This is a genomic window from Paenibacillus tritici (assembly GCF_013204885.1).
Taxonomy (GTDB): domain Bacteria; phylum Bacillota; class Bacilli; order Paenibacillales; family Paenibacillaceae; genus Paenibacillus_AQ; species Paenibacillus_AQ tritici.
Genome location: NZ_JABMKX010000007.1, coordinates 1 through 115,343, shown reverse-complemented (window position 1 = coordinate 115,343; position 115,343 = coordinate 1). Strand labels below are relative to the sequence as shown.

Sequence of the window (115,343 nt, the reverse complement as noted above, 5' to 3'; positions counted from 1 at the left end):
CATATGGCAGGCAGATTCGCCGGAAAAGCAGGATCGCTGAACCACGGCTGCTCCGCCACTCCGGGACCGTAATCATGCGGAGAATAGACCACTTGATTCGGAACGGTAAGCGTTACCGGATAATTCCGCACCCCGGTGAGGTTGCCGCCCCACCAGTACTTACTGGTGTTACCCTGCACATTCTGCTCGATCCCTTCGACAATGATCAGCCAGTGCGGATTCACTGCAAGGATTGCATTCCCTGCCCGCTGAGCTGCGAGCCGCCAGTCTGTGCTTAGATCGCCGGTCCCCCAGCTTGCCGTGCCGTGAGGCTCATTATGCAGGTCGGCACCGATTACCGTAGGATTATTCGCATACCGTGCAGCCAGCATCACCCAGTCACTGATCCAGCGGGATTCAGGATATGCGGCGGTATACCAGAGCGTCGACTGCCCGCCGGAATCAGGGCGGTGGCGGTCCAGGAAGATTTGAATGCCGCGCTGGCCGGCTTTTTCGATTAAGGTATCCATGATTTCGATGGGAGTCAGACCTGCGAGGTCCGGGTTCTTGGCATAATCAATGCTGTTGGCCTGGGAGGCCGGATCGAACATTTGACTGCTGAACGGCAGGCGAATCAAGTTGTACCCTTCTGCGCGGACCTGATCGAGCACATCATCCATGGAACGCGACCATAATCCGTGCGGGGAATAGTTCGCTGTCTCGAAGCCAAACCAGTTGAGTCCGTTGAATACGGCCGGGTTCCCCTGCGAATCTACAATCCGGCTGCCCGAAGTGTGGTAATAACTGCCTGTTGTCTGCTGCGCATTCACCCTATGTCCGGCAAAAGCGGCGGTACCTGCAAGCAGTGCTACAGCCAAAAGCATCTTCCCCAGTGTCCTGAAACCAAAGGTCATTCACTTTCCTCCTCGTATATGATTCATGATAAAGTCGAACTTTATATCATACGGGCCGAATGAAAACCTATTCATCCGGGACAGCCTTAAATATGGAAAATTATTGAATTCGTTTGAATGCTGCTGAGAAGTGCTTCGAAGGCTAAGCGGGGGGCGAAAGTGCTAATGAGATGCGCTTCGCTGAAGGCTAAACGGGGCGGAACATGCTGATGAGCAGCGCCGCTCTGAAGGCGAGGCCGGGAGCGGAACATGTTGATGAGCAGCGCCGCTCTGAAGGCGAGCCGGGGAGCGGAATTAGATGGATTTCCTCCACTTGCTGAGGGACGAATGGGCCGTATTACGGCAAGAGTTGGAAAAATAGCACTTAAATGATCACATATCAGCCAAAGAAGCCGAAACGGACAATAGTAGTTGGAGTTTTTCCACTTGCTTCCCTGGATTGCTCCGAAATCGGCGAATTAAGATACGTTATTCCACTTGTTGGCTGGCAGGCGTCGTGGTAGGGGGTCATCGCATACTATCTACTATTTATTCTGCCAGATTATGAGAATTACAGCTAGTCATAAAAGGGAATAATTGTTATAGTTACAAATGTAAGCGTTATCCATATTTGAGAGGAGCGTGCAGAATCATGTATTCAATCCAAATGAAATCCAAAGTCATCCAATGGGCCGCCATCGGGTCGCTGGTCGTGTCCCTATTCATGGGCTCACTGGCGGTGAGCGGGGACAAGGTGTTCGCCGCTGAGTGCACGAACGGTTATGTGGGCTTAACTTATGATGATGGACCGAATCCCAACACGACAACGAACCTGCTGAATGCTCTGCAGCAGAATGGCTTGCGGGCCACGTTCTTCAACGTCGGTCAGAATGCGCAGAATCATGCTTCCCTCGTGCTTGCCCAGAAGAATGCGGGCATGTGGATTGGCAACCATTCCTGGTCGCATCCGAATCTGACACAGCTCGGCACTGCCCAGGTAACCTCTGAGATTGTTAAGGCGCAGCAGACACTGCAATCCATTACCGGCACAGCGCCGAAGCTGTTCCGTCCGCCGTATGGTGCGACCAACGCAGCCCTGAAGTCGACCCTGGCCCAGCAAGGTCTTACTGAAGTGCTCTGGAATGTGGACTCCCAGGACTGGAACGGAGCGACTACGGCCCAGATCGTGACCGCCGCAGGCAAGCTGCAGAATGGGGATGTCATCCTAATGCATGACCAATACCAGACCACGCTCCAGGCCGTTCCACAGATCGCGCAGAATCTCAAGAGCCGCGGCCTATGCTCTGGTATGATCTCTCCGGCAACCGGCAGGGCAGTCGCACCTGACGGTGGCGGCGGCAGTCCTGCTACGACGAAGGTAGAGGCGGAGAATATGACCAAGGCCGGTCAATATACCGCGAATATCAGCTCGCCGTTCTCTGGAGTCGCCTTATACGCGAATAATGATTCTGTGAAGTACACACAGAATTTCACGATTGGCACCCACAATTTTTCCCTTCGTGCGGCTTCAAATAACGCCAGCATGGCCAGAGTTGACCTGAAGATTGGAGGGGTGACGAAGGGCACCTTTTATTATGGCGGAAGCAGCCCTGCGGTCTATACGATCAGCAATGTCAGCCATGGAACCGGAAATCAGATTATTGAGCTGGTGGTCACAGCCGATGACGGGACCTGGGATGCTTACCTGGATTATCTGGAAATCAACTAGCGCGCATATTTAAGGGGGGCCCCAGTCAGCCGGCGCATGGCTGCCGGGGCACCCCCTTATTGTGCTTCAGCTTCGCCCGCCAGGCCGCGGATATTCTCCAGATCGCTGCTGCATAGTACCTCAAGATTCGCTGTAATCTTCTCCGGGCTCCAGTCCCACCACTTCAGCTTCAGCAGGAGGGCGATGAGCTCGTCTCCGAAGCGCTGCCGCAGAATCCGGCCCGGATTGCCCCCGGCAATATGATATGCAGGCACATCCTTGGTGACAGTGGCATTGGCGGCGATAATGGCTCCGTCGCCAATGCTCACGCCCGGCATAATGGTGGCGTTCTGGCCGATCCAGACATCGTTGCCGATGACGGTATCGCCTTTGTAGGGCAGCTCCGCCAGCTCTGGGGTGGCCGCTTCCCAGCCTCCGCCCATAATGTTGAAGGGATAGGTGGTCACCGAGCCCATCCGGTGGTTGGCCCCATTCATGATGAATTCGACGCCTCGGGCGATGGCACAGAATTTGCCGATGATCAGCTGGTCTCCGATGAACTCATAATGATGGGTGACGCGGCTCTCGAAGGATACCGACTCGTCAGGATCATCATAGTAGGAGAAGTCTCCGGCGGTGATGTTGGGGCGGGTAATCATATTTTTGATGAAGCGGACTTGCCTGATCTGAGGATTCGGATGGAGGTCATCCGGATTTGGTCCTGTAGAATGCATAGGATCACACCTTTCCTGGATAAATGGGTACGTCATGATTGGATTCTAGCTATAGTATAGTCCAAGCGAGACTACAGTTCTTCCATATATTATAAGAGACTGGTAGTTTGTAATCTCTTATGTTAAGGGAGGCTTGGCTGGAATGGCTATTCTATCAACAGGACCTATTGAGAATAATGCAGTGAATAGTGTAAGGCCTACGGTACAGGTGACGGTCAAAGTCGATAACCGGGATGCGGTGAATCCGTCTGCGGTTCTGATCCATGGGTATAATTTAACCCTCACAAGAACGTTGTATGTTAGCGAGCTTATTACGGTTTCCCCGGATGAGGTAATCACAAGAAATTACTTTGCCAATCTGGATGCCTATGAATTTGTCTTCACGACGGAAGGTCTCGCTGAATTGCAGACAGAGGTCTCCGTATGGGGCAAGGATTCAGCCGGACAGCTGGTTACCGCCCACCGTCTCGTCTCAGCCGAGCTGCTGGGAGCTGAAGATGGAGCAGCCACAGGCTCCGTCAACCGGATCTATGTCTCTAATTTCAATAGCAATGATGTCTCTGTGATCAACGGGGCAACGGGTGCGGTGGTAGCAGTCATTCCTGTCGGTGTGAATCCTGCAGGAGTTGCAGTGAACCCGTTAACCAACCGGATCTACGTGGCAAATCTGAACAGCGATAACGTATCCGTCATTGACGGAGTGACGAACACGATACTTACCACCGTTCCTGCCGGAGGTGGCTCGGGGGCAGTGGCAGTCAATACCGCTACCAATGCCATCTATGTGGCTAATTTCAATGATAATACGGTGACTGTTATTGACGGATTGACCAACACTGTGGTGACGACCATTATTCCTGCCGGGGGTTCGCCTTTTCCAACGGGAATCGGCGTGAATTCCTTAACCAATACGATTTATGTCTCTGATTTCAACTCAGATATTGTTACCGTCATTGACGGGGCTACCAATACAGTGATTACCCAGATTCCCGTTCAGGTTAACCCGTTCCGGGTGGGCGTTGATCCTGCGACGAACCGGATCTATGTCTCCAACTTGACCAGCAACACGGTATCCGTCATTGATGGAGCCACCAATACGGTGATCACTAATGTGCTTGTGGGCACGACTCCGGCTGAGCTGGGAGTGAACGTATCTACCAATGCCATCTATGTGCCCAACCGGGATACCGACAATGTCTCGGTGATTGGCGGGTTAACGAATACAGTGATTACTACCATTCCGGTCGGAAATAATCCCAACGGCGCGGGAGCCAATCCCTTGACGAACCGGATATATATCACCAACCAGGATGATAACACGGTATCGGTTATTGACGGGGTTACCCAAGCTGTGGTCAGCGTCATTCCGGTCGGTGCGCGACCCTTCTCGGTCGGCGTCAATCCATAGGCACCCAATGGGACAAGGAATCCCTATCTTTAGCGATTCAAGCTTTTTAAGGCAATTGCAGATAGAACGTCGTGGACTCGCCAACTACACTTTTTGCGTATATTCTCCCCTTATGCTGATCCACAATCGACTTAGCGATAGCCAGACCCAGGCCGTAGCCGCCCTGCTTGCGTGCTCTGGAGGTATCCGTACGGTAAAAGCGGTCAAAAATCCGCGTCAGGTGCTCAGCAGCGATGCCTTCCCCCGTATTCGAGGCGGAGAGGAGGACATCGCTGTTGTGCTTGTAGAGGGAGAGGTGTACGGCGCCCTTCGGATTCGTGTATTTCACCGCATTGTCCAGCAGAATCATCACCACCTGCTTGAGCTGCTCGCTGTTGCCGTGTACGGTAAGCTCAGGCTGAAGGTCGTAGCTGAAGGTGATATTCTTCTCGAAGATGACCGCCTCCATAGTCAGGATAATATTCTCTACCGCCTCGCTTATATTGAACCTGGTGTGGAGCATCGCGGTCCGGGAGTCATCCATCTCCGTCAGGTACAGCAGGTCATTGGTCAGCCGGGTCATCCGCTCGGTCTCGGACTTGATATACTGCAGCCATTTCGCCTGATTGCGGATGGTATCGTCACTGTTCGCCAGCAGCACATCCGCGTTGGTGTTGATGATCGTCAGCGGGGTCTTCAGCTCATGGGAGGCATCGGCGATGAACTGCTTCTGCTTGTCAAAAGCCTCCCGGACCGGCGCAATCGAGCGCCCCGCGAAGTAGCGGCTGGTGAAGTACAGGATGATCAGCATCAGCAGGCCCACGGCTGTGAAGGTATAGATAAGGTTGGTTAGGATGCTCTGCTGGGCGGTGATGTCCATGAAGACGAGCTGCTTCCCGCCGCTTGTTGACTTGACCATGAAGATCCAGCGGCTGCCGTCCAGGGTGAACCGGCCGGTGTCCTTGTCTATGCGCAGGGCTTCCTTCAGCGCGGCGTCATAGAATTCATCGTCCATCGTGAATTTGGATTCCTTCGTGAGCAGTGTGCCGCTTGCATCCGTCTGTACGGTGAAGGAGACAGAGCGCTCCGGCTGGTAGGGGTCCATCGGCCCTTTATCCATCGGCACCTTACCCTCTCCGCTGCCGCGGGGAAAGGGGGAGTCGCCCGGTCTTTGCTGCATATCCGCTATCCGGTGCAGCGCCATATTGATATCATTTTGCACATTGACGTACATGATGATATAGATCGTGGCGAAGGCAATCAGCATGATCACCGAGATGGTGACCAGATTGACAATCAGGAACCGTGTTCTGAGTTTATGGAACATCAGGGACTCCCCTCTAAGACGTAACCCACGCCTCTAATCGTGCTGATGCGTACCCCGGAGCTGAGGAAGGCAAGCTTTTTACGCAAAAAAGAAATGTAGACCTCCACATTATTATGCTCCGCCTCGGAATCGAAGCCCCACAGCTTCTCAATAATCTGCTCCTTCGAGGTGACCGCCTGCTTCCTTAAGATCAGCAGCTCCAGCAGCTCGGTCTCCTTCAGGTTCAGCTTCATCTCTTTGCCGTTGACCGTCAGCTTCGGATTCACCGTATTCAGCTCAATATCCCCGAACTTCAGGGCATCGTCAGGAATAACCTCCCCCTTGCGCCGCAGGGCCGCCCGGATTCGGGCCAGCAGCTCCTCCGAGGAGAACGGCTTGGCGATATAGTCGTCCGCTCCATAATCGAGTCCGGTCACCATATCGGTGATCTCCCCTTTGGCTGTCAGCATAATGACCGGCGTGGAGATTCCATCCTTCCGTAGCTCCTTCAGCACGCTGATTCCATCCAGCTCCGGCATCATAATATCGAGCAACAGCAGATCATAGATTCCGCTCCGGGCATAATCGAGACCGGCTCTGCCGTCATGAACCGCGTCTACCGAGTAATGGTGCTTTTTGAGGATTTGGGTTAAGGCTTCCGCCAGATGAACCTCGTCTTCTACGATTAATATTCTCATCGGATGCATCATCCTCTACATAAGTAATGTACTTGCTGCTAAGCCATTATATCAAGGGTACCTTTAATCAACCTTAATCCGGTCATTTAAGATTCACTAAAGGTTCGGGGGCTAAGATACAGTCATAAGCAAGCGGCACCCATTACTCACCCGAAAGGATCTGAACCCTATGGCTATCGAGGTCTTCAACCGTTACGAGAACAAATATCTGCTTGGCAATGAATCCTGTCTGAAGCTCTATCACGAACTGCTGGAATATATGGAGCCTGATGAATACAACAAGCAGGGGGAGTACTACTCCATCACCAACCTGTATTATGACACACCGCAGGATTCCCTGATCCGCAGCAGCCTGGCGAAGCCGAAATACAAGGAGAAGCTCCGCATCAGAGCCTACGGCATTCCCGCAGGTGACACCAGGGTCTATCTGGAGATCAAGAAGAAGGTGCTGGGTCTGGTCAACAAAAGAAGGACTCCACTGAAGCTGAAGGAAGCGTATGACTTCGTCGCCACCGGCATTGAGCCTGAGTTCAAGAGCTACATGAACAAGCAGGTGATGGAAGAGATCAAGTACTTGCTGACCCGTTATGAGCTGGTGCCTAAGCTGTATCTGTCCTATGACCGCAAAGCCATGTTCTGCAAAAACAGCCGTGACCTGCGCATCACCTTCGATACTAACATCCGCTGCCGCCGGTATGATCTGAAGATGGAGCACGGTGTATATGGCGAGGAGCTGCTGGAGCCGGGGCAATGGCTGATGGAGGTGAAGGCCGAGAAGACCATTCCGGTCTGGCTGGCCCGGCTGCTCTCGGAGCATCACATGTACCGCACCAGCTTCTCCAAATACGGCAATGAATATAAAAAAATGCTGAGAAACAGCCAATCAGAAAGAGAGCGTGTCCTTTATGCTTGAGTCGATTTTTGCCACCGCTGCGGCCTCTTCGGAGCTAACCCTCACCAGTGCTATATTAACCATACTCATCTCCATTGTACTTGGCGGACTGATCAGCTTCACCTACATGAAGACGAGCCCTGCCGGATATTCGCAGAGCTTCACGCTGACGATGGTCCTGCTGCCAGTTATAGTAGCGATCATCATCCTGCTCATCGGCAGCAATGTTGCCCGGGCCTTCAGCCTGGCCGGCGCCTTCTCGATCATCCGGTTCCGCAGCGCCCCCGGCGATCCGAAGGATATCACCTTCGTCCTGTTCACCATGGCCTCCGGGCTTGCCTGCGGGGTAGGGGCATTCGGATATGCCGTATTCTTCACCCTCATTCTCTGCGCTTTGATGGCCGTGCTTAACCGTACCGGCTTCGGACGGAGACCGTCAATGCAAAAGACACTGAAAATCACTATTCCCGAGAATCTGGGATATGAGGAAGCCTTCACGGAGGTCTTCAACCGCTTCAATGTGGCCTACGAGCTGAAAAAGATCAGAACCACCGAACTCGGAAGCCTGTATGAACTGGTCTATGCCGTAACGATCCATGAGCAGACAAGCCAGAAGGAATTGCTGGACGCTATCCGCACCCGCAACGGTAACCTGGATCTCTCACTGACGATGGCTCCCGCTATGAATGACTATTAATCTGCTACAAGAAGGGAACGATGACCGATGAAGAACTTCAGAACAGGCAGCCGGATAGGCCTGGTGCTGTTATGCGCCGCCGTCCTGTCGGCATGCAGTGCAAACGCCGCTGCCCCCATTTCTACAAGTAACAACGCGAATATATCAGTCACAGCAGATCAGAGTAGTAAGTCTGCCGAAGTGCAGCTGGCGAATGTGACGGCTGCGGACCTTATGGATTTCGATGAGGATGATACCGTAACCGCCTGGACGGCAGCAGACTCGACGGCAATTACTCTGGCGGGCACGAGCGCTGCGGTAGACGGTTCAGGTGCCACGGCGAACGGAGCTTCAGTCACCATTACGGAGGCAGGCACTTATGTGCTTAGCGGCACACTCAGCAACGGCCAGATTATTGTGGATGAGCAGGCCAAAGGAACGGTAAGGCTGGTGCTGAACGGCGCCCGGCTGACGGACAGCGACAGTGCGCCTATCTACATCAAGGAAGCCGGTAAGGTGGTCCTTACTCTGCAGGAAGGCACAGAGAACAGTGTGACGGATGGAGCCGCTTATGTATTCGCAGACGGGACTGAGGATGAGCCGAGCGCTGCGGTCTTCAGCAAGGCCGATCTGACGATCAACGGGAACGGCAAGCTTACGGTAACCGGTAATTATAACGACGGCATCACCGGCAAGGATGATCTCAAAATCATGTCCGGCACGATCGAAGTGCAGGCAGCAGATGACGGTATTGTCGGTAAGGACCTGGTAGCTATACAGGATGGTAGTATTACAATCCGTGCAGAAGGTGACGGCATCAAATCGACCAACGACGAAGCTGCCGACAAAGGCTTCATCGCGATTGCAGCAGGAACCTTTGACATTACCGCAGGCAATGACGGCATTCAAGCCGAGACCTCCGCAGTCATCGACGGCGGCACCTATACGCTGGTGACTGGCGGCGGCTATGTGAATGCCGCAGTGAAGACCGGCGATCAGGGAGGGCCGGGAATGGGCGGCGGCTTCGGGCAGCGTCCGGCTGGCGGCGACTTCCCTGATCCGGGGGCAGCCGGGGGAACTCCGCCGGATATGGATGCAGCGGCAATAACAGCAACCGCAGCGGTACCCTCGCCTTCACCTGCACAGACGGCAACCGCAGGAGCCCCAGACACAACAGACACCGCTGTAGCAGCGGAGACGGAATCCGCCAGCAGGAAGGGACTGAAGGCAGGCGGTGACCTGACCGTAGGCGGCGGAAGCTTCACGATCGACTCCGCAGACGATGCGGTCCACAGCAACGGCAGCATCTCGATCAGAGATGGAGAATTCCAGATCGCCACAGGCGATGACGGGATTCATGCCGATTCCTTGACCTCCTTGTCCGGTGGAACGATCAACATTACGAAGAGCTATGAAGGGATTGAAGGAGCTAACATTACCGTGTCCGGCGGCGAGATTCATGTAGTCGCGACGGATGACAGCGTGAATGTGGCCGGAGGCAACGATAATAATGCAACGGCTGGAGGAACGCAAGCACAAGACTCATTCAGCAGCACCGGAAGCAACCTGCTGACCATCAGCGGCGGCACCCTGACGGTGGACGCCGCAGGCGATGGCCTCGATTCCAACGGCTCGGTTACTATGACCGGCGGTACCGTCATTGTGAATGGCCCTGAGAACTCCGGCAACGGCGCGCTGGATTATGACGGGACCTTCAACATTACAGGCGGCTTCCTGGTAGCCGCAGGCGCTTCGGGCATGGCACAGGCTCCGGGCGGGGACTCCAGCCAGCATTCAGTAAGCATCAGCTTCACAGAGACGCAGCAGGCGGGAACTATGGTTCATCTGGAAGACGCTGACGGGAATCCTGTTCTGACCTTCACTCCGGCGAAAAGCTTCCAGACGGTAGTCCTTAGCGCCCCTGAGCTCAAAGACGGCAAATACACCGTCTATACCGGCGGCAGTTCTACCGGAACAGCCGCAGACGGATTATATACCGGTGGAGCGTACAGCGCGGGCACTGAATTTGTTTCTTTTGACATCACCAGCGCTGTAACCTGGGTTAATGAATCGGGCGTGACTACCGGCGGTAGCGGTATGGGAGGACCGGGCGGCGGCGGAGGGCGAGGCAACCGGACCGGCGGCGGGCCGGGCGGCCAAGGAGGAACGCCGCCGGCTGACGCGGGCACGACAAGACCTGCCGATGCAGGCACTACGAAGCCGGTGGATGCAGGCGCAACGGCTCCAGCCGGTGCAGGGGCAAGCAAGGAATAAGCAGTATGGCGAGCGGCATCCCCGCAGCCAAACAGAGACTATCCGCTCGCGGATAGTCTCTGTTGCTGCGCTTCGGGGTAACAAGCGGGTATGCCCAGCGGCTACATGAAGTCGAAATAGTACCGGATCACATGGAAGAACACTGGTGCGGTATAGGTGAGGCTGTCGATGCGGCTCAGGTAGCTTTTTTGAAGCGCGGCGAATTTGTCATCATCCCCGATCAGCAGATCCCGCTTAAGCACGGAGACGGTCAGGCTGCCGAAGAATCCGCTGAGACTGACCAGCATGCCGGAAAGATAACCGAAGACCGGATTCAGCGGTGTCAGATGAGGATAGATCAGATAGGAGACCGCCGTTGTCACCACAAACGCGCAGACGAATCCTTCCCAGGTCAGGTGGGGATTTGCGGTCGGGACGATCCGGTGTCTGCCGAAGTAGATCGAAGCCAGATAGTGAACGGCATCATTGAGCTGGGTCAGTACCACCAGGAAGAGGACCAGACCTGCCCCGTACTCCGGCGTTGCGAATTGGAAGTAAGCCAGATGACTCAGCCCGAATACCATCAGCATCAGTCCCCACTGGGTAGCGCTGACACTGCGCAGGAAGCCAAGGGTCCCTTTGTTGATCAGCCGGGGGAGCGGCAGCAGCAGGAACACATAGACTGGAATGAAGACAATGAACATCCCGTACCATTCAATGTAGACCCAGTAGAATTGCAGCGGAATGGACAGATAAGCCCATAGGAACAGCCTGCGGTCCGCTTTTCTGGTCCGGATCATGGAGAAATACTCCTTGAGGGCGAAGAAGCTCAGCACCATCAGGGACAGCAGGGACACGACAGAATTGGACAGGGTAGCGAGGCAGAAGATGAACAGCATGCCCCACCAGGTTTTGATGCGGAAGCCAATGCCGGTATAATCCTTGTCCTTCTGCAATCTGCTGACCACAAGATACAGTCCATGTATAACCGATAGAGCTGCAAAGATCAGAACTAGTGTGAATAAGGAGCGGTCCACTTGCAATCACCAACTTGTCTCGGAGTGGCATTTCAATACAGGGATTTTATGCTAAAATAGACAGAGCGTCCAGCTTAATTTGAAGCTTACACTTGATTCGTTGTGCAGTATGGAGACCTTAGTAGGCACTACAGACATAAATGTTGTACGTTCTACAACTCTGAATCTTTGGTAACCGGGTGTTCGAGAGGATGGTTGCATCAAATACAGGAATTATCCCGTTAAGCCGTTTGGAGAAGGCGAAATACTGTCTTTTAGACAACAATTTTGGATTTAAGCTCATTTCATGAGCATAATGTTGTATTATGTGCAGGATTCCACAGAGTTATGGGATCACTGCCACAAAAGGCCTATAAACAGATTATAAGGGGAAAATTGCAATGTCAGCAGACCGGTCAGTGTACATCATGCTCACCAATACGGGAACGCTGTTCACGAAGCTCATTCAGGGCTATACCAAAGCGCCGTATAACCATGCCTCAATCTCGTTCAACCGCGAGCTGTCCGAGTTATATAGCTTCGGGAGGAAGCATCCGGCCAATCCGCTGAACGGCGGATTCGTGAAGGAGGATATCCGCACAGGCACCTATAGTAAATATCCGGAGACGACCTGTGTCATCTACGAGCTTCAGGTCACGGACCGCGAGGTCGAGAAAATGAAGCGGGTGCTGCAGGTCTTCATCCGCAGCCGCCAGAAGTATCTCTACAATATCCTTGGTGTCATCGGCATCGCGCTGAAGGAGCCGGTAGAATTCAGCAACTCCTATTTCTGCTCGCAATTCGTTGCCGAGATTCTGGAGCGCTCCGGTATTAAGCTGTGGAACAAGCTGCCTGCGCTCGTCACACCGGATGATTTCCGGCAAAGCGACCGGCTGCAGCTGGTCTATTATGGCAAGCTAAGCGAGTATAAGCCTTCCAGTAAGTAGAGAAGCCCCCCGTTCCCGGCAGGGTAGAGGGACTAAGGCTTACTTGGAATATACAATATAACATAATGCAAAAGAGGAGAGTGAAGGAATGGTTCATGCCAAGGATGTGCTTGCCAATCAACTGCTGGCCGGTGCTAATGATCCCAGCTGGCATCTTCCTTTTATGCAGGCCGTGGAGACCGTTACAGAGGAAGAAGCCTTCTGGAAGCCCGGTGAGGGGGTAAGCAGCATTGCTGAACTCACCCAGCATTTGCTGTACTGGAATGAAGCCTGGCAGAGCCGCTACCGGGCAGGGCAGGTGGATGCTGTACCTCCGGCCAAGGATAATAACCTCACCTTCCGGGTTCCCGCAGATACTGCATTCAGTGAACTGCGCGAGAGTCTTCTGCTAACGCTGCTGAATTGGCAAAGCCTGCTGTCCGAGGAAGGGCTTGAGGAGCAGGTGAACGGATTCCCGGTGAAGGCTGCGTGGTGGGAGATCATCAGCAATGCGGCGACACATAACGCCTATCATATTGGTCAAATGGTATTGATTCATAAGCTGTACGTCCCGGAGCAGAGACAGGGATAAGACCCCATTCACGGGCATTTGCGGCACTATACGTAGAGACCGGCCGGATATCCCTGCCGGTCTCTTTGCTGTACAATCCGGGCCGCCGGTGGGCTTCCCCCTTGTGCAGAATACCTTAATATGTAATAAACTGGAGCATGTGATATCCTTGGCTTATTGTCTACTGAAGGGAAAAGAGAGGGATTTCATATCATGATTGATAACATCATCAGAGTGCTGGAAGCAAGGTACGCCTGCCGGATGGAGCGGCTGACAGGGGGATATACGAATCTCACCTACCGGATGGCAGGAGCGGAGCCTCCGCTTGTAGCCAAAATAGCAAATCTGTCCAATGACGACACGCTCAATGAGGTTCAGGTGATGAGGCTGGTGCAGGGGAGCTGTGATACTCCGGCTGTACATGAGGTGTCAGAGACGGACGGAATGCGGATCATCATCATGGACTGCATGCAGGGGGGGAACGCCCAATCCATACTGGATGCCGGGGACTGGACAAGGGCAGAGCGGATCTATTGCAGTATGGGGCAGCTTCTGGCGGCCCAGATTCATTCCCGGCCCTATCAGCCGCAAGGGACGGAGATTCGTCTCAGCAACAGGTCTGCGCTGAGTCAGGTCATCCGCACATTAGAATTCGTCCCCGCTCCTCTCGGCAGGCAATCACTTCAGATGCTGTCAGCGGCGGAGGCCGGAGAGCTTCCGTGGGTGCTTACCCATGGGGATTACGGAGTACATAATCTGTTATGCGAATCAGATGGTCACCTGCATGTGCTGGACTGGGAATGGGCAGAATGGGGCAGCCCGCTCAATGATGTGGCCTGGGTCTGCTGGTTCACGAAGCACCATTATCCCGGACAATCCGGGATGCTGAATACCGCCTTCATCCGGGGCTATCTGTCCGTTACCCCGCTGTCCTTCACACCGCAGCAGATGAAGGCGGCGAGTCTGTACAGAGTATGGAATATCCTGCACCGCCTGCGGATTGCGCCTAAGGAGGTGCAGCGGGAATGGGTACGGCGTCTGGAATGGACGCTGGGCGAGGACTTCGCAGAGCTGCACGGAACCAGCTGAGGAAGAGGCTTTTCCCGAATTCATGTATTCTGCAGCCTGGAGCCTGGAGCGCCTGAATCGCCCTAATTGCTCAGTCCTCCGGCACAACAACCTGAATGTGACGCGGAAGGGTGCTTAGGCGGATCGGCAGCGGCGGGCCCTCTTCCCCGTCCACATTCGTCTGTACCGGATCGGCGGAGCGGACGGACAGCTCTTTGGCGGTGAAATAGATAACATCCTTATGGTTCCTCAGATTGCCGAGCAGCAGAGATATGCTGACCGTCACCGAATTCAGCAGGTGAAGGTCCTTGACGATGAAGCAGTGGAGCAGCCCGTCATCTACAGCGGCGTTAGGGGCGAGCTTCTCGAAGCCGCCCACAGAATTCGTAAGCGCGGCGATGAACAGCGGGGAAGAGCCTTCCCATACCTCTCCGTCATGAGTAATCGTCAGGGTGTGCGCAGTATTGCTGGCCAGCTCTTTAATGCCCTCCTTCAGATACGCCAGGAAGCCCAGCCGGGTCTTATCTTCGGTAGTTACAGAGGAGAGGGAGCCGGCCAGTGAGCCTGCAGCCACCACATTGGCGAACAACCGGTCATTGAGCCGGCCCATATCCACCCTTTGGGTATGAGGGGAAGACAGCGTTTGGATGGCCTCTTCAGGATTAAGCGGGATCTGCAGCGCACGGGCGAAATCATTGACCGTTCCCATAGGCACAATCCCAAGCTTGGGACGGTGCTGCTGGCCGGCAAGCCCGTTCATGGTCTCGTGCAGAGTACCGTCTCCTCCGATGGCAACCACCAGATCATACCTTTCACTACATGCCTGATTACAGAAGGCTGTGGCATCTCCTTCGCCCGCAGTCTCATGGACGGCAACCTGATAACCCGCGCCTTGCAGCACTTCTTCCACTGCTCTGATGTAATTCCGCGCCTCTGCTTTGCCGGATGAGGGATTCATGATGATCATAGCCTGCTGCATACTGCACTCCTCTCTGTGTAACTGGATTACTATCCATTAACCAGCTAAGCCTATCGTTTGAATCACAAGCGCCAAAGGGCGTACAAGTCCCTTGGGCGCTTATCGTGTTCCGCCTGGCTGCTGCGGCAGGCAGGGCGGCGGTTAACGTTCTGTTGTCCGCCGATGATAAGATTCGGCATAGGCTGCGCTGCGGAAGCTAAGGATGGGATCATCCGAGAGGAGCATCCCGGAGGTGATTCGGGCAGGGTCCATCACCAGCCCTTCCGGTTCAGGAATGATCTCCGAAATATGCAGCCGTCCGAGATCGACTCTCCGGCGGTCCTCGGGCCAAGTACGGGTAGGGTCATCTGTAGCATCGCCCTCCTCCCCGAGAACAGCGATAAGCTGGAAGATGGCCGGCTCATCCTTGAAGCGCAGCTCCAGCTCATCCTCCAGATAGTTGTCCGGCTGCTGGGCTGCCGCTTCTGCTGACAAGGTCCGAACCCCTGATTCGGGAACCCACTCGAACCGCACCGGCTGCTTCCGGCCTTCGGCGTTCACCAATACATAAGCATGGATGCAGAAATACTGGCTCTCCGCATAACTGGCCGGCGGCTTCAGCCGTTTCACGGCGAGCAGGCTCTCTTTGCTCTCGGTGAAATGACTGACAATTTCCTTCATCAGCTCCAGCGGTCCAAGGGTTCCGGTCCGCAGCCGGTGTGCCGTACGAACAATGTCGATGAAGGACTCAGGGGTCCGGGCAAAAAAGACAGGTACCGTTACTCCAACCAGATTCGTGACCTCACCCTCCGGCAGGATGAACTGGACAGCCATCCCTTTGGCGGGAGAGAGGAGATCCGCCACTGCCGGATCGGTGGAGCTGCCCGAGAAGCGGACGATGGCATTCACCTGCTGCTCCTGAAGATGCGCCGCTTCAGTGAATTCCATTCCCAGACCGCTCGGCCGGAAGAAGCCGCGGCAGCAGATTCCCCTGGCATGGGCGCGGCGGTATCCGGGATGAACCCCGGACAGGTTCTCGATGGCATCGACGGCCTCACCGGCAAGTCCTATATTCTCCCCGGTGTCTGCGGGAAGCTGGCCCTTCTGCTCAGATTCATTCATGTCAGATTCATTCATGCGGACATTCACTCCTCGCTGATTCATTTGTACCGGAACAAGCTACATGCTAATTATTACCACTTCCGCATTTTATTCAAACTGTAGCGGCTTCCCGGTCAGGAAGATAAGTGATTAGCCGGCGAATGGGTTACGGGTTTCGAAGTACAGCATCTACTCGGCCATTGAGATTTTTCCAGTTTCTCTCCGTGCAGCTCCGGGGCTCGAGAGAGACCGTTATCAAGTAATATGCTAAGATTGAACAGGCTCATCCTATAACAAGTGCTTAAAGCAGGATTGGAGAAATCAAATTATGAATGAATTGCCAAATTGTCCGCAGTGCAGCTCCGTATACACTTACGAGGACGGAAGTCTTCTGGTATGCCCGGAATGCGCACATGAGTGGTCACTTGATGCAGACAAAGGAAACAGCGAGGAACAGAAGGTAATCAAGGATTCCAACGGCAATGTCTTGGCGGACGGGGATACCGTAACGGTGATTAAGGATCTCAAGGTCAAAGGCAGCTCGTCCGTTCTGAAGATAGGCACCAAGGTGAAGAACATCCGGCTGGTGGAAGGCGATCATGATATCGACTGCAAAATCGACGGGTTCGGCGCGATGAAGCTGAAATCGGAATTTGTCCGCAAGGCATAGTACGAAGGACCGGCTTTTGCTGCCCATGGGCGGCAGAGGCCGGTTCTTTATTTGTTGGGTAATTATGACATCCGTCTGTGGTGGATAAGGCGTGTATAAAGATGGGAATAAGGGTGGCTTGAATCATCCGTAGGATCATTTGGATCGCTGAAAGAAACAACTACCCCTGGGGCTTCCGAATTCAGCTGCAATGCAAAGGGCATAGAATGTATACGAAAACCGAATACAATGTGCTGGCGTGAAGACATCGGACTAACTATATGTGAAAAACCGAACACAATGTGCTGACGCAAAGGCTATCGGGCAACTGTAGGCGAAAAACCGAACACAATGTGCTGACGTGAACGCTATCGGGCCAAATGTAGGTGGAAAACCGAACACAATGTGCTGGCGTGGACGCCATCGGGCCAAATGTAGGTGAAAAACTGAACACAATAGAGTGGAGAGCACTCGTACTCCCCATGAGTACGCGGAAGCCGTCAGAAAGCAGGCGGAAGAAGAAAAGTGAGGTACCGCTTAAGAGAGGAATAAGGTGAAAGGTGGAGTGTGAATTTGGAGCAGCTCCGTCTGTTTGCCGCAGATTTGCCTGAAGGACTAATTTGCCTTTGGATCATAAGCACACTTCAATCCCCTGCCCCCTAATACCTCCAGAAGTCGGCATCCGAACCTCAGCTTCCGCCAAATGTTGGCTGCGCGGAAGGAAGAAAGGGATTAATCCCTCTCAATCGGCTGGAAGTGGATGGAATGAGGAAATGAAAGGGATTAATCCCTCTGAATCCGCGAAAGCGGCCTGGAGGAGGAAGGGAGAGGGAAAAATCCCTCTGATCCGAAAGACGTTAGCCGAAGGAGGAATTAAGGAGCACTAATGCACTTGAATCCACCGGACGCGGGCCGAAGGAGGGAATGAGGTGCACTAATGCACTTGAATCCACCGGATGCGGGCCGAAGGAGGGAATGAGGAGCATTAGTGCACTTGAATTTACCGGATGCAGCCAGAAGGAGGAAATAAGGAGCACTAGTGCACTTTAATCTACCGGACGCGGGCCGAGGGAGGGAATGAGGAGCACTACTGCACTTGAATCTACCGGACGCTACCTGAAGAAGCAGGCGAAGAGTCTCTTTCCTGCTGAAAAGGTGCCGCCCTTCAAAAGGACGGCACCGTTGTTCTCGCCCGTTGCGGCAAGTTCCTTCCGCTTAACGCCCTAAGACGGGGGGCACCCTTGTTACAGTATTCTGCGTGCGGTGACAAACCGCTTTTGCCACGAGCTGCTGAAATTCTCCATATGTACACCCTGCTCCTTGGAGTAGGTATGCAGAATCCGGTTATTTCCGGCATAAATGGCTACATGTCCGATATCAAGGCCGCGGGCGGTGAAGAATAGCAGATCTCCTGTACGCAGCTCGTCCAAGCTGACCTTCCTGCCTTCCAGCGCCTGATCATAGGAGACGCGGGGAAGCTCCACTGAGAGCGTATCTGCATACACACGTTTTACAAAAGAGGAGCAGTCGAACGTATCCGTCTGCTCTGGAGAAGCGCCGAATACATAAGGAGCATTCAGGTATTGCTTACCGGTGGCAATCAGCGCCTCGCCCTGCTTCTGCAGAAGGGAAGGGCTTCTGTAATTCGTGAATTTCGGCTTGGAGGACACATATCCGGTGAGGTTATCCGTTGTCCGCACCTCCAGCCAGAGGGCGCCGACCTCACGGATGACATGGACCTTGCTGCCGGCCGGCAGCAGACCCAGGCTGGCAGCCTCACTCCCGGCATCCGGGGAGCTGCGCAGGTTGACCCCCCAGGTGACCGAGGTATCATAGGCGGCCGAGGAGATAAGGACAGAGCCTGAGGCCGGCTCCCAAGTGACCAGGCTGCCCAGTGCTTCACTGATGAAGCGCAGGGGAACCATACTGTAGCCCTGAGACAGTTGCCCCGGTACAGCCAGATCAACCGTCCTCCCGTTCAGCAGGGCAGTAGACGAACCCAATGTATAGGTTAATGTAGTGCCGCCTTTGACGGCATTCACCGTCTTGCTGATATTGTTCCAGGAGAGCTCTGCTCCCTGGGCTTCAAACAATCCGCGCATGGGAACCAGTACGGTCCCGCTGATGTTCAGCGGCCGGGCCTCCGGCTGAAGCTGTTGTCCGTCCAAATAGATGGAGATGGGCTTGGGGGCAAGGGCTGCATCTGCATGGACACTGGCTGGATAGAGCAGGGCCAGTCCGAGCAGAGACAGCAGCATAGTTCTTCTAGTTGTCATGGATTCATCACCTTATGGATAGATTTAACTCTATACATTGGACGTTGCAGGGGTGAAATGGTTTTGTGCCAATTTCTGGAGTCTGAAGGGTGCCAACAGCACCAGGACCTGCGCCAGCATCAGAGGGTGGGCAGGGCCCCAAATGATTCGTCACTTGACTTCTGTCACAATCCATCATAAAATCTAACCAGTTAGTTATAATTGGGGGTGTTCATCATACCAGCGGCAGAAGGCAAACGAAGCGCCAAAATTTACGATGCGGCCCGGACCAGAGGGATTATCCTCGATGCTGCCGAGGAGATCTTTGCGGAGCTTGGCTATTCAGCGGCACGGATTGATGCTATTGCGAAGGCATCCGGGTACAACAAAAGCCTGATTTATCAGTATTTTGGCGACAAACTGGGACTATATACAGAAGTCGTCAAACGCGCAGACCAGATTGGCGAACAGATTACAGGCGCGTTCATTAGCGGATTATTGCAGAATGACAAGCTTGTATCGGACCCTGAGGCGTTCAGGAGCTTCCTGGAATCTATGACCCGGGAGACGGTGTCCTTCCTCCTGGAGCACCGGAGTTACCTGAGAATTCTATTCTGGGAGGCCGCTGAAGACTGGAAGACCTGGAATCAGATCACCTATCGTCCGGACGATGTTACACAAATGCATGAATTGGCCTTAGCTGCACAGAAGAACGGAATCCTCCGTCAGGATCTGGACCCGGCGCTCTTTCCGATGATGATTATGAATGTGATTACAATGACACTGCAGTCGTCTACAAGGTTCGAGCATTTGCTTGGCAGCCTGGACTCGCCGCAGATTAGAGAACAGACTACCCGGCAGATCGTGCAATTTATTATCCATGGCGTTATGGAGCCGTCTTTGCTGTAAGAGGCGGCTGTTTTTTTTGGACAAAATATAAACAACTAGTTAGTTTTAAATCAGAAGCTGGAGTGATGTTTATGACCGCGATGATTCAGACGGAACGATTAACGAAGCATTTTGGCAGCAATCAGGCAGTGAACGGACTGTCGCTGGAAGTGAACCAGGGCGAAATCTACGGCTTCCTGGGACTGAACGGTGCCGGCAAAACAACAACCATCCGCATGCTGCTGGGCATGATCCGTCCTGATTCCGGGTCCTCCTATGTATTCGGACAGCGGGTGGATGCGGGCAGCCATAAGCTGTGGGCGAAGGTAGGGTACATGGTCGAGACGCCCTACTCCTATCCTGAGCTGACCGTCCGCGAGAATCTGGAGATAATCCGCAGGCTGCGGGGTATCACAGACCGCAGGGCCATTGACCGCATCATGGATAAGCTTCAGCTTACCGCTTACCGGGACCGCAAGGCGGGGGCGCTCTCCCTCGGCAACGGACAGCGACTGGGTCTCGCCAAGGCCATGCTGCATCATCCGCAGGTGCTGATTCTGGATGAGCCGACGAACGGGCTTGATCCGGCCGGGATTGTGGAGGTGCGGGAGCTGCTCCGGGAGCTTGCCTTTCAGCACGGAGTAACGATTTTTATCTCCAGCCATATTCTCGGTGAGGTCTCCAGGCTGACGACGCGGATTGGTATCGTGCATCAGGGCAGGCTGCTGCAGGAGGCGGATGTGAAGGAGCTTCAGCAGCAGCTCCGCAAGCGCCTGCTTGTGCAGACCCGGGACACGGGCAGTGCCCGGAAGAGACTGATTCAGGCCGGATATGCTGTGCAGGAAGCCGGAGAGGGAACGTTGCTGCTTGCGGATGAACGTGCTATCGCGAACCCGGACCACATCTCCAAGCTGCTTGTGTACGCGGATATGCCGCCTACGCTGATTCGGGTGGAGGAAGAGGATTTGGAGGCTTATTTTCTAAGAATGATTGAGGCTGAAGGAGGGAAGAAAGGATGAATCAATGGATATCAGCCTTGGGGGTAGAGGTGTTGAAGCTTCGCCGTTCCAGGCTGTTCTGGATCTCGCTTGCCGCGAGTATGATGGTGCCGGTCATGATCGGGCTGGTCTTCTCGGGAACGATTGGCTCCCAGAGCAGCTTCGAGGGGGAGATCAATATGGCGGGGCTCCTGAAGGAGCTGGGTATTGTGATCTCTATGGGGGGCCTCATCGGATTCGGATTCGTGTTCAGCTGGATCTTCGGCCGGGAATATTCCGACCGCACGCTCAAGGATCTGCTGGCCCTGCCGCTGTCCAGATACGGGGTGGCTGCCGCCAAGCTGCTCGTTGCCGCAGTGCTCAGCATGGGGCTGGCGCTGCTGGTGTTCATCGTCGGCTGCTTAACAGCGGGGCTTGTCGGCCTGGACGGATGGAGCCTGGAGGTCATTCTTCATGGCTTCGGCCGTTACGCGGAGGTCAGTCTAATGGTGATCTGCCTGAGCATACCTGTGGCGTGGATGGCTTGTATCGGCCGTGGTTATATGACTCCGCTCGGCGTAGTCCTGCTGACCATTGTAGTTGCCCAGTTCGGCGGGGCGCTCGGCATTGTGGAATATATCCCATGGGCCATTCCCGGATTGTTCAGCGGCGCTTCCGGGGAGGAGAGCTCCCATCTGGAGGCGATTAGCCGTATGCTCCCGTATCTCACCGGCGGCATTGGCATCATAGGTACTCTTGCCTGGTGGCGTTATGCCGATCAGACATAGATCAGGCGGACTTTTAGAAGATTATTAATACGTATCAATGGAGGGGAATTAAAATGGAGAAAATACCAAAGGGAACCGTACTAATCATGGCTATTCTAATTATCGGGACTATGCTGGGGCTGCTGAATCAATCTTCACTGAATACAGCGCTGCCGAACATTATGGGCGATTTCCAGGTGTCCACAAGTACTGCCCAATGGCTGACAACGGCTTTTGCCCTGGTTACAGGCATCGTGGTTCCGATCACGGCTTTTCTGATTCAGCGGTTTACAACCAAGCAGGTCTTCGTCTTTGCCATGGGCATGCTGACCGCGGGAACGCTCCTGTGTGCGGTCTCGCCGAATTTCGGACTGCTGCTCACCGGAAGAATCGTGCAGGCCGTCGGAGTGGGCATCATGCTTCCCCTGGTGCAGACGTTAACGTTCATCCTGATCCCGGTGGCTAAGCGGGGGTTCACGATGGGGATGATCGGGCTTGCCATTAATTTCGCCCCGGCCATCGGACCTGTATTGAACGGCTGGCTGGTCGAGGATCATTCCTGGCGTTTGCTGTTCTATGCTCTGGCTCCATGCTCGCTGCTAATCACCGTCATTGGAGTCTTACTCGTTAAGAATGTTACCCCGCAGGTGAAAAGTAAGGTGGATGCGTTATCCATGACGTTATCCTCGCTTGGCTTCGGCGGTGTATTATACGGATTCAGCGTCTCCGGCAGCAGAGGGTGGGGAAGCACGGAGGTGCTGATCTCCCTGGCGGTCGGGTTCATCGCGCTGGGCCTGTTCGTCTGGCGGCAATTGACTATGGAGAATCCTCTGCTGGAGCTGCGGGTATTCACCAGTCCTGCTTTTACTATGGCTACAGTGATCAGTATGATTCTGATGATTATCATGCTGAGCGCCCAATTACTGCTCCCTATCTACATGCAGACGATGCTTGGTTATACCGCGCTCAAGTCAGGTCTCATGCTGCTCCCCGGTGCGATTCTCATCTGTATCATGTCGCCCATAGCGGGCAGGCTGTTCGATAAAATAGGTGCCCGGACGATGGTCATCACCGGACTCAGTCTGACGGTCCTCTCGGCCTTGCTGTTCTCGAATCTGACAGAGCATACAACCTATACGTTCCTTATGGTTGGCTATTCTCTGCGGATGGTCGGCGTCAGCCTGACTTTACTGCCTGTTATCACCAGCGGCATGAATTCTCTCCCGCCTGCCTTGATCCGGCATGGGATTCCCGTGAACACCACGCTGCGGACCGTCGCTGGTTCCATCGGCACAGCGCTGCTGGTCACCATAATGACTCATAGCGGCGGCGGCCAGCAACCAACGGGAGATGTCCACAGCTTAATTCACGGGATGAATGTGGCTTCTATGGTAACGACAGGAGCCGCAGTAGCTGCGCTGATCCTGGCCTTCTTCATCCAACGCAAGGAAGCCCCCGCTGAGATTCCGGCGAAGGGCGTTACTGTGAAATAACTATTGTTGTAATGGGGACAGGAAGGCCTAGGCTCAATAAAATACTTTGTGCTGCAAGAGATCGAGCGCCTGCTCGATCTCTTTGCGTTCTGCAGCCGTGATACCGGCAATACGCTGCTCGAACCGTACGGCGATCTGCTGAAAGGCTTCATTCATCAGCGCTTCACCTGCGGCAGAGAGCTTGATCCCCTGCTTGCGGCGGTCATCCGGGTCAGTGATCCGGGTACAGACGCCCTTCTCGCTGAGCTTTTTCACTTCACGGCTTGTATTGGGCATCGACATCTGCATACAGTCACTGACCTCGCTGAGTGTTACCGGCTGGCTGACGGCGATGTATTCGAGAATTTTATATTGCAGCGGTGTTAAGGCCTCTGATTTCACATCTTTGGTTATATCGTTTGTTATTTGATGGACGGCAGCACTGAAGGCTACGAATTTCTGAAACAGCTGGTTGTTGTCCATAAGATCACCTCAAAGGAACCATACCAAATTAATTATCAAAAAACAATTATCATTTGACAACTAAATTAAAACTATGCTATGTTTTTGTTATCAAATGACAACTAAAGGGGAATACCACTGATGAACACACTCGTTATTTATACACATCCGAATCACCGCAGTCTCAGCTACGCTTTTCTGCAGGAAGTGCTGCGCGGCAGCAAGGAGAATACGAAGATTAACGAAGTCAAAGTGCTTGATTTGTATGAGGCGGGTTTCGATCCGGTACTGGTGTTTAATGAGAATAAGCGGAGAAGGGATATGTACCGTGACCCGGAGCTTGCGGAATACAGGGAACAACTGCTGTGGGCGGATCAGGTAGTGCTGGTCTATCCGATCTGGTGGGGGCGGCCGCCGGCCATGCTGATGGGTTATATTGACCGGATGTTTGCTTCCGGGTTCGCGTACCGGGATAAGGGCGGACTTCTGCCGGAAGGCCTGCTCAAGGGCAAGAGCGTCGTCTGCATTTCCGTCATGAAGGGGCCAACCCATTATCCGCTGCTGTGGCTGAACAACTCTCATAAGGCGCTGATGCGCAAGGCCCTGTTTAATTTCGTAGGCATCCGCAAGGTGAAATTCTTCGAGTTCGGCAATATGGAGAGCCCGAAGGGCAAGCAGAGCCGTAAGCTGGAGCAGATCTACCGTTATTTCAAGACTGCCCGGTGAAAATAAACCATTTGACATTCTGCCTACATGTAACTACAATGGTTACAGGATGAAGGATTACCTTGGATCAACAAGAATCAGCAGAGATGTTCAAATAAATGAACCCCATTTGGAGGAATTGACATGAAAATCGCATTAACAGGAGCAACAGGTCACTTTGGTTCGATCGTAGCAGAGACATTGCTGAAGACGGTACCGGCTGAGAATATTGTAGCCAGCGTCAGAAACCCGGAGAAGGCAGAGAAGCTGAAGTCACAGGGCGTGGATGTCCGTCACGGTGATTTCGATCAGCCGGAGACTCTGGATGCAGCGTTTGCCGGAGTAGAGCGCCTGCTGATTGTCTCGGCAGACGGCGACAATGATACGCGTATCCGCCAGCATAAGGCTGCTGTGGATGCCGCCGTTCGTGCAGGTGTCGGCTTCATCGCCTATACCAGCGTAGGCGATGCCGAGAACAGCTCCCTGTTCCTGGCACCGGTACACCGTGCGACTGAAGAGTTCATCCGTGAATCCGGCATTCCATATGCTTTCCTGCGCAACAACTGGTATCTGGAGAATGAAGTCGGCTCCATTCAGGCTGTTAAGGCTGGCGCACCTTGGCTGACCTCTGCCGAAGACGGCAAGGTGGGCTGGGCAACACGCAGCGATTATGCCGAGGCGGCGGCGGCTGTTCTGGCAGGATCGAGCCGTGAGAATGCCATCTACGAATTGTCCGGCACACCGCTTACTCAAGCAGAGCTGGCAGCCGTGGTTGGTGAGGTTCTGGGCCAGGAGGTTGCTGTGCAGCAGGTGGATGACGCCACCTATGCGAAGATTATGGCGGGTGCAGGCGTGCCGGAAGCGGCACTGCCGATCGTGGTAGCTATTCAGGGAGCCATCCGCGATGGCGCACTGAATATCGAGAGCGGCGATCTGGAGAAGCTGCTGAACCGTCCGCAGACACCGCTTAGCGAAGGTGTACGCTCGCTGCTTGGCTGACTACCTATGGGCTTCCTGAACACTATACTGTAAAGTTATTCAAAGCGAGGGATATCCCAAAAGCCAGCAGTGGCGGGGACATCCCTTATTTTTGGAGTTGGATAGAGATTAAACTTCAATGAATAGCAAAAGTAACTCGCGAAGCAGGTAGGCTCTCCTTTGCTCATAATCTGCCGAGTACGCAGCTAATAAACTAAAACGAGCAGCATTCTCGCGTTACCGGAGAATTGCTGCTCGTTGTTTTTTACAGCTTTACTAAAAAGATCAATCCCATTCCTAGAAAATGGACCACCTTTTTTCATTAAAGCCCGAAAGCCTGTTGAACTTTGTTTTCAATTTCCATTTCATACATTCTTATTTGTTCATCATTTAATCTATTAGCAGTTAATATTTTTCCTAACTCTATCAGCCGTTGCGAATGAACGGAATGAGGGTCTGGTAATGGATAATTCTTTACATATTGAGTTAAATACCTTTTCCGACCTGCGTATAGCTTATTCTGAAATTCGATTTCATGGAATCTGGACATGAATTTTGAGTTTGCCACGGTCACAGCTAAGAATAATAAATCTACGTCTTCAGTATTTTTTAAAGACAACCAGTAACAGTTTCCGTCAACTAAATATCCTTTAGTATCAACTGCGAATTTCGGTTCAATACTAATATCTGGGAATACTACTTTTGGTGCTGACCATGCTTCAGGATTCTGCGGCACCCATATTTCATACCATTTTCTGTTTGCCTGTCTTACATAATCTCTACCCTCTAAACGTTCTCTGTGAGTTTCTAAATATGTTTTAGTTTTAGGATATTGTTCTAAATCAATAACTTGTCTTTTACCATCCCTAACTTCATGAGTATAGAGTATTTTTAAATCTTCTACTTCATTCGATAAATTCCACTTACTTGCAGTATCAGATGACACTAAAGGCTTTAGTACTTCATTTTCAGGTTTTGTAAAATCCTCTAAAGTATCCCAATCTTTCCTTATGAAAACACTATCAGCTGTAGTTTTAATTCCTACTTTTACATGGAACACATCATTAAATATATATTTGGCAAGAGACTTTACTGTTTCAGACCACATATTATCTTCTTGAGAAGCCATTACCCAAATTTCTTTAGAATCTTTAGGTATATTTAAAAATCCTACTGTAACCTCATATTTTTTTCTCTCAACCTCAAAAAAACCGGATTTTTTTTTAGATAGTAATTCATATATAGAATGACATTTCTCCGTCGTATTAATAGCAGCGGTATTTTCATATATACGTAAAAATTTCACCTTATGATTCTTTTTGGTGCTATATTTTGACTTTTTTCGTCCTATGAAAATTGCTGGTAATACAGCAGCTTCGAATAATTTTGTATCTCCTAAATCAATTACTTCAAGAATTTCATAATTTTCATCTAAAAACCCCCTGATGTCTTTTCCACCAGCAGTAGTTAAATAACGATTTGAAGTAATGACACAGATTAAGCCGTTTTCTTTTAAATGTTTCGTCATAGCTACTAAGAAAACATGATATAAATCAACCCTTCCTTTCAAGTTGAACTTACGTCCTAAATCCTGGGCTTTTTCTGCTCCTAATACCTGTGTACGGACATAAGGAGGGTTGGCAATAATCATATCAACTTTCTGTAAGCCATCCTCTTCCTCAGTTGAACACCAAAAATCCTCTCTCATTTTAATGCTTGAGAATAAATCAAACTCAGTATCATTATCAAACAGCTCTAAATAATCACTGTTGAAAAGATGAATATTGCTGTTATTTGAGGTGTTTAAATAATCACTTGCTTCATCAATAGCTACTTTATCTGTATCCATCCCAATTACTTGTAAATTTTCAGTGCCTATTTCATTACAAACTGCTTTAAGTAACTCACCGCCACCGCAGGATGGGTCTAATATAGATTTTTTTTCTCCATAAACGTCAAATTCAGCAAATTCATTTAGCTTTTCAGCCATATATTTCGATAAATCACCGGATGTATAGTGAGAACCAGTTTTTTTTCTTTCAGCTAAACTTTTTGTCATTTTGCACCTCGTCAACAAAGTTATCTTTCAGTTTACACTATTTCATACTTTCGCCGCTTATAAAAATTTTGATGCAAAGAAAGCAGAGAAAAACACAAAGATACTTATTGAGACCAAAAAGATACATATTATCATCTAAATGATACTTATAATCGGTCGAATTCTCAAGACATTCATCGGATAATTAACACATGAATGAAAAATATGGTTCTCTATCACACAAGAAGGAAGAACAACAATTTTTGAATGCCCTGGGTAAAAAAATTAAACAACTTCGACTTGGGAAAGACTGGTCACAAGAAAGGCTGGGATTCAAATCCAATTTAGACCGTACCTATATCGGCGGAATAGAAAGGGGAGAAAGGAATCTTACTGTTTTAAATCTCAAAAAAATCGCTGATGCATTAGGGGTATCTGTAAGTTTTATTTTATCAGAAAAATCAAATAAGGAGGAATGAGATATATGTTATCACCATTAGCACAAACAATTAAGGATAATATTCTATCAAGTGATTTGACGCTTTATGACGAAATCCCGGTTGGCGACCCCTCTTACTGGATTCCTTCCAGTGAATTAGAGGAATTATTAAGTGATCATTTAGTGGGGATTAACCTGGAGGGGCTTCCATTGCGAACGCGTTCCAAAATCGTTAAAACGGAAGTTTGTAAAGCATTAGGTTATATTCCGCCCAACTCATTCAAGAAAACACAGCCTCGTTTTTCAGGTCAGAAATTTGACGTTTATACACAGAAATCTAATAATCTACAAATATGGAATGAAGAAGTTTCTCCTTCTCGCCGCTATGTTCTGATAAGAATAAATGAAGATGATAGGATAACAAAAATTAAGGTTGTAACTGGAGATATACTCTCAGAATTAGATAGAACAGGGAAACTCACTCAGAAGTATCAGGCCAAGTTAATAGGGATTCCTGAGAATATTAAACTCTTTTCTGAAATAGATACGTTTGAAATGCAAAACATTATTTCTTCTTACAGTGGTTTTGACAAACATACGCTACCATCTGAATATCCAACTGTAGGCGAACTAATGCCCATAGGTGAAATTTATCAAAGATTGCAAGCATTAGTGGGTAGAAGGTTACATTATCTTGGTGCCCTTCAAGAAAGAAATCGTGGTGCCATTCTGCATAGCCTAGTATGTGAAGCACTAGGATATTCTAATTTTAAAGATGATGGGAAGTTTCCTGATGTAAAGCACCAGTTATTAGAAGTGAAGTTACAGACCTCATCTACAATTGATTTAGGATTGTTTTTACCAAGCAATGAGGAGATTTTGGATATTCCACAGATTAACGCCCAACCTGTACGCATGTGTGATGTGCGGTACGCTATTTTTTATGGGGAAGTGGAAGATAATGAAGTAGTAATTAAAAAATTTTATTTGATAACAGGGAATGAATTCTTTAAATACTTTACACAATTTGGTGGGAAGAAAATAAACAAAAAATTGCAAATTCCTCTACCAGCTAACTTTCTGTAGACTTTTCCTGGTCTGCCGTGATTTCCTATACGAAATGTCAGTTTTTTAAAATGTCCTACTTGCTAAATACAGCGAGTGGGTATTTTTTGATTCAACAATAAATTAAACGCGATCTGAGACGATAAAGAAAAAATTTACTTATAGGATTATAACAGAACTTCCTTTTTTACATTGACAAGTTGTCAATGTCACTATATATTCATACGATAATGATAATCATTATCGTATGAATATATACAACGTAATAAAAAATTCATATTTAGATAAGGAAGGGTACACACATGAACAGCACCAGAAAGTTCTCCCTGAAGACATTATTCATTCCCTTGGCACTGACTATAGCGCTAGTGGGCTGCTCCTCCAATCAGTCGAATTCAGCCGCTTCACCTTCTCCGGCCGCAACGGCTGCTGCAACAAGCGAAGCAACCAGCACTGAAGCGCCTGCTGCACAGGCTGAGGTTACCTATCCGATTACCATTAAGCACGCGCTGGGCGAAGCTGTAATTAAGAGCAAGCCGGAACGCGTTGTTACTGTGCAATGGGCCAACCATGATGTGGCCCTTGCCCTTGGTGTGGTACCCGTAGGCTTCTCGGCTGCGAACTTCGGCGTACAGGATGGCAGCGGGCTGCTGCCTTGGACAGCAGACAAGCTGAAGGAGTTGAATGTTACTGATCCGAATGTGTTCCAGGATACCGACGGTCTGGACTTCGAGGCTATCTCCGATGCCAATCCGGATGTTATTCTTGCCGCGTATTCCGGTCTAACGAAGGAAGATTACGATACACTTAGTCAGATTGCGCCGGTTGTAGCCTATCCAACGGCTGCCTGGGCGACGACATGGCGCGAGCAGGTGCTGCTGAACGCAGAAGGTATGGGCATGAAGGCAGAAGGCGAACAGCTCATCAAGGACACCGAGGCTATGGTCAACGACAAGTTGAGCAAATACCCGCAGATTAACGGCAAAAAGGTGGTATGGGTCAACTTCTCCGCTGAGGATTTGTCGAAACTGCATATTTATACTCCGGTAGACTCCCGTGTCGCATTCTTATATGAGCTGGGGATGGTATATCCTGAAAGCATTACCTCACAGATTACAGACCCTACAAGCTACTCGCTCAGCTTAAGCTCAGAGAATGTTGAAGCCCTGTATGATGCCGATCTGATAGTGGGGTACGGAAATGACGAATTGCTTAAAACGCTTCAGGCGGATTCCCTGCTCGGCACAATCCCTGCGGTTGAACGGGGATCGGTAGCCTTCATCGACAGCGATACCCCGCTGGTCGCTGCCGGAACACCCAACCCGCTGTCCATTGCGTATACGATTGATGATTACCTTGCATTAATCGGGGGAGCTATTGATAAAATAAAATGATTAGTTCATCGGTCTCGGACGACAACAAGTTAAAACTTCATATCCCGAAGAATTTCACTGTGGTGCTGATAAGCTGCCTGGTCCTGCTGATCTTGTGCGTCATCGCCTCACTGGTGCTGGGAGCCCGTCAGGTAAGCTGGAATGAGCTTATCGACGGGTTATTCCGTCCAGAGGTGGACAGCTATGGGGCTAGCGTGGTCCGCAAGCGGATCTCACGGACGGTATTCAGCCTGATGTGCGGCGGGGCGCTCGGAGTATCGGGAGCATTGATGCAGGCGGTTACCCGCAACCCGATTGCCGACCCGAGCATCCTGGGAGTGAATACAGGGGCATCCTTGTTCGTGGTATGCGGAATTGCCTTCCTGAACATCAGCTCTGCTGACCAGTACATATGGCTGGCGTTAGCCGGGGCTGCCATTACGGCGGTATTCGTATTCGGAATCGGCTCCATGGGGCGTGGCGGAGCCACGCCCATTAAGCTCGTTCTGGCAGGTGCTGCCATCAGCGCAGCCTTGTCCTCTCTGGTTACCGCCATTATGATTCCTCGTTCTTATGTCATGGACCAGTTCCGGTTCTGGCAGGTGGGCAGCGTGGGGGCGGGCAGCTGGAGCGGCATCACCACATTTATCCCGTTCCTGCTCGTCGGCATCCTGATTGCTTTCCTTTCGGCTCCGGCTCTGAATGCGCTGGCCCTGGGCGATGATGTAGCAACGGGCCTTGGGGTCCGCACAGGCACACTGCGGCTTATTGCAGCGCTGGCGGGTGTATTATTATGCGGCGCAGTTACAGCGCTGGCCGGGCCGATCGGCTTCATCGGCTTGTTGTCCACTCACGTCATCCGGCTGATCCTGGGACCGGACCTGCGGTTCGTGATCCCGATGTCAGCGATTACTGGAGCCATTATTCTGACCATCTCCGATGTAGGCGGCAGGTTGATCGGAAGTCCCGGAGAGCTTGAAGTTGGTGTGGTCACGGCATTTGTAGGGGCACCAATCCTAATTCTATTAGCCATGAAATCGAAAGTGCGATCCTTATGAGAAATCAATCAATTGAATTTATTATGGCTGGCAGACGTCAAAGACACCGCCGGGGCATACTGGTAACCAGCCTTCTTGCCGTACTGGCCTGTATGCTGTGCTGCGCGATGCTGCTGCTCGGGAATACCATCTATCCGGTTACTGATGTACTCCGTGCACTCTCCGGGGAAGAGCTCAAGGGTGTCTCCTTCGCTGTGAATATTATCCGGCTGCCACGGATGCTGGCGGGTCTTTTTGCCGGATTTGCCTTTGGCATTGCCGGGTATACCTTCCAGACGATGCTGCGCAACCCGCTGGCGAACCCGAATGTTATTGGCATTACTTCCGGCTCCAGTGCGGCGGCGGTATACTGCATCGTTATCCTTCATGCCAGCGGAGCCGTAGTCTCCATTGCATCCGTAATTGCGGGTCTTGCCACCGTGCTGCTGATTTATGCCCTCTCCAGGGGACGGACCTTCTCCATCGGGCGGTTAATTCTGATCGGGATAGGCCTGCAGGCTATGCTGGATGCGGTCATCTCCTACCTGCTGCTGATCGGCTCCGAGAAGGACATTCCTTCAGCGATCCGCTGGCTTACCGGCAGTCTCAACGGTTCACAGATGCGTGAGCTTCCGCCGCTCGTGATCATCGTACTCATCTGCTCGCCGATTATTATGCTGCTGGGCAAGCATCTGAGTATCCTGGAGCTGGGGGAGCAATCGGCTACCTCGCTTGGAGTAAGTACCGACAAGACCAGAATTGCACTGATTGTCAGCTCCGTCTGCATGGTTGCGATAGCTACGGCCACTACAGGACCAATTGCGTTTGTCTCCTTCCTGTCGGGACCGATTGCCAAAAGACTGGTGGGTACAGGCGCCTCCAGCATCATCCCGGCAGGCCTAGTCGGGGTGAATCTGGTCCTGGCGTCGGATCTGATTGGACAATTTGCTTTTGAGTACAGATTCCCTGTAGGCATCATTACCGGATTACTCGGAGCGCCTTATCTGATCTTCCTGTTAATCCGTATGAATCGAAAGGGAGAATTATAATGAAACCGACACATGTGTTTGGTGCTGAGCAGGTCGTAGCAGGCTATGAGAATAAGACGGTTATCCACGGTGTAGATCTTGTAATCCCGGACCGCCAGATCAGCGTAATTATCGGCTCCAACGGCTGCGGGAAATCTACCCTGCTCAAAACCATGGCCAGACTGATCAAGCATACCGCAGGCCGGGTCACGCTTGACGGCAAGCCCATCTCCGCCATTCCGGCCAAAGCCTTAGCCCGGGTCATCGGGCTGCTTCCGCAATCTCCCATTGTGCCCGAGGGAATTTCGGTAGCCGATCTGGTGGGACGCGGCAGGTTCCCGCATCAGTCTCTGCTTGGCGGCTGGTCCAGGAAGGACTACGAAGCGGTTGCCGAAGCGATGGAGATTATGAATATCACCGAATTCGCCAACCGTAATATTGATGAGCTCTCAGGCGGCCAGCAGCAGCGTGTCTGGATTGCCATGGCCCTGGCGCAGCAGACCGACATCCTGTTTCTCGATGAGCCGACAACCTTTCTGGACATCACATATCAGGTTGAGATTCTGGATCTGCTCACCGATCTGAACCGCAAGCACGGGACCACCATTGTAATGGTGCTGCATGATATCAACTTGTCCGCGCGGTATGCCGATCATATCTTTGCGCTTCACACGGGCAAGCTTGTTGCTGAGGGGACCCCGGCAGAGGTCATTACAAGTACGCGGGTCAAAGAAATCTTCGGTCTGGATTGCACGGTCATTCCTGACCCTGTCTCGGGTTCTCCGCTGGTTGTGCCCAGAGGACGGTATCATGATAAGATGGCGAATGCTCCACAGTAAAGGCTTCATACCAGGCTGTCCGACCGGTCATACCGGAGGGCAGCTTTTTGGTGTGCACAATTAAGTATAAAAACTGCTTCCCTTATATTGGGGGGTGTTGTAAAGGCTTCACAGTCTGAGTACAGTAACGCTCATTGAGCGATCTATTGTAGCACCCGGACAGGCACTATGCCAGATAAGTGTGTAAAGGGTGCAGAAAGTAACGCCGGACAAGCTCCAGTAATAAGAATCGGAAGCAGTTGGATTTCCTCCACTTACTGCTGAAAGAATGGCCGATGTTAAATCAGGAGTTGGATAAAAGGCACTTAAATCCTTCCATTCCCTCGATTGTAGCTAAAACTAACTCAATTAGATGCTTTTTTCCACTTACTTCCACTGATAGCTCGGAAACGGAGAAATTAAGAGGCGTTTTTCCACTTGCTTCTATACAACAAGACAACATAGCCCACTCACTCAGCATTATCTTCATATCTCCCACGACATTATCCATCCCCATGAACACTTAAGGTATTACGCAGATGCTTAACATCGTTCATGGGAGAACGCCCGAACATGCGGGCATACTCCCGGCTGAACTGGGAAGGACTCTCGTAGCCCACGCGAAAGCCTGCGTCAGCGGCTTCTAATCCCTCTGACAGCAGCAAGCGGCGTGCGTGCTGCAGCCGGATGGCCTTCTGATACTGCAGGGGGCTGATCGCTGTGACCTTTTTGAAATGCTTATGCAGGGAAGAAGGGCTCATATGGGCTTCCTTGGCCAACTCTTCAATCACAAGGGGCTTGGAGTAATCGCGGTTAATCCGCTGGATCACGTTGGAGATGTTATAAGAATAGCTGCCGGCAATGGAGAACCGGCTGAGGAATGCCCCCTGATCACCTTTCATCACACGGTACAGAATCTCGCGGATGATCATCGGCGCGAGGAACTCAATATCCTCAGGGGTATCCAGAAGACGGACCAGGCGGACCAGCCCCTCCAGCAGAGGCGTATCGGATTGGCCTAGCAGTATACCGCGTTCCGTCTTTGTATCGCGCTGCATACTGCTCCTGTGCATGATGTCCAGGATGACCTCCGGACGGATAGACAGCTGCAGGCTCAGATAAGGAAGCTCCGGCGAAGCTTCCGTAATCATCCCGACCACAGGCAGATGCACCGGGCTGACGATGTAGCTGGCCGGACTGCATAGGTAAGTATCTCCCGCCAGCGTGGCTGTCTTGGAGCCTTGTACGATCACGTATAACGAAGGCGTATTGACAGAATGTCTCGGCTCGGACACCTGGCTTGCATGTCTGAAGCATAACTCCGGTACTGATGAAGCATGTGTTCCTTCTGAAGGTGCATGACGCTGAATTAGCAGAATCAGTTCTTGTAAGTGGACAGAGAGAGTAGAGAGGGAAGAGATGCCGTTCATGCTTCATTGCTCCTTTCCGCCAAAGTCTAATGGCTAATTATATCCCCGCCGAAGAGGATTAGGCAAGAATCGGAGGCGATCTGTCTACCTGATGAGACCGCTGTTTACGTACAATGGACAGGTAAGACCATTAGACTCTAGAGAGAAGGATACAGTATGAGCATTGAGGATAAAGTTGTTGTCATTACGGGTGCGAGCAGCGGGATTGGGGAGGCGGCAGCGCTGCTCCTTGCGGAGCGCGGGGCCAAGGTAGTGCTTGGAGCGCGCGGAGTTGAGCGTCTGGCGACGCTGGCGGCACGCATTGTGAACAATGGCGGTGAAGCCGTTTATGCAAGCACAGACGTAAGACAGCGGGAAGATCTAAGCAGGCTTGTTGCACTGGCCTGTGAACGGTACGGGAAGATAGATGTGCTACTCAGCAATGCCGGAGTGATGCCGATCTCCCCGCTTGACGATCTGCGCGTCGAGGATTGGGAGGACATGATTGACGTTAACCTTAAAGGGGTTCTGTATGGGATTGCCGCAGCACTGCCAATCTTCCGGGAGCAGGGCTTCGGACATTTCGTGAACACTGCCTCTACAGCGGGACACAAGACTGTTCCTAACCAGTCGGTCTACTCGGGAACAAAATTCGCCGTGCGTGCCATCTCGGAGGGGCTGCGCCAGGAGGCGGGCGACAAGCTGCGCGTCACCATCATCTCACCCGGTATCGTCAAGACCGGCTTCACCGAGGGTGTGACAGACACGGCAATAAGAGATCAGCTTGCCGCCGTCCGCGACAGGCTGGCAATGGCACCGGATGCAGTAGCGCGGGCCATTGCCTACGCGATTGAACAGCCGGATGACATTGATGTGAACGAGATCGTGATCCGTCCTACTGCGCAAGTGTAACCTGTATAGCCGGGCTGGCTGGAGCCTTCGAGCAGATGACGGCTCCAGCCAGCGCCGGTTATAATGCGTTCCCGATCAACTCGTTCATCGCTTCTCCCAGCTCAGCTCTACCGTCATCCTCCAGCCACTCCTGCGGAACGAGCAGATAATGGCCGGAGCTGCTCTTAAGATAGCTGTAGATGATCTGAGCCTCGTCGATCTTGTGGCGGCTCATCTCTTCCGTAGCCGCGACCAGGCTGCTGCTGCGGAAATATTCCCGTGCGGCCGTTGTGATCATTCCGGTTAGCTGTCCGCTGCTCAGGTCTTCCGCGGCCAGAAGGGTGCGGTAGAGAATTACGCTGCCCTTGATGAGGATCAGCTTGCAGGACTGCCCGTCCACCGGCTCCAGCACGACAATATTCTTGTTCTCCCCGGTGAATCCGATCACCTTCTCCTTGTGCAGCAGCGAGTGAACGGCCCCCAGGTAATCCCGGTATTTGGCGGCCGTCTCATAGTCAAACCGCAGCGCCGCTTCCTCCATCCGGGCCTCCAGTCCGCTGACAATCGAGCTGCTGTTCCCGTTCAATAAGCGGATGATTTGCTCCATGACCGCTTCATACTGCTTCACCGCCTCACCGCCCCCGCACATCCCTATACATAAGCCCAGCGAATGGTTGAGACAGCGGGTAGTCCGGGAATGGGGACTGCTGCAGAGGATTCGCTGCGATTCCTTAATGCCCTGCACCGCTCTCTCGACAGTACTCCGGCTGGTATAAGGTCCATAGGAGAGGCTGCCCGCCTGCGGGCTTGGCTCATAGCCGATCTCAATCTGCCGGTACGGCCCGTTATCCACGATGGAGATGTAGCTGTAGGCAAGCGGGTTTTTCATCTTGCGGTTATACATCGGCTTGAGCTCTTTGATGAGCTGGCATTCCAGCATGAAGGCTTCGAATTCCGTATCGGTCAGCCTATAGTCGAGATCGCGGATATGCTTGACGAGCTGCTTCACCTTAGGCGAATGTCCTTTATTATTATAAAAATAAGACTGGACCCGCTTCCTGAGATGCTTCGCTTTGCCGACATAGATGATATGGCCCAGGCTGTCCTTCATAAGGTACACGCCCGGCGTTAAAGGGAGGTTTGCGATCTTGTCTGTCAGAGTTGCGGGCATGGCTGCCGCCTCCGTTCTTCGTATTTCTTCAGTATCTTCAAGTATAAACCATGCCGTCGTCACCGGCGACAGGAAAAGCTAATACATAAGGCCCGGCAGGAACGGTGTGACATAATCCACAATGTCTTCCGGCGTAACCCACTATCATTAATGATGTGAATGACAGGCGGGGAAGAATGCGATCAAGTAAGCTGGGGGGCTGCTGATGAAATATTCTATCGGTGAATTTGCGTCCATTCTGGGAGTGACGGCGGATACACTGCGTTTATACGAGAAGCATGATATTGTCCGGCCGATGAAGGACAATCATAATAATTACCGTTATTTTAATGACCTGGACGCGCGGAATTTATTGTCGAGCAGGTGGTACAGGAGCATGCAGATTCCGCTTCAGGCGGTGGCCGGATTGATCAGAGATGCGCCGTCCGGGCAAGTGGTAGAGTCCATAGCCGCTGCCGGTATGCAGCTGGAAGAGGAGATCCGGCGCAGCACGCTGCTGCTCAGCAAGATTCAGGAGATTCATGCCGAGCTTGGGGGGATTGGTGAATCTTTTTATACCTGTACCATCAGGCAAGTGCCGGGGATGTACCGGATTCAACAGACGAACAAGAATCATCTGCTCCAGAAGGAGGGGCTCAAAAAGACCGTGCAGTCCTGGATGGAGCTGCTGCCGTTCACCTTCTACTCCTTCCGGATTGAGAATACCGAAGGTATCAATGGAACGGATGAGCTGGATTATAGCTGGGGGCTTGCGCTGCTTGCGGAGGATCAGCAGAAGCTGGAGGTCTGCCTGGATGAGAGCACCGAATACCTGGAGCCGGCTGTCTGCATCTCTGCAGTGATTGTCAGCGAATATGAGGAATACCTCGAACGGGAGTCCTTCGGCTTCATGCTGGATTATGCGAAGGCGCAGAATTGCCGGATCAGCGGGGATATCAACGGTAAAATCCTGTTCACAGAGCGCACGAACAACGGCAGCAAGACGTATCTGGAGATCAATATACCTATCGAGCGGATATAGCGGAGCACGAAGTCTGTGATACTTTGAGAAAAATTTCACGTAACGTTCATTGACCTTGGTACAGTACCAAGGTTTACACTTTGTGGGCTAGCCAGCGGCCCTTACAGAGACAGACACAGGGCTGTATTAACCACACAGGGGGAGAAAGAATGCATAAGCAAGCTACAAAACCAATGTTGATATTAACCGTATGCCTGGTAATGATCCTGTCGCTCATCAGCGGCTGCAGCGGTAATCAGACTGCCGCTCCGGCAGCTTCGGAACAACCGTCGGCATCACCGGAGGCTGTGCAGCCAGCGGGTACAAGTGCAGTGCCGGCAGATTTCAAAGCGGGAACCTATAAAGCGGAAGCCGACGGTAAAGACGGCAAGATTCAGGTAGAAGTGACACTTGACGCTGAATCCGTAATCACCGGTATTGAGGTGGTCGGCCAGAACGAAACCGCCGGTATCGGGGTGGAGGCAATCAACAAGATCAAGGAAGAGATACTGACCGGCCAGACCTTGAATATTGATGCCGTCAGCGGAGCATCTGAGTCCAGCAAGGCGATTCTGACCGCCGTTGAGGATGCGGTGAAGCAGGCGGGCGGCAATGTGGAGGCTTTTAAATCCAAGGCTGTAGTGAAATCGGGAGAAGGCCAAACCGAGCAGCTGTCCGCAGATGTGGTCGTGGTAGGCGCAGGGGCATCCGGTGTATCAGCGGCAGTCTCGGCAGCGGACGCAGGTGCTAAGGTTATCCTGATCGAGAAAACAGCGACGATTGGCGGAGCGAGCAATCTGTCCTGGGCGGGCAAATTCTACAACTCCTCAGCAGCGTTAAGCAGCGGACTCCAAGTGGAAGTGGAGAAGGAGATCGGGGACTGGATTGTTAACAACCACTGGAGAGTGAATGCGGCAGCGATCCGCCAGTATGTTACGAAGTCGGGTGAGACGTATGACTGGCTGACCGGCAAAGGCTACACCACCACCTTCCTTAACTTTGGCGGAGAACAGCTGCATATGCTTCCGGCTTATGAGACCCGCCAGGATCTGCTGCGCGCGATGCTCAAGGCATCGGTGGAGAAGGGCGGCGGTCAGGTGATTACTGAGACAACGGCCAAGAAGCTGATCACAGGCACTAACGGCGAAGTTACCGGAGTGGTTGCGGAGAAGTCCGACGGGACGACGCTTGAGATTACCGGTAAAAGCATTGTGATGGCTACCGGAGGATATGCCGGCAATAAAGAGATGGTTAAGGAAGCGTTCGGCTTCGAAGGCGTGAACGGCGGACTTGGACAGAACATCGGTGAAGGCCTGAAGATGGCCTGGGATGCCGGTGCGAAGGTTCCCGATAACTTCGGGGGACAAATGCTTCACCAGACACTGGCCAGAGCCACAGACAAGCTGAAGGCGGAGTATGAGCCGTTCGAGGCCAGTTATCCGCTGATGCTGACCTACCTGCCGACCCTGATGAATGTCGGTCCTTCCGGAGCGAGATTCAGAGATGAGGCGGCGACACTTACCGCAGTCGCGGCGGCGAATACCAGTGCTTTTAACGGAGCCTATCATCTGGTCATTCTGTCGCAGGCGCAGGTGGATGCGCTTAGAACCAAAGGGATGAACGGCCTTCAGGCACCGAAGCTGCCAGGTATGCCGCCGGAATTCTATGCCCCTTACAAAGACAAGTTCAAGCTGGACCAGCCTTGGAAGGATGCAGACAAAGTATTCGAGTCCATGGTTGCGAACGGCGACGGCTTCAAAGGCAACACCATCGAGGAACTGGCGAAACATGCAGGCATGGACCCGGCGGTATTCGCAGCGGACTTCAAGCTGTATGAGGAAGCGGCAAAAACCGGCATGGATACGGAGTTCGGCAAAGCGAAGGAATATCTGGTTCCGATGGGCAGCGGCCCGTATTATGCCATTGTCTCGGAGGTTAACAACCTCTGTTCGGTGGGCGGTCTGCTGGTAAATACCAAGTTCCAGGTGCTGAATGAAGGGCGTGTTCCGGTCAAAGGGCTGTATGCCGTCGGCGTGGAATCGGAGGGTGTTCTCTTCAATGATACCTATGTAGGCAATGGCGTCGGACTGGGGTACTCCTTCACCTCCGGGCGGCTGGGCGGCGAGGATGCGGCTGCGGGTGCACTGGCTAAGGAGTAGCACGTAATTTTTAAGTGATTATCCTCTTTCCGCCGATAAAGAGTTGTCCTGAACTTTTTGCACGAGAAGAGGAACCCTAAGATGTATATTCCCATATCACGAATCAATGCAGCTTCGCTGACCCGCTCACCGCATCAGGCGGACCGCAATATGGGCGGGTCTTCTGTTCTCAGTTTTCCGGAGATGATGGCGGCTGTCGCAGCGTCCATTGAAGATCAGGCACGGAGGATTAAGCGGAAATATGGTTTGTCCGTGCGGATTCTGGCGGTATCCAAAGATGGCAGCAAGGGGAATAGTGCCGCTGCCTCAGGCGTCCGGGAAGATCGGGCGGAGATTGTGATCGCTCCGAATATTCTGCAGCAGATGAGCAAAGATCCTGTGCTGCAGCGTAAGATTTATGGCGAGTTGGATGCGTATGTGCGTGATCCTCATACCATGTCCAGCCATAGTCTGATCGTTCACAGGGACGGGACTTGTGCCCTTCTGCCCGCCGCCTCTGGACCGGAAGCCGTGCGGGAACTTCCGAATCTCCCTACCGGCCGCCTGGACATGGAGGGCAGCAGCTATGCTCAGGACAGGCTGCAGCAGCTTGCCTTCATCCGGGCCAGAAGGTCCGGCAGACAACGGTAACCGGAGAGTGATCCGCAGGTTGGCCCCAGAATCCATGTATGTGGAGACTGGGGTCTTTTTCTAATCCGTGTCGGCGAACAACAGCCTATCCTTCTGCATACCTTATAGCACCGGGTTACTGTAGGGAAGTGGAAGGGGGCGCAGGATCATGGGAATGAGTATACAGCTTACTGCGATTCATTGGGTGTATCTGGTGTTTATTGTGTTCATTCTGGCACTGCTCATTCGGCGGCGGGATACGACTATGATCTGCGTGACCGGAATTTTGGCCTTGGGACTGCTGGCGACGGCTACGGTCAGCGGGTCGGTGTCCGGGATCTTCAATTCTTTTGTATATGCTACCAAAGAGCTGCTCGGCACGATCATGATCATCTCCATCATCGTAGCCATGAGCCGGATTCTGATTATTACAGGCATCAACGAGACGATGGTATCCCCGCTCACCCGGTTCCTGCGTACACCGGCGATGGCTTACTGGGGGATCGGGCTGATCATGATGGTGACCTCGTTCTTCTTCTGGCCTTCCCCTGCGGTGGCGCTGGTCGGGGCTGTTCTGCTGCCTGCCGCGATCCGGGTCGGACTGCCTGCGCTGGGGGCGGCGGTGGCTATGAACCTGTTCGGGCACGGGATCGCTCTCTCGGGCGATTACATTATCCAAGGGGCTCCGAAGCTGACTGCGGATGCTGCCGGTCTTCCGGTGTCGAGCGTGATGCAGGCCAGTATTCCGCTGGTTGCCGTTATGGGGGTGGTCACCACGGTGAGCGCCTTCTGGATGATGCGCCGAGACCAGAAGAACGGAACCTGGAGAGACGGTCTGGTCTCCTCCTCCCCGGCCGCTGCGGGGCCGCTGCCGGAAGCCGGGACGGACGAGGAGCAGGTCGTCATGAGTGACGGTCTGCGCAAAGGGCTGGCGATTGCCATCCCGCTGCTTTTTCTGCTGGATGTAGCGGGCATGTTCGTGCTGCATCTGCAAGGTGGTGATGCTACCGCGCTGGTTGGCGGGACCGCTGTGCTGATCCTGATTGTCATTACCCTGCTGGCCCACCGGGGCCAGGGCCAGGGGCTGGAGAAGATCACGGCCTATCTCATTGAAGGGTTCGTGTTCGGCTTCAAGGTCTTCGGACCCGTGATCCCGATCGCCGCCTTCTTCTATCTTGGCGATTCGGCCTTCACCGGGCTGTTCGGCAACGTGCTGCCGGACGGCTCGCACGGCATCGTGAACGACCTGGGCGTTGCCCTGGCGAATCACGTGCCGCTGAACGGGGCCGTGGGAGCCGTAACGCTGACGGTGATCGGAGCGATTACCGGTCTTGACGGCTCCGGCTTCTCCGGCATCTCGCTGGCCGGCTCGATTGCCGGGCTGTTCGCCGCCGCGATCCATTCCGGCGCGGCGACCCTGACCGCCCTTGGGCAGGTGGCCGCCATCTGGGTCGGCGGCGGCACCCTGATCCCGTGGGCGCTGATTCCCGCCGCAGCGATCTGCGGCGTCAGCCCGTTCGAGCTGGCCCGGCGCAACCTGAAGCCGGTCCTGCTGGGCATGGCGGCGATGACTGTTGTCGCCATGTTTCTGGTGTAGGCGCTGTCTGCATAAGAATACGGCCTCCAATCCATCCTAGAGAAGAACAGAAACCGTGATTGAGGGGGAAGAATTCTTATGAAGCATTACGAATCCAGTCTACGGACTAACAGTACGGTGGATCAGTCACAGGATGCGGTAACCAAGCTGCATAACTCTGTAACTCAGGCAATGAGCCATCCGACCGGGCAGATGATCGAGCAGGCAGAGAACAGCCTGGAGCATGCCGAAGAAGCTGTTCGTCATGCACCGGAGGGTTCCGTCGGGGGACACGGGGTAGATCTGGCTGAAGAGAGGCTGGAGGAAGAGAAACGCAGACTCGCTTCACTGGATGTACCGGGAGGCCAAGCCCGCGATTAGAGCGGGCGTCTAGCTGTATAGATTGAACTTGAAAAATATACAGACAGGGAAAAGTGGCGGGGGAGAATTTTGGAACTGTAGGAGAGACCCTCTATAATCGCAGTAGCCCTGCTTCAACAGGCATTGTCGGATGGGTTCCGGGAATGCCTGTTTGTTTTTTGTCGGATTCGGGACCGGCATGGCAGGCTTGTGCAATCATTTGCCGGGAATAAGGTTATAAAGTATCAGGTACATATATAACGGTTGTGAACCGGATCAGAGGAATGAACGTAATACTACAAATAACCAAATGTTCACCGCAGTGACGACTCAGCTTCTAGTACAAAACTTAAGTGCATCTTAGATAAACGCAACCATAACGACGAGACTATTTTGAGGGAGGCGCATCATAATGCCAGAAGCCGATAACGCCGATTCATGGAGTCCTCCGGAGACACCGGAGATGCTGCACACCGCGCTTGCGGAGATTGCCAAGTGGGAGAAAGAGCAGAATAAGCTAATGATCTGGGACCGGATTTCCCGGTTGCCGTTCAAGCTGCTTGATAAAGTGACGCCGAAGTTTATCCATGAAAAGGTAGGCAAGCTGCTGGACGAGCTGGGCAGTTATGTCCAGAATGGCGGCAACTATCTGGTGGCCGGGCGTAAGGTTGGGAGGCTGATGGAAGAGACAAGCCAGGCGGCGGGCGTCCGTGATACCGGACCCTACCCGCTGGCTGTAATGGATGCGGCTGCACTCCGGCTGTCGGAGAGAAGCTGGAACACGGCTACTGCCCAGGGGGCGACCACCGGCTTCGGCGGAATCTTCACACTCGCAGCCGATATTCCGGCCGTGCTGGGCCTCTCATTGAAGGCCATCCAGGAGATTGGCTTATGTTATGGCTACGATCCCACAGACAAGGCTGAGCGGATATTCACCGTGAAGGTGATGCAGTTCGCTTCCTCTGATATTGTCGGTAAGCGCACGCTGCTGAAGGAGCTGAATTTGCAGGCCGGCGGAGACGGCAACATTAGTACCGGAACCAGTGAGGCGGTCTCGAAGATTCAGGGCTGGAAGGAGGTAGTGGTGGCATACCGTGACAATTGGGGCTGGAAAAAGCTGCTCCAGACGGTTCCGGTTGCAGGCATGTTCTTCGGTGCGTATCTCAACCGGAAGACGCTGGAGGATGTGACGGAGGCTGCCCGTATGCTCTACCGCAAAAGACGGATTATCGCCAGGCTGGCTGAACTGGAGCCGAATAGGTAACGGTGTCGTTCATAGCAGAGCCTGAAGACAGGCACTAAGGAACAGGCAAGGAGTACCGCCCGACCAAGAGCGGTGCTCCTTGCCTGTTTGGGAGGTTTCGCAATCACTGGGGCGCTATTCCGCAGCGGAGCTGAATAACAGGCCTTTTCCGCCAATGGGCTTGAGCTGTACCGGCTCGACTCTGTCAATCAGCGGCATGGCCCGCTGGATCGTGGCGCGGGTTGCCTCCCGGGTAAGGGAAGCGGCATGGGCTTCGGCATGGCTCCACACCTCGGTCACCCAGAGAACATCGGGTTCCGTCTCCGAGAGGTTGATGAGATAGAGCTCACATTCCGGTACGGATTCCGCAGCGGCGGCAGCTTCGAGCAAAATCGCCGCCAAGGCATCTCTCCTACCTGGTTTAGCAGTGAATTTCACGTACATTCCGAATTTGTTCAGACGGATCACCTCAGCATATAGTTTCCGCTCCTATGGCGGGGTTGATCACCATTTATTTTAACAGAACTAAGGAGTGAAAAAAATGAATCGAATACATCAGCAGCGAAACGTTGATGAATTAACCGGGCAGGCGGAATCGTTCATCACCGTATGTTACCAGGAGCTGGAGAAGTCACAGAGTGAGCTGGAGCGGCGTCTTGCAGATATACACGAAGAGGTAATTCTTACGGGAACCTATATACATACGGAGGAAGAATTGGCCCATGGGGCGAGGATGGCCTGGCGTCATAACAGCCGCTGTATCGGGAGGCTATTCTGGCACTCACTTGCAGTGATTGACGCGCGCGGGGCAGAGACGGTGGAGGAGGTGGCCGGGGCGTTATTGCGGCATGTGGAGCAAGCATATAACGGTGGCAAGGTCCGGCCGGTCATTACCGTATTCCGCAGCGACGAGCAGCCGGATAGAACGATCCGCATCTGGAATCATCAGCTGATCCGTTATGCCGGCTATCCCGGAGACGGGGAGCAGCCGCGTGCCGGTGATCCGGCCTCGGATGAGTTCACGGCGGTCTGCCGGAAGCTGGGCTGGCAGGGGAGCGGCGGGGATTTCGATATTCTGCCGCTAGTCATCAGCATCGGCGGGGAGGAACCCCGCTGGTTCCCCGTCCCGCCCGGACTTGTGCAGGAGATTCCGCTCACTCATCCGGAGATCGGACGGTTCCCAGAGCTGTGCCTGCGCTGGTACCCCGTTCCGGTTGTCTCGGATATGTGCCTGGAGATCGGCGGTATCCGTTACCCGGCGGCGCCTTTTAACGGCTGGTATATGGAAACGGAGATCGGTTCCCGGAATCTGGGGGATATCGAACGTTATAACCGCCTGCCGGCAGTGGCTGATCTGCTGGGCCTGGACCGTTCGACTAATACATCACTGTGGAAAGACCGTGCACTGCTGGAGCTGAACCGTGCTGTACTCCATTCGTTCAAGCAGGCTGGGGTCAGTATTGTGGATCACCATACAGCGGCAGATCAGTTCGTCCGCTTCCAGGAGCAGGAGAGTCGGCAGGGGCGCGAAGTATCAGGCAAATGGGGCTGGCTGATCCCCCCGATGTCGCCCTCTTCGACACCGATCTGGAATGATAACACCTTGAGAGATTTGCATCTAAGTCCGCGTTTCATGTACCAGAAGAAGGCGTATGCAGACAAGCTGGATGCAGCAGCAGCCGCCGGTCCATCCGGTGAAGCGGACGGATCTGCCTCGCTGCATGTGGGGCCGGATGAACCGGCTCCAGAGTCTGAACTACAGGGCGCTACCGAAGCATTGACATGTCCGTTTCATCACCCCCGCTAACTCCGGTCCGGGATGAAATCAGCTGGAAATAGCTGCTTTTTCTCCACTTGCTCATGAGCAGAGGCGTTATTTCGAGGAAGCAGTTGGAAAATCAGCACTTAATAGGCTGCAATAGAGGAGAATGGAGGAAACGCATGAAATTAAGTTACACATTTCCAATTAATTTCCTCCAATACTCCGAAGCACGGGAATTAAGATACGTTTGTCCAACTAATTAGGGAGCGGTGAGTGAGGTCTAGATTAATCTTTATGAGGTGCTGATCGCCCGCCGGGAGGATATTGATCATGATAAGTTATTTTTCCGGCTGGGGTTGATTATCTAAAGTTTGAAGTATATACTGCTAATCAAGAGAGTGATTGATCAATAACCCATTCGGTAACACCCGTTATTCCCGCAGAGAAGGAGACTATTCATGAATAAGCAATCCCGTACAATCCCTCCCAAAGGAGATGAGGCTGCTCCGGTGAACCGCAGGGAGCAGATTTTGGAGGCGGCAGTAGTTGTTTTTGCAGAGCATGGCTATTCCCGGGCTACAACCGCGCAGGTGGCGGAGAAGGTCGGAATATCGCAGCCGTATATCTTCAAGCTGTTCAAGAATAAGGAAGAGCTGTTCATTGCTGCGCTGGAGCGGGCTTTCGAGCGGATTATCCGCACCTTCTCAGGGCTTCAGGCTCCGGAAGATCGTCTGCTCGCAGAAGCTATTCAGGTATATGAGCAATTAATGGAGACCCATCCGAACGAGATTATTCTCCAGGTGCAGGCGATTGGCATCCGGGACGAAGCCATCCGTCAGGCGATGCAGGCTGGGATCCTGGAGGTAACCCGGCTGATGGAGGGGAAGTTCTCGGCCGCAGGGTTCGCACATCCTGAAGTGGAAGTAAGTACCTTCATGGCTAACGGAATGCTGTGCAATATTGCGCTTACGCTGGAAATGCCGGAGTTGAAGCCGAAGCACCGGTGAGCCAGGGGGCAGGCGGGGGGATGTACAGTGGTCCAGAACCAGACCGAAAGGCTGGCAGAGCAAATTCTCTGTACGGCTGCTGCTGTTAAGCGATTCCTCCCAACCCCGGAGCTTGGCATTAATTTGACAGTAGGATAGTGACTGATCAATATCTTAATTGTAAAAGTAAGTGTAGAAGGAAAATGTACGTTACTATCCAAACGTCTAGTTCAACTGGCAGAGTAACAACTGACCGGTCGTTCGTAGTAGAATGTTGCAAGTATTGCAACACCGACTCTTTAATGGCGGGTCAGATGCACCGATTGTTGCAGGAAATACAGGATTTTCCCCGGAAAGCAGTTCGGATTAGATACGAATCGTGCCATTGATGCAACATTTGTCTATCTGGCTCCATGGAGAGCGGGGAAAGTTGCATTTGGTGCAGGATTTTAATTTGTAAATAGTTATTGATCAATCAATATCCAAACGGCCAACCACCCCAACGAGGAGGAATCTCAAATGATAAATAATGCGATAAATAAAGCCATTGTACTGGGAGCAACCGGAGGAACAGGGACGGTAATTATAGCGGAGCTGCTGCGGAGAGGGATCGAGACGGTCGCTTTTGGGCGGTCGATGCCGAAGCTTGAACAGCTTGCGGTCAGGCTGGGTCATCCGGCGGGGCTAAGCCTGCAGAGCGGAGATGTTTTTCAGACGGAGGATGTATTCAGGGCGGCGCAGGGGGCGGAGGTTATTTTCCATTGTGCCTCTGTGCCCTATCACGAGATGACCGCGAAGCTGCTGCCGATGGGAGAAGCGGTGATGGAGGCCGCGAACCGGCTGGGTGCGAAGGTAGTGGCTGTAGATGGGATTTATGTGTATAGCAGAAGAGTGAATGACCAGCCGGTTGATGAGAACTATCCGAAGAACCCGCATACCCGTAAGGGACAAATAAAGCTGCAATTCGAGCAGATGTTCTTCAGTCCCCGCTGGAACCGTGCGAAAAGAATGATTGTCCGGCTGCCTGATTACTACGGCCCGACCGCTAATGAAGCCTCCTATCTGGGATCGGCCCTGGAGGCAGTTGCCGCCGGTAAACCGGGGATCTTCATCGGCAATATGACGATTCCGCGTGAATATGTCTATCTGCCGGATGCGGCAGTGATGATGGTGGAGCTGGCCCTCCGGGAGGAGGCGTACGGGCAGAACTGGAACATCCCGGGGGCAGGCGTCATCTCCGGCCGGGAGATTGTCCGCATCGCCCGCAAGGCCGCCGGAAGCTCGAAATGGATGATTCCTGTAGGCACAGCCGGTCTGACCCTGCTTGGCCTGTTCGTTCCGGTGATGAAGGAGATCGTCGAGATGCTGTATTTGACGAAGGAACCCCTGCGGCTCAGCGGTGCGAAGTACGAGCGGATAGCCGGTCCGGTTCCGGCGACATCCTTTGAAGAGGGGATCACGGCGACCATCCGTGCCATCCAGAACCGTGCAGCGGGAAATGTGTAAACCCCCTTATAAATCAGGCGTAATCTGCAGAAGATAGAAATAGTCAGGGTTCCCAAACTGTGATACTATTTATTTCTATATACAATGAGGAAGTGAAGCAGAATGATCAGCATTACCATTCCCGCACCGGAAGTTACGATCTACAAGCAGGAGAACCCTGTACTCAGCCATATTTACGGATTCACGGATTTCCACCTGATTACCCGCGAAGCCGGCGGCATCTTCATGTTCTATAATGACAAGGACGAGCTGCTGTTCGTGGGCAAGGCCCGTAAGCTGAGACCGCGGATCAAGAAGCATTTCGAGGATAATGTATCCGTCATGAAGCCGCACCGCGACGAAGTGACCAAGATTGAAGTCTGCATCGTTGAAGATCCGGTCGACAGGGAGATTTATGAGACGTACATTGTGAACACGCTTAAGGCGAAATACAATGTGGAGAAGGTTCTGTACAAATAAGGGTATCGGTGAGAAGGCGTGGTCCCTGCGGACTGCGCTTTTTTACAATTACACGGAAACGACCCGGAATCGGCAGCGTTCCCCCTTGTTTTAATAAACGAAATTTGAGACAATAAATAAGTTATTGTTGTTGCGAATGTCCTGTCAAGGTAGAATAGATCGATTGAACTTTAATGTTTTGAAAAGAGGATATGAAATGAATAAAGAATCCATTTATGGATTGACTTTGGAACAATTGACCGCCTGGCTGCTGGAGCATGGGCACAAGAAATCCCGGGCCTCCGCTGTCTGGGAATGGCTCTACCGCAAACGGATTACCAGCTTCGGGGACATGGACGGAATGAATCAGGACTGTGTGAAGCTGCTGGAGGAGCATTTTGTCTTTCAGACCATGGAAGAGCATGTGAAGCAGGAATCGGCTGACGGTACGGTCAAATTCCTCTTCCGCCTGCAGGACGGCAACCTGATTGAGACGGTGCTGATGCGGCAAAAGTACGGCCTGTCCGTATGTGTCACCACTCAGGTCGGCTGCAATATCGGCTGCAGCTTCTGTGCGAGCGGGCTGCTGGCGAAGAGCCGTGACCTCACCAGCGGCGAGATTGTGGAGCAGATTATGAAGGTCCAGCATTACCTGGATCTGGCCGGTCTGGGACAGAAGGTCAGCCATGTCGTGGTCATGGGCATTGGTGAGCCGTTCGATAATTTCCGTCATCTGCTGAATTTCCTGACTACGATCAAGGATCACAAGGGTCTGGCGATTGCCGGCAAAGGTATTACCGTATCTACCAGCGGTCTCGCTGACAAAATCAGAGAATTCGCCGACGCCAACATGCAGGTCAATCTGGCGATCTCCCTCCATGCGCCGAATAATGCGCTGCGGACACAGATTATGAAGATTAACCGCGCCATTCCTATAGAGAAATTAATGCCGGCGATTGATTACTATCTGGAGAAGACCAACCGCAGAATTACTCTGGAGTATATCCTGCTGAAGGATATCAATGACCGCGAGGAGCATGCGCTGGAGCTGGCCGAATTAATCGGAGACCGGCGTCAGCTCGCGAACGTCAACCTGATTCCGTATAATCCCGTGGATGAGCATAGCCAGTATCAGCGGAGCGAGCGGGAGTCTGTGCGTGCGTTCTTCGATACGCTGAAGAAGCAGGGCGTGAGCGTAAGCACCCGGCTGGAGCATGGAGTCGATATTGATGCGGCCTGCGGACAGCTCCGCAGCAAGCAGATCAAGAAGACCAAGGGCAAAGCAGCGGAGACCGGCACCGCCATTGTGGGATAAGTACAGCGGCTGAATGATCTCATAAGAACGGTGCCGGTGATGGATTCACTTCGCACCGTTCTTTTTGTCCGGCCCTGTGTTACAATAATCTGGCAGCAGTGAATTGAGAAAAGAGGAATGCGACTTGTTGACATTTACAAGCTACACCGTGGAGAACGTAAGAGATCCTTTTGGTATACTAAGCGGCAAGAGATATGAATTCGTCGTTAATATTGATGTACCGGAGGATGATGAGCTGTACGTAGAGAACGGAGTTTCCGCCCGTGTGATTGTCAAAGTGGAAGAGGAGCAGACAAGCATTGTCAGCTACGATCTGCAGGAAACCTCGTCAGGCCAGCTGCTCGATTTCGATATGGAAGAAGACGAGGAAGCAGCGCTGCTTCAGTTCTGTTCAGAGCATGTGCCTGAATAAGACCCGGCTGTAAGCGCTGGAAGGAAACTGCTGAACCTGGCGGTTTCCTTTTTTGTTGCCGTGAACCGGGTGAACGTATGCACCAAACGGGGCTGCCGCAGTCATCTGTAGTGATGGCTGGACAGCCCCGTTCTTTTTACTATAAACGTGAAACGTGCTACAGGCAGCCCTCCACATAATAATGAATCTGCTTGTTCCACCACGGCCAGTCATGACTGGCATCATGGCCCCAGTAGTCGATCCGTGCGGGAATTCCCTGGCGTGCCAGTACATCCTGGAGCAGCCGGGTCTCATGAAGCATCTCCTCCTCATAAGCCCCTTGTCCGACGCAGACGATGATGTTGCTGCTGCGGTACTGGTTCAGATAAGATTCATCCGTGAGCCCCGGCAGATAATGCAGCGGAGAGTTGAAATAGACCTTCTCGCTCATATAGTCGCCGAAGAAATAATAGGTGGAGTAGACGCCGCTCAGGGCGATTAAGGTATCGAAATAGTGCGGATAACGGAAAAAGAAGCTGGCGCTGTAATAAGCACCCATAGAGCAGCCCGAGATCAGAATGCGCTGATCGGTCCCGCCGTTGTTCTGCCTGCTCTCATGGAGGATGCCGGGAATCAGCTCATGCGCGATATACTTATCATACTGCTCATGACGTTGGATACGGTCCTCGTTATTCCAGTGCGTGGAGAAGAAGGTCTCTTCATCTATACTGTCGCAGGCCCAAATCTGCAGCTTGCCCGCTTCAATGAAGGACGAGAGCGTATCAATCATGCCCGAATCCTCATATTGGTAAAAGCGTCCAAGCGACGTAGGGAAGACAAGCATCGGTTTGCCGGCGTGGCCGTATATTTTATATTCCATGTCTCTGCCCAGGTTGTGGCTGTACTCCTTATGGTAGCTTATCCTCATCCGTTAACACATCCTATCCCTCTTCTTGGTGAATATAACCTCTGATGTCCCTGACCTCCGAAAGCTCGGGCGAACGGAACTGATAGGCGCTGTTGCCCATCGCTCGGCTGAATACCTCTTCGATCTCGGCATAATTCACAATCTTCCCGCCAAATTCACGGTAGATATCCTCGTGGCTGTGAGCGTAGTGCTTATGACTTTTGCGGCTGGCATACCCTGTGTAATATTTGCCCTCGTAAGGGCCGCCGACCTCATTGTGTACGATCATGCTGGCCCATTCTTGATAGACATCCACATCATAGGAGAAGTTAATGGCATCGGTCATCCAGGCGCCCGGCGGACGCATATTCACTTCCAGGGCAATGATCCGGCCATCCTTGTGCGATTTGAACAGCTCGATATGGAAGAACCGTTCCCGGATGTCAAAAGCCTGCAAAATGCTCTTCCCGGCCTCCTCGACCTCCGGGCTGATCTCCCGCAGACAGAAGTAGTAGAGGTGGTTGTCCGTATTGACGACCTCCATGACACTGTTCTCGAACAGGTGGCTGACCGCGAACCGCACGTTGCCGTCGATATCGACCAGCCCGTCATAGGTGAGGATAACCCCGTCAATGAATTCCTCAATGATAAAGGCTACATCCTCCGGCTTGGTGTCCAAAAAGTGCTGCAGCTCCTCTTCGTTATTGATCTTGTACGTATTGCTGGCCCCGGAGCCGAGGTCGGGCTTGACCACCAGCGGGAAGCCGGCGCTCTGGATGAAGCTCTCCACGCTCTCGCGCGTGGTTCCGGTGGAGAACTGTACGGTGCTTACACCGCTTTTGTGGAAGAATTCCTTCATCTTGGATTTCTGCTTCAGGTTGGAGACGAAATCCGACTTGGTGCCGTAGATGTTGAAGTCCGTGCGGATAGCGGCGTCCTGCTCCAGCCAGTATTCGTTCAGCGACTCGAAGCGGTCGATCTTGCCGTATTTATAGGTGAAGTAGCCGACGGCCCGCAGAATCTCCTCATAGCTCTCCAGATCGCTTACCTTGTAATACTCCGTCAATGCCGACTTCAGCTTGTCCTCCAGCTGGTCATATTCGGCATCGCCAATTCCCAGCACCGTTGCTCCCTGCTGCCGCAGGTGAGTACAGAATTCAGCGCTGTTCTTGGGGAAATGCGGGGAAAAGAAAATAAAGTTCATGCGGACCGGCCCCTTTGGCTAAAGTGTAATTCCGAGTTAATTTGTATGATTAATTCAATCTATCAGTTTCGTGCAGATCCGTCAATCCTTGGCCTTGTTTTTGCTGGACTGTCATTATAGATGGGGAATCACGTTTTCCGATTGCAGCGCTTTCTCTTCGCATGTTGGGCGGATATGAGTTAGAATACAATAAAGCGAGCTAATAATAGGAGTTGTAAATATGTCCAACAATGACGAAGTGTTTTTGACGAAGGAAGGGTTAGCCAAGCTCGAAGAAGAGCTGAGAGAACTTAAGGGAGCAGGACGCAAGGAGCTTGCCGCCCGGCTTAAGCTGGCAATCAGCTACGGGGATCTGAAGGAGAACAGTGAATACCATTCTGCCAAGGAGGATCAATCCTTCATGGAGACCCGCATCATGATTCTGGAGAAGATGCTGATCAAAGCGCAGATCGTGGATTCCAGCAATATGGATCTAAGCACAGTCAGCGTAGGCTGCATCGTTATTCTGAATGATGTCGAGTACTCCGAGAAGATTGAATACCGGGTGGTCGGTCCGGCGGAAGCCGATGTCCTGGACAACAAGATTTCATACGAAAGCCCGCTGGGCAAAGAGCTGATCGGCAAAAAAGTGGGCGACATCATCAGCGTCAATGCCCCGATGGGTATTATCAAATATGAGCTGCTTGAAATTAAAATGCTGTAAACAAACATCTAACAAGAATCCCGGTTCCCTTATTTTGAGGGGGCGGGATTTTTTTTGAGTATAAATTTTATGTTTCCTATGATAATTCATCCTTCTATTTCTCGCTGAAACGCAGAAATGGCGGAAGCAGTAGGATTTTCTCCACTTGCTGATGAACAGAGGAATGCCTGCGGGACAGCAGGTGGAAAAACAGCACCTAATATGCTGCAAATCGACTAGATTAGAAGAAAGGCAGGAAATTAAATGCCGTTAATCCAATTCTTTTCCCAAAATGATCAAAGAAAGCCGGATTAAGATACGTTTTTCCAACTAATATATTTATGTCGCTGGAGCAACGTGGCAGCGTGGAGTCAAGTCTACTCCTTGGTAAGTGGTAAAGTGCTGGTTTTGAACTTCGGGCATCATTGGTTACACAGTCTGCAAGCGGCGGGCTGCCATAGGTGATGGCTATCAAGGATATTGATTCCGTGTCTTAGACGCTCCCCGCCTGGGGGGGTTATAGTAGGGAGTAACTACCACACAGAGGAGTCCTGGCTTGTGATTCAGACTGTATTAACCACACTTGTAGAGGTCATTGTACCGTTGTCCATTCCAGTGGCCGCCGGGGCGCTGCTTGGTCGGTATAAGAAGCTCGACACGAAGCCCCTGCTGACGCTGTACCTGTATTTTCTCAGTCCGGCCATTATCCTGGATACGCTGGCTACGGCAGATATCTCCTTCGATGATGTCTATAAGACACTTGCGTTCTCGCTGCTGAACCTGTTTCTGCTCTGGGGTCTGGCTACTCTAATCGGCAAAATACTGAAGCTCGCCCCGCCCGAAGCCGCCGGTCTGACGCTCATCTCCACCTTCACGAACAGCGTCAATTACGGTCTGCCGCTGGTGCTGCTGGCCTTCGGCCAGCTCGGCCTCGACAAGGCCTCGGTCTATGTGATCGCCCAGATGGTGATCGTGAATACGATCGGCGTCTATTTCGCCGCCCGATCCCAGTTCTCGGTGCGCAGCGCGGTGAAGTCGGTCTTCTCGCTGCCGGCCATCTACGCCGCTATTCTGGCGCTGCTGCTGCGGGCGCTCGGCCTGCATATGCCGCATGAGCTGGCCTCGGGCGTAGCGATGGCCGCCGGAGCGTATTCGCCGGTAGTGCTGGCGATTCTCGGCGCGCAGATGGTGAAGGTCCAGGCAGCGCATACGGAGCGCAATGTGCAGCTTGCGTTCTGGACAGGGCTGACCGTCCGGCTGCTGCTGGCTCCGCTGCTCGCCGCGCTGGTGCTGCTCGCCCTGAATATCACAGGCACCCTGTTCTCAGTGCTGCTGATTCTGGCCTCCATGCCTGTCGCTGTTAATTCCGTGGTTTTGGCGGAACGCTTCGGCAGCTCACCTTCGCTCGTCTCGCGCTGTATCGTCTGGACTACGCTGGCCTCCTTCCTGGTCCTGCCGGTGCTGATCGCAGCGGTGGGCGGGTAGAGATTGCTGAGCCGGGCGGCTGGGGGAACGGGTTTCAGAAATCGAAGTTGTCCGGATCGGGACCGGTCCGCTGATCCCGGTTAAGACTGTCGATCCGCTCCATCTCGGCACGGCTCAGCTCGAAATCGAACAGGGAGGCATTCTCGATGATCCGCTGCTCTTTGGTTGATTTCGGGATGGTGACGATGCCATGCTGCAGATCCCAGCGCAGAATGATCTGGGCAACGGATTTGCCGTGGCTGGCAGCGATCTCCTTCAGTACCGGCTGGTCCAGCAGCTGGCCCTGCATCAGCGGCGCCCAGGCCTCAATCTGAATGCCATGGCGCTGTGCGAAGCTGCGCAGCGGCTGCTGGGACAGATAGGGATGCAGCTCCACCTGATTGACCATCGGCTGGATCTGCGAATCCTGTAGGATGTCTTCCAGATGATGAATCTGGAAATTGCTTACGCCGATCGCTTTGACACGGCCTGCCTGGTACAAGGCTTCGAGCGCTCTCCAGGCCTCCTTGTATTTGCCCTTCACCGGCCAGTGAATGAGATACAGATCCAAATAGCCGAGACCCAGCTTCTCCAGGCTGGCCTCGTATGCGGCCAGGGTCTGTTCATAGCCGAGGTCTGCATTCCAGACCTTGGAAGTTATGAAGAGCTCTTCGCGGGCGAGCTTGTTCTCCTCCATAGCTTCCCTAACTGCTTGTCCGACCCCGCGCTCATTGGCATAGACTGCGGCAGTATCTATACTGCGGTAGCCGTGGGCAATCGCGGACTTCACCGCCTGCACCAGCCCGTCGCCGTCCTCCACCTGAAAAACCCCGAGTCCAACCCACGGCATACTCACGCCGCCTTGAAGTACCGTTCTATCTTGTAAATGCTGTGCCATATGGAATAACCTCCTGAATGAATGATGTAGTAAGAAAAACTGAGTAGTAAGGATGTACTTTAGATGCATTAAGGATGTACTTTGGACGATAAGCGGCAAAATGCTGCACGGATTGCAACTTTGACTCCAGCGTATCTGGTTGTTTGTACAGATTGCTGCATGAAATACAAGAATTGTTCCGTAATACCGCTGGTTGGATGAGAAATACTGCCTTTCATGCAACAATCTTGACATAGGGCCGGAGTAAAGAGGGCAATGTTGTAATATAGGCAGGATTTTACGAAAATAAGCTGCGCCCCCTGCCATTGGTGGCATACACACCGCTTGGCTACGCACATTGCATTGGGTGCCGTACACAGTACTTAAGCTCAGGCGGCTTCCGCCCGCTGTATACGCTCGTCTCTGTTCTCCAGCGCCCGGCTCCAGGCCGTGAGCAGGACGGCGCCGAAGACCATAACGGCCCCTACCCAGGCGGTGTGGATCAGCCCCATGTGATCCGTAACCAGCCCGCCGAGGTACGCGCCGATGGCAATGCCTGCATTGAAGGCGGCAATGTTGACGGCAGAGGCGACATCCCGGGCGCCGGGGGCGAACCGGTCAGCCAGCATCACTACATAGACCTGGAGCCCGGGAACGTTCATGAAGGCGAGCAGCCCCATGAAGAAGATGGTGATCAGGGCGGCGGTTTGGAACGGAGCCGTGAAGGTGAGGATCAGCAGCACGGCGGCCTGCAGGGCGAACATATAGAATAAGGCGTTCATCGGCTTGCGGTTCGCTGCTCTGCCGCCGATGACATTACCGATGGCGATAGCGATGCCATAGACGAGCAGGATCACGGCGACCGTCTTCTCCTGGAAGCCGCTGATCTCATGGAGCAGCGGTGAGAGGTAGGTGAAGACGACGAACGTTCCGCCGTAGCCCAGGGCTGTGATGGCAAAAGCCAGCAGCAGCCGGCCGTTCGTCACCAGCTTGACCTGCTCGCGCAGCGGCGTGCGGGCCCCCTTGCGGAGCCCGGAGGGCACCAGCATCAGGTTGGCGGCCAGCGCCAGGATGCCGATCCCTACAATCGCGAGGAAGGCGGCCCGCCAGCCCAGCTGCTGGCCGAGGAACGTGCCGAGCGGAACACCGGTGACCGTGGCGACGGTAAGGCCGGTGAACATCATGGAGATGGCGCTGGCCCTGCGGTTCTCCGGCACCAGATCGGCGGCGATGGTGGAGGCGATCGACATGAACAGGCCGTGGGAGAGAGCGGATATCACCCGGGCGGCCAGCAGAGTGCCGATTCCGCCGGCAGCGCCGGCAAGACTGTTCCCGGCGATGAATACGAGCATCAGCAGGAGCAGCAGTGTTTTGCGGGAGACCCTTGTGGTCAGTGAGGTTAGCACAGGAGCCCCGAAGGTTACGCCCAGTGCATACAGGGTTACAGTTAATCCGGCGGTGGTCACGGATATATTCAGGTCATCAGCAATGAGTGGAAGCAGGCCTACGCTGATAAACTCGGTTGTTCCTATCGCAAAGGCGCTGATCGCCAGAGCCAGCAGCGCGAGGGTACTTTTTCTGTGGTCCAGAGACATGTTCTTCACTCCTACTATGGTAATCACCGGCCGGTAAATGCTATTATGGATTAAAGCTACCGATTAGAACAGTACGTACTTAAAAGTACTATAGGTACTAAAAAGTACCTGTAGATTATTGGACAGGATACTCTGAGGAATACACAGGGGGAAGATGAATGGCTAAAAAATATAATATTTCGGTTGAAGCAACGCTTGAAGTGATCGGCGGGAAATGGAAGTGTGTCATCCTCTGCCATCTGCGGCACGGTAAGCTGCGGACGAGCGACCTTAAGCGCCACATGCCTAACATTACGCAGAAAATGCTGACCCAGCAGCTCCGGGAGCTGGAGCAGGATGGTATCGTCAACCGGATCAGCTACAATCAGGTTCCGCCCAAGGTGGAATATGAGCTAAGCGAATACGGACAGACCCTGGGAACTATTCTGGATTCCCTCTGCGCGTGGGGGGAGCTGCATATCATTAAGGAATACGGTGATAAATTCGCTGTGCTGGAGGATAATGTGCTGAATAACAAGCAGGGGGAATTGCTGCCGGGCGCGGCGGAATAAGGAATGGAAACAAGAAGAAACGGCTATGCCGTCCTCACAGAGGATGGCATAGCCGTTTCTTCGGAAAGATAGGATAGAAGTGCATGGACGATGCGGGGGTTCAATCCGGCTCTCCTTCTGCGACCTGAATGGTGAAGATAAAGGTTGCTCCGCCCTCAACATCTGGCTTGGCGTAGATCGTTCCGCCCATGAGATCGACCAGCATTTTGCAGATGGACAGCCCGAGCCCGGTTCCGCCGAACTTGCGGTTGATGGTGGCTCCGATCTGGGTGAACGGCTGGAACAGATATTTCATTTTGTCCGCTGGGATGCCGATTCCGGTATCTTCAATAATGAATTCCAGCTCCAGCAGCTTATCCATAGCCTGCCGGAGATGGACATGCACTTTGACGCCGCCGGATTGGGTGAATTTAATGGCATTGCCGATCAGGTTGTTCAAGACCTGACGCAGACGGTTGGGATCGCCGATGAGCAGGGCAGGAACGTCAGCATCAATGGAGGTCTCCAGGGTCAGGCTGCGTTCTCTGGCCAGCGCCCGGAACAGATCGACCGTTTCTTTGAGGCAGGAGTGGAGATTGAAGAGCTCGTAATCCAGCTCCATTTTTCCCGATTCAATCTTGGTGAAGTCCAGGATATGTGTAATCACCGAGACCAGCGCATGGCCGCTCGTATGAATGATCTCGGCCATCTCCTGGTCGTCTGCGGATAGATCGGAGGAGCGCAGTACATCGGACATGGCAATAATCCCGTTCAGCGGTGTACGGATCTCATGGCTCATCATGGCGAGGAAGCCGCTTTTGATCCGCAGAGCCACTTCGGCTGTTTCCTTCAGTTCGGTAAGGATGCTGTTGGCCGTCTCCAGCTCCTCGGTTTTGAGCTGCAGCTCTTTGAGGGTCTGATAGAGGCGGACGAAGCCGTCAATCTTGCTTTTTAACACGGTCGGATGGTACGGCTTGGTCAAGTAATCTATCGCCCCGGCCGAGTAGGCCATCATATAGTTCTCCAGCTCGGAAGTCAGGGAGGTCAGGAATATGATGGGAATATCCCGTGATTTTTGACGCATTTTAATTCGTTTCGCCGTTTCGAACCCGTTCATATCAGGCATAAGCACATCCATAATAATCAGGGCGAATTCCTGCTCCAGCAGACATTTCAGCGCCTCCATCCCGGATAGCGCATTGACCAGCCGGTAGGGGGAATCGGCCAGCAATGCCTGGATGGACAGGAATTCCTCTGCCCGGTCATCTACTACTAGAATATTAATCGGATACTCCATGACGCCTCCTATTGAATCAACCATAATTTCAGCACGCTCACCAGCTGTGTTGTATTGATCGGTTTGGAAATATAATCGTTTGCTCCGGCCTGCAGGCACTTGACCCGGTCTTCCTCCAGGGCGCGGGCAGTCAGAGCGATAATGACCAGCTGATCATATTCCGGTCTGAGCCGGATGTGCTTCATGGTCTCGTAACCATCCATCTCCGGCATCATGATATCCATGAATACAAGCTCGACCCCGGGGTTGTCCTCCAGATGCTTCAGCGCTTCGTTACCGTTCTGGGCAAAGCTGATCTCCATATTATACCCTTCCAGGACACTGGATAATGCAAAGATATTACGCATATCATCATCCACAAGCAGAATGCTTTTTCCGGCAAAAGCGGCCTCCGGATTATGCAGATTCTCGATCAGACGCTGCTTGTCCAGCGGCAGGTCCGCGTGCTTGCGGTGCAGATACAAGGCCGTATCATCATAGAGCCGTTCCATGGACCGCACGTTCTTGATGACAATGCTCTCGGCATAATGCTTGAGGCGCTGCTCGTCCGTCTTGCTGAGATCCTTGCCTGTGTAGATGATAACCGGCAGGGTCTGCAGCTTGCGGTTGGTTTTGACCTGCTCCAGCAGGTCGAAGCCGGAGATATCCGACAGGCCCAGGTCCAGCACCATACAGTCAAAATGATGGCTGGCCAGATGCTCCATGGCTTCTCTCCCTGTGCCGACGGCAATGATGTTCACATCGGGATGGGCGATGAATTCCACAAGGCTGCTGCGCAGAACCTTATTGTCTTCGACAATCAGCAGACTCTTCACCGGACGGCGGATATAGGTCTCGATCTGCAGGAAGGCTGCCTCAAGCTCGGCATAATCATTCGGCTTCTTCCAGAAGGATAAGGCGCCCATCGCCAGGCTCTGCTGATTCTCCTCGGCTGTCGAGATGACATGCACGGGGATGTGGCGCAGCTCCGGCCGGCTCTTCAGCCGGCTGATAATCGACCAGCCGTCCAGAACGGGGAGATGCAGATCCAGCAGGATGGCATCCGGCTTGTAGGCATGGGCCAGCGCCAGCCCCTGATCGCCCTGGAAGGCGACGATGGCTTTGAAGCCCCGGCTGCGCGCGAGCTGCAGCAGCATAGCGGCGAATTCAGCATCCTCTTCAATAATCAGCAGCAGCGTATCGCCGCTTGTCAGGTTGCTGCGGTCATCTTCCATCTCAGCATATTGCAGCAGCTTCGGATTGGAGATGGAGATATCGGGAACGAAGGATTCCCGGAAGGCCGGATTCTCCCGGGGAGCCGCTTCGGCTCCCGGGTGATCCGCAGTAGCTGCGGCCGCAAAGGCAGAGGCAGAGGCAGCCAGCGCGTGGGCATCCTCTCCCGGCTCCACAGCGGGAATCAGCAGGGAGAAGGTGCTGCCCTTGCCCTCTATGGAATCAACCTCAATTCTTCCGCCCAGCAGCGTTGCCAGCTCCCGGCAGATCGTGAGGCCCAGACCGGTTCCGCCATATCTGCGGCTGGTGGTGCCGTCGGCCTGCTGGAAGGCCTCGAAGATACTCTCCAGCTTGGAAGCGGCAATACCGATGCCGGTATCGCTGACGGAGAAGATCACCTCTTCGCCGCTGGTGCGGATGGAGAGGGTGACGGAGCCTTGCTCCGGTGTGAACTTCAGGGCATTGGACAACAGGTTATTCATAACCTGCTGGAGCCTATGGCCGTCTGTCATCAGATGATCGGGCAGGCGGCTGTCCGTATGGACATCGAACCGGAGGTTCTTTTTCTTGGCCTGCTGTTCAAAGTGGCGGTAAATATTGCTGCTGAGATCCAGCAGGGAGACCGGCTCGATAACAGGGGTCATTTTGCCGACCTCCAGCTTCGCCAGGTCAAGAATCTCGTCGATCAGCTGAAGAAGATCCTTGCCTGCCGAGAAAATCGTATGCACGTATTCCAGCTGCTTGGCCTGAAGGTTCCCTTCCTTGTTCTCGGCGAGAATCTGCGAGAGGATGAGCAGGCTGTTCAGCGGCGTACGCAGCTCATGGGAGACATTGGCCAGAAATTCCGATTTGTATTGTGCGGCCATGAAGATCTCCTGCGCCTGCACCTCGATCTCTTCCTTCTGCTTCCCGGTTAGCTCAACCTGGAGCAGCAGCTGATCATTGGAGGCTGCCAGCTCTTCCTTCTGGGTGTGCAGCTCCTCAGCTTGTGCCTGTAGCTCCTCTGTCTGAGACTGGAGTTCTTCCGTCTGGGCCTGGAGTTCCTCCTTCTGGTTCAGCAGCTCATTTGTTTGGGCCTGCAGCTCCTCCGCCTGCTCAGCAATCTCGGATTTCTGGAGTTCTGAAATCTGCAGCTGCTTCTGCATATCACGGTTAGCTGCGGATAATTCGTCGGCCTGCGCCTTAATCTCTGCGGCCTGCCGGTGGGTAACCTCCATCTGCTGCTTAAGCTCCAGATTCGAGGCTGCCAGTTCTTCTGTCTGTATTCTAAGCTCATCGGCCTGGGCTTCAATCTCGGCCTTTTGTTCCTCTGTCAGCTCCATCTGTGCCTGGAGCTGCTCATTGAAGCTCAGCAGGCTCTCGGCCTGCACCTCCAGCTCTACCTTCTGATCATGCAATTGATCGGTCTGCTTACGCAGCTCATCGGTCTGGGCGAGCAGCTCTTCCGTCTGTGCTTCCAGCTCCTCGGTCTGAGCCTGCAGCTCCTCAGTCTGCGTCTCAAGCTCTTCCTTCTGCAGCTGGGTCTCGTTCAGCAGCTCTTCGATCTTGGCGACACCGGCCAGCGTATTGATGAGGACCCCCATATTCTGGCCGGTCCGCTCAATCAGCTGATGTTCCTTGTACCCGAAGTGGTGCAACGCTGCCAGCTCCATTACGGCAACCACTTCCTGCTCATGCAGGATGGGAACTACGATCAGCGAGGCAGGGGAGGCTTCTCCGAGTGCGGAGTGCACTTTGATATAATCCTCCGGAAGATTCTGCAGCATAATAATCTGCTGGTCCAGCCCGCATTGTCCGACCAGTCCGCTGCCGAGCGGGATCGGCTCCCGGTGTCCTGCGGACTCATCTATGGCGTAGCCGGCCGCGAAGTTCAGCTGATCACCCTGTTTTAGGTAGACCGCTCCATAGCTGCCGCCGACAGCGGCAGCCAGCCTCCCGATGAAGACACGGGAAGCCGTCTGGAGCTGCACGGAGCCCTGAAGCTGCATCGCCATCTCTGACACCTGCGTGTTGATCCAGGCCTGCTCCTCCGCCTTCAGCCGCAGCTCGCGTTCTTCGGCGGTTCTGTGGTGAAGATCAGACGCGAGCTTATAGAAAGAGCCGGCGAGCTGTCCGAATTCATCCTTGCGCACAGTAGATGCGGCTGCCGGGCTAAGGGTCCCTTCCGCAATATCCCTGGAGATGTTCATAATCCGGTTCAATCCGTGGTTGATGTTCCGCTGAATACTGAAGATCAGGCCAATCCCGATCAGAATGCCGCAAGCACCGAGACCTGCTGCGAGGAGGCGGGAGCCCCCCTCCATATTGAGGATAGATATAGTAATCATACTGCCAAGCAGCAGTATAGAAACGGATGTTGCTAACCAAACCTGTTGTTTTATTCTCATTGTTCGCCGCCTTTGTTCAGTTAGTAATACTAAATCTATATAATTATACTTTTAATAGAGGCTGGGCGATAGAGCGGGCAGCAAGAAAACCCCGGAAAACTTCAGTTTTCAAGGCTTTTCGGGGGTTATCCCGGCTTCCTCAGCCGCGTGGATGAACGATTGTTAACTTTTTATGAAAAACTATGAAACCACCGCAAATATACTTAAAATTTTGCTTGTAAGCATTCTGCGGAGCGTGTAAGATATAGACTTATCATAACTCATATAATCTTGGGAATATGGCCCATAAGTTTCTACCGGATAACCACTGTAATTATCCGACTATGAGTGAAATAGCGCATCTAGGGTTCCGTTTCTTGTGCCATGGCACGGGAAGGACTGGTCCAAGCGATGCGGACACGTATATGTGTTACACCACTAAGGGACAAAAACCCAGAAGGACAGATTCACTTGAGAGAAACACTCAGGGGAATCTGTCCTTTTTTTATTGTACATCTGTCTTTTATTCAAAGGAGGAAGAACTGCTGTAATGAAAGTATTAGAGGAGCGCATCAGACAAGAAGGCTTAATTCTGTCAGGCACTGTACTGAAAGTAGACTCGTTTCTGAATCATCAGGTGGACACGGAGCTTGCACTGCAAATCGGGCAGGAATTCGCAGCCATCTTCGGGGATCAGCCGGTCACCAAGGTGCTGACTGTGGAGGCCAGCGGCATCCAGTTCGCGATGGCAGCGGGCATTGCGCTGGGCGTACCGTTCATCTATGCCAAGAAAAATAAGGCGGTTACCCTGTCCGAGGCGGTGTATTCGGCACCGGTTCATTCGTTCACCCGCCAGGAGGACTACCGGATCAGCATCTCCCGGAAGTATCTGGGACCCGAAGACAAAGTACTGATTATCGACGATTTCCTGGCTACCGGCGCTGCGCTTGTAGGGTTATGCGAGATCATTGCGGAATCCGGGGCGGAGCTGCTTGGGGTCGGTTGTGTGATCGAGAAAAGCTTCCAGGAGGGACGCGGTCTGCTGGAGCAGCGCGGAGTTCCTGTACATGCGCTGGCCCGGATTGCTTCGATGTCGCCGGGTGAGATTCATTTCATAGATCAGGAAGAATTAATCAAGGAGAGTGCAGGATGTTAAGCAAACAGAAGATATTCGCCCTCGGGCTTCAGCATGTGCTGGCTATGTATGCCGGAGCTGTCATTGTACCGCTGGTGGTCGGAGGAGCGCTCAACTTGAACGGTACGCAGATGGCGTATCTGATTGCAGCGGATCTGTTCACATGCGGACTGGCTACCCTGCTGCAGATTATGCGCAGCAAATATTTCGGTAGCGGACTTCCGGTGGTCCTCGGCTGTACCTTCACTGCCGTCAGCCCGATTATCGCCATTGCTTCAGGCTCCAATCTGGCGACGGCGTACGGCGCCATCATTATCTCCGGTCTGTTCGTTGTACTGGCAGCCCCGGTGTACGGGAAGCTGCTGAAGTTCTTCCCTACGGTAGTTACCGGATCGGTAGTCACCATTATCGGGCTGTCGCTGATCCCGGTAGCGATGAATAACGTGGCCGGGGGTCAGGGCAGCGCCGATTTCGGCCAGCCCCGCAATCTGCTGCTGGCGCTGATCACACTGCTCGTCATTCTGGCCGTGAACCGGCTGACTACAGGGTTCCTGCGTTCCGTATCCGTGCTGGTCGGTCTGGTGGTTGGAACGGGTATCGGCTACGCCATGGGCATCGTGCATTTCTCTACCGTGACTACGGCCTCCTGGGTCAGTGTTGCCCAGCCGTTCTACTTCGGCTGGCCGCAGTTCAGCATTACGGCAATATTCACGATGATTATCGTGAATATCGTGTCCATGGTGGAATCAACGGGCGTTTATTTTGCTGTAGGCAAGGCAACGGACCAGCAGGTGGAGCAGAAGCAGATCGTCAACGGCCTGCGTTCCGAAGGACTGGCCATCATGCTTGGCGGCTTCTTCAACGCCTTCCCGTACACCGCATTCTCCCAGAATGTCGGGTTGCTGTCGCTGACCCGGGTGAAGACGCGGAATGTGATTTTTGCGGCTGGCGGAATTATGATCGTGCTGGGCCTGCTGCCAAAGCTCGCCGCACTGACCACTGTCGTGCCGAATGCGGTGCTTGGCGGGGCGATGATTGTCATGTTCGGATCGGTAGCCGCTTCCGGCATGTCGATTCTGTCCGATGTGGATCTCCGCAAGGACGGTAATCTGTTGATTGCCGCCTGCAGTATTGCTGTGGGCCTCGGCTCTGCAGTGCTTCCGTCCATGTTCGACCAGCTGCCGGAGTTCGCCAGAATGCTGCTGCAGAACGGCATAGTATCCGGTTCCCTGACGGCCATTATTCTCAATATTTTCTTGTCGAGAACCCAGGACAGCGCACCGGTGGCCGCCGCAGCCCCGGAGGTTAAGTAAAATCTTCCATCACGGCGAATCTAACAAGATTCGCGGCCGATTCCGAAATATATGGGAATCGGCTTTTTTTGTGTGCTCAGATAAACAACCCCTGTTGTATAATTTAAAATACTTCTATTACTACAACCAGAAGGGAATGGCGGAGAATATGAGAAAGTATTGGCTGAGTATTCTCGGCAGTCTGGTGCTGGTATTGATCATTCCGCTGCTCTCCGTCCTCCAGACCCTGCAGATCAAAGGGGACAGGCCGCAGGCAGTACAGGGTGTCATCGACTTGCGCTCCTGGAACCCCAGCCAGGACGGTATCATGAAGCTGGATGGAGAATGGGAGCTGTACCGCGATGTACTCCTGTCGCCCGGAGACTTCCATCCGGTGAACGGCGGGAAGAAGGCGCCCTCCGTCTCTGCGATGATTAAAGTTCCGGCGAAATGGAACGCTGATCTTGCTGAAGACGGGGACCGCCGCGCCAAGGGGCACGCTACCTACCGCCTCCAGGCCAGAATTGCCGGGGGGGAAGCCGCGGTATATGGCCTGCGAACCAGCAACATCCGCAGTGCGAGCAGGATTTTCTTGAACGGGCAGGAGATTGGAAGCAGTGGTACCCCGTCAGCCGCCGCCTCTGAGGGCAGGCAGAATAATATGCCTTATATGGGCTTCGCATCGGTGACCGGGAATTGCATGGAGATTATTGTACAGGTGGCTAACTACAGCTACTCTTCAGGAGGAATTGTTCAGCCGATTGTCATCGGTAATCAGACCTCAATTCTGAAGCACCGGGAATTTGCCCTGTTCGTGGATGGGGCTGCGGTGATCGGATTCTTCGTTCTGTCCCTGTTCCTGCTGATGTTCTCCAAAGTAAGGGAAAGCCGGGGGGTTACCTTATATCTCGGTTTATTCTGCCTGGCGGCACTGGTCTACATTCTAACCCATGGCGAGAAGCTCATCCTGGCCGTGATGCCGGGATTTCCTTACGAGATTATACTGAAGCTGCAGCTGGCTTCCTCCACGCTGGTCTATTATTTTCTGCTGCGTTATGTAGCCAATTCCGTGAACTATCCGATGTCTATTGCAGTCATTAAGACCTCCAAGCTGTTTACGGTCCTGCTGCTGCTGATTGCTGTATTCGTCCCGGCTTATCAGTTCAGCTATCTGGAAGGCATGCTGTTGACCTGGGGTTCGGTGAGCATAGGCTTCGTCCTCTACTCCATGGTTCAGGGAACCCGGCGCAATGACAAAAATATGTTCCTGATGATGGTCAGCATTGAGAGCCTGAGCGTGGTTATTATTTATTACCTGATCAGCTTCATGGGCATGAACTTCAGCTATTTCATCATCTCCTACGAAATTCTCCTGTTCGGGTTCGTTCAGGCCATTATTATGACCCGCCAATATGCGGCCTCCTTCCTGGAGGTGGAACAGCTCTCACGCCGTCTGCTGTCGCTCGACGGTCTGAAGGATGACTTCATCTCCGATACTTCCCAGGAACTCCGCAAGCCGCTTCAGGGGATTGTGAACATGGCCAAGGTCCTGGCGCAGGGTACTGCTGGTTCCATAAGCAGTGCTCAGAGTGAACAGCTCCTTACGATTGTCTCCACCGGCAAGCGGCTTACAGCCTTAATCCATGATATGTCGGACTTCGCGAAGCTCAACCACGGCTCGCTGTTTCTGCGCCGCCAGGCAGTTGATCTCCGTACAACAGCTTCCTCGATCATGGAGGTCACCCGCCAGGTGTACGGGAATAGCCACCTGGAATTCCGCCTGATTCTGCCGGAGCGGCTTCCGCTGCTGGAGACGGATGAGCAGCGCCTGGCCCAGATTCTGCACAATTTATTGGCAAATGCAGTGAATTATACGCCCAGAGGCGTGATAACATTGTCTGCTGAGGTTAAAGAAGAGTATGTTGCCATCCTTATAACGGATACAGGTCAAGGCATAGCGCCTGAGCGGCTGCGCTCGATATTCGATGCTTATGATCCAAGCGGTCCCGCCGCGAACAAGGTGTACCGGGAGAACGGGCTTGGCCTCAGTATTACCCAGAGATTGGTAGAACTGACAGGCGGAGAAATTGAGGCGCATTCAGAGCCGGGGCACGGCTCGATCTTCCGCTTCACACAGCCTATCCTGCAGAGGAGCCGGGCGCTGCTGGAGGAGGAACTCAAGGAGTTCCACGGATGGGAGGCGGCTGCTGCGTATCAGCCTCCCGGAGAAGACCCGGTCTTGCCGCCGTCTGCGGACTGCTGCTCCATTCTGGTAGTGGATAATGACCCTGTTAACCTTCGCGTGCTGACAGGTATGCTGCAACTGGAGAACCATTCGGTGATTACCGCCAGCAGCGGAGCCGAGGCTATGCACATCATTCAGCAGAACCCTGAGCTAGATCTTGTTATTGCCGACTGGGTGATCCCGGAGATGCCCGGACTTCTGTTAGTCAAGGCCATCCGTGAACGGTTCACCTTGTCCGAGCTGCCTATTCTGGTGCTCATGGCTAGCAGCCGTCCGGACGATATCCTGGCAGCGTTCGAGGCCGGCGCGAATGATTATCTAAGCAAGCCGGTGGAGCTGCGCGAATTCAAGGCGCGGATGCAGACCCTGCTGGATATGCGCAAGTCTATCCGTGCCTCTGTTCAGGCAGAGATCGCTTACCTGCAGGCGCAGATCAAGCCGCATTTCTTATATAATGCCCTGAATGCCATTATTTCGGTATGTCCGGTAGAACCGGACAAGGCCACGGAACTGCTGCTCGACCTCAGCCAGTACCTGCGGAGCAGCTTCGACTTCCAGAACCGGGGGCAGACCGTGTCCATTGTGAAGGAGCTGGAGCTGGTCAAATCCTACCTTGCCCTGGAGCAGGCACGGTTCGATGAGCGGCTGAATATCGAGTTCGATGTCCCGGACGATGTGATGGCTATGGTTCCGCCGCTGAGCATTCAGCCGATTGTAGAGAACGCCGTGAATCATGGCCTGATGCAGAAGGAGGCCGGAGGGACGGTACAGCTGACGGTCGAGCTGCTGCCTGGCTCCCTCAGGGTAGCTGTTCTGGATGACGGTGTTGGAATGTCCCCGCAGAAGATTGTGGAGATCCTGTCCGAAGAACGGACAGAGGGAGGCATCGGGCTGCGGAATATTCAGCACCGGCTGCTCAAAATGTACGGAACAGGCCTGAGCATTGACAGCGTACCGGGCCGGGGAACCGCTATATCTTATACCATTCCGAGATAAGCGATAGACCTGTGAACGATGAATAGGAGGTGAGTCCTTCCATGAAGGCGATACTGATTGACGATGAGAAGCCGGCGCTTCAGCACCTGGAGCGTCTGCTTCTGAAGGACGGGCGTCTGGAGATTACCGGGAAATATACGTCGGCCCGGCGGGGGCTGGAGCATCTGGAGCGGGACAAGGCGGATATTGTATTCCTGGATATCGGCATGCCGGAGATGAACGGGCTGGAGGCTGGAGAATATATTGCGGGTCTGGACCGGAGCACCCGGATTGTCTATATTACCGCATACAGCGAGTATGCGATCGAGGCTTTTGAATTGAATGCCGCAGACTATCTGCTGAAGCCGGTAACCTCCCAGCGGTTAAGCAAAACCCTGGAGCGGCTGGAGAAGTCTGAAGCGCGGACAGAGTCCCTCCCCAAATCAGCAGCACAAGTCAAGGAGCTGTCCATTCTCTGCTTCAAACGGCTTGAATTCACGGACAGCATGGAGCCGGCCCGCAAGATGCAGTGGAGAACAAGCAAAGCCCAGGAAGTGTTTGCCCTGCTGCTGCATAACCGCGGACAGTGGATCATGAAGGATACAATTGTGGACCTTGTCTGGCCGGATTTCAAGCCGGAGAAGGCTGTGACGAATCTGCATACGACCGTGTACCATATCCGCAAGCTGCTGAAGGCATGGGATATGGAGGTGCTGGTGGAGTTCTCGCAGGAGCGGTACAGGCTGACCAAGGAGAAGGTTGTGCTGGATGTGGAGGAGTTCGAGCGGGGGTATTCCGGTACGCCTGTGGAGTCGGATGAGGAATGGCTGCGCCGGGAGAATGTGTTGAAGCTGTACCGTGGAGATTACCTGGAAGAACATCACTATGACTGGGCAGAGATCCGGCGCAAGGAGCTGCAGGTCCGGTATATCCGCATGGCTCTGCATTCCGCTGAGTATGAGCTGTCCTCCGGGCGGCCCCGGCAGGCGCTGGACAGGCTGCTGGACCTGCAGGCGGTCGATCCGTATTCGGATCAGATCTGCCGGCTTGCCCTGCGAAGTTACGCGGATCTGGGGGATTTCATCGGTTTCAGGACACACTACGATAAGTATAAAGAATTGCTGGAGAGAGACCTGGGCATCCGTCCGGATCAGGTTATGGACAGCTGGGTCCAGAAGGTGCTATGAGTCAGCGGCTGTCACTGATTTTCCCATTGCCATTATTATTTGTCAGGCATAGAATTTAGTTGATCCGGTCCAGATATTATAGATAGGGATGAAGATGAAGGAGTAACGATACAATCGTGCTGTCCTGTGGTATACATATTCAAGGCTGCGGGAGTTGAAACGAAAGCGTCACAAGCAGCGTATCAGAAGTCAGAAGCATAATGAGTATTCAAGAGGAGATGGGGTTAAGCATGGATAATGGGTTGAAGGTCATTCTGTTTGAGAAGCTGCCGGAAGGCGACCTGCAAATGATTGAGGAGCGCGTCTGGAGCATGAATATGGTTACGGCTCTGGAGCATGTCAATTATATTGTCGTAGGCGGCCGCGAGTTCGAGGCGGTAGAGGGAAGGCTGAATGTGGATGAAGGGAAGCTGGAGCTCTTGCTGGTTCCCATGCGTACAGAAGGTTAGAGATGAATACCAGGAAGGGAGGAGCCAAGTTGGCAAAAGACGAAAATGCAAAAGAACCCGCAGTAAGCAGGCTGTTCACTCCGGATGGCAAACCGATCCGCGTGTTGTCGACCTCGCTCGGCATTGCTCTGCTGGCTAACGCATTATTCATTCCCGGAGGTGCGGGCGCAAGCGGGAGCACAGGCGGCAGCGGTGAGGAGCCTAAGCTGGTCTCCTGGTCTACCGAGGAAGTGAAGAACTATTTCGACAAGAATGTGGACTGGAGTATTCCGTATCCGGAGGAGCAGCAGGAGACTGTCCAGGAAGGGCAAGGGGCGGTGACCTCGGGCGGCACAACGGTCATCAACAATTACGGCGGCTACAGCTCGGGCTTCGGCTGGGATGATGTGCTGCTGTACCACATGCTGTTCAACAGCGGTTCGTTCTATTCTTCACGGGGCTGGTATAATGACCGGCCTACTTATTATGGCGGCACACGAAATACTTATAAACCGCCGACCTACAACAGCGGCAAATTCCAGAATAAGCCGGTCGCCGGCTCTGTAGTGAAGCCGAAGACTTCGACCTCGTCCACCGGCTCCGTAACAAGAAGGAATACTTCTTCCAAATCGGGCGGTATCGGCGGAACCTCCAGCGGACTGGGCTCCAGCAAATCGAAGTCCGGCTCCAGCAAAAGCTCCGGTAAAAGCTCTGTGAGCCGCTCCGGCAAAAGCGGTTTCGGCGGATGACCGGGAACGGGAGCGTATTTCAATATATAGACCAATCCGGTCTGGAGCGGGCCCCGCGGGTACAGCGGCTGCATGAGCTGGGCTTCACCTGGGCCGACCTGGAGGAAGAGGAGTACTGGCTGGATGCAGTAGCTGTAATGCGCGGGGAGACCTATCAGGAATTGAAGGAAGCCTCGGCGGCTCTCTGGTCGATTCTGGATAAGGCAGTGCGTTATGTCCATCTCAGGCATGACTTGTACGATCTGCTGGGAATTCCCCCGGTGCTGTGGCAGATGCTTGATGACTGTCCGTTGCCGGAGCCGGGGCTGATCAGCCGGTATGCGCGGTTTGACTTCGCGGTGTCCGGTGACGGAACCATTAAGCTGCTGGAGCTGAATGCGGATACACCGACCGGATATGTGGAGGCCTCCATCGCTACACCGTGGATCTGCGCGGATGCCGGGATCGGGAGCCCCAATGCTGCGATGAAGCAGCACCTTGCCGCAGCCTGGGCCGTGGAGCGGCCGGATACGGCAGCCTGTGTGGCCTATGGCAGCCATCAGGAGGACAGCGGGACTATAGAGGCATTGGCTGCGCATAGCGGGCTTGATATCCGCTGTGTCGACTGCCTGGAGCTGTGGATTGATGAGGGTGTTGTCAAGGACGGAGAGGACCGGATCATTGAGCGGATGTTCGCGCTGTATCCGAAGGAGTGGATGGCTGTGGATGAAGGCGGCGACGCCCTGGCCTATGCCATTGAGAGCGGGAAGCTCCAGCTGTTCAACGGACCGCATAGTATCATCCTCCAGTCCAAGGGTCTGATTGCCGCCGTATGGGGGATGTATGAGCTGGGCCTGTTGTTCACTGAAGAGGAACGCGAGGCCATCGCCCGTTATATCCTGCCTACATACAATAAGGCGGTATTCTCGGAGAGCTTTGTGTCCAAGTCCGTATTCGGCCGGGAAGGCGGGTCCGTGCGGATCTTCGATGACAGCGGTGCGCTTGAAATTGAGGATGAAGAAGGTTATGACAGCAGCGAGCTCTTCCCTGTTGTCTATCAGAAAAGAGCCGAAATGGCCCGGATCATGACAGCGGAGGGAGAGCTTCATCTGCTGACCGGTATGTTCGTGATTAACGGGACGCCCTGTGGGCTGCTCGGCCGGGCCGGCGGGCCGATAACAGGCAATGCCAGTCATTTTATTGCGCTAGGAGTGAGGGGGCTTGAAGATGTTCAAGGGTAGAGAGGGGCATGCCGCAGCGCGGAGATCCCGGCGCGGACTGCTGGCCGTGATGCTGCTTCTGGCAGTTATGCTGCTAAGCGCATGCTCCGGGAACAGCAACAGTGTATTTCACACCGGCACCGATACGACGGATAGCGTATCACGCGTTCCGTGGGATTACCGGGTGGTGGAGGGCAAGGTTGGGGATCTGATCGGCAGCGACATGACAGTATTGCCGGATAATGAGCTGCTTCCCAACGATGGTAATTATGCTACAGGTGATACCATCTGGACGCTACAGTTCATGGATGCCGAACTGGTGACAGATGCCGACCAGAAGAATGATATCCGGCTGTCCGCGTGGACTACGCTCAAATCTTATGCCGACAAGAAGGCGGCAACGGAGGATCTGGCGAATCTCAAGGTATCCATTACAACGGATGTGGATCTTGTCGGAGTATACAAAACCCAGTATCAGAACAAAACGAGAAACTTTGCGGTGCTGGAGCTGCCGTCCGGGAACCGGATCAAGCAGCCGATTGACGACAAGCGCTATACAGCGCTGGAGAAACAGAAGACAGCCTCTGTAGTTCTGGAGGAAGTACATGATTTCGCCGACTATGACTCGGCCTATGCGAAATTTCGGGGGTGGGCTAAATGACGATAGCAATTAATCTGGTGGTAAGTATTCTGACCATTGTTCTGCTGCAGGTGCTGGGTATGGTTATATTTGCGCTGATGACTCCTTATAAGGACATGGAGGAGCTGAAGAAGGGGAATGTGGCCGTATCACTCGCCTTTGGCGGCAAGTTCCTGGCTACGGCGATTATTCTTGGGGTAGCAGCCTATACGAATACGTCGATCTGGTTCATGATGCTCTGGTTCGCGGTGGGTTATGTGTGCCTGATTGCCTCCTATTGGATCTTTGAGCTGTTCACCCCCAGCTTCCGCATCTCGGAACAATTGCAGAAGGGGAATGTGGCCGTAGGCGTGATGCTCTGTATGGTATTCATCGGGACAGCCTTTGCGGTAAGCAGTCTGATTATTTAGTAAGGCCGGTTAGACAGGCGGACAGCAGCCGTGCTGCGAAGTTCCAGGCGCGGTTGCGTCCTACTGGCTCCATTAACCCGAAGGCAGGGATGAGCATTGCACTTTCTAATCCGATTATCCGGTAAGCTGCTTCATCTGCGCAAAAAGTCCATAGCACTGATTATTCTGTCATTTATCCTTCTGAGCGCAACCATTGCATTCCTGCTGGAGCCGGACACTTTTCATAGCTGGTTCAACGCCTTCTACTGGGTCATGACCACGATGGCTACTGTAGGCTATGGCGACTACTTCGCCACTACAGTTACCGGCAAGGTGTTTACGGTATTCTTATATATCTTTGGCATCGGTCTGCTCAGCCTGGTCATCGGCAAGATTATTGATGCCATGGGAGAGCTGCAGCGCAGGAGAGGAGCCGGAACGTTGACCTATCACGGACACAATCATATTGTATTAATTAATTGGAATCGTAAGACACAGGCGGCAGTGGACGAAATTCTATGTTATAACGGGGACTGCCAGATTGTAATTATTGATGAGAACGGGCGCCATCCGCTGGAACAGCTGGAGCAGGTTCACTTCGTCTGCGGAGATGCCTCCAGTGACGATATCCTGCTGAAAGCGAACATTGGAAGCGCCAGAGCGGCGATTGTGTTCAGCGACAACCGGATTGATGAGGCTTCGCTGAGCGACGGCAAAACGCTGCTGATTGCTTCCAGTATTGAACGGATTGCCCCGCAGGTACATACGACTGTAGAGATCATGCAGGAGAAGCACATTCAGAACTTCAAGCATGTTCAGGTGAACGAGTTCGTGCTCTCCCATGATGCCATCTCCAGACTCGCGGTCAGATCGGCCCTGCAAGAGGGCAATTCCGAGGTGATTACCCAACTGCTCAGCCGGGAGCATGGCGATGATATCTATGAGATTCCCCGGCGCAGCGGCTGGACCACGTATGGGGAGGCCTTCCAGGATCTGCTTCGCCAAGGGGCAACCCTGCTGTCCGACCGTGGCGATCTGGGCATTAACCGCAAGCTCGACCAGCCGATTCCGGCAGAGGCCAGGCTCTATATTGTGGCCGATGAAGAGACTTACCGGAGAATTAAAGAAGGCTAGACAGAACAAAAGTCAATTCCATAGGGCAATATCAAACAGAGCTGGTCCGGTCGTAAAGACTCGGGGCCGGCTTTTTTAGTTGCAGGTTAGAGATTGCGGGTTAGAGATGGTAGGTCCTGAAGGGAAAGTACACCGAAGGGGGAGTGAGTAAAGCCGAAAGGGGAATGAGTGGAGCGGGAAGTGTTAAGAGCTATTAGGGGGTTATGAGCTGATAGGAGCTATTATGAGCTGTAACGAACTTTGAGGAGGTGACAGGAGCTGTTACGAGCTGTTATGAATTGTTACGAACTGTTAGTAGCTGTTCTGAACTGTTACGAACTGTTCTGAACTGTTACGAACTGTTTTGAGCTGTTCTGAGCTATGAGGGCTTTTAAGGAAAATAGCAGTTGGATTAAGTACACTTGCTGATGCGTGAACAGACGTTTCTAAGACAGGAGTTGGATAAACAGCACTTAAATTCTCCCCTTTTACCCGAAGCAGCAAAAATGATCCACAGTAGATGTTGTTTTTCCACTTAGTCCCGTATATCTTCCAGAAATCGACGAATTAAGATACGTTTGTCCACTTGCTTGCCGGGAGAGCTTGTCAGTGCTTCTCCAACCCCACCCCTCGGTCCCCTCTCAGCTCCCCGTCATCCACCCCCTATCATCCATACGCAACTCCCAAGTATCCAATCCCAGCATCCTTGCGCAACTCCCGGGCATCCTCTCGTTCAGCATCGACTCCTTTGACTGCGCTTACAATGAATCCGCCCCTAGAAGCACTTACTCAGCTCCAAGCCACCATCTGGATAATTCCTTGAAGCAGTACATAAAGTTTAACCAAACCGTAAATAATGTGACAATAATTACCGTTATATTATTATGGCCATAAACCTACTTGTAATTCTAAGGATGTGAAGGCATGGGAAGCAGATATAGCAAGGCCGCTGCGCTGGGATTGTCACTGCTCTTGTTAACCTCTTGCGGCGGTCCTTCAGCCCAGCCTCTCCCTTCTTCCTCTCCGGCGGTCTCGCCCCCAGGGACAGCCCGGCCGGATGAGGTGCGGCCTCAACCCACAGTGGAGCAACAGGAGTTACTTGAATTCATAGACACTAAGCTTACAGGACCCTACGGGGTATATACGAATCTGCGGGAGACCAGCGAATCGGCAGAGCAGGCTACCGGGCATGAGGTTCTGAGCGAATCCGCTTCCCTACTTATGGAGACGGCCGTCCGGGAGGGCGATCAGGAGCGGTTCGACCGGCACTGGACGCTGGCCCGCCGAACCTTCGATATGGAGGGCGGCTTCAGCTACCGCTTCAGTCCCGGGCAGCAGAAGCAATTCAACGTGAATGCAGCGGTAGACGACCTGCGGATGATCGGGGCGCTGTATGAAGCAGGTCAGGCATTTAACCAACCGGAATATACTAGAGAAGCCGATAAATATGGCAAAAGATTTTATAAGAATAACATTAAAAAAGGTTACATGTTTGACATGTATGACAATTTTTACAAGGTGGTAAACGAATCGGTAACTTTGTGTTATATTAATCTGAGTGTGTTGCAGAAATTGTCGATATCTAGCGAATTACAAGAGAAATTGTTGGAAAATATGAGCGGTATTTTGGAGGAGGGATATTTGTCCGATACTTTTCCATTCTATGAGACCCGCTTCGATTATAAGACAGGTGAGTACAGCTCTGAAGGCATCAACGCAGTAGAATCTCTGCTGACTATTCTTCATCTGACAGAGAGCGGCCGGCAGAAGCCGGCAAGCATCAGCTATATCAAAGCTCAGGTCGCAGCGGGAACATTGTTCGGACAATATACACGGGAGGGTCAGCCGGCTAATGATATTCAATCTACGGCGATCTATGCGCTCACGGCTATGATTGGAGCTGTGGCGGGGGACGAATCTCTTTATCAGTCCAGTATGGACCGGATGAACGAATTCAGAGTTACAGATCCTGAAAGTCCGCTGTATGGCGGATTTGGTGATGTTGCGGCCCGGCAGGCATACTCTTTTGATAACCTCATGGCGCTGTTGGCTTATTCCTATAGATACACAAACTAAACTAACGAGGGTGAATCCGAGATGATAGATAACAACTTAGAGCATACAACCATTCGTCCTGGTCTGACGCTTGCCGGCTTTCGTGTGACTCCGGCGTTTGTCGCAGCCTTTGGCGTTCTGCTGGTGACCGTCATCTCGCTGTTTACGCTCCCTTATATCGGGATGGCAGATAACGGGGACTTTTACCGGATTATATACAGCAATGGATTATACTTCGATCTTCCGGACTATGACAGCCGGTATTTCGGGTATTTCGTGAAGCAGTTCGGAATCTTCCAATATTATAACGAGAACAGTTCGATGGTAGTGTCTTCCCAGTCCCTGTTCATTAAGCTGGCCATCTTCATCAATAAGCTGTTCTTCAGCAAGGAAGTATTCGATATCCGGTTCCAGGCCGGGATCTATACCTTGCTGTATGTTACTGCGATCTATCTGCTGATTGAAGCTGTCACATTCAAAATGTCGTTCAAGCGGGGAATGCTGGTTGCAGTCTTGGCGATTTTTATCTTCGGGGATACAGGGTATACTGCCTATTTCAGTTCGTTCTTCGGCGAAAGCGTGGTAATGGTCACCATGATCATGGTGTTCGCTTCCTGGCTGCTGCTCTACCGCAAAAGATATAACGATTACGCGATGCTGGCGATTCTTCTGATCAGCACCTTGATTCTTACTACCTCCAAGCAGCAGAACGCTCCTGTGGGGATGGTTATTTCCCTGCTCTCTGTTCCGTTGATCCTGATCCGCCGGGATAAGCTGTTCCGCTGGATTACCCTCCTGTCGGCTGGTCTGATGATGTTCGTCGGGATTGCCACTTATCTTAATATCTCCAAAGAGTTCGTAAATATTAACCAATATCATGCAATGACGCGCGGCGTCCTGATGGAATCAGAGAACCCGGAGACTGCGCTTAATTCCTTTGGCATCAACGAACAATATGCAATTCTTAAGTCCAATACCTACTATGACCAATACGGGACAGTGGATGTGAAATCGGAAATGCTGCAGAAGGATTTCTACAGCCGGTATGGTTTCGTCTCTATCCTCAAATACTATGTAACCCATCCGGATCAGCTTGGCTCGATTCTCGATACGGCCGCCGAAAGCGCCTATAAGATCAAACCGGCTGCGATGGGGAATTACGAGATGTCCGCAGGCAAGGAATTCCGGGCCCAGAGCCACTTCTTCAGTCTGTACAGTACGCTCAAGGAGAAGCTGGCTCCCCGTACCTTTGCCTTCATTCTGCTCTGGATGGCTGTAACTATTGGAGTCTATATGCCGTCCTTCGTACGCTCTCTTCGTACACGCGATTACCGGGGGATGCAAAGGCTGCTCCTGATTCTGGCGACCATGCTTGTCGGGCTGTCGGGCATTGTAGTCTCCATTATCGGAGCGGGTGATGCTGATATTGCCAAGCATGAATTCCTGTTCACTCTTGCCTTCGACCTGATCACCTTCCAGGTCGTATCCAGTGTGATCGGCCGCGGAATGTCATCCAGAAAGTCAATGCCGGCTGCACCACCTGCTTTGCCGGCCACGGATTATACTACTCTTAACAGAGGGGTGGGCGCTTGAGACGAAGAGGGATATTCATTCTCGTAATACTCTTACTCGGGGGATCACTCCTGCCGCCCGTACGGGCGGTATCCGCAGCAACTGCTTCTCCGGCTCCGGCACAGCGTATTCTGCTGCTGTTCGACAGCCTGGGCAGGGGCACGGACCAGGAGGGGAATGTGGCAGAGCTGCAACGGCTGCTCGCAGCCTATAGCGCACAAGTCACACTTAAGCCTATTGCCGGTTATGAGCCGGGCAGCATGTCCGCCTACACCGGAGTAATCACCGTTGTGAATAACGACGAGCTTGGGATTACGAATCAGGCTTATCTGCAGGATGCAGCCAAGTACCGGGGGGCTGTGCTGCATGTTGGGTATAGACCGCCCGCCGGGATGCAGCAGACTCTCGGGCTGAAGCCGGGTGTGTGGCATGGGGCCGGGGCGAGCCTGTCCATCGGCGGGTTCACCGGGATTCCGCTAGATGTGAAGAAGATGCCTTATACAGCCGCGGGCAGCGGACGCCCGTATGGCCTGTGGTCCTCGGCAGATGAAGGAATGCAGGCGCCCTTTGCGGTTAGCAGGGGCAGAATAACTTACCTGCCTTATCTGAAGCAGGGGAATTTCACGGGCATGGCTGCGGCCTATGTGCTGAAGGACTGGCTGAAGTTCACCGCAGAGCCTCAGACGTATCTGGTGATCAAAGAGATCTATCCGTTCTCTGATCTGGAGCTGCTGGAGAAGCTGGCAGACCGGCTGTATCAGAGCGGTATCCCTTTCATCGCGAGTGTCCGGCCGGTGTTCGGCAATACGGACTTCCCGGCGATGAAAAGGTATCTGGAAGCCCTGCGAACGGTGCAGGCCCATAACGGCAGTATTGTGGTTAATGCTCCGGCCGTCAGACCGCCGGTCAATACGAAGGACCGGACGCTGCGCGGGAAGATGAACCACTTCATCAATGTGCTGACCGAGGGGGGCGCCGTGCCGCTGGGCGTTGCTGCCGAGGGGTACTGGACGTATGACAAGGAATATTCCACCGCTGGCATGGGCTTCTTCAACTCGGCAGTACTCTACCCCGACGGGGAGACGCATTATATGGAGCAGATGGACACCTCGGCGGTTTTTGCTTCCGCTGTATATAGTCTGCCGCCGGAATTGCTGCAGGGGATCAGCAGGGACGGCAAGGCCATGCCGCAGCTGCCGCTGAATGCAGGAGTTACGTACGACCTGCCGGAGAATGAAGACGGGCTGGAGGAGCTGCTGCAGAGTCTGAAGAATGAATGGTACACCTTCGCAGACTATAAGCAGGCTTCCCATAAAGTTAGCACGGATATTCATACGCTTGAAGCCGCCGCTGGTGTGGTCAAGGTGGACGGCCATACGCTGGATGTGGATTATATCCCGAAGACGGTGATTGATGATTACCAGTATCAGGAGAAGCAGGCTACCAGCTTCAACACGCTGTTCAGCGTGCAGAATCAATTCTTCATCGTCGTGATTCTGGCTGCGCTGATCTTGTTCGGCGGTCTGCTCGCCATCGGCTACAGACTATACCGGAGGAAATATTTGAGGAAGTAATCCGAGAAAAATTTAGCGACATTAGGAGAATAATATGACGATCTCAGACGTCCTGATGGTGATTGCGGTCATCTGCATCTGGTCCCTGCTGCTGGTGAATGTGGCGCTGATTATAGCGGGATATCTGTACTACATTGCAACTGAAAAGGAAGCTGTGCCGGAGATCACCGGTGAGCATCCGATGGTTACGATCATGGTTCCTGCACACAACGAAGGTATTGTGATCAGCAAGACGGTCGAATCCCTGCTGGCCCTCGACTACCCGCATGACCGGTATGAGATCATCGTCATCAACGATAATTCGTCGGACAACAGCGCGGAGCTGCTGGGCGATATCCAGCGGAAGAATCCGCAGCGCAATCTGATTATCATCAATACGGATGCCGTCATAGGCGGAAAGGGCAAATCCAATGCCCTGAACATCGGCTTCTCCCGCAGCAGGGGAGAGCTGATCGCCATTTATGACGCTGACAATACACCGGAGCGCACAGCGCTGAAATATCTTGTGGCAGAGATCATTAATGATGACTCACTCGGCGCGGTGATCGGCAAGTTCAGAACCCGCAACCGTGATGCCAGCCTGATGACCCGGTTCATTAATATCGAGACTCTGTCTTTTCAATGGATGGCTCAAGCGGGACGCTGGAAGCTCTTCAAGCTCTGTACGATCCCGGGGACCAACTTCATTATGCGCAGATCCATCGTTGAGAGTATCGGCGGCTGGGATGTGAAGGCGATTGCCGAGGATACCGAGATCAGCTTCCGCATTTACATGATGGGCTACCGGATCAAATTCCAGCCCAAATCGGTCACCTGGGAACAGGAGCCGCAGACGGTTAAGGTGTGGTTCAAGCAGCGGACACGCTGGGCGAAGGGCAATATCTATGTCATTGTGAAGAACCTTCCGCTCCTCTTCGACCGCAAGGCGGCGAAGATCCGCTTCGATATTCTGTATTATGTCTCGATCTACTTCTTATTGCTGATCTCGCTGGTCACTTCGGATGTTCTGCTCGTTCTGCATGCCATGGGGTATGTCCATACCACCATTGCCGGACTCAGCAGCTTCCTGTGGCTGCTCGCCATCGTGTTATTCGTGGTTGGCATCTTCGTTACGCTTACGACGGAGAAGGGCGAGATGAGCCTGTCGAACCTGTGGATTATTATGCTGATGTACGTGTCATACTGCCAGCTCTGGATGGTGGTTGCAGCTTACGGGCTATACAATTATCTCAAAGACGTTATTTTCAAACGGGAAGCCAAATGGTACAAAACCGAGCGTTATTAATGCGCCGGAGGTCAGAGAAATTAGAGATACAGGAGACACGGACATGATGAAAAAACAGATAATAACACTGCTGCTCTGCCTCTCCCTCTTCCTGGTTCAAATGCCTGCGGCGCATTCGGCGGCACTTCCCGGTGAAGCCGGGCAGACGTATGAAACTTCGTTCACGGGTGGAGAGATTTCCCTCAAGGGCTCAAGCTCCCAGCAGCAGTTCTTCACAGTAATGGAGTACTGGAACATTGATAAAGTAATGATTAATCTGCATTTCCAGGCGTCTCAGATTAATGAGGATACGCGCTCGAGTGTAACGCTGTCGCTGAACGGCATTCCGTTCCATTCCTTCAGGCCTTCCCGGGATAATAACGGGCAGCAGAGCCTGAGTGTGGAGGTACCCAAGGGCTTCGTGACCGAAGGCACCAATACGCTGGGCATCCAGGGCAACTTGAGAACGGATACCGGGGGGTATCAGCTATGCAATGTCGATGATATGCAGGATAGCTGGCTGCATCTGTTCAATACCTCCAATATTGCCGTCAAGTACACAACTAAGGCGATTACCGGGGGGATTCAGGATTTCAGCAGCAGATTCTCGGGCATGGATACGGTGAAAAAAGAACAAAGCCTGCTCACGGTCCCGCAGAATGCCAGCGGGGCTGAGCTGGAGAGCGCGACCTACGCCCTCTCGGGCTTCGTCAAAGGCAATACGCTGAACGATACAACCATTCCGCTGCTGCCTTACCGCGAAAGCACCGTCGAGGACAAGCGTGCAGTAGTGCTGGTAGCCATGTATGACCATCTGCCTGATAGGCTGAAAAAGCTGGTGAGCACGGCGGATGACCTGGGTACACATGCCGTAATCCAGCTGGTTGACAAGGAATCCCAGCCCACGCTGATTGTCACCTCCAAGGACGAGAGCCTGCTGATCAAAGCCGGACGGCTGATGGCCAGCAGAACACTGATGAGCCAGATCAGCAAGGATCTGAAGGTCGTTGACGGTACTACCCATGTAGTTGATCCGGCACCGCCCATCAGTACGAATATTACCTTCACGGATACGGGGGATAAGCTGACCGGGCCGAATCATCAGGAGCAGACGTATTTCGTATCGCTGCCCTCTAACCGCTCCATTGCAGATGACGGGAAGATCAGCCTGGATTTCCGCTATGCCGCGAATCTCGACTTCAACCGTTCCCTGGTTACAGTGAGCATCAACAATACGCCCATCGGCAGCAAGAAGCTGACGAAGGAGCTGGCAAACGGGGATGTTCTGAATCTGAATGTCCCGCAGAGTCTGAATATCTCCGGCAACTTCACCGTGACGGTGGCGTTTGAGCTGGAGCTGGCGAGTATTCTCTGCACCCCTAACAGGGATGAGATGCCTTGGGCCTATATCAGCAAGGAATCGCTAATGCGGCTGAATACGAAGGACCGCACAGATCTGCTGCTGGGCAATTACCCGTATCCGTTCCTGCGCGATGGAATCTTCAACCGTGTAGCCGTGGTGCTGCCGAAGGAAAAGGATGATTACACCTACCGGAGCCTGGGCAATATCTTCAACATGCTCGGCAAATACGCCGGGGGAAATACGGGTGATGTTCACTACTACAGCGATAATGTAACAGCGGGCAATCTGAAGGACAACAATATCATTGCCATCGGGACCTATAAGGATAACAAGGTGATCCGCGATAACAATGACAAGCTTTTTTTCAAATATAATAAGGATGGCTCAACCCTGCTGTCCAATGAGAAATTAGCCATTGAGGAGAAGTACGGGGCCGGGATCGGCACCCTGCAGCTGCTGGAATCGCCTTACGAGGGCGGACGCGGCCTGCTGGCGGTTACGGCCGTCCGCTCCGAGAGCAATTTCATTGTCTCCAAGCTGATTGGAAGCGAGAAGGACAGATGGAAGGTTTACGGTGACGGAGTTGTAGCGGACAAGGACGGCACAGTCAATGCCTACCGCTTCAAGACCATCACCGGTGCCGAACCGGAGTCTCTGGCCTCACGGGTGATGGAGCGCACGGATGTGCTGGGCTTCGTGACCGCAGCGGTACTGATGGTGGCGCTGGTGGTTGTAGCTCTGCTGCTGCTGCTGCGCAAACATAAGAAGAAACGTGGTGATCAAGCGTGAGACGTAACCGCAGCAGTCTAACCTCGGATCTTGGCTTCCTGGCCTTTCTGGTCCTGATCTTCGCCTGCATCGTATATATCGCAGGCTCTCCGGACCACTATATCCAGAACATTATTATTCTGAATGTATCCTTCATCCTGGCCCTGGTCACGTATTTCACCACGGTCACGGCGGGACTTACGCTGAATCTGGCGTTTGTATTCGGCTACGGCTTCTTCGTGGTATATCAGACGGTAACCCAGGGCGCGTCCATCGGGGTAGACACGTACTTCTGGCTGATTATGACCCCGCTGCTTACGGTCGTGCTGTGGGTCTTCACCTCCAGTACCCGCGAGCTGCAGGCGGAGAATGAACGGCTGCTGAAGCGCACCGCCAATCTTGCCGCAGTGGATGAGAATACAGACCTGCGCAACAGCATCTCCTTTCAAAAGGATGCCAATCTGTTCATCGGAATCTCGACCCGCTATAAGATTCCGCTGACGCTGCTGGTGGTGAAGGTGAAGTACTGGAGTGAGATCCGCCGTCTCATCCCGGAAGAACAGCTGTCTGAAGCAGTCTATGATGTCTCCCAGCTCAGCCAGTCCAGCATCCGTACCAATGATGCGCTGTATCTGCTGGACAAGGAGGAGGCGACCTGGGGGCTGCTGCTCTTCACAGACCGTGAAGGGTCCAAAATTGTCATTGAGCGGATCAAACAGCGGCTTCAGGAATTGAATGACACGGAGTTCTCCGGCAAATACAAGGTGAACCTGGGGCTGAAGATTGGTGCGGTGGAATATGAGGCGGACAAGATTGAGAACCCGCTGGATTTCATTGTGCAGGCCAAAAACCAGCTGGAATACGATGTATAATACAGGAGCGGCCGGATCTTGAGGCCGCTCCAGTGTTGACTATTGACTCTCTGGCTCATTTCACGTATGATAGTATGGCGTGTAAAAATCGGAAGATTTACGCATCTCCCTTCGTCTAACCTGATTTTTCAAATAGACCAAGAGATGGCTTCATAATACCGAAGAAGTTGTATCCGTAATGAAAGGAGGTTACTACAATGAAACAAGGCATACACCCTAAGTTCAACCAGGTTATTTTCTTCGATGCAAGCGTAGGCTACAAATTCCTGAGCTCATCCACCAAATCATCCGGTGAAACTATGGAATGGGAAGACGGCAACACTTATCCAGTGATCCGTGTAGACTCCAGCTCTGCATCCCACCCGTTCTACACAGGCAAACAAAGAGATACCGAAACTGGCGGTCGTGTTGACAAGTTCAAACAACGGCTTGCTCAGAAGAAATAATGGTATTGTTGCTATAGAGGATATTCCCGCATCCATGCAGATGGTGAAGGAGTATCCTCTTTGTTGTATCGGGGGTGTTTAACGTGCCGCTGTAGCGGGTATTAATGCTTAGGTGGGAAGTGGAAGGTATCAATTAGATGTTTGGAAGGGCATGATTGTGTGTTTTCCGACAGGAAAGTTGATTAACCCATGTACTGCTTGAAGGACGGATAGAATCGGGATGTCATCCGATTATTATCCGGATTAGCATCAGCAACCAGCAACTGGAACCCCGGCATAACTATAAATTCGCTTCTCACCTTTTGAAGACCCTACGGGCTGCCCGTAGGGTCTTCGTGTATGTACCGGGAAGAAGTCTTCGTGTATGTACCGGGAAGAACAGGTAACGTTAGGCCGCGAGCCTGTGGTCCGCCGGTCCGGCAGGCGCGGTAAGGGGTAGGCGGATTTGCCCGTCTGGCACCCCCCTCCGGCGCTACTCCTCCGAGGAATCCCCTGCTCAACCTGCCTTGTTCAGGCTGCCAGGTGATAGCTTCAAGCTTCCACTGCTGCGGTCGTACTGCATCTCTACTCCGAGTGCTTTGCTTAGCGCATCTATCGGAACCATTAATCTGCCCTTCCTCAGCTTCGGCGGAGCTCCGGTAAGATGGACCGGCACGGAGTTCACACTCAGAACCATCGGCGGCGCCGGATGCTTCAGCCGTTCTATGGACAGCGCCGGCGCGAGGGTCCGGTCCCCTTCATTGATCCGTGGTGCGTTCATCGTTGTTCTGGAGCTTAAGCCCTGCCCGATATTGAATTTCAGCCGGATACCGAGTGAATCACTTGCCTCCAGCAGCTTGTCATTATAGGAGCCGTACGGAAAAGCAATAGCCGAATCCGTATTGCCCAGCTCCTCCTTCAGCCTGCGCTCTGCATGAGCCAGGTCCCCGGTTACTCTTCTGTAGTATTCTTCATTCAGTTCATTGCGGTTCTCATCATCAATATACAGCAAGGCGCTCGCCGCCGGACGGGTGCCCCCCTCTGCATCGACAATGCCGTAATAATGCAAATTGTACGTATGATTATAGAAGTCCATTCCGGCGCGCTTCATCTCCCGCATCTGCTCCCAGGTCAGCTTGGGCACCTGATGCTTATCCGGATGATCCACATCAGATACAATGATGAAGTTCACTGCGGTGCAGCCGTGCTTTTGCAGGATCGGGAAGGCCAGCTTATAAAAGCTCTCATACCCGTCATCGAAGGTTAGCAGAACGGCATTATCGGGAACCGGAGCATTCTCCAGCATGAACTGCCGGTATTGCTGCATCGTAATGATATGGAAGCCCTCCTGCTTCAGCAGCCGCAGCTGTTCATCGAACTGCCCGACAGTTAATACTCCGGGATTGAGCGTTAACGGTGCTACAGCAAGATGATGGTACATCAATACCGCAACCTGATCTTTGTAATAGACGCCTGTGGGAAGCGGAGCCTGCTTCTCCCAGCCGATCCGGGCGCCCAGCGCCCGCTCAGCGATTTCTTTATCCAGCATCAGTTCATGATCCGCTGTCAGCGTATAAGCATCTGTGGTGATCCGGGTTCCGTCAAGGCCGGTAATTTCAAGCTTGGTCATACCTTTCATTCTGAAAGGAACAGGCAGGAAGACTACTAATAGTAACAATAAGACGATATAACGTTTTTGCAGTTGTCGCAGGTTAAGTTTCAATGTCCGGTTCTCCTATGTCTTGAATATAATGATAATAATAAACCTATAACGTCCGGGAAGACAAAAATGTGACAAATTCGTTTTTTTCAGGAAACTGGAGGCAGATGATTTTTGAAGAGCCTGCGGTGGTAATTAGATTTATAATGAATATATTAACAATTTGCCGATTAGCAGATACTGGGGGGCGGCTATGGAGGATTTCAGAGACCGGATGAGGGCTGTGCAGCAGCAGCAAGACGGGCTGTTGAAAGAGTATCAGGCATTGATTGAAGAATATGAGAGCAGTGATCTCGTTCGCGAGAATGAAGTTCTGAAGCAGGAGAATGGGGCGAGCAGGCTGATCCTGGAGGAGCTGAAGGCTCAGGCTGCCAGGCTGGAGCGTGACAACTCGGAGCTGCGGACCGCGCTCGCCGAGCAGATTCTGGATGAGAAGCTGGGCATTCTGCGGGTATCGCGGCAGAAGCTGCAGACGTATTTCGCCTCCCGGGATCACGCTTATCTCGACCGGCTGACATCCTTCGAGCAGGAAGCCAAGCGGCGTATAGAGGAGATGTACAGAATAGGCGCCCGTGAGCTGGGTCAGGAGAAGACACAGATCAACTATATCCTGGATGAGGTGCAGGCGAAGCTGAATGAGAGTATCCTGCTGCGCAGGCAATGGCAGCGGGAGACCGGGAAGTCCCTGAAGGGTACGATGGACAGCGGTCTGGATGATTTCGCAGCCGAAGGGGTCAGTGAGGAGACCCTGCTGCGCCGCCGCAAGCAGAACCGGATCGAGATGAAGATCGGTCTGAACTGGATCAACCGTCTGGGCATTCTGCTGCTCCTACTGGCAGTGGGGGCGGGGTTCAAATACAGCTATTCCACCTGGTTCAATGATTATATGAAGGGCAGCGCCTTCTTCCTGCTGGGGGCTGTTATGCTGGCGGGCGGGGAATGGCTATTCCGCAAAGGGCGGGGGGCCTTTGCCCTCGGCCTGATCGGGGGCGGGGTGTCCGTACTTTACGGCTCAATTTTTTACAGCTATTTCTTACTGGAGATTATCGGGTTATGGGCCGGGATCGGCCTGTCGGTACTGGTCACTCTGTCCGCTGTGCTGCTGTCGCTGCGCTACGAGTCGCGGACCATCTGCTCCATGGGCCTTGTCGGAGGGTATCTGCCGCTCTTCTCTTACATAGGAGCTTTCGGGCTGCAGGGCAGTGACGTGTACGCGGCGATGGGGTATCTGTTCGTGCTCAACCTGCTGATTCTGCTGATCTCCCTGCGCAAGCGCTGGGTGGTTGTCAATTACATCAGCTTCCTGTTCAATACACCTTCGATCCTGCTGCTGATTAACCTGGCGGACAGCCGTGCGGCGGGTATCCTCTGTGCGGTGCTGACCTTCGCGATGTATCTGGGCATTACGCTCTGGTACCCGTTCAAGTTCAAATCGAAGCTTACCTGGCTGGACTTCTGCCTGCTGGGCTGCAATACAGTCATTAGCTGTGTGACGCTGTATGTTCTTTTCCTGGATGCAGGTCTGAATGAATTCACAGGCGCGCTGGCGCTGGCCTTCTGCCTGATGTATCTGGGACTTGGCGTACTGCTGGAGAAGCGGATGCCGCAGGAGAGGGAGAGCAAGCTGCTGTTCTATGTGACCTCCTTAACCTTTGCGATCCTGATGATTCCGTTCCAGCTGGGCACGGCCTGGTGGTCTATCGGCTGGCTGGTGGAAGGCGTGGCGCTTACGGTCTACGGCCATCTGTACCGCTTCAAGGCAGTGGAACGCTCGGGCTGGGGAATCCTTGCGCTCTGTCTGCTAACCTTCTTCGGATTCGATGTTCTGCTGCAGGTATCTGAGCTTAATGCTGTAGTCTACTACAGCAATCCGTATTTCGATCTGAAATATACATTTGTAACGGCGGGAATGGGTATTGTGGCCTTATTGTATGCCTTCCGCTATGCCAGCCAGGACATTCTGCTGCGCAGCACGCCTGCGGAGGTGAAGGCTACGGTCTGGTTCAAATACGCCGCTATCGTGAACTTCTATGCGTACCTGATATACGAGGCTCTGCGTCTGTATGACTGGATGGTGCCTGAGAATACAGCGCACAATGCATTCTATAAGCTGCTGCTGGCGGGACTGCTCACTTCCGGCCTCGCTTATGCGCTGCCGAAGATAAGGGTCCTGTATGATGCCGTGGTCGGCATCATGGTCATGCTGCTGTACGGGATTACTTATGCCATCTGTATCGGCATCACGCTCGGTATGCCCAGCCTGCCGGAGGGGTTGTCCGGCAGCTCCGCAGCCGATGTTCTGGTGCTGGTTCTGCTGATCCTCTTCAATCTGTTCGTGTGGTTCAGCGGCGCAAGGCTGCTGCGGACTACACTGCTGCGCGATTACAAGAATATTGAGCTGTATCCTGTAGCTATGGGCATCTATCTCCTGGTGATGATTACGGCATTCCTCGGGGTGCAGATCCAGGTGCGTGACGGCGGACTGGCCTTCAGTCTGATCTATCTGCTGCTGGCGGTGCTGTTCATTATGTACGGCTTCTGGCGAAGATATCTGTACATCCGCCGTTTCGGATTGGGGCTGTCCCTGCTGGCAACCGGCAAGCTGCTGCTCTATGATCTGACCCTGCTGAACACCGGCAGCAAGATCATCGCTTATTTCAGCTTCGGGCTCTGCCTGCTGGGGATCTCATACCTCTATCAGCGGATATCGGTCAGAATGGAGGAAGCCTATGCGCCGCAAGAGAAAGACAGGACAGAGAACTAGAGCGGCGGCTGTGCTGCTGGCGGTCCTTGGCGGATTGCTGCTGAGTCCCCCGGTTGTTTATCCGGCGCAGAGTGCGGCGGCATCGCCTGAAGCGGCTGTGAAGGCCGGCGGCGGGCAATGGAAGTTCTCGCGTGAACTCTCCATCCCGGAGACGGCTCCCTATTATGAATTGTATCTGGATGAAGCAGTATACCGGTCAGCAGCAGAGGAGCTGCGCGATCTGCGTATAACCGACCGCACCGGCGCTCCTGTTCCGTATTACCTGGAGAACGGAGAGCGGACGGTGGAAGAGCATGATGCCGTCTATTCCTCGGCGCTGATCCACAGGGCAGTGAAGGGGACGGATACGCTGCTGGATTACCAGATTAAGCCGCTTGCCGAGCATGTAGACATTCAGGGGAATAAGCTGGTGATTGAGCTTCCGGCGGAATCCTTCCTGAAGCATGTGGAGGTGTGGGGAGGCTATGACGGGCTGGCCTGGGAGCAGGTAGCCACAGGGGACCTCTATGCCACAAACGGACTGAGTGCAGACAGCATTACGCTGGAGCGCGGCTACAAGTTCAGCTATTACCGGCTTGTGGTGAAGAACAATCCGGAGGGGCTGGAATTCCCCGGCCTGAAGCTTGTGGACAGCAGCAGGGAGTGGAGAACGGCTGCATTCCTGCGGCAGAAGACACCGCAGACGGAGATCACCCAGGTGGAGAATCGCACCGAGATCCTTATAAGCAACATGGACCGGCTGAAGATTGGGAGGGTGAAGCTCGGCAGCACCGGCAATTTCCTGCGGAGGTATGAACTCTATGACAGTAACGGGGTAAGGATACCGGTGGCTGGAAGCGGGGAGCTGTACCGGCTCGATTTCAAGGATACCCGGATTTCACAGACAGAGATCCAGCTGCTGGCACCATCCTCTTCCGGGTCCCTGCGGGTTGTAATCTACAATCTGGATGATGCCCCGATTACAATCACGGACCTTCAGATTGAGTATCTGGTGGACCGGCTTGTATTCGCGGGAGGGGAGGAGATGCCGTATTCATTGATCTACGGCAATACTCTGGCTACCGCACCGCAGTATGATATTATTAATTTCAAAGACCGGATTGACGGGGAGAAGCTGGTACAGGCTACGCTCGGTGCAGAGACAGCAGTGCCGGAAGCAGCGGAAGAACCGCAGGAGCAAGGCGGTTGGTTCCAGGGCCAGTGGGGCTTCAATGCCATTATTATCACGGTCTCGCTGCTGCTTATTCTCATTGTTGCCCGTAAGCTCGGACGGACTAAATAGTAAGAAAGAAGGATCACGCATGACCCTGATCATAATTGCAGTTGTATTGCTTGCGGTGGTTGCCGCAGCCTATCTCCTCATGACGGTCTACCCGGCCTTTGGGCGGAGGGCCGGGAAGCAGGAGAAGCTTCTGAACAGCCGCTCGCTTCATTACAGTAAGGGCAAATTTGCTTATCCGCAGACTGCTGAGTTAAGCGGCGGGAAGGCCGGGGGCAGCGGCCTCTCCATTCTGAGAGACTTTATCAAGGGTAATCCGCGGTCAAGACCGGCTGAACCGCTGCAGCCGCAGGGGCTGTTGCCGGAATCCATCGGACAGAGCCGCGATACCCGGGTCACCTGGTTCGGGCATTCGGCTGTACTGCTGGAGATGGACGGCGTTACCCTGTTCCTCGACCCTATGCTCGGCAATGCCCCGTCGCCGTTCCCGTTCATCGGCGGCCGCCGCTACAGCAAGCAGCTTCCGCTGGAGATCTCCCGGCTGCCGCAGATGGATGCGGTGGTGCTCTCCCATGATCATTATGATCATCTTGACTATGGGACGATCCGCATGCTGAAGGATAAGGTCGGCCTGTTCATTGTGCCGCTGGGCGTTGGTGCCCATCTGCGGCGCTGGGGGGTGAGCGGGGAGAAGATCCGCGAGCAGGACTGGGGCGATACGCTTACTTACGCGGGGATTACCTTCACCAGTGCTCCGGCGCGTCATTTCTCCGGGCGGAGCCTGCTGGACCGCAACACCACGCTGTGGTGTTCCTGGATTATCCAAGGCGAGAAGACCAAAGTCTTCTTCAGCGGGGACAGCGGGTATGGTCCGCATTTTGCCGAGATTGGACGGAAGTACGGCCCCTTTGATCTCACGCTGATGGAATGCGGCCAATATGATCCGCGCTGGGCGGATATCCATATGCTGCCGGAGCAGACAGTAGAAGCACATATAGAGGTACGGGGAGATCTGCTGCTTCCGATTCATTGGGGGGCATTCACCCTGTCCATGCATGACTGGACTGATCCGGTGGAACGTATCTTAGCAGCTGCGGCGCGCAGAGGGGTACGGCTGGCTACGCCAAGAATCGGAGAGACTGTAACTGCAGGTGCCCCCGCGTATCCGGATTCCCCCTGGTGGAGATGAGGCTGCGCGCCTTAAGGGGACTTGTGGTACAATCATTGTGCATAAATGCCAAGGAGCTGACTAACGAAGATGAGTAATGAAGTGAACGAGCAGGAACTGGTGGAAGTATTGTCTGCACAGACGAAGGTGGCTCCGGCCGTCATCCGGCTGGTGCTGAAGCACGAGCAGGCGTTCATCAATCAGGCGAAGGCCAATGCCAAGGGCGAGATTGATATTGATAATGATGATCTGGTCGATTATGTTACGGCACAGCGTGATGTGAAGCTGGACGAGCTGACGGTAGAGACCATTCTGGATGCTGAAATGGATTATTTGATGGACAAGGGACTAGCTGGATATATCGACTGAACCCAATAGCTGCCGGGCACGCGGTTACTCATAAGAGGCCGTGTGCCCGGCACAATTTCTAAAATTTTAACTTTATTTGCTTCATTTGCACTTAATGCTTTGCATTTGGAGAATTAGTGTGCTACAATGAAGTTAATCATAAATTTAACCCTTAATTCACATATTGTAAAAGGTTAGCATTTGTGTTTATGGAGCCTTTTCCAATGTGTGAATTTTTATTTGTTCGTACAATACGTAGGAATAAAAGGACATGTGTTAAATAAAACTTTGGAGGTAATATCATGCAAACAGGTACAGTAAAATGGTTCAACGCAGACAAAGGTTTCGGTTTTATCGAGGTTGAAGGTGGAAGCGACGTATTCGTTCACTTCTCCGCAATCACTGGCGACGGCTTCAAATCTTTGGACGAAGGCCAACGCGTTGAGTTCAACGTAACTCAAGGCGCTCGTGGTCCACAGGCTGAGAACGTTGTAAAACTGTAATAAACCCAAATAAGCTGCCCTTAACACAAGTTGAGGGCAGCTTTTTTTTATAGAATACGCCAATCAAGCTATTAGGAGGGGTACTTATGTATTTTCGTAAAAAAGCGCTGGAGGATCTTCCCCAGGAAGACACAGCCATTTGGTCCTGCACCAAGGAAGATTGCACCGGGTGGATGCGCGATAACTTCGCCTTCCAATATGTGCCTACCTGCTGGCAGTGCAATTCACCAATGACCAGAAGTATGAAGATCCTGCCTATGCTTGTGAATACGAATTCGGACATGAAGGCGATCAAGAAGGGCATTACGATCCGTTAATTGCCGCTTCCCGGACGCTTTGTACAGAATCAGCATATAGCAACAACGCCATAGCAGTCAGTTCCCTTGCCGGGAACGGGCTATTTTTTTTGCCGTAAATCCTGCACCGGGTAACCGGGGTTGACAATATCAGGGGATCAAGGGATAGTAGAGAAGTGGATGAAGGAAACATAATTGGAATAATGTCTCATCTTTTAGGAGGGGGCGCGGGAATGAACAAATATCTTAGGCTGCTGCTTCTGGTTATGGCTATTTTGAATCTGGTGAATATCCATTACCGCAATCCAGTCCTGCTTGCAGTTGTTCCTGCTTTAGCCATTATTATAGTTGTTCTGGATATTTCTCTGCAGCCAACCCGCCGGAAGGTATGGGCCTACATCATTGGCGCCGGCCTGCTGGCCTTATTGTGGGTAGCTCTGGAGCTGAAGTGGCTCACTCCGCTGATGCTCATCTAATGATCTGGTGCACGCTGCCGAAGCCCTTGGACAGCTCCTTGAAGGGGAGAACTGCGCTCTGGGGCTCTTTGCTGTTGTTCCGGTTTCCGCCTGCGCACAATGATTTCTCTTGACAAACCTCCCGAGTTTTGGAGAATAGAGTTGGAAACGCTGCCAGGGAAAGAAGGAATTCCGATGTTTCAGAGATTCAGAGAACTTAATACACTGCGTAATCAGATATTCATCGGTTTTTTGCTGGTTATGCTGATCATTATTCTGGTCTCAGGGGCGTTTGTGTACGACCGGGTATCCATTCTGCTCAAAAATAATGCCGAGCGGCATATCCAGCAGACGGCCGTTCAGGCCAACGGGCGGCTGGATGCGCTGATCGGCCAGATTGACGGCCTGATGGAGCAGGTGGCGAATCATCCTACAGTTCAGCAATTGCTGCTGGAGGAGCTGAACGGCAATGAAGTATCCTTCAATCAGCGCCAGTCGCTGCTGCAGATTATCTCCAGCTACCAGGCGTACATGCCAAGCGTGGGTTCGCTTGAGCTGTATACCGCCGATTACAGGCTGCTGTTCCCGATTAAGGAGGGCAGCCTGGAGACCCGAATCAGCGATCCGCATATCACTGAGGCTAATACCCAGAAGGGCCGGCTGGTGTGGATCGGCGTCGATCCGCATGATGACCAGAGCCTGCTGGCGATCCGCCAGGTCAGCCTGATGGACCGCTGGTTCTCGCGGGGAGGCTACCTGATGGCCCGCATCCAGCGGAGCTACTTCCAACTGGATGATCAGATCGCCGGCAGTGACGGAGGGGAGTCGGTGCTGCTGGTGAACGATGAGGGCCAGTCCCTCGGCAGCATGGAGACGCCGAAGGAGGATCTGCTGCCGCTGCTGGAGAGCGGGGATCAGACGGTGAACTTCAGGGGCAAGGAGTATGTGCAGGTCAAGCTGCGCTCGGATAAGACCCAATGGACGTTACTGGTGCTGACTCCGGTCAGCTACGTGACCAAGGGCCTGTCCGTGCTGCGGACGGTGCTGCTGTTGTCGGGGGGGATTGGAACCCTGCTGTTCCTGATCATGTCCTTCCTGCTGTCCACAATGATCACGCGGCCGATTATTCATCTAATCCGGGCCATGCGCAAATCCCGCCTGGGCGTACTGACCCCGAATTCACAAAAGGTGTCTACCATAGAGCTGCGTGAGCTGAATAACACCTACAATGGTATGGTGGCGAATATCAATGATCTGATCAGGGTCGTCTATGAGAAGGAAGTGCTGCAGAGCCGTACCGAGCTTAAGGCCTTGCAGGCCCAGATCAACCCGCATTTCCTGTTCAACACACTGGAGGCCTTCAACTGGTCGCTGGAGGAGAAAGGGGAGGAGGAGCTGGCCGGATTAGTTGTGGTTATGTCCAGGCTGTTCCGCTATATTATTGGCAGTCCTAATAATAAAGACGAGTGGGTAACGCTCAGTGAAGAGGTTGAACAGATCAGGCGTTATCTGAAAATTATGGAGATGCGGATGGGAGACCGCCTGTCCTGGGAGATCACTCTGGACCCGAATGAGGCGGCTGTTCTGGTGCCCAAGCTGCTGATTCAGCCGATTGTGGAGAATGCCATTCTCCATGGAGTGGAGAGCCGTGTCGGCAGCGGCAGTATTGAAGTTGTGATCACCCCTTCCCCGCGTGAAGGGTGGACCTCCGTGAAGGTGTCGGACAACGGGCCCGGCATGGATGAGGGCACCTTGCTGGCACTGCGGGATGCGCTGGAAGGCGGGCCGCCCATCTCTGCCAAAGGCAGCGGAGTGGGTCTTGTGAACGTCCAGCGGCGGCTGAAGCTGTATTACGCCGAGGAAGCCACCCGGTCGGAGGGCCTGATTGTGGAGAGCAGGTTATCCGAAGGGACTGTAATAACATTTGAAATTCCGAGCAATGGAGGATATACCCATGAGTCTGGGCAACAGGACCATTCTGGTCGTAGATGATGAACCAAGAACACGGCAGGGCATCAAGCAGACGCTGGAGTTATGGGCGGCAGGCCGATATATGGTGGAGACTTGTGACAACGGGGTTGAAGCGCGCGAGCGGCTGCGGCAGGAGCGGGTCCATCTGCTGATTACGGATGTGCGCATGCCCGAAGTCAGCGGGCTGGATCTGATCCAGTCATTTCAGGAATCGCCTTGGAAGCCGGTGATCATTGTCATCTCCGGTTATGCCGAATTTGATTATGTGCAGCAGGCGATGCGGCTGGGGGCAGTTAATTATCTGCTCAAGCCGCTGGACAAGGCCGAGCTGCTGTCTGTGGTCGAGGATGCGCTGAAGCGGGAGGAAGAGCATCAGCGTCATGTGAAGCTGGAGAAGCTGGTGGATCATAAGCTGCTGCAGATTGACCCGGATCAGGCGGGGATGGGCCAGCCGGTCAAAGAAGCGATTGCCTATGTGGAGCAGCATCTGCATGAACAATTGACGATGGCGGAGGTGGCGGGGCTGATTCATCTCAATGCCAGCTATTTCAGCGTGCTGTTCAAGGAACAGGCCGGAGTGTCCTTCACTGAATATCTGGCGCGTCTGCGGATTCAGCGGGCGAAGGAATTACTGCTGCAGACCCCGCTGACGATCGGGGAGATCGGGGAGCGTGTAGGGTATCGTACGGACAAGTATTTCATCAAGGTATTCAAGTCCTTAGAGGGGATAAGCCCGAGCCGTTACCGGCATCAGGTGAAGGGCGGGTCTCATGAAATCCAATAAAAGTGGTATTTTAGCCAATAAGTGTGCCCTTATATCCCTCCGGGTGCGATGCTAGAATTTTACTGATAGCGATTACATCGGCCTTTTGCAATGGGAGACTGGGAGGCAATGGAAATGCGAAGGAATCACATAACCAAGGGTCTGCTCCTGGCCTGTGTATGGTTGCTTGTTCTGAGCGGCTGCGGCTCTGCGGGAGACAATAATAGTGTGCAGGCAGCTACAGATGCCTCAGCCCCCACAATAACCATTCAGATGATGCACTTATGGCCCGCCGGGCTCTCCGCCCAGCAGTATAAGCTGGTTAGCCAGATTATCGGGGAATATGAGAAAGAGCATCCCAATATAATCATCAAGCAGGAAGTGCTTGAGAATGAGCAGTACAAGAACAAGCTTAAGGTACTCTCCGCCTCCAATGACCTTCCGGATGTGGGCATAACCTGGGCGGCAGGCTTCATTGAGCCTTATGTGAGAGGCGGCTTATTCGCTCCGCTGGACGACATCCTGCAGGGTGCACAGCTTAAGGATAAGTTCGTGAAGAGCACTACAGAGGCCTACGTTGTCGATAACAAGACCTATGCGCTGCCTCTGGAGATGAACATCTCGCCGATCTTCTATAATAAAGAGATCTTCGCCCAATATAATCTTCATGTGCCTTCTACGTATGAGGAGTTCAAGAGTGTGGTGAGAGCGCTCTCCAGCCATGGCGTGGCTCCGGTGGCGCTGGGCAATAAGGACCGGTGGACAGGCTCGATATGGTATATGTATCTGGCCGACCGCATTGCCGGAAGCGAGACTCTGAAGCGGGCGACGAAGGGGACGGGCTACTTCGATGATCCGGGTCTGGTCCGGGCTGCGGCTGAAGTGCAGACGCTGGTGGATATGAACGCCTTCAACAGCGGCTTCAACGGATTGTCCTATGATGAGGGCAAATCGGAATTCATGGATGAAAAAGCGGCCATGTACTTGACCGGTACCTGGGAGCTGCCCAACTTCACAACGAATCCGGAGATTTCGCAGACCTTCAAGGATAAGGTCGGCTTCTTCAAATTTCCGATGGTGGAAGGCGGGAAGGGGAGCTTTAACAGCTGGGTAGGCGGTCCGGGTGTCGGACTGTTTGTAGCGGAATCCTCCAAGGTTAAGGAGGAGGCGAAGGCTTTTGTCGAATACTTCGTATTCAAATGGGGACAGGCCTCGGTAACCAGTGCGGGAGTGATTCCGGCAACCAAGGTCGATACCACGAACGAAGCGCTGCCGCAGCTGTACGTCGAACTGCTGAATGAGCTGAACAATGCCAGCAGCATTACGTTGTTCGCTGATGTGCAGATGAAGCCGAATGCCGCCCAGGTCCATCTGGATATGATCCAGGCGCTGTTCGGCAAGGCGGTGACGCCCGGGCAGTTCGCAGCCAGACATAAGGAAGCTGTAGCCAAAGGAAACTGAACCTCTTGCAGGCTCACAACAAAGGGATGTCCATCAGCCGGAAATATGGCTGATGAGCATCCCTTATTTGAATATATAAGTAATGATTAATGGGCGGGAGCAGCCGGAGCCGTGACCGGTGGTTCTGCCGGTTCATGCTGGATCAGGCCATGCTTCTCCCAGGCTCTGCTCTTCCAGCGGAAGTACATAATCACCGCCCGCACCCATTCGTCGAACGCGGTGGCCAGCCATACCCCGGCAAGACCGAGATCAAGCGTGAATACCAGATAATAACCCAGCGGCAGACTCATGCACACCATGGAGATCAGGCCCATATAGACCGGGAACTTGGCATCGCCCGAAGCGCGCAGCGAGTTGATGATGACCAGGTTGCAGGTCCGGCCGGTCTCCAGGAAGAAGCTGAGCAGGATGACCTGTGCGCCCATGGCGATAATCAGCTCATTATCCGTGAACAGACTCATTAACGGTACACGGAAGAGAATGACCACCCCGTCCATCAGGATGGTAACCAGCAGCGCCCACTTCACACTGGTGAATACCCGTGAGTAAGCCTCCTGTGGCCGCCTTGCGCCGACGAGATGACCGACAATGATCGAGGTGCCCATCGCTACCGCTACGCTGAACAGGAAGATGTAGTTGGAGATGTTGACTGCATACTGGCGGGTGGCCATAGCTTCGGCGCCCAGATAAGTAATGTACAAGGTGAAGATCAGCTGGCAGCACTGGTAGATCACCGATTCGAAGGCGGACGGGATGCCGATTTTGAGAATCTGCAGCACGTATTTTCTAGAGAGATGAATGTAGTAGTGCCATTTCACACGTACCTCCATAATCCGGTAGAGCAGCAGGAAGAAAAGAATCAGAGCGATAAAACGGCTGATCACCGTTGAAATGGCCGCCCCCTCTACGCCGAGCGCTGGCAGTCCGAAATGGCCGAAGATCAGCAGGTAATTGCCGCCGACATGGATGACGTTCATCAGCAGCGAGACCGCCATGGTCTGCTTGGTGAAGCCATGTGTGCGGATGGTCGCCGCCAGGGCATTGATTAGCGCCTGCAGGAAGATCCCGCCTCCGACAATATGAATATAGGCCTTGGCATATTCGAGAATATCACCCTTTATGTTCAGCACATTCAGCAGACTGCCCCCGAACAGCAGCATGGCTATACTCAGTATAATTCCTACCGCTAAGTTCAGGCTTACGGCATTGCCGGTTACCCTGGCCGCTTCCTTCGGCTGTCTGGAGCCGAGATACTGCGACACGACTATAGCGGCGCCGTTCCCGATGACACTGAGGGCCAGAATGGCTATGGCGATGATCTGATTGGCTGCCCCGACACCGGAGACGGCATCATCGGACACGGAGCTGATCATGAACGTATCCACACTACCCATGAGCATGAACAGGAACAGCTCCAGGAAAATCGGCCAGGTCAGCTTCAGTAAATTGAATTCTTTGGGTTTGTTTGTATCCATCGTACACCTTCTTATGGTTATTCCTTACGGCTGAAAATATTGAATCTAATGTATGGTAGCACAGCTTTTGTGAAAATGCAGTACAATTTCAGAAATACCAAAATAAACAAACAAAGTCCCGGTTCAGCCCAATAGTATCCTCCGGGTAACTACATCACAATAAAGTGCCTACTTCCCTTATCGGCAGTATATCCCTAAACTAAGTACATCACTTACGAAAATATATTAACGATGAGGAGATCTGAAACTTATGAAATTACAGTTAGCGCTCGATCTGGTCGATATTGCGGGAGCCAAGGCTATTGTGGCAGAAGTGGCTGAATTTATAGATGTTGTCGAAATTGGAACACCGGTTGTTATTAATGAAGGCTTACATGCGGTAAAAGCGATTAAGGAAGCTTTTCCGGCACTTACGGTGCTGGCCGATCTCAAGATTATGGATGCCGGAGGCTATGAAGTAATGAAGGCTGTAGAAGCTGGCGCAGGCATTGTGACCGTACTGGGTGTCTCCGATGATTCAACCATCCGCGGGGCGGTGGAGGAAGCGAAGAAGACAGGAGCGGAAATCCTGGTCGATCTGATCAATGTGAAGGATCTGAAGGCCAGAGCCGCTGAGGTGGATGCGCTGGGCGTAGACTACGTCTGTGTACACTCCGGTTATGACCATCAGGCCGAAGGGAAGAATTCCTTCGAGGATCTGAGAGCGATTAAGAGCGTGGTTACCCGGGCCAAAACCGCAATCGCGGGCGGCATTAAGCTGAGTACACTGCCTGAAGTCATTGCGGCGAAGCCTGATCTGGTGATTGTCGGCGGCGGTATTACCGGCGAAGCGGACGCGGCAGCGGCAGCGGCGGAAATGAAGCGCCTTGTAAGCCAGGCGTAATCTGCTATGGAGACGAGGCATTACGCACAGCAGATTGTGAAGGAGCTCCAAGGCTCAGTCTCCGGGCTGGACGCCGGAGAAGGGGAGGCAATGGCAGAGCTGCTGTTGCGCTCCGGCCAGATCTTCGTGGCGGGCGCCGGCCGTTCCGGCCTGATGGGCCGGGCCTTCGCCATGCGGCTGATGCAGGCGGGGCAAGCGGCGTTTGTTGTCGGGGAGACGGTCACCCCGGGGATCGGCCCCGGCGATGTACTGGTGCTTGGCTCCGGCTCCGGGGAGACGAAGGGGCTGGTGTCCATGGCGGAGAAAGCCAAGGCTATAGGCGCAGCGGTAGTGCTGGTGACCATCGTGCCGGACTCGGCACTCGGGCGTCTGGCCGATTATACGGTCAAGCTGCCGGGTTCCCCCAAGGATCAGTCCGGCGGAGGTTATGCCACACTCCAGCCGATGGCCTCCTTGTTTGAACAGACGCTGCTCGTATTCTACGATGCTGTCATTCTGCGGATTATGGAGCAGACAGGCCAGACCACGGGCCGGATGTTTGGCAAACATGCCAATTTGGAATAGAATACAGTTATGAAACGGATGCTTTCCTTGACGGGGGAGCATCCTTCTATTTCTTCCAGAGATGGAGAGGTAGTATGATTATAGCCGGAAGGGGGCTAGATATTGGCAACTGAAATTAAAGACCGCATTAACCTGAAGGAAATTAATTGCGAGAAGGAGCTTACGCTCGCTGTTATCGGCGGCAAGTGGAAGCTGATTATACTGTGGCACCTGGGTCTGGAAGGGACCAAGCGGTTCAGCGAACTGAAGAGGCTAATTCCCCATATCACCCAGAAGATGCTGACCAACCAGCTGCGGGAACTGGAAGAGGATCAGCTTGTATTCCGGCAGGTGTATGCGGAGGTTCCTCCGCGAGTAGAATACTCCTTGACGGAGTATGGACATACGCTGATGCCTGTACTTCGCATGATGTATGACTGGGGCAAGAATTACGGGGAGAAGGTCATCTGGAAAGATGCACCTACCTGTGATAGATAACATCTGCAAACGAAGGCGTTCTATTTGTATTGTGCAAAATTAAGTTGTATACTAACATTTGAGATGATTAGATAATTGGAGGCCTGGAAGTTATGCTAAAGACAGAATATAGCCCGTTGCTGGAGTCGTTCAACTTCACGAACGGGATTGAACTGAAGAATCGTGTTGTCATGGCGCCGATGACCAATTTCTCCTCGAATGAGGATGGGACGGTCTCTCGGGCGGAGCTTGATTATTATATCCGCCGCTCCGGGGGAGCGGGGATGGTGATTACCGCATGTGTATATGTGTCACGCGGCGGAAAAGGCTTCCCCGGCGAATTCGGAGCTGACCATGACAGGCTGATTCCGAGTCTGCGTGAGCTGGCGGATGCCATCAAGGGCGAAGGAGCGAAGGCGGTGCTCCAGATCTTCCATGGCGGACGCCAATGCCCGCCTGAGCAATTGGTTGACGGGCAGCCTGTCAGTGCAAGCGATGTGCCGTCCGAGCTGCCTGGCGGCGGACAGGGTGCGGTCCCGCGCCCGTTGACAGAGGAAGAGATCACCGGGATTATCGCTGACTTCGGAGAAGCGACCCGCCGGGCTATCGAGGCCGGATTCGATGGGGTAGAGATTCACGGCGCGAACGGGTATCTGCTGCAGCAGTTCTTCTCCCCGCATTCCAACAGACGCGAAGACCGCTGGGGCGGGGATCTGCAGAAACGCCTGGCCTTCCCGCTGGCGGTTCTGCGCAGTGTCAAGGATGCGGTGAAGCAGCATGCACAGGGTGCTTTCCTTGTCGGCTACCGCTTCTCCCCTGAAGAGCCGGAGACACCGGGAATTACGATGGCCGAGACCTTTGCGCTTATTGATGCGCTGAGCGCGGAGGGGCTTGATTATCTGCATGTGTCCCTGATGGATCTATGGTCGCTGCCGCACCGGGGGACGGAAGACAGCCGCCCGCGGATTGAACAGATTGTGGAACGTGTGGGAGGCAAGACTCCGGTAATCGGAGTCGGCTCCCTCTATACTGCCGCCGATGCCCTGAAGAGTCTGGACAGCGGAATCAGCCTGGTGGCGCTGGGCCGTCCGCTTCTGATTGAACCGGACTGGGTGCAGAAGGTAGCGGAAGGACGGACGGATGAGATGAAGACCGAGCTTGATCCGGCCGCCCAGGCGGAGCTTGTGATCCCGGACCCGCTCTGGAGAGCGCTGATCCATACGCCGGGCTGGCTGCCGCTCAAGCAATAATCTGCAGGGCGGTGACTGTCTGCGGTTATATCGTAATATAAACCCAGGGCAGCCCCCAATAGAGGCTGCCCTGGGTTTCTTTTGTTGGTTGGGAAACACCTCCCCTGAGGCTGCTGTGTTCGGCTGCAAAGGGCATAGAATGGATGCGAAACACAATTGGACTGGACGCGCCGCGTAAGCCGAATGTAATCGGAAAACCGAACACAATGGGATTGGGGGCGCCGCGTAAGCCAAATGTAATCGAAAAACCGAACACAATTGGACTGGACGCGCCGCGTAGGCCGAATGTAATCGGAAAACCGAACACAATAGGACTGGGAATGCCACGTAGGCCAAATGTAGGCGAAAAACCGAATACAATGTGCTGGCACGTAGGCTATCGGGCCAAGGGTGATTTATTGAAACGGTGCCGTCCTTACAAGTCGGCTTGGTCGTTTCCACTTGCCGGGCGAAATGGAGAATATCTGGGGATATCTATGGTACACTTATACTAATTCTAGGCACATCAGGAAATGAGGAGCGGCAGAGATGAAGGCACAGGGGAATACCGGGAGCTCCGGGGAGGCAGAGGACTTGAAGCAGGAGGCAGGCATCCATTCGCTTCAGCGGACCCTTGAGGTTATTGGCGGTAAATGGAAAGGGGTACTGCTCTACCATTTGATCAGCGGAACGAAGCGGTTCAATGAACTTCGCAGGTTATGCCCCGGAATTACCCAGCGGATGCTGGCTATGCAGTTAAGGGAGCTGGAGCGTGACGGTCTGGTTCACAGGGAAGCCTATCCGCAGGTGCCGCAGAGGGTGGAATACTCTCTAACAGAGTGGGCGCGGGGCCTGGAGACAGGCATCCTGAGCATCAAGCACTGGGGAGAAGAGTACCGGGAGTTACTGGCCCGGCTTGAACCCGGCAGCACCGATACGGACGGGCGGTCCGGGAAGGATTCCAGGGAAGAAGCTCCGCGCAGCACGAATATCCCCGAATGAGCAGACCATGCTCCATCCGGGGATATTTGTGCTAGGCAGGCAAGCTTGACTGCCTTAAGCTTTGTGCTCAGCCAGTCGGGCGATCTCAACGATAACCTGAACAGCCTGCAGCATTACGTCTACAGAGGCATATTCGAATTTGCCGTGGAAGTTCTCGCCGCCGGTGAAAATATTCGGGGTAGGCAGTCCCATGTAGGAGAGCTGCGAGCCATCGGTGCCTCCGCGGATCGGACGGATGACCGGCGTAATCCCCAGACCTTCCATCGCTTCGCGGGCGATATCGACGATATGGCTGACCGGCTCTATTTTCTCGCGCATATTATAGTATTGATCATTCATTTCCAGCACGATGTTGTCTGCCCCGTAGGTAGATTTGAATTCATCGACAATAGCGGCGATATTTGATTTGCGGTGCTCGAATTGTTCGCGGTCAAAGTCACGGATAATGTAATGCAGCTTGCTGTGCTCGGCGCTGCCCTGCATGGAGATCAGGTGGTAGAAGCCCTCATAACCGTCTGTGAATTCAGGGGCTTCACCGGCAGGCAGCCGGAGATGGAAGGCCATGGCGATTTTGGATGAATGGATCATCTTGCCCTTGGCTGTGCCGGGATGTACGTTGACCCCGTGGAAGCTGATTTTGGCGGCGGCGGCATTGAAGCTCTCATATTCCAGCTCTCCGAGCGGACCTCCATCCACAGTATAGGCATAGGAAGCGCCGAATGCGGCAACGTCGAACTTGTGCGGGCCGCGTCCGATCTCTTCATCGGGGGTAAAAGCGACCCGGATCTTGCCATGCTTGATCTCCGGATGCGCCAGCAGATAGCCCATAGCCGTCACAATCTCAGCGATCCCGGCCTTGTTGTCCGCCCCCAGCAGGGTGGTGCCGTCGGTCGTAATCAGGGTATGACCCTTGTAACCGCGCAGCTCCGGGAAGCTCTCCGTAGACAGGACAATATTCTGGGCCTCATTCAGCACCAGATCCTGCCCGTCATACTCCCGGACTATCTGCGGCTTCACATTCGTGCCGGTGAAATCCGTGGCCGTATCCAGATGGGCCAGGAAGCCAATGACCGGAACCTCCTTGTCCGTATTGGCCGGCAGGGTTGCCATGACATACCCGTGCTCGTCCACTGTAACCTCTGTCAGCCCCATCTCCTGCAGTTCTTCTACCAGCTTATGCGCCAGCACCATTTGGCCGGGAGTGGAAGGGCAGGTCTCGCTATCCTCATTCGATTGGGTATCCATTTCAGCATAAGATACAAAACGTCTAATTAACTCTTCTTTCACTTGGGGTCATCTCCTCTTCAGCTTCGTATGTCTATAGTATCACGATCTGGACGAGGTCTCATACTTTGCCGTACCAGCGGCTGGCTGGAGATGAGTCTTGCCGAGAGCAGATAACGGTCGGGCGCGGAACCTACATAAGAGAACGGGTAACAAGTGATCAAGGTGAGGAGAGGCTCCCCGCTCGGCTTAATCGCTCCCCGTGTGTCTCCATCTACAATTCTGCTTCCGGTCACTTCATAGGTGAAGGTCCCGTCCGCCGTCTCCACCTCAATGATATCTTCAATCGCAAGCTCGCCCAGTCTTCGGAAGACGGTATCGCGGTGCCCGGCGAGCACGCTGTTGCCGGAGGCACCCGGTGCGGCGCTTGCTTCGTCATGCCCGGCGCCTTGCTTAAGCTCTGCCTGTCCGGTCCCCTCCAGAATGGCCACCCGCCTATCCAGCCTGGGAAAATAGATCTCGCCAATCACCTCCCCCTCTATATAGGCAGGTTTGGCTTCCGCAGGTGCGGCGGGACTGCTGATCATTCCGTCAGGCAGCGGAGTTTCTTCTATGGATACCTGAAGCGGAGGGGCTTCCTCCCTCTTTTTGTCCCAGATCTTCAGTGCCTCGCGGGCTTCGGCCGGCGCCCGGAGGATCTGGAATGCAGAATACAGCATGACGCACAAAGAGAGCAGGAAGATCAGCTTCACGGCCACAGATAACCCGAAGCGAATCTTCATACTCTCACCTCCTGCCTTATGCTTACTGTTATTTTTTCGGACCCAGCCTGCGAATTGCAATCATGCTCAGAATAGCAACGACTATGCTGGCCGCAATCAGATTGTACCAAGGCCCGGCAGTGTCCGGCAGCTTGCCGTCGCCATCCGGTGCCCCCAGTGGCAGCTCCTCAGCGGTTAGGGGGATTTCATCCCCCGGTGAAGGTGCCGGAGTGCTGCCGAGTGTAGCTGCTCCGGAATCCGGTGTGGCCGCCGGACTGTTGCCGCCGCTGTCATCCCCTCCGCCCAGCGGAACAGGGGCTTCACTTACGGTCACTCCATCCGGAGTTGCTGCAGCCGTTGCCTCGGGTGCCTGTGATGGCGCTGCTGAACTTCCAGGCGATGCACTTCCGGCTGGTGAATCCGTAGGGACTATTGTTGCAGCGGGCGTACTGCCAGGGCTGCTGGTGGACCCCGGTGTGGCCGTAGGTACAGGCGTTACTGTAGCCGCTGGCTCCTCTGTCGGCTGCGGTGACGAGGTCGGACCGGCTGTCGGCGCAGGCGCTGCGGTAGCCGTGAATTCAAAGGCGACACTTACCGTCTTCTCCTGGAACTCGTTACCGGCTTCGGGAGGGAACAACACCTGCATTTGAATGTCTTCCCCTGCTCCTCCTGCCAGTGAGCCAATGGTTACTACGCCTGCTGCCTCGCTCATGACGCCTGAATAGAGGATTACTCCCTCTTTTTGCAGGGTCATTTGCAGTATATTGTACAAATCTGCATCCCCGGCGAGGAATTTGAAGGCTACCGAATAATCAAACGGCTCGTTGCCGTCATTGATAATCCTGTAACCCGAAGCCATCGTATCTCCCGGCTGCATATTGTTCATGGTCGCTGTACTGGTCGTATGCCCGTTCACGGTGAGCTTGATGGTATCCTCTGCACTGGCCCCTCCGGCATGCCAGATCACTCCTGCCAGAACGACTAGAATATAAGCACCTATTAAGGATTTGTGTCTCTTTTTCAATTCCCCGCCCCTTTCTTCTGAAGACCTTCGGGAGCTGCCCTCCACAATCCGCCCCGGTTCGTGTTTTTTTAGCACTGCATGTCGAATAAAGTAGTTTTTCGGAGAACTACTACGAATCGAAGCGATAGTACTGTTCAGAACGAACAAGTGAAGGAACAATAGGGTTTGTTCGTTATAACGAATTCTAATACCAGTATAATCAAAATAAAGCCTAAATAAAAACAGTGAAAGAGCTGCGTATCGCTATAAAATAGTCATTTAGAATAGAAAAATAGCCCTTATCTATGGTTTACTGCTAATGACTCATTATTTCTCTTAATATTCCCTACGATGTATTTTATAAAGAACAAAAAACAGCCCATTTAACTACTTCTACAGAGTTCTCCATAGGTAGTTAAATGGGCTGGGGGTGTGGGCTTCAGCTTGTGAATGTTTCTTACGAGTTCTTCAAAAGGTCAGCCACAAGCTCATAGGAATGCAGGCGCGCAGAGTGATCATAGATCTGTGAAGCGATAATCCACTCATCCGCGTCGGTCTCTTCCACAATCTGCAGCAGCCGTTCTTTGATCAACGTCTGGTCGCCGGCAATGGAGTATTGCTGTTTGCTCATTAGCAGCGCCTTCTCCTGGGAGGTCCAGATTCCGTCCAGACTGTCTACCGGCGGCTTGAGCATCCCGGTGCGGCCGCGGATAATGTTCAGGAATTGCTGCTGCTGGGAGGTAGCGAGCCTTCGCGCTTCCTCCACCGTATCGGCCGCTGTGATTCCCAGGCCCACCATAACATGGGGCTTGTCGAGTACAGCCGAAGGCCGGAAGCTGGTGCGGTACAGATGCAGTGCGGGCAGCAGATAATCCGGTGCAAAGTGGCTGGCAAAAGCAAAAGGCAAACCCAGCTGGCCCGCAAGCTGGGCACTGAAGCCGCTGGAGCCAAGCAGCCAGATCGGGATGTTCAGCCCTTCACCGGGTACGGCGCGTACCCCGGACGGGCGGGAGCCTGATCCTTCAGGATCGAAATAAGCCCGGAGCTCGCTAAGCTGCTCAGGGAATTCACTGCCGTCACCGCCAAGGCCGCGGCGCAGGGCTCTGGCTGCGGCCTGATCCGAGCCGGGGGCTCTGCCAAGACCCAGATCAATCCGTCCCGGATACAAGGATTCCAGAGTGCCGAATTGTTCTGCGATCATAAGCGGTGCATGGTTGGAGAGCATGATGCCCCCCGAGCCTACCCGAATGCTGCGGGTTCCGGCTGCCACATGTCCGATGACCACAGAGGTTGCGGAGCTGGCAATACCGGGCATATTATGATGCTCCGCCAGCCAGAAACGGTGATACCCCCAGTCCTCGGCATGACGCGCCAGATCAAGGGTGTCATGAAAAGAATCCGCCGCTGTTCCGCCCTCCCGGATAGGGGCCAAATCCAGTACAGAGAATGGTATGTCGTGCAATTGCTTCACATTAATCCCTCCTATAATAGATGCCTTCCGCATCAGTAAGCAGTATTTACAGCCATGAATCCATATACCCGTCAATTATAACATGAAATAATATAATTTACACACTTTAAGTAAGTGCTATGCCGGTGAGTGGTTGCCTGAAGGGGAATGTAAGCGATAACAATTTGCTTGCCAATTTAAGGGAGCCTTGCTATAATCGCTTTGAAAAGCTTTTCTAAGTTAAATTGGCTCAGTCATCCTATAAGGAGAGCAGCCGTGTCAGAGAGAAAGATGAGGAACATTTAATTTACGCGAAGCAGGACAACTCTTATCTTTCACACAAAGGAAGTCAGTCTATGAAGCCAACAATCAGAGAGGTCGCCAAGATGGCCGGGGTATCCATCAGCACAGTTTCCCGTGTAATGAACGCGCCGGATACGGTGGTGGAGAGCAAGCGCAGCCGGGTCATCGAAGCGATAGAAGCGCTTAAGTATCAGCCCAATGCTTTTGCACGGGGTCTAATTTACAAGAAGTCTTTCACACTGGGTCTGCTTATACCCGACATTGAGAATATGTATTTCGCCGGAGTGATCCGCGGAGTGCAGGATGCCTGCATTAAGCTCGGTTACAGTCTGATGATCTGCAATACAGACCGTGACAAGGAGCGGACGCTGTCCTACATTGATACTTTTCATGAGAAGCAGGTGGATGGTGTTGTATTCGCCAGTGACATTCTGTACCCGGAGTATTACGAGAAGCTGGTAGGCTGCAGAATCCCGTTTGTGCTGGTCTCTTCCCACTCCGATGAGTATGAGGTGGCCTCGGTGGAGGTGGATGATGAGAAGGCGGCGTATGATGCGGTGAAGTTCCTGATTGAGCTGGGGCACCGGGAGATCGGAATGATCGGCTTCAATCATGATAATTCGGTGTCCGGACCGCCGCGGGTGGCAGGATTTGTGAGAGCGTTGACCGAATCGGGGCTGGAGCGGAATGCCGGGAAGATCAAGTATGCGAATCATCGTTTTGAGCAGGCATATCAGGCCTCCCATGATCTCTTCACTGCGTATCCCGAGCTAACCGCGGTATTCTGCGTGGCCGACGAGTTCGCGATGGGAACGATCTCTTATCTGAAGGACCGCAATATTCTGGTGCCGGGCCAGGTATCTGTCATCGGCTTCGACAATCTGCGGATGTCGGGCATGTTCATTCCGAAGCTGACGACGATTGCACAGCCGATCTATCAGCTGGGGTACCGTTCAGCGGAGAAGCTGCATGAATTATTGACCGATGGCACGGTGTCTGTCATGAAAGAGAAGCTGGAGCATAAGCTAATCATAAGAGAATCCTCGCGTGAGAAATGAGGCTTAGGCCCTGGCAGGTTGGAAGCACGGCTGCTTTGGCAGAGAGCAGTACGGTTTCTTTTTACCTTTTTGAAAAGCTTTTCATTATAGGGAATCTGGATATTCACTACTGAACTATTGGAAGCGTATACATCCTAGAGGTGGGTGGAAAGTGCCCTGCTGGATTCCTTAAGCCGGTTGAAGCAGGAAATGACGAACCGGAATTGCAGCTATACCTTTCTCTGAAAACCTTTGCAAGGAGGTGATCCACTGCTCTGCCGGAAGCTGTTCCGGGAATGAAGCTGGCTTAATGCAGTCTCTAAAAACAATTAAAGGGGATGTATGAAACAATGAAGAAAGCTCCAGCACGTAAACTGTCACTCGCGATGGTGCTGTGCCTATCCTTCACCATGATGCTCAGCGGATGCGGCGGGAATAATAACGCTGCTGCGCCGACGGAAGCTCCGGCAGCAACAGAAGCGGCAACACCGGCACCTTCAGCAGATAACAACGGAACCTCGACAAATGCTCCAGACCCAGCAACGGCCGGAAGTCCGCTGGACTTAGCGATGAAGGGTGAATATAAAGGCACCAAGGTCACTATGTTCGGCCCGTTCGTGGATGCCGACCAGGTGAAGTTCGAGAGCAGCATTAAGGAATTCGAAGAGAAGACCGGCATTGATATTCAGTATGAAGGCTCCAAAGAATTCGAAGCAACGATTAATATCCGGGTCGATGGCGGCAACGCGCCGGATATCGCGGACTTCCCGCAGCCGGGGCTTCTGGCCTCCATTGCCAAAACCGGCAAGGTGGTTGACCTGACCGGAGTGCTGGATCAGGCGAAGCTGACGGCCAACTACAATAAGAGCTGGCTGGATATGTCCACCATGGATGGTAAGGACGGCAAGATTATGGCCGGGATCTGGAACCGCAGCAACGTGAAGAGTCTGGTCTGGTATCCGAAGAAGCAATTTGACGATGCCGGATACACGGTTCCCCAGACCTGGGATGAGCTGATGACCCTGACGGAGCAGATTGCCAAAGACGGTGATCCTGCCTGGGCCATCGGTATCGAGAGCGGCGCGGCTACAGGCTGGGCGGCAACCGACTGGGTAGAGAATATCATGCTGCGGACCACGACTCCTGAGAACTATGACAAGTGGGTAAGCGGTGAGCTGCCGTTCACTTCTCCGGAAGTGAAGAACGCTGTAGAAGTGATGTCCAAGATCTGGCTGAACAAGGATTATGTCTACGGCGGTGCGAAATCCATCGTCACCACTGCATTCGGCGATGCTCCGAAGCCGATGTTCGAGAATCCTCCCAAAGCGTGGTTCAACCTGATGGGGAACTTCATTACCAGCTTCTTCCCGGAAACGGCCAAGGTGGATACCGATTATGACTGGTTCTATCTCCCGCCGATTGATGAGCAGTATGGCAAGCCGGTGCTTGTGGCAGGCGATATCTATGCCATGTTCAATGACCGTCCTGAAGTACGCGCAGTCATGGAATTCTTCACCACCGGTGAGTCGATCAAAAGCTGGGTGCAATCCGGCGGCGTCATTGCCCCAATGAATGATGCTCCGCTGGACTGGTATCAGTCCGAATCCGACCGCCGGATGGCGAAGCTCGTGCAGGATGCTTCGACCCTGCGCTTCGACGGCTCTGACCTGATGCCGGGCAAGGTGGGCGCGGGTACCTTCTGGAAAGGCATGACTGATTATGTGAGCGGAACCGCTACGCTGGATCAGGCGCTGGAACAGATCCAGTCAGGCTGGAAGAACTAAAGGCTGTCGCCCGGGGGGAACCCCGGGCAGCACTAAAGAAATAAACAAAAAGCAAAGGAAGCGGAGGGGAAATTCGGAACTGTAGGAGCGGTAGCGACTGCCTGAAAGCTGTCCGCAGAAAAGCTAGCTTCGGAAGCATCAGCAGTCACCGGATTTCACCCGCTTAATGTGCGTCTTATATAGCCGATGCTTACGGAGAGAGTTTTGCTTCGCAAAACTTAAAGGAGGAACGATATGGATGCACCAATAAGGCCGGAGCCGGGTACCGCCGCTACACAGGCCAAGCAGAGAATCAGCGGCAGGGCGGTGCTGTTATCGCTGGGCGTGCTGCTGGCAAACCTTGTGATCAACGGGCTGATCTTCTTGTTTTTCCGGGATTCGACGCTGAATCCGCTGCTGACTGCGGTGCTTGCCGTGCTGTGGGGCGTGCTGGGCGTATATCTGATCTATTACACCTTGACCTGGGCGGTGGAGCAGTATCCCGACCGCATCCGCAGGCAAGTGCTGCCGTATGTTTTTATCGGACCGGCTGTCCTGATCCTTGGCTGGCTGCTGATCCTGCCTGCTCTAAGGACGCTATACTTGAGCTTTTTCAACGCTTCCTCCGAGAAGTTCGTCGGACTTGGGAATTATGCCGCAATCTTCAGCGACCGTCTGATGGCAACCGCCCTGCGCAACAACCTGCTCTGGGTGTTCGTGGGTACGCTGGCCTGCGTCTGCTTCGGGCTGCTGATTGCGATTCTGGCCGACCGGAGCAGCTATGAGCGTATCGCCAAATCTATTATTTTCATGCCGATGGCCATTTCCTTTGTAGCCGCGGGTGTGATCTGGAAGTTCGTCTATTATTATCAGCCGGGCGATGAGCAGATTGGCCTGCTGAATGCGATCGTCACTTATTTCGGCGGGGAACCGCAGGCCTGGACGAGTATGCTGCAGCCATGGAATAATTTCTTCCTGATCATCATCCTGATCTGGATGCAGACAGGGTTTGCAATGGTTATTTTCTCCGCTGCGATCAAAGGGGTGCCCGAGGATATTATGGAGGCCGCACGGGTGGATGGCGCCGGAGAGGTGAAGATCTTTTTTGGCATCATGATTCCGTACATCTCCACGACGATCCTGACCGTAACCACCACTATTATCGTCTTCACCCTGAAAATATTTGACGTCGTCATGGTGATGACAGGAGGTCAATACGATACAGAGGTTGTAGCGACACAGTTCTACCGGCAGTTCTTCATGTACCGCAACTTCGGTTACGGCTCCACGCTGGCTATCGTACTCCTGATCGCGGTATTGCCTGTTATTCTGATTAATCTGCGGCAGTTCCGCAAGCAGGGGGGATTCTAATGGTGGGCAAAAAGAAAAGAAAAGGCAGTAAAACGGCCGTGAATCTGATCCTGGGCGTCATCTGCTTCCTCTGGATTCTGCCGACGTTCGGACTCTTTGCCTCCTCCTTCCGCCCCGCAGCGGATATTCTGCAGACCGGCTGGTGGAAGGTGTTCCCCCATCAGGAATGGAAAGCGGGCGAGACGGTGCAGCTCTCCAAGGAGGTTGATCTGCGGGAGCCGATTGAGGTGAACGGCAAGACTTACAGTGATGATCAGCTCAAAGCAGGCGTGAAGGCGGATGACACCCGGCTGATGTGGGAGAACCGCAGGGCGCGTACCGTTAATATGCAGGAGCAGGGCTGGAAGGCTGTGCCTGACCTGACGCTCGATAACTATAAGAATGTACTGTCGGGCAAGGAGTACAAACTTACGGAGGCGGACGGCAGCGAGACGGTGCAGAAGGGCAGCGGGTTGTCGCAGGCATTCTGGAATACACTGACGATTGCAGTTCCGGCAACGGTGATTCCGGTGCTGATTGCTTCTTTTGCCGCCTATGCCTTCGCCTGGCTGCGCTTTCCCGGACGCAAGACGCTGTTCGTTATCATTATTGCAATGCTGGTGATTCCGATTCAGGTGGCGCTGATTCCGGTATTGAAGGACTACACGGCGCTTGGGCTGAACGGCAGTTATCTTGGCATCTGGCTGGCGCATACGGCCTTCGGGCTGCCGCTGGTTACGTACTTTATGTACAACTTCATCAGCCAGCTGCCGAAGGATCTGTTTGAATCGGCATTTATTGACGGTGCCAGCCACTTTACTATTTTCAGCAGACTGATTCTGCCGCTCTCCGTCCCCGCGCTCGCTTCCATTGGAATCTTCCAGTTCCTCTGGGTGTGGAATGATTATCTGGTCTCGCTGATCTTCATCGGCAACCAGCCGTCGGTGCAGGTCATGTCCATGAAGATCGCCGATCTGGTCGGCTCCCGCGGCAATGACTGGCATCTGCTGACCTCGGCTGCGTTCATCTCGATGCTGATGCCGCTGGCGATCTTCTTCCTGCTGCAAAAGTATTTCGTCCGGGGTCTGATGGGCGGCTCCGTCAAAGGCTGATCAGGAGGAGAATACAGAGATGAGTACGGAGATGAAAATAAAGATGAAGATGAAGTCCTGTGAACAGCCTCCCGCATTATATCCATTCCATGAGTGGAGTATTGATGAGGAACACTACGAGGAGGAGTACAATCAGCGGAGTGAGAGCATATTCGCGCTTGGCAACGGATATATCGGGATGCGCGGCAATTTCGAGGAAGGCTATTACGGCAAGGCGGGCACTTCGGTGGCCGGGAATTATCTGAACGGATTCTTCGATTCGGAGCGGATCGTCTATCCTGAGGGAGCTTTCGGGTTCCCTTCCCGCAATCAGGCGATGCTGAATGTGACCGATGCGCGTATCATCGGGCTCAGCATTGAGGGCTATGAGTTCCGGCTGGACCAGGGGAAGCTGCACCGGCATGAGCGCCGGCTGGATATGCGCAGCGGTGTCCTGCACCGGGAGCTGGAGTGGGAATCGCCCGCCGGCCACCGGGTGCTGCTGAAGATTCGCCGGCTGGTGTCTCTGGCGCACAAGCATCTGGCGGCGGTCGATTATGCAGTGACGGCGTTGAACTTCTCCGGCACGCTGAAGTTCGACTCGGCCGTGGATGGGGAGATCATCGGCCCGGAAGCGACCGATGACCCGAGGCTGGGGGCAGGCACTGCCGAGCCCAGCCTGCTGCTGGAGGATACGGGCTATGACGCTGCTGCCCGGAAGCTGTGGATGAAGCAGCGGACCCGGCATACGCGGTTCGCGCTGCTGACCGCCGCCAGCCATGCGCTACAGGCGAAGTCCGGCCGGGAGATGAGCCACCAATTGATCGGACAGCGCATCTCGGTCTGTTATGCCGCAGCGGTGCGCAGCGGGGAGACCGTAACGCTGACCAAATATATCACCTATCATACCTCCAAGGATTACGGGGAGGGGGAGCTGCATGGCCGGAGCTCCGAGGCCCTGGAGCTGGCCGGGAATCTGGGCTTCGCCGGTCTGGCTGAGCAGCAGCAGGATTACCTGGACCGCTTCTGGGCACATGCGGATGTGGAGATCAGCGGCGATCCTGCTTTGCAGCAGGGCATTCGCTTCAATGCTTTTCAACTGCTGCAATCTGTAGGCCGGGACGGTGTGACGAATATTGGAGCCAAGGGCTTAACGGGGGAAGGCTACGAGGGGCATTACTTCTGGGACACGGAAATGTATATGCTGCCGTTCTTCACCTTCACCCGGCCCGAGGTCAGCCGGGCGCTGCTGGAATTCCGCTATGCTACACTGGGCAAGGCGCGGGAGCGGGCGGCAGTCATGTCACAGAAGGGGGCGCTGTACCCGTGGCGGACGATTGACGGCGAGGAGAATTCGGCCTACTTCCCGGCAGGCACGGCCCAGGCGCATATCAATGCCGATATCGCTTACGGCCTGAAGCAATATGTCCAGGCAACGGGCGATATGGACTTCCTGGTCAACCGGGGGGCGGAGATTCTATTCGAGACCTCGCGCTTCTGGGCCGACCTGGGTCACTACAACCCTGCGCGCGGGGGCGCCTTCTGTATTGATGGTGTAACGGGGCCGGATGAATACACGGCGATTGTCAACAACAACGCCTATACCAATCTCATGGTACAGGACCAGCTCAGCTATGCCTATGAGACGGCTCTGTTGCTACAGCGGGAGTATCCTGCGGATTACGAACGTCTGAGACTTGCGATAGGGCTGTCCCCCGAAGAGGCGGAGGGCTGGAAGAAGGCCGCAGCGGCCATGTTCATTCCTTTTGACGGGCAGCTTGGGATCTACGCCCAGGATGACACGTTCCTGACGAAGGCGAAATGGGATTTCGAGCATACGCCTGCGGATAAATATCCGCTGCTGCTTCACTATCACCCGCTGGTGATCTACCGCCATCAGGTGCTGAAGCAGGCCGATCTGGTGATGGCCTTATTCCTGCTCGGGGACAAGTTCAGCCTGGCGGATAAACTCCGCAATTACAATTATTATGAACCGCTGACGACCCATGACTCCTCGTTATCCCCTTGTATCCACAGCATCATGTCTGCGGAGATTGGCGATCTGGCCGGGGCATACAGCTACTTCGACCGCACGGTGCGGATGGATCTGGATGATATCAACCGCAATGCCAAGGACGGGCTGCATATGGCGGCGATGGCGGGTTCGTGGATGTCGATTGTGAACGGTTTTGGAGGTATGCGGCTGGTTCAGGGAGAGCTGAGCTTCGCTCCGGTCCTGCCGGAGCAGTGGGAGAGCTACCACTTCAAAATCACATTACGCGGACAACTGCTGGATATCTTCGTTGACCGTGAGGCGGCGGTGTATACGCTGCTCGAAGGGGAGGGGCTTACGATCCGGCACAAGGGGCAGCCGCTGCGCCTGCTCCCGCAGGAGCCGGTGGCGGCTCCGCTTACCCGGCGGCTGGAGGCCGTTATCTTCGATCTGGACGGCGTGATCACCGATTCCGCTGAATTCCATTATCTGGCCTGGCAGGCGCTCGCGGATGAGCTGGGCCTTCCCTTCAGCCGGGAGAAGAATGAACGGCTGAAGGGTGTCAGCCGGATGGAGTCGCTGGAGATTGTGCTGGAGGGCAGCGAGCTAGCGCGGCTGCCCGAGGCCGAGAAGCTCCGGCTGGCGGGGAAGAAGAACGATCATTACCGGCAGATGATCGGCCGGATCACCCCGGCGGACCTGCTGCCGGGGATTCCTGAGCTGCTGGATTCCCTGCGGGAGCGGGGAATCTCCGTGGGGCTGGCCTCGGCCAGCCTGAATGCGCCGCAGATTCTGGAGCGCCTCGGCGCAGCCCATTGGTTCCAGGCGGTAGCCGACCCCGCAAAGCTTCGGAAGGGCAAGCCCGATCCGGAGATTTTTCTGCAGGCGGCAGAGCTGCTTGGAGTCACGCCGGGCCACTGCATCGGCGTGGAGGACGCGGCCGCAGGCCTTGCCGCGATTCGCGCGGCAGGCATGAAGGCCGTAGGCATTGGGGGCGTGCACCAGCCCGGCGCGGCCGACCTGGTGCTGCCCTCCACGGCGGCGCTGGACGCCGGGAAGCTGCTTGAGCTGTTCGGGCATTAGCCACCCCCCGGGAGGCTGTGGCCGTGCAGTGGAACCCGCGTCCGCGCAGCGGGAGCGGGGGCGTAGTATTCCACAGTCCCCCGCTCCGCAGGCAAGGGGGATTGTAGTCGCCTTGTTCTCCACATTTGTGTGGGGAACAGGGCTTTTTGTCCAAACAGAAGAAGACGCCGAGCCGGTTGGCGATAACGAACAAGAGGAGGAGGGAGGGAGACGTTGGGGAGGGGTGCCGCTGCTCCTGTCACTCTCGCTCTCGCTCCGCTCAGTCCCCCTCGACATCGCCCCGTTCCGTCTCCTGGCTACTGATGCCGCACCATCTACCCCGTCCCATCCCCTGGCTACTAATTCCGCAATATCCCCCCCGTTCCGTACCCTGGCAACTAATCTTGCACTATCTCCCCGTCCCATCCCCTGGCTACTAATCCCGCACTATCACCCCGTCCCATCCTCTGGCTACTAATTCCGCACTATCTCCCCGTCCCATCCCCTGGCTACTAATCTCGCACTATCTCCCCGTTCCGTACCCGGATCAATACCCCCGCTTCGTTCCTCCACCTGGGTTAAGTAATTGGAAAAAGGTTAAGCCTGTTGATTACCTATATTCTGGTAATTAAATCAATAGCATGGGCTAAATAAATCTTCCACTCCACAGGTAGCCTTTGCAGCGTAAATAACCGATCAAACTCGGCGAACGTTAAT

At 53.6% G+C, this 115,343-nt stretch carries 99 protein-coding genes and 1 riboswitch (1 of these 100 running past the window's edge); of the genes, 74 read left to right on the top strand and 25 right to left on the bottom strand.

Annotation, left to right across the window (positions count from 1 at the left end; all coding sequences use genetic code 11):
- Positions 1 to 893 carry the 5' portion of a cellulase family glycosylhydrolase gene (locus HQN87_RS13910; protein ID WP_173134040.1) on the bottom strand. It extends 763 nt beyond the left edge of the window, so the window shows 893 of its 1,656 coding nt (coding positions 1–893); it begins with the start codon at positions 891 to 893; its stop codon lies beyond the left edge, outside the window.
- 631 nt (positions 894 to 1,524) lie between these two features.
- Here HQN87_RS13910 and HQN87_RS13905 point away from each other — a divergent pair.
- Positions 1,525 to 2,601 carry a polysaccharide deacetylase family protein gene (locus HQN87_RS13905; protein ID WP_254075492.1) on the top strand — a complete coding sequence of 359 codons (1,077 nt, stop codon included), beginning with the start codon at positions 1,525 to 1,527 and terminating at the stop codon, positions 2,599 to 2,601.
- Between the two features lie 56 nt (positions 2,602 to 2,657).
- Here the strand turns inward: HQN87_RS13905 and HQN87_RS13900 are convergent, their stop codons facing one another.
- Complete coding sequence (locus HQN87_RS13900) at positions 2,658 to 3,314, bottom strand: Vat family streptogramin A O-acetyltransferase (RefSeq protein WP_173134037.1); 657 nt, start codon at positions 3,312 to 3,314, stop codon at positions 2,658 to 2,660.
- Positions 3,315 to 3,456: 142 nt separating this feature from the next.
- Between HQN87_RS13900 and HQN87_RS13895 the strand changes: the two genes are divergently transcribed.
- The gene (locus HQN87_RS13895; protein WP_173134034.1) at positions 3,457 to 4,722 is read left to right on the top strand and encodes a beta-propeller fold lactonase family protein; all 1,266 of its coding nucleotides are present in this window, start codon (positions 3,457 to 3,459) and stop codon (positions 4,720 to 4,722) included.
- 46 nt (positions 4,723 to 4,768) lie between these two features.
- Here the strand turns inward: HQN87_RS13895 and HQN87_RS13890 are convergent, their stop codons facing one another.
- Positions 4,769 to 6,028 carry a sensor histidine kinase gene (locus tag HQN87_RS13890; RefSeq protein WP_173134032.1) on the bottom strand — a complete coding sequence of 420 codons (1,260 nt, stop codon included), beginning with the start codon at positions 6,026 to 6,028 and terminating at the stop codon, positions 4,769 to 4,771.
- Complete coding sequence (locus HQN87_RS13885; protein ID WP_173134028.1) at positions 6,028 to 6,705, bottom strand: response regulator transcription factor; 678 nt, start codon at positions 6,703 to 6,705, stop codon at positions 6,028 to 6,030. The genes HQN87_RS13890 and HQN87_RS13885 overlap by 1 nt, the downstream gene beginning before the upstream one ends.
- Before the next feature lie 169 nt (positions 6,706 to 6,874).
- On the opposite strand from HQN87_RS13885, the gene HQN87_RS13880 reads away from it, so the two are divergent.
- Genes HQN87_RS13880 through HQN87_RS13870 form a run of 3 tightly spaced genes read left to right on the top strand, consistent with a single transcriptional unit; the run spans position 6,875 to position 10,547 of the window.
- Positions 6,875 to 7,618 carry a polyphosphate polymerase domain-containing protein gene (locus HQN87_RS13880; RefSeq protein WP_173134027.1) on the top strand — a complete coding sequence of 248 codons (744 nt, stop codon included), beginning with the start codon at positions 6,875 to 6,877 and terminating at the stop codon, positions 7,616 to 7,618.
- Positions 7,611 to 8,294 (top strand): DUF4956 domain-containing protein, encoded by a 684-nt coding sequence (locus tag HQN87_RS13875; RefSeq protein ID WP_173134025.1) that lies wholly within the window; start codon positions 7,611 to 7,613, stop codon positions 8,292 to 8,294. The genes HQN87_RS13880 and HQN87_RS13875 overlap by 8 nt, the downstream gene beginning before the upstream one ends.
- A gap of 27 nt (positions 8,295 to 8,321) precedes the next feature.
- Complete coding sequence (locus HQN87_RS13870; RefSeq protein WP_173134022.1) at positions 8,322 to 10,547, top strand: carbohydrate-binding domain-containing protein; 2,226 nt, start codon at positions 8,322 to 8,324, stop codon at positions 10,545 to 10,547.
- A 101-nt stretch (positions 10,548 to 10,648) separates the two neighbouring features.
- On the opposite strand, the gene HQN87_RS13865 is transcribed toward HQN87_RS13870, so the two are convergent.
- Positions 10,649 to 11,563 (bottom strand): phosphatidate cytidylyltransferase, encoded by a 915-nt coding sequence (locus HQN87_RS13865; RefSeq protein ID WP_173134019.1) that lies wholly within the window; start codon positions 11,561 to 11,563, stop codon positions 10,649 to 10,651.
- A gap of 380 nt (positions 11,564 to 11,943) precedes the next feature.
- Between HQN87_RS13865 and HQN87_RS13860 the strand changes: the two genes are divergently transcribed.
- The 3 genes from HQN87_RS13860 to HQN87_RS13850 all read left to right on the top strand — a co-directional run bounded on the left by HQN87_RS13860 (position 11,944) and on the right by HQN87_RS13850 (position 14,128).
- Positions 11,944 to 12,489, top strand: coding sequence for a C40 family peptidase (locus HQN87_RS13860; RefSeq protein WP_173134016.1), 546 nt, complete (start codon positions 11,944 to 11,946; stop codon positions 12,487 to 12,489).
- An 88-nt stretch (positions 12,490 to 12,577) separates the two neighbouring features.
- Entirely contained in the window at positions 12,578 to 13,060 is a 483-nt protein-coding gene (locus tag HQN87_RS13855) for a DinB family protein (protein WP_173134013.1), read from the top strand.
- Positions 13,061 to 13,252: 192 nt separating this feature from the next.
- Positions 13,253 to 14,128 carry a phosphotransferase family protein gene (locus tag HQN87_RS13850; RefSeq protein ID WP_173134010.1) on the top strand — a complete coding sequence of 292 codons (876 nt, stop codon included), beginning with the start codon at positions 13,253 to 13,255 and terminating at the stop codon, positions 14,126 to 14,128.
- 70 nt (positions 14,129 to 14,198) lie between these two features.
- Here HQN87_RS13850 and HQN87_RS13845 read toward each other — a convergent pair whose 3' ends face one another.
- On the bottom strand, positions 14,199 to 15,086 hold the full coding sequence (locus HQN87_RS13845; RefSeq protein ID WP_173134007.1) for a diacylglycerol/lipid kinase family protein: 888 nt from the start codon (positions 15,084 to 15,086) through the stop codon (positions 14,199 to 14,201).
- Positions 15,087 to 15,227: 141 nt separating this feature from the next.
- Positions 15,228 to 16,202: a catalase family peroxidase gene (locus tag HQN87_RS13840; RefSeq protein ID WP_173133989.1), complete on the bottom strand. Its 975-nt coding sequence runs from the start codon at positions 16,200 to 16,202 to the stop codon at positions 15,228 to 15,230.
- 292 nt (positions 16,203 to 16,494) lie between these two features.
- Here HQN87_RS13840 and HQN87_RS13835 point away from each other — a divergent pair, with 292 nt between their 5' ends.
- Complete coding sequence (locus tag HQN87_RS13835; RefSeq protein WP_173133986.1) at positions 16,495 to 16,836, top strand: zinc ribbon domain-containing protein YjdM; 342 nt, start codon at positions 16,495 to 16,497, stop codon at positions 16,834 to 16,836.
- A 1,223-nt stretch (positions 16,837 to 18,059) separates the two neighbouring features.
- On the opposite strand, the gene HQN87_RS13830 is transcribed toward HQN87_RS13835, so the two are convergent.
- Positions 18,060 to 19,091 (bottom strand): C40 family peptidase, encoded by a 1,032-nt coding sequence (locus HQN87_RS13830; RefSeq protein WP_173133983.1) that lies wholly within the window; start codon positions 19,089 to 19,091, stop codon positions 18,060 to 18,062.
- A gap of 207 nt (positions 19,092 to 19,298) precedes the next feature.
- Between HQN87_RS13830 and HQN87_RS13825 the strand changes: the two genes are divergently transcribed.
- The 4 genes from HQN87_RS13825 to HQN87_RS13810 all read left to right on the top strand — a co-directional run bounded on the left by HQN87_RS13825 (position 19,299) and on the right by HQN87_RS13810 (position 23,195).
- The gene (locus tag HQN87_RS13825; RefSeq protein ID WP_173133980.1) at positions 19,299 to 19,979 is read left to right on the top strand and encodes a TetR/AcrR family transcriptional regulator; all 681 of its coding nucleotides are present in this window, start codon (positions 19,299 to 19,301) and stop codon (positions 19,977 to 19,979) included.
- Between the two features lie 71 nt (positions 19,980 to 20,050).
- Positions 20,051 to 20,977, top strand: a complete 927-nt coding sequence (locus HQN87_RS13820; RefSeq protein WP_173133977.1) for an ABC transporter ATP-binding protein — start codon at positions 20,051 to 20,053, stop codon at positions 20,975 to 20,977.
- The gene (locus HQN87_RS13815; protein ID WP_173133974.1) at positions 20,974 to 21,723 is read left to right on the top strand and encodes an ABC transporter permease; all 750 of its coding nucleotides are present in this window, start codon (positions 20,974 to 20,976) and stop codon (positions 21,721 to 21,723) included. Before HQN87_RS13820 ends, HQN87_RS13815 begins: the two co-directional genes overlap by 4 nt.
- 53 nt (positions 21,724 to 21,776) lie before the next feature.
- On the top strand, positions 21,777 to 23,195 hold the full coding sequence (locus HQN87_RS13810; RefSeq protein ID WP_173133971.1) for a DHA2 family efflux MFS transporter permease subunit: 1,419 nt from the start codon (positions 21,777 to 21,779) through the stop codon (positions 23,193 to 23,195).
- 33 nt (positions 23,196 to 23,228) lie between these two features.
- Here HQN87_RS13810 and HQN87_RS13805 read toward each other — a convergent pair whose 3' ends face one another.
- On the bottom strand, positions 23,229 to 23,657 hold the full coding sequence (locus tag HQN87_RS13805; protein ID WP_173133968.1) for a MarR family winged helix-turn-helix transcriptional regulator: 429 nt from the start codon (positions 23,655 to 23,657) through the stop codon (positions 23,229 to 23,231).
- A 120-nt stretch (positions 23,658 to 23,777) separates the two neighbouring features.
- Here HQN87_RS13805 and HQN87_RS13800 point away from each other — a divergent pair, with 120 nt between their 5' ends.
- Both HQN87_RS13800 and HQN87_RS13795 read left to right on the top strand, forming a co-directional pair.
- On the top strand, positions 23,778 to 24,362 hold the full coding sequence (locus HQN87_RS13800) for an NAD(P)H-dependent oxidoreductase (RefSeq protein WP_173133965.1): 585 nt from the start codon (positions 23,778 to 23,780) through the stop codon (positions 24,360 to 24,362).
- 123 nt (positions 24,363 to 24,485) lie between these two features.
- Positions 24,486 to 25,340: an SDR family oxidoreductase gene (locus HQN87_RS13795; protein WP_173133962.1), complete on the top strand. Its 855-nt coding sequence runs from the start codon at positions 24,486 to 24,488 to the stop codon at positions 25,338 to 25,340.
- Between the two features lie 301 nt (positions 25,341 to 25,641).
- Here the strand turns inward: HQN87_RS13795 and HQN87_RS13790 are convergent, their stop codons facing one another.
- Positions 25,642 to 27,378: an Eco57I restriction-modification methylase domain-containing protein gene (locus HQN87_RS13790; protein ID WP_173133959.1), complete on the bottom strand. Its 1,737-nt coding sequence runs from the start codon at positions 27,376 to 27,378 to the stop codon at positions 25,642 to 25,644.
- Positions 27,379 to 27,569: 191 nt separating this feature from the next.
- On the opposite strand from HQN87_RS13790, the gene HQN87_RS13785 reads away from it, so the two are divergent.
- The 6 genes from HQN87_RS13785 (at position 27,570) to HQN87_RS13760 (ending at position 33,138) form a co-directional block, all read left to right on the top strand.
- Entirely contained in the window at positions 27,570 to 27,836 is a 267-nt protein-coding gene (locus HQN87_RS13785; RefSeq protein WP_173133956.1) for a helix-turn-helix domain-containing protein, read from the top strand.
- Between the two features lie 5 nt (positions 27,837 to 27,841).
- Positions 27,842 to 28,882, top strand: a complete 1,041-nt coding sequence (locus HQN87_RS13780; protein WP_173133952.1) for a restriction endonuclease — start codon at positions 27,842 to 27,844, stop codon at positions 28,880 to 28,882.
- A 281-nt stretch (positions 28,883 to 29,163) separates the two neighbouring features.
- Positions 29,164 to 30,255, top strand: coding sequence for an iron-siderophore ABC transporter substrate-binding protein (locus HQN87_RS13775; protein ID WP_173133949.1), 1,092 nt, complete (start codon positions 29,164 to 29,166; stop codon positions 30,253 to 30,255).
- On the top strand, positions 30,252 to 31,292 hold the full coding sequence (locus HQN87_RS13770; protein WP_173133946.1) for a FecCD family ABC transporter permease: 1,041 nt from the start codon (positions 30,252 to 30,254) through the stop codon (positions 31,290 to 31,292). Before HQN87_RS13775 ends, HQN87_RS13770 begins: the two co-directional genes overlap by 4 nt.
- Positions 31,289 to 32,320 (top strand): FecCD family ABC transporter permease, encoded by a 1,032-nt coding sequence (locus HQN87_RS13765; protein ID WP_173133944.1) that lies wholly within the window; start codon positions 31,289 to 31,291, stop codon positions 32,318 to 32,320. Before HQN87_RS13770 ends, HQN87_RS13765 begins: the two co-directional genes overlap by 4 nt.
- Positions 32,320 to 33,138, top strand: a complete 819-nt coding sequence (locus HQN87_RS13760; RefSeq protein WP_173133941.1) for an ABC transporter ATP-binding protein — start codon at positions 32,320 to 32,322, stop codon at positions 33,136 to 33,138. The genes HQN87_RS13765 and HQN87_RS13760 overlap by 1 nt, the downstream gene beginning before the upstream one ends.
- 482 nt (positions 33,139 to 33,620) lie before the next feature.
- Here HQN87_RS13760 and HQN87_RS13755 read toward each other — a convergent pair whose 3' ends face one another.
- Positions 33,621 to 34,547 (bottom strand): AraC family transcriptional regulator, encoded by a 927-nt coding sequence (locus tag HQN87_RS13755; RefSeq protein ID WP_173133938.1) that lies wholly within the window; start codon positions 34,545 to 34,547, stop codon positions 33,621 to 33,623.
- 156 nt (positions 34,548 to 34,703) lie between these two features.
- Here HQN87_RS13755 and HQN87_RS13750 point away from each other — a divergent pair, with 156 nt between their 5' ends.
- On the top strand, positions 34,704 to 35,438 hold the full coding sequence (locus HQN87_RS13750; RefSeq protein WP_173133935.1) for an SDR family oxidoreductase: 735 nt from the start codon (positions 34,704 to 34,706) through the stop codon (positions 35,436 to 35,438).
- Positions 35,439 to 35,496: 58 nt separating this feature from the next.
- Here HQN87_RS13750 and HQN87_RS13745 read toward each other — a convergent pair whose 3' ends face one another.
- Complete coding sequence (locus HQN87_RS13745) at positions 35,497 to 36,588, bottom strand: GIY-YIG nuclease family protein (protein WP_173133932.1); 1,092 nt, start codon at positions 36,586 to 36,588, stop codon at positions 35,497 to 35,499.
- 205 nt (positions 36,589 to 36,793) lie between these two features.
- Here HQN87_RS13745 and HQN87_RS13740 point away from each other — a divergent pair, with 205 nt between their 5' ends.
- The 6 genes from HQN87_RS13740 (at position 36,794) to HQN87_RS13715 (ending at position 43,556) form a co-directional block, all read left to right on the top strand.
- Positions 36,794 to 37,609: a MerR family transcriptional regulator gene (locus HQN87_RS13740; RefSeq protein ID WP_173133929.1), complete on the top strand. Its 816-nt coding sequence runs from the start codon at positions 36,794 to 36,796 to the stop codon at positions 37,607 to 37,609.
- Between the two features lie 173 nt (positions 37,610 to 37,782).
- Positions 37,783 to 39,747 (top strand): FAD-binding protein, encoded by a 1,965-nt coding sequence (locus HQN87_RS13735; protein WP_254075490.1) that lies wholly within the window; start codon positions 37,783 to 37,785, stop codon positions 39,745 to 39,747.
- 81 nt (positions 39,748 to 39,828) lie between these two features.
- Positions 39,829 to 40,377 (top strand): hypothetical protein, encoded by a 549-nt coding sequence (locus HQN87_RS13730; protein ID WP_173133923.1) that lies wholly within the window; start codon positions 39,829 to 39,831, stop codon positions 40,375 to 40,377.
- A 154-nt stretch (positions 40,378 to 40,531) separates the two neighbouring features.
- Positions 40,532 to 41,953 (top strand): hypothetical protein, encoded by a 1,422-nt coding sequence (locus HQN87_RS13725; RefSeq protein WP_173134750.1) that lies wholly within the window; start codon positions 40,532 to 40,534, stop codon positions 41,951 to 41,953.
- A 78-nt stretch (positions 41,954 to 42,031) separates the two neighbouring features.
- Entirely contained in the window at positions 42,032 to 42,313 is a 282-nt protein-coding gene (locus HQN87_RS13720) for a hypothetical protein (protein WP_173133920.1), read from the top strand.
- Positions 42,314 to 42,704: 391 nt separating this feature from the next.
- A complete protein-coding gene (locus HQN87_RS13715) occupies positions 42,705 to 43,556 on the top strand; it encodes an EcsC family protein (RefSeq protein WP_436836467.1) in 852 nt (283 codons plus the stop codon).
- A gap of 114 nt (positions 43,557 to 43,670) precedes the next feature.
- On the opposite strand, the gene HQN87_RS13710 is transcribed toward HQN87_RS13715, so the two are convergent.
- Positions 43,671 to 43,979 carry a putative quinol monooxygenase gene (locus tag HQN87_RS13710; protein WP_367272719.1) on the bottom strand — a complete coding sequence of 103 codons (309 nt, stop codon included), beginning with the start codon at positions 43,977 to 43,979 and terminating at the stop codon, positions 43,671 to 43,673.
- A 97-nt stretch (positions 43,980 to 44,076) separates the two neighbouring features.
- Between HQN87_RS13710 and HQN87_RS13705 the strand changes: the two genes are divergently transcribed.
- The 6 genes from HQN87_RS13705 (at position 44,077) to HQN87_RS13680 (ending at position 49,954) form a co-directional block, all read left to right on the top strand.
- Positions 44,077 to 45,342: a nitric oxide synthase oxygenase gene (locus tag HQN87_RS13705; RefSeq protein ID WP_173133917.1), complete on the top strand. Its 1,266-nt coding sequence runs from the start codon at positions 44,077 to 44,079 to the stop codon at positions 45,340 to 45,342.
- A gap of 413 nt (positions 45,343 to 45,755) precedes the next feature.
- Positions 45,756 to 46,304, top strand: coding sequence for a TetR/AcrR family transcriptional regulator (locus HQN87_RS13700; protein WP_173133914.1), 549 nt, complete (start codon positions 45,756 to 45,758; stop codon positions 46,302 to 46,304).
- Positions 46,305 to 46,802: 498 nt separating this feature from the next.
- Entirely contained in the window at positions 46,803 to 47,789 is a 987-nt protein-coding gene (locus HQN87_RS13695) for an NAD-dependent epimerase/dehydratase family protein (protein WP_173133911.1), read from the top strand.
- Positions 47,790 to 47,891: 102 nt separating this feature from the next.
- Positions 47,892 to 48,248: a nucleotide excision repair endonuclease gene (locus tag HQN87_RS13690; protein ID WP_173133908.1), complete on the top strand. Its 357-nt coding sequence runs from the start codon at positions 47,892 to 47,894 to the stop codon at positions 48,246 to 48,248.
- Between the two features lie 196 nt (positions 48,249 to 48,444).
- Entirely contained in the window at positions 48,445 to 49,542 is a 1,098-nt protein-coding gene (gene rlmN / locus HQN87_RS13685; RefSeq protein ID WP_173133905.1) for a dual-specificity RNA methyltransferase RlmN, read from the top strand.
- Between the two features lie 124 nt (positions 49,543 to 49,666).
- The gene (locus HQN87_RS13680) at positions 49,667 to 49,954 is read left to right on the top strand and encodes a DUF6509 family protein (protein ID WP_173133902.1); all 288 of its coding nucleotides are present in this window, start codon (positions 49,667 to 49,669) and stop codon (positions 49,952 to 49,954) included.
- A gap of 157 nt (positions 49,955 to 50,111) precedes the next feature.
- Here the strand turns inward: HQN87_RS13680 and HQN87_RS13675 are convergent, their stop codons facing one another.
- Together HQN87_RS13675 and HQN87_RS13670 are read right to left on the bottom strand one after the other, a co-directional pair.
- Complete coding sequence (locus tag HQN87_RS13675; RefSeq protein ID WP_173133899.1) at positions 50,112 to 50,861, bottom strand: esterase family protein; 750 nt, start codon at positions 50,859 to 50,861, stop codon at positions 50,112 to 50,114.
- Positions 50,862 to 50,874: 13 nt separating this feature from the next.
- Complete coding sequence (locus HQN87_RS13670; protein ID WP_173133896.1) at positions 50,875 to 52,044, bottom strand: ATP-grasp domain-containing protein; 1,170 nt, start codon at positions 52,042 to 52,044, stop codon at positions 50,875 to 50,877.
- 220 nt (positions 52,045 to 52,264) lie between these two features.
- Between HQN87_RS13670 and greA the strand changes: the two genes are divergently transcribed.
- Together greA and HQN87_RS13660 are read left to right on the top strand one after the other, a co-directional pair.
- Positions 52,265 to 52,747, top strand: coding sequence for a transcription elongation factor GreA (greA, locus tag HQN87_RS13665; protein ID WP_173133893.1), 483 nt, complete (start codon positions 52,265 to 52,267; stop codon positions 52,745 to 52,747).
- A 537-nt stretch (positions 52,748 to 53,284) separates the two neighbouring features.
- Complete coding sequence (locus HQN87_RS13660; protein WP_173133890.1) at positions 53,285 to 54,211, top strand: AEC family transporter; 927 nt, start codon at positions 53,285 to 53,287, stop codon at positions 54,209 to 54,211.
- Between the two features lie 34 nt (positions 54,212 to 54,245).
- On the opposite strand, the gene HQN87_RS13655 is transcribed toward HQN87_RS13660, so the two are convergent.
- Both HQN87_RS13655 and HQN87_RS13650 read right to left on the bottom strand, forming a co-directional pair.
- A complete protein-coding gene (locus HQN87_RS13655; RefSeq protein WP_173133887.1) occupies positions 54,246 to 55,088 on the bottom strand; it encodes an aldo/keto reductase in 843 nt (280 codons plus the stop codon).
- A 368-nt stretch (positions 55,089 to 55,456) separates the two neighbouring features.
- Positions 55,457 to 56,662, bottom strand: coding sequence for an MFS transporter (locus tag HQN87_RS13650; protein WP_173133884.1), 1,206 nt, complete (start codon positions 56,660 to 56,662; stop codon positions 55,457 to 55,459).
- Positions 56,663 to 56,820: 158 nt separating this feature from the next.
- On the opposite strand from HQN87_RS13650, the gene HQN87_RS13645 reads away from it, so the two are divergent.
- Positions 56,821 to 57,213 carry a winged helix-turn-helix transcriptional regulator gene (locus HQN87_RS13645; protein ID WP_173133881.1) on the top strand — a complete coding sequence of 131 codons (393 nt, stop codon included), beginning with the start codon at positions 56,821 to 56,823 and terminating at the stop codon, positions 57,211 to 57,213.
- A gap of 100 nt (positions 57,214 to 57,313) precedes the next feature.
- Here the strand turns inward: HQN87_RS13645 and HQN87_RS13640 are convergent, their stop codons facing one another.
- Together HQN87_RS13640 and HQN87_RS13635 are read right to left on the bottom strand one after the other, a co-directional pair.
- A complete protein-coding gene (locus HQN87_RS13640) occupies positions 57,314 to 58,489 on the bottom strand; it encodes an ATP-binding response regulator (RefSeq protein ID WP_173133878.1) in 1,176 nt (391 codons plus the stop codon).
- An 8-nt stretch (positions 58,490 to 58,497) separates the two neighbouring features.
- Entirely contained in the window at positions 58,498 to 62,088 is a 3,591-nt protein-coding gene (locus tag HQN87_RS13635; protein ID WP_254075489.1) for a response regulator, read from the bottom strand.
- 240 nt (positions 62,089 to 62,328) lie between these two features.
- Positions 62,329 to 62,432, top strand: a riboswitch (purine riboswitch).
- Between the two features lie 185 nt (positions 62,433 to 62,617).
- On the opposite strand from HQN87_RS13635, the gene HQN87_RS13630 reads away from it, so the two are divergent.
- From HQN87_RS13630 to HQN87_RS13550, 17 genes are all read left to right on the top strand, one after another.
- Entirely contained in the window at positions 62,618 to 63,223 is a 606-nt protein-coding gene (locus HQN87_RS13630) for a xanthine phosphoribosyltransferase (RefSeq protein WP_173133875.1), read from the top strand.
- Positions 63,217 to 64,515, top strand: coding sequence for a nucleobase:cation symporter-2 family protein (locus HQN87_RS13625; RefSeq protein ID WP_173133872.1), 1,299 nt, complete (start codon positions 63,217 to 63,219; stop codon positions 64,513 to 64,515). Before HQN87_RS13630 ends, HQN87_RS13625 begins: the two co-directional genes overlap by 7 nt.
- A gap of 148 nt (positions 64,516 to 64,663) precedes the next feature.
- A complete protein-coding gene (locus HQN87_RS13620) occupies positions 64,664 to 67,735 on the top strand; it encodes an ATP-binding protein (protein ID WP_254075488.1) in 3,072 nt (1,023 codons plus the stop codon).
- A 41-nt stretch (positions 67,736 to 67,776) separates the two neighbouring features.
- Positions 67,777 to 68,901: a response regulator gene (locus HQN87_RS13615; protein WP_173133869.1), complete on the top strand. Its 1,125-nt coding sequence runs from the start codon at positions 67,777 to 67,779 to the stop codon at positions 68,899 to 68,901.
- 230 nt (positions 68,902 to 69,131) lie between these two features.
- On the top strand, positions 69,132 to 69,350 hold the full coding sequence (locus HQN87_RS13610; protein WP_036691939.1) for a hypothetical protein: 219 nt from the start codon (positions 69,132 to 69,134) through the stop codon (positions 69,348 to 69,350).
- 29 nt (positions 69,351 to 69,379) lie between these two features.
- Positions 69,380 to 70,078, top strand: coding sequence for a hypothetical protein (locus HQN87_RS13605; RefSeq protein WP_173133866.1), 699 nt, complete (start codon positions 69,380 to 69,382; stop codon positions 70,076 to 70,078).
- On the top strand, positions 70,075 to 71,298 hold the full coding sequence (locus HQN87_RS13600; RefSeq protein ID WP_173133863.1) for a glutathionylspermidine synthase family protein: 1,224 nt from the start codon (positions 70,075 to 70,077) through the stop codon (positions 71,296 to 71,298). Before HQN87_RS13605 ends, HQN87_RS13600 begins: the two co-directional genes overlap by 4 nt.
- Positions 71,285 to 71,938 carry a hypothetical protein gene (locus HQN87_RS13595; RefSeq protein WP_173133848.1) on the top strand — a complete coding sequence of 218 codons (654 nt, stop codon included), beginning with the start codon at positions 71,285 to 71,287 and terminating at the stop codon, positions 71,936 to 71,938. The genes HQN87_RS13600 and HQN87_RS13595 overlap by 14 nt, the downstream gene beginning before the upstream one ends.
- Positions 71,935 to 72,327 (top strand): DUF350 domain-containing protein, encoded by a 393-nt coding sequence (locus HQN87_RS13590; protein ID WP_173133846.1) that lies wholly within the window; start codon positions 71,935 to 71,937, stop codon positions 72,325 to 72,327. Before HQN87_RS13595 ends, HQN87_RS13590 begins: the two co-directional genes overlap by 4 nt.
- 96 nt (positions 72,328 to 72,423) lie before the next feature.
- Entirely contained in the window at positions 72,424 to 73,440 is a 1,017-nt protein-coding gene (locus HQN87_RS13585; RefSeq protein WP_173133844.1) for a potassium channel family protein, read from the top strand.
- Positions 73,441 to 74,343: 903 nt separating this feature from the next.
- Positions 74,344 to 75,495: a glycosyl hydrolase family 8 gene (locus HQN87_RS13580; RefSeq protein WP_173133842.1), complete on the top strand. Its 1,152-nt coding sequence runs from the start codon at positions 74,344 to 74,346 to the stop codon at positions 75,493 to 75,495.
- Between the two features lie 21 nt (positions 75,496 to 75,516).
- The gene (gene wsfD / locus HQN87_RS13575) at positions 75,517 to 77,067 is read left to right on the top strand and encodes a glycan biosynthesis hexose transferase WsfD (protein WP_173133840.1); all 1,551 of its coding nucleotides are present in this window, start codon (positions 75,517 to 75,519) and stop codon (positions 77,065 to 77,067) included.
- Positions 77,064 to 78,620 (top strand): hypothetical protein, encoded by a 1,557-nt coding sequence (locus HQN87_RS13570; protein WP_173133838.1) that lies wholly within the window; start codon positions 77,064 to 77,066, stop codon positions 78,618 to 78,620. The genes wsfD and HQN87_RS13570 overlap by 4 nt, the downstream gene beginning before the upstream one ends.
- 34 nt (positions 78,621 to 78,654) lie before the next feature.
- Positions 78,655 to 79,905, top strand: coding sequence for a glycosyltransferase family 2 protein (locus HQN87_RS13565; RefSeq protein ID WP_173133836.1), 1,251 nt, complete (start codon positions 78,655 to 78,657; stop codon positions 79,903 to 79,905).
- 43 nt (positions 79,906 to 79,948) lie between these two features.
- A complete protein-coding gene (locus HQN87_RS13560) occupies positions 79,949 to 82,036 on the top strand; it encodes a cellulose biosynthesis cyclic di-GMP-binding regulatory protein BcsB (protein ID WP_173133834.1) in 2,088 nt (695 codons plus the stop codon).
- On the top strand, positions 82,033 to 82,887 hold the full coding sequence (locus HQN87_RS13555; protein WP_173133831.1) for a diguanylate cyclase domain-containing protein: 855 nt from the start codon (positions 82,033 to 82,035) through the stop codon (positions 82,885 to 82,887). The genes HQN87_RS13560 and HQN87_RS13555 overlap by 4 nt, the downstream gene beginning before the upstream one ends.
- A 197-nt stretch (positions 82,888 to 83,084) precedes the next feature.
- Positions 83,085 to 83,333 (top strand): type B 50S ribosomal protein L31, encoded by a 249-nt coding sequence (locus HQN87_RS13550; RefSeq protein ID WP_036691962.1) that lies wholly within the window; start codon positions 83,085 to 83,087, stop codon positions 83,331 to 83,333.
- Between the two features lie 496 nt (positions 83,334 to 83,829).
- On the opposite strand, the gene HQN87_RS13545 is transcribed toward HQN87_RS13550, so the two are convergent.
- Positions 83,830 to 85,035, bottom strand: a complete 1,206-nt coding sequence (locus HQN87_RS13545) for a polysaccharide deacetylase family protein (protein ID WP_173133828.1) — start codon at positions 85,033 to 85,035, stop codon at positions 83,830 to 83,832.
- Between the two features lie 190 nt (positions 85,036 to 85,225).
- Here HQN87_RS13545 and HQN87_RS13540 point away from each other — a divergent pair, with 190 nt between their 5' ends.
- From HQN87_RS13540 to HQN87_RS13495, 10 genes are all read left to right on the top strand, one after another.
- Entirely contained in the window at positions 85,226 to 87,796 is a 2,571-nt protein-coding gene (locus HQN87_RS13540) for a DUF2339 domain-containing protein (RefSeq protein ID WP_173133817.1), read from the top strand.
- Positions 87,762 to 89,078 (top strand): DUF3999 family protein, encoded by a 1,317-nt coding sequence (locus HQN87_RS13535; protein ID WP_173133815.1) that lies wholly within the window; start codon positions 87,762 to 87,764, stop codon positions 89,076 to 89,078. The genes HQN87_RS13540 and HQN87_RS13535 overlap by 35 nt, the downstream gene beginning before the upstream one ends.
- A gap of 19 nt (positions 89,079 to 89,097) precedes the next feature.
- A complete protein-coding gene (locus HQN87_RS13530; protein WP_173133813.1) occupies positions 89,098 to 90,204 on the top strand; it encodes an MBL fold metallo-hydrolase in 1,107 nt (368 codons plus the stop codon).
- Between the two features lie 69 nt (positions 90,205 to 90,273).
- Positions 90,274 to 90,552: a hypothetical protein gene (locus HQN87_RS13525; protein WP_173133811.1), complete on the top strand. Its 279-nt coding sequence runs from the start codon at positions 90,274 to 90,276 to the stop codon at positions 90,550 to 90,552.
- A 281-nt stretch (positions 90,553 to 90,833) separates the two neighbouring features.
- Complete coding sequence (locus HQN87_RS13520; protein ID WP_019914790.1) at positions 90,834 to 91,034, top strand: cold-shock protein; 201 nt, start codon at positions 90,834 to 90,836, stop codon at positions 91,032 to 91,034.
- A gap of 86 nt (positions 91,035 to 91,120) precedes the next feature.
- Positions 91,121 to 91,351, top strand: a complete 231-nt coding sequence (locus HQN87_RS13515; protein ID WP_173133808.1) for a cold-shock protein — start codon at positions 91,121 to 91,123, stop codon at positions 91,349 to 91,351.
- A 212-nt stretch (positions 91,352 to 91,563) separates the two neighbouring features.
- Complete coding sequence (locus tag HQN87_RS13510; protein WP_173133806.1) at positions 91,564 to 91,806, top strand: hypothetical protein; 243 nt, start codon at positions 91,564 to 91,566, stop codon at positions 91,804 to 91,806.
- A gap of 174 nt (positions 91,807 to 91,980) precedes the next feature.
- Positions 91,981 to 93,777 carry a cache domain-containing sensor histidine kinase gene (locus tag HQN87_RS13505; RefSeq protein ID WP_173133803.1) on the top strand — a complete coding sequence of 599 codons (1,797 nt, stop codon included), beginning with the start codon at positions 91,981 to 91,983 and terminating at the stop codon, positions 93,775 to 93,777.
- Positions 93,740 to 94,540 (top strand): response regulator transcription factor, encoded by an 801-nt coding sequence (locus tag HQN87_RS13500; protein WP_173133798.1) that lies wholly within the window; start codon positions 93,740 to 93,742, stop codon positions 94,538 to 94,540. The genes HQN87_RS13505 and HQN87_RS13500 overlap by 38 nt, the downstream gene beginning before the upstream one ends.
- A 114-nt stretch (positions 94,541 to 94,654) precedes the next feature.
- Positions 94,655 to 95,980, top strand: coding sequence for an extracellular solute-binding protein (locus HQN87_RS13495; RefSeq protein WP_173133795.1), 1,326 nt, complete (start codon positions 94,655 to 94,657; stop codon positions 95,978 to 95,980).
- Positions 95,981 to 96,066: 86 nt separating this feature from the next.
- On the opposite strand, the gene HQN87_RS13490 is transcribed toward HQN87_RS13495, so the two are convergent.
- Complete coding sequence (locus tag HQN87_RS13490) at positions 96,067 to 97,455, bottom strand: MATE family efflux transporter (RefSeq protein ID WP_173133781.1); 1,389 nt, start codon at positions 97,453 to 97,455, stop codon at positions 96,067 to 96,069.
- Between the two features lie 250 nt (positions 97,456 to 97,705).
- On the opposite strand from HQN87_RS13490, the gene hxlA reads away from it, so the two are divergent.
- The 5 genes from hxlA (at position 97,706) to HQN87_RS13465 (ending at position 101,589) form a co-directional block, all read left to right on the top strand.
- Positions 97,706 to 98,338 carry a 3-hexulose-6-phosphate synthase gene (hxlA, locus tag HQN87_RS13485; RefSeq protein ID WP_173133778.1) on the top strand — a complete coding sequence of 211 codons (633 nt, stop codon included), beginning with the start codon at positions 97,706 to 97,708 and terminating at the stop codon, positions 98,336 to 98,338.
- A 6-nt stretch (positions 98,339 to 98,344) separates the two neighbouring features.
- A complete protein-coding gene (gene hxlB / locus HQN87_RS13480; RefSeq protein ID WP_173133775.1) occupies positions 98,345 to 98,902 on the top strand; it encodes a 6-phospho-3-hexuloisomerase in 558 nt (185 codons plus the stop codon).
- A gap of 102 nt (positions 98,903 to 99,004) precedes the next feature.
- Positions 99,005 to 99,379, top strand: a complete 375-nt coding sequence (locus tag HQN87_RS13475) for a winged helix-turn-helix transcriptional regulator (protein WP_173133772.1) — start codon at positions 99,005 to 99,007, stop codon at positions 99,377 to 99,379.
- 92 nt (positions 99,380 to 99,471) lie between these two features.
- Positions 99,472 to 100,608, top strand: a complete 1,137-nt coding sequence (locus HQN87_RS13470) for an NADH-dependent flavin oxidoreductase (RefSeq protein WP_173133769.1) — start codon at positions 99,472 to 99,474, stop codon at positions 100,606 to 100,608.
- A gap of 528 nt (positions 100,609 to 101,136) precedes the next feature.
- Positions 101,137 to 101,589, top strand: coding sequence for a winged helix-turn-helix transcriptional regulator (locus tag HQN87_RS13465; RefSeq protein WP_173133766.1), 453 nt, complete (start codon positions 101,137 to 101,139; stop codon positions 101,587 to 101,589).
- 54 nt (positions 101,590 to 101,643) lie between these two features.
- On the opposite strand, the gene pepT is transcribed toward HQN87_RS13465, so the two are convergent.
- The 4 genes from pepT to HQN87_RS13445 form a co-directional block, all read right to left on the bottom strand.
- Positions 101,644 to 102,876 carry a peptidase T gene (gene pepT / locus HQN87_RS13460; protein WP_173133763.1) on the bottom strand — a complete coding sequence of 411 codons (1,233 nt, stop codon included), beginning with the start codon at positions 102,874 to 102,876 and terminating at the stop codon, positions 101,644 to 101,646.
- 17 nt (positions 102,877 to 102,893) lie between these two features.
- Positions 102,894 to 103,595: a class D sortase, LPxTATN-specific gene (gene srtD, locus HQN87_RS13455; RefSeq protein ID WP_173133760.1), complete on the bottom strand. Its 702-nt coding sequence runs from the start codon at positions 103,593 to 103,595 to the stop codon at positions 102,894 to 102,896.
- 28 nt (positions 103,596 to 103,623) lie between these two features.
- Complete coding sequence (locus tag HQN87_RS13450; protein WP_173133757.1) at positions 103,624 to 104,598, bottom strand: hypothetical protein; 975 nt, start codon at positions 104,596 to 104,598, stop codon at positions 103,624 to 103,626.
- A 436-nt stretch (positions 104,599 to 105,034) separates the two neighbouring features.
- The gene (locus HQN87_RS13445) at positions 105,035 to 106,081 is read right to left on the bottom strand and encodes an LLM class flavin-dependent oxidoreductase (RefSeq protein WP_173133754.1); all 1,047 of its coding nucleotides are present in this window, start codon (positions 106,079 to 106,081) and stop codon (positions 105,035 to 105,037) included.
- A gap of 302 nt (positions 106,082 to 106,383) precedes the next feature.
- On the opposite strand from HQN87_RS13445, the gene HQN87_RS13440 reads away from it, so the two are divergent.
- The 5 genes from HQN87_RS13440 (at position 106,384) to pgmB (ending at position 114,647) form a co-directional block, all read left to right on the top strand.
- Positions 106,384 to 107,388 (top strand): LacI family DNA-binding transcriptional regulator, encoded by a 1,005-nt coding sequence (locus HQN87_RS13440; RefSeq protein WP_173133751.1) that lies wholly within the window; start codon positions 106,384 to 106,386, stop codon positions 107,386 to 107,388.
- A gap of 329 nt (positions 107,389 to 107,717) precedes the next feature.
- The gene (locus tag HQN87_RS13435; RefSeq protein WP_173133748.1) at positions 107,718 to 109,151 is read left to right on the top strand and encodes an ABC transporter substrate-binding protein; all 1,434 of its coding nucleotides are present in this window, start codon (positions 107,718 to 107,720) and stop codon (positions 109,149 to 109,151) included.
- Positions 109,152 to 109,385: 234 nt separating this feature from the next.
- Positions 109,386 to 110,501 (top strand): carbohydrate ABC transporter permease, encoded by a 1,116-nt coding sequence (locus HQN87_RS13430; protein ID WP_173133745.1) that lies wholly within the window; start codon positions 109,386 to 109,388, stop codon positions 110,499 to 110,501.
- Positions 110,501 to 111,592, top strand: a complete 1,092-nt coding sequence (locus HQN87_RS13425; RefSeq protein ID WP_173133742.1) for a carbohydrate ABC transporter permease — start codon at positions 110,501 to 110,503, stop codon at positions 111,590 to 111,592. Before HQN87_RS13430 ends, HQN87_RS13425 begins: the two co-directional genes overlap by 1 nt.
- Before the next feature lie 19 nt (positions 111,593 to 111,611).
- Entirely contained in the window at positions 111,612 to 114,647 is a 3,036-nt protein-coding gene (gene pgmB, locus HQN87_RS13420) for a beta-phosphoglucomutase (RefSeq protein ID WP_173133739.1), read from the top strand.
- Positions 114,648 to 115,343: the final 696 nt, after the last annotated feature.

Coding starts and splice junctions, on each gene's coding strand:
- HQN87_RS13800 (WP_173133965.1), top strand. CDS start 23,778: ATGAACACACTCGTTATTTATACACATCCGAATCACCGCAGTCTCAGC.
- pgmB (WP_173133739.1), top strand. CDS start 111,612: ATGAGTACGGAGATGAAAATAAAGATGAAGATGAAGTCCTGTGAACAG.
- HQN87_RS13590 (WP_173133846.1), top strand. CDS start 71,935: ATGACGATAGCAATTAATCTGGTGGTAAGTATTCTGACCATTGTTCTG.
- HQN87_RS13810 (WP_173133971.1), top strand. CDS start 21,777: ATGGAGAAAATACCAAAGGGAACCGTACTAATCATGGCTATTCTAATT.
- HQN87_RS13860 (WP_173134016.1), top strand. CDS start 11,944: ATGTCAGCAGACCGGTCAGTGTACATCATGCTCACCAATACGGGAACG.
- HQN87_RS13775 (WP_173133949.1), top strand. CDS start 29,164: ATGAACAGCACCAGAAAGTTCTCCCTGAAGACATTATTCATTCCCTTG.
- HQN87_RS13565 (WP_173133836.1), top strand. CDS start 78,655: ATGACGATCTCAGACGTCCTGATGGTGATTGCGGTCATCTGCATCTGG.
- HQN87_RS13795 (WP_173133962.1), top strand. CDS start 24,486: ATGAAAATCGCATTAACAGGAGCAACAGGTCACTTTGGTTCGATCGTA.
- HQN87_RS13645 (WP_173133881.1), top strand. CDS start 56,821: ATGGCTAAAAAATATAATATTTCGGTTGAAGCAACGCTTGAAGTGATC.
- HQN87_RS13790 (WP_173133959.1), bottom strand. CDS start 27,378: ATGACAAAAAGTTTAGCTGAAAGAAAAAAAACTGGTTCTCACTATACA.
- HQN87_RS13765 (WP_173133944.1), top strand. CDS start 31,289: ATGAGAAATCAATCAATTGAATTTATTATGGCTGGCAGACGTCAAAGA.
- HQN87_RS13535 (WP_173133815.1), top strand. CDS start 87,762: ATGCGCCGCAAGAGAAAGACAGGACAGAGAACTAGAGCGGCGGCTGTG.
- HQN87_RS13850 (WP_173134010.1), top strand. CDS start 13,253: ATGATTGATAACATCATCAGAGTGCTGGAAGCAAGGTACGCCTGCCGG.
- HQN87_RS13715 (WP_436836467.1), top strand. CDS start 42,705: ATGCCAGAAGCCGATAACGCCGATTCATGGAGTCCTCCGGAGACACCG.
- HQN87_RS13780 (WP_173133952.1), top strand. CDS start 27,842: ATGTTATCACCATTAGCACAAACAATTAAGGATAATATTCTATCAAGT.
- HQN87_RS13500 (WP_173133798.1), top strand. CDS start 93,740: ATGAGTCTGGGCAACAGGACCATTCTGGTCGTAGATGATGAACCAAGA.
- HQN87_RS13815 (WP_173133974.1), top strand. CDS start 20,974: ATGAATCAATGGATATCAGCCTTGGGGGTAGAGGTGTTGAAGCTTCGC.
- HQN87_RS13425 (WP_173133742.1), top strand. CDS start 110,501: ATGGTGGGCAAAAAGAAAAGAAAAGGCAGTAAAACGGCCGTGAATCTG.
- HQN87_RS13445 (WP_173133754.1), bottom strand. CDS start 106,081: ATGCGGAAGGCATCTATTATAGGAGGGATTAATGTGAAGCAATTGCAC.
- HQN87_RS13710 (WP_367272719.1), bottom strand. CDS start 43,979: ATGTACGTGAAATTCACTGCTAAACCAGGTAGGAGAGATGCCTTGGCG.
- HQN87_RS13705 (WP_173133917.1), top strand. CDS start 44,077: ATGAATCGAATACATCAGCAGCGAAACGTTGATGAATTAACCGGGCAG.
- HQN87_RS13525 (WP_173133811.1), top strand. CDS start 90,274: ATGAGTAATGAAGTGAACGAGCAGGAACTGGTGGAAGTATTGTCTGCA.
- HQN87_RS13435 (WP_173133748.1), top strand. CDS start 107,718: ATGAAGAAAGCTCCAGCACGTAAACTGTCACTCGCGATGGTGCTGTGC.
- HQN87_RS13620 (WP_254075488.1), top strand. CDS start 64,664: ATGAGAAAGTATTGGCTGAGTATTCTCGGCAGTCTGGTGCTGGTATTG.
- srtD (WP_173133760.1), bottom strand. CDS start 103,595: ATGAAGATTCGCTTCGGGTTATCTGTGGCCGTGAAGCTGATCTTCCTG.
- HQN87_RS13745 (WP_173133932.1), bottom strand. CDS start 36,588: ATGCCCGCAACTCTGACAGACAAGATCGCAAACCTCCCTTTAACGCCG.
- HQN87_RS13900 (WP_173134037.1), bottom strand. CDS start 3,314: ATGCATTCTACAGGACCAAATCCGGATGACCTCCATCCGAATCCTCAG.
- HQN87_RS13740 (WP_173133929.1), top strand. CDS start 36,794: ATGAAATATTCTATCGGTGAATTTGCGTCCATTCTGGGAGTGACGGCG.
- HQN87_RS13730 (WP_173133923.1), top strand. CDS start 39,829: ATGTATATTCCCATATCACGAATCAATGCAGCTTCGCTGACCCGCTCA.
- HQN87_RS13735 (WP_254075490.1), top strand. CDS start 37,783: ATGTTGATATTAACCGTATGCCTGGTAATGATCCTGTCGCTCATCAGC.
- HQN87_RS13695 (WP_173133911.1), top strand. CDS start 46,803: ATGATAAATAATGCGATAAATAAAGCCATTGTACTGGGAGCAACCGGA.
- HQN87_RS13690 (WP_173133908.1), top strand. CDS start 47,892: ATGATCAGCATTACCATTCCCGCACCGGAAGTTACGATCTACAAGCAG.
- HQN87_RS13840 (WP_173133989.1), bottom strand. CDS start 16,202: ATGAATGAATCTGACATGAATGAATCTGAGCAGAAGGGCCAGCTTCCC.
- HQN87_RS13675 (WP_173133899.1), bottom strand. CDS start 50,861: ATGAGGATAAGCTACCATAAGGAGTACAGCCACAACCTGGGCAGAGAC.
- HQN87_RS13430 (WP_173133745.1), top strand. CDS start 109,386: ATGGATGCACCAATAAGGCCGGAGCCGGGTACCGCCGCTACACAGGCC.
- HQN87_RS13530 (WP_173133813.1), top strand. CDS start 89,098: ATGACCCTGATCATAATTGCAGTTGTATTGCTTGCGGTGGTTGCCGCA.
- HQN87_RS13595 (WP_173133848.1), top strand. CDS start 71,285: ATGTTCAAGGGTAGAGAGGGGCATGCCGCAGCGCGGAGATCCCGGCGC.
- HQN87_RS13635 (WP_254075489.1), bottom strand. CDS start 62,088: ATGAGAATAAAACAACAGGTTTGGTTAGCAACATCCGTTTCTATACTG.
- HQN87_RS13640 (WP_173133878.1), bottom strand. CDS start 58,489: ATGGAGTATCCGATTAATATTCTAGTAGTAGATGACCGGGCAGAGGAA.
- HQN87_RS13700 (WP_173133914.1), top strand. CDS start 45,756: ATGAATAAGCAATCCCGTACAATCCCTCCCAAAGGAGATGAGGCTGCT.
- HQN87_RS13615 (WP_173133869.1), top strand. CDS start 67,777: ATGAAGGCGATACTGATTGACGATGAGAAGCCGGCGCTTCAGCACCTG.
- HQN87_RS13655 (WP_173133887.1), bottom strand. CDS start 55,088: ATGGCACAGCATTTACAAGATAGAACGGTACTTCAAGGCGGCGTGAGT.
- HQN87_RS13670 (WP_173133896.1), bottom strand. CDS start 52,044: ATGAACTTTATTTTCTTTTCCCCGCATTTCCCCAAGAACAGCGCTGAA.
- rlmN (WP_173133905.1), top strand. CDS start 48,445: ATGAATAAAGAATCCATTTATGGATTGACTTTGGAACAATTGACCGCC.
- HQN87_RS13610 (WP_036691939.1), top strand. CDS start 69,132: ATGGATAATGGGTTGAAGGTCATTCTGTTTGAGAAGCTGCCGGAAGGC.
- HQN87_RS13520 (WP_019914790.1), top strand. CDS start 90,834: ATGCAAACAGGTACAGTAAAATGGTTCAACGCAGACAAAGGTTTCGGT.
- HQN87_RS13845 (WP_173134007.1), bottom strand. CDS start 15,086: ATGCAGCAGGCTATGATCATCATGAATCCCTCATCCGGCAAAGCAGAG.
- HQN87_RS13550 (WP_036691962.1), top strand. CDS start 83,085: ATGAAACAAGGCATACACCCTAAGTTCAACCAGGTTATTTTCTTCGAT.
- HQN87_RS13880 (WP_173134027.1), top strand. CDS start 6,875: ATGGCTATCGAGGTCTTCAACCGTTACGAGAACAAATATCTGCTTGGC.
- HQN87_RS13470 (WP_173133769.1), top strand. CDS start 99,472: ATGCTAAAGACAGAATATAGCCCGTTGCTGGAGTCGTTCAACTTCACG.
- HQN87_RS13890 (WP_173134032.1), bottom strand. CDS start 6,028: ATGTTCCATAAACTCAGAACACGGTTCCTGATTGTCAATCTGGTCACC.
- HQN87_RS13625 (WP_173133872.1), top strand. CDS start 63,217: ATGTTAAGCAAACAGAAGATATTCGCCCTCGGGCTTCAGCATGTGCTG.
- HQN87_RS13885 (WP_173134028.1), bottom strand. CDS start 6,705: ATGAGAATATTAATCGTAGAAGACGAGGTTCATCTGGCGGAAGCCTTA.
- HQN87_RS13875 (WP_173134025.1), top strand. CDS start 7,611: ATGCTTGAGTCGATTTTTGCCACCGCTGCGGCCTCTTCGGAGCTAACC.
- HQN87_RS13750 (WP_173133935.1), top strand. CDS start 34,704: ATGAGCATTGAGGATAAAGTTGTTGTCATTACGGGTGCGAGCAGCGGG.
- HQN87_RS13440 (WP_173133751.1), top strand. CDS start 106,384: ATGAAGCCAACAATCAGAGAGGTCGCCAAGATGGCCGGGGTATCCATC.
- hxlA (WP_173133778.1), top strand. CDS start 97,706: ATGAAATTACAGTTAGCGCTCGATCTGGTCGATATTGCGGGAGCCAAG.
- HQN87_RS13785 (WP_173133956.1), top strand. CDS start 27,570: ATGAATGAAAAATATGGTTCTCTATCACACAAGAAGGAAGAACAACAA.
- HQN87_RS13830 (WP_173133983.1), bottom strand. CDS start 19,091: ATGACAACTAGAAGAACTATGCTGCTGTCTCTGCTCGGACTGGCCCTG.
- HQN87_RS13855 (WP_173134013.1), top strand. CDS start 12,578: ATGGTTCATGCCAAGGATGTGCTTGCCAATCAACTGCTGGCCGGTGCT.
- HQN87_RS13725 (WP_173134750.1), top strand. CDS start 40,532: ATGAGTATACAGCTTACTGCGATTCATTGGGTGTATCTGGTGTTTATT.
- HQN87_RS13835 (WP_173133986.1), top strand. CDS start 16,495: ATGAATGAATTGCCAAATTGTCCGCAGTGCAGCTCCGTATACACTTAC.
- HQN87_RS13720 (WP_173133920.1), top strand. CDS start 42,032: ATGAAGCATTACGAATCCAGTCTACGGACTAACAGTACGGTGGATCAG.
- HQN87_RS13505 (WP_173133803.1), top strand. CDS start 91,981: ATGTTTCAGAGATTCAGAGAACTTAATACACTGCGTAATCAGATATTC.
- HQN87_RS13495 (WP_173133795.1), top strand. CDS start 94,655: ATGCGAAGGAATCACATAACCAAGGGTCTGCTCCTGGCCTGTGTATGG.
- HQN87_RS13510 (WP_173133806.1), top strand. CDS start 91,564: ATGAACAAATATCTTAGGCTGCTGCTTCTGGTTATGGCTATTTTGAAT.
- HQN87_RS13490 (WP_173133781.1), bottom strand. CDS start 97,455: ATGGATACAAACAAACCCAAAGAATTCAATTTACTGAAGCTGACCTGG.
- HQN87_RS13650 (WP_173133884.1), bottom strand. CDS start 56,662: ATGTCTCTGGACCACAGAAAAAGTACCCTCGCGCTGCTGGCTCTGGCG.
- HQN87_RS13540 (WP_173133817.1), top strand. CDS start 85,226: ATGGAGGATTTCAGAGACCGGATGAGGGCTGTGCAGCAGCAGCAAGAC.
- HQN87_RS13600 (WP_173133863.1), top strand. CDS start 70,075: ATGACCGGGAACGGGAGCGTATTTCAATATATAGACCAATCCGGTCTG.
- hxlB (WP_173133775.1), top strand. CDS start 98,345: ATGGAGACGAGGCATTACGCACAGCAGATTGTGAAGGAGCTCCAAGGC.
- HQN87_RS13515 (WP_173133808.1), top strand. CDS start 91,121: ATGTATTTTCGTAAAAAAGCGCTGGAGGATCTTCCCCAGGAAGACACA.
- HQN87_RS13580 (WP_173133842.1), top strand. CDS start 74,344: ATGGGAAGCAGATATAGCAAGGCCGCTGCGCTGGGATTGTCACTGCTC.
- HQN87_RS13805 (WP_173133968.1), bottom strand. CDS start 23,657: ATGGACAACAACCAGCTGTTTCAGAAATTCGTAGCCTTCAGTGCTGCC.
- HQN87_RS13465 (WP_173133766.1), top strand. CDS start 101,137: ATGAAGGCACAGGGGAATACCGGGAGCTCCGGGGAGGCAGAGGACTTG.
- HQN87_RS13905 (WP_254075492.1), top strand. CDS start 1,525: ATGTATTCAATCCAAATGAAATCCAAAGTCATCCAATGGGCCGCCATC.
- HQN87_RS13770 (WP_173133946.1), top strand. CDS start 30,252: ATGATTAGTTCATCGGTCTCGGACGACAACAAGTTAAAACTTCATATC.
- greA (WP_173133893.1), top strand. CDS start 52,265: ATGTCCAACAATGACGAAGTGTTTTTGACGAAGGAAGGGTTAGCCAAG.
- HQN87_RS13870 (WP_173134022.1), top strand. CDS start 8,322: ATGAAGAACTTCAGAACAGGCAGCCGGATAGGCCTGGTGCTGTTATGC.
- HQN87_RS13630 (WP_173133875.1), top strand. CDS start 62,618: ATGAAAGTATTAGAGGAGCGCATCAGACAAGAAGGCTTAATTCTGTCA.
- HQN87_RS13820 (WP_173133977.1), top strand. CDS start 20,051: ATGACCGCGATGATTCAGACGGAACGATTAACGAAGCATTTTGGCAGC.
- HQN87_RS13895 (WP_173134034.1), top strand. CDS start 3,457: ATGGCTATTCTATCAACAGGACCTATTGAGAATAATGCAGTGAATAGT.
- HQN87_RS13755 (WP_173133938.1), bottom strand. CDS start 34,547: ATGAACGGCATCTCTTCCCTCTCTACTCTCTCTGTCCACTTACAAGAA.
- wsfD (WP_173133840.1), top strand. CDS start 75,517: ATGATAGATAACAACTTAGAGCATACAACCATTCGTCCTGGTCTGACG.
- HQN87_RS13760 (WP_173133941.1), top strand. CDS start 32,320: ATGAAACCGACACATGTGTTTGGTGCTGAGCAGGTCGTAGCAGGCTAT.
- HQN87_RS13560 (WP_173133834.1), top strand. CDS start 79,949: ATGATGAAAAAACAGATAATAACACTGCTGCTCTGCCTCTCCCTCTTC.